Origin of the sequence: Curtobacterium sp. NPDC090217, assembly GCF_044746705.1 — a bacterium.
In the GTDB taxonomy this organism is placed as follows: Bacteria; Actinomycetota; Actinomycetes; order Actinomycetales; family Microbacteriaceae; genus Curtobacterium.
Genome location: NZ_JBIVCR010000005.1, coordinates 1345 through 115143 on the forward strand (window position 1 = coordinate 1345; position 113799 = coordinate 115143).

The 113799-nt window shown below is 71.0% G+C and carries 106 protein-coding genes (1 of these 106 only partly in view); 50 read left to right on the top strand and 56 right to left on the bottom strand.

Features of this window, described 5'->3' with window-relative positions; genetic code table 11:
• From ACIPJ2_RS16495 to serS, 6 genes are all read right to left on the bottom strand, one after another.
• Window positions 1-1722: hypothetical protein (locus ACIPJ2_RS16495; protein ID WP_402729725.1), on the bottom strand; the 1722-nt coding region annotated here is incomplete at its 3' end.
• A 154-nt stretch (window positions 1723-1876) separates the two neighbouring features.
• Window positions 1877-3283 carry a phytoene desaturase family protein gene (locus tag ACIPJ2_RS16500; RefSeq protein WP_402729726.1) on the bottom strand — a complete coding sequence of 469 codons (1407 nt, stop codon included), beginning with the start codon at window positions 3281-3283 and terminating at the stop codon, window positions 1877-1879.
• A 2-nt stretch (window positions 3284-3285) separates the two neighbouring features.
• The gene (locus tag ACIPJ2_RS16505) at window positions 3286-4635 is read right to left on the bottom strand and encodes an HTTM domain-containing protein (RefSeq protein WP_402729727.1); all 1350 of its coding nucleotides are present in this window, start codon (window positions 4633-4635) and stop codon (window positions 3286-3288) included.
• Between the two features lie 2 nt (window positions 4636-4637).
• Window positions 4638-5396, bottom strand: a complete 759-nt coding sequence (locus ACIPJ2_RS16510) for a DUF5819 family protein (RefSeq protein WP_402729728.1) — start codon at window positions 5394-5396, stop codon at window positions 4638-4640.
• A 239-nt stretch (window positions 5397-5635) separates the two neighbouring features.
• A complete protein-coding gene (locus ACIPJ2_RS16515; protein WP_402729729.1) occupies window positions 5636-6478 on the bottom strand; it encodes an HAD family hydrolase in 843 nt (280 codons plus the stop codon).
• The gene (gene serS, locus ACIPJ2_RS16520; RefSeq protein WP_402729730.1) at window positions 6475-7743 is read right to left on the bottom strand and encodes a serine--tRNA ligase; all 1269 of its coding nucleotides are present in this window, start codon (window positions 7741-7743) and stop codon (window positions 6475-6477) included. The genes ACIPJ2_RS16515 and serS overlap by 4 nt, the downstream gene beginning before the upstream one ends.
• A 199-nt stretch (window positions 7744-7942) precedes the next feature.
• On the opposite strand from serS, the gene ACIPJ2_RS16525 reads away from it, so the two are divergent.
• Entirely contained in the window at window positions 7943-9016 is a 1074-nt protein-coding gene (locus ACIPJ2_RS16525; protein WP_402729731.1) for a diacylglycerol/lipid kinase family protein, read from the top strand.
• On the opposite strand, the gene pheA is transcribed toward ACIPJ2_RS16525, so the two are convergent.
• From pheA to ACIPJ2_RS16545, 4 genes are all read right to left on the bottom strand, one after another.
• Entirely contained in the window at window positions 9013-9969 is a 957-nt protein-coding gene (gene pheA / locus ACIPJ2_RS16530) for a prephenate dehydratase (RefSeq protein ID WP_281265526.1), read from the bottom strand. The genes ACIPJ2_RS16525 and pheA overlap by 4 nt on opposite strands.
• A gap of 479 nt (window positions 9970-10448) precedes the next feature.
• The gene (locus ACIPJ2_RS16535) at window positions 10449-10994 is read right to left on the bottom strand and encodes a MarR family winged helix-turn-helix transcriptional regulator (protein ID WP_281265527.1); all 546 of its coding nucleotides are present in this window, start codon (window positions 10992-10994) and stop codon (window positions 10449-10451) included.
• A gap of 9 nt (window positions 10995-11003) precedes the next feature.
• Complete coding sequence (locus ACIPJ2_RS16540; RefSeq protein WP_402729732.1) at window positions 11004-11456, bottom strand: hypothetical protein; 453 nt, start codon at window positions 11454-11456, stop codon at window positions 11004-11006.
• Entirely contained in the window at window positions 11453-12778 is a 1326-nt protein-coding gene (locus ACIPJ2_RS16545; RefSeq protein ID WP_402729733.1) for a molybdopterin-dependent oxidoreductase, read from the bottom strand. Before ACIPJ2_RS16545 ends, ACIPJ2_RS16540 begins: the two co-directional genes overlap by 4 nt.
• A 57-nt stretch (window positions 12779-12835) precedes the next feature.
• Here ACIPJ2_RS16545 and ACIPJ2_RS16550 point away from each other — a divergent pair, with 57 nt between their 5' ends.
• Genes ACIPJ2_RS16550 through ACIPJ2_RS16560 form a run of 3 tightly spaced genes read left to right on the top strand, consistent with a single transcriptional unit; the run spans window position 12836 to window position 15598 of the window.
• On the top strand, window positions 12836-14281 hold the full coding sequence (locus ACIPJ2_RS16550) for a glycosyltransferase 87 family protein (protein ID WP_402729734.1): 1446 nt from the start codon (window positions 12836-12838) through the stop codon (window positions 14279-14281).
• Complete coding sequence (gene moaA, locus ACIPJ2_RS16555; protein WP_402729735.1) at window positions 14278-15357, top strand: GTP 3',8-cyclase MoaA; 1080 nt, start codon at window positions 14278-14280, stop codon at window positions 15355-15357. Before ACIPJ2_RS16550 ends, moaA begins: the two co-directional genes overlap by 4 nt.
• Window position 15358: 1 nt before the next feature.
• Complete coding sequence (locus ACIPJ2_RS16560) at window positions 15359-15598, top strand: MoaD/ThiS family protein (protein WP_402729736.1); 240 nt, start codon at window positions 15359-15361, stop codon at window positions 15596-15598.
• A 51-nt stretch (window positions 15599-15649) separates the two neighbouring features.
• Here the strand turns inward: ACIPJ2_RS16560 and ACIPJ2_RS16565 are convergent, their stop codons facing one another.
• The 6 genes from ACIPJ2_RS16565 to ACIPJ2_RS16590 form a co-directional block, all read right to left on the bottom strand.
• The gene (locus ACIPJ2_RS16565) at window positions 15650-16747 is read right to left on the bottom strand and encodes a calcium:proton antiporter (protein WP_402729737.1); all 1098 of its coding nucleotides are present in this window, start codon (window positions 16745-16747) and stop codon (window positions 15650-15652) included.
• A 12-nt stretch (window positions 16748-16759) separates the two neighbouring features.
• The gene (locus tag ACIPJ2_RS16570) at window positions 16760-17785 is read right to left on the bottom strand and encodes an ABC transporter ATP-binding protein (protein WP_402729738.1); all 1026 of its coding nucleotides are present in this window, start codon (window positions 17783-17785) and stop codon (window positions 16760-16762) included.
• Window positions 17782-18582, bottom strand: a complete 801-nt coding sequence (locus ACIPJ2_RS16575; protein WP_281265535.1) for an ABC transporter permease — start codon at window positions 18580-18582, stop codon at window positions 17782-17784. Before ACIPJ2_RS16575 ends, ACIPJ2_RS16570 begins: the two co-directional genes overlap by 4 nt.
• Complete coding sequence (gene modA / locus ACIPJ2_RS16580; protein WP_402729739.1) at window positions 18579-19397, bottom strand: molybdate ABC transporter substrate-binding protein; 819 nt, start codon at window positions 19395-19397, stop codon at window positions 18579-18581. Before modA ends, ACIPJ2_RS16575 begins: the two co-directional genes overlap by 4 nt.
• 63 nt (window positions 19398-19460) lie before the next feature.
• Window positions 19461-20498 carry a ThiF family adenylyltransferase gene (locus ACIPJ2_RS16585; RefSeq protein WP_402729740.1) on the bottom strand — a complete coding sequence of 346 codons (1038 nt, stop codon included), beginning with the start codon at window positions 20496-20498 and terminating at the stop codon, window positions 19461-19463.
• Window positions 20485-20892 carry a molybdopterin-binding protein gene (locus ACIPJ2_RS16590; protein WP_281265538.1) on the bottom strand — a complete coding sequence of 136 codons (408 nt, stop codon included), beginning with the start codon at window positions 20890-20892 and terminating at the stop codon, window positions 20485-20487. Before ACIPJ2_RS16590 ends, ACIPJ2_RS16585 begins: the two co-directional genes overlap by 14 nt.
• A 129-nt stretch (window positions 20893-21021) precedes the next feature.
• Here ACIPJ2_RS16590 and ACIPJ2_RS16595 point away from each other — a divergent pair, with 129 nt between their 5' ends.
• Both ACIPJ2_RS16595 and ACIPJ2_RS16600 read left to right on the top strand, forming a co-directional pair.
• Window positions 21022-22683 carry a glycosyltransferase family 39 protein gene (locus tag ACIPJ2_RS16595; RefSeq protein WP_402729741.1) on the top strand — a complete coding sequence of 554 codons (1662 nt, stop codon included), beginning with the start codon at window positions 21022-21024 and terminating at the stop codon, window positions 22681-22683.
• A 40-nt stretch (window positions 22684-22723) separates the two neighbouring features.
• On the top strand, window positions 22724-23239 hold the full coding sequence (locus tag ACIPJ2_RS16600) for a GNAT family N-acetyltransferase (protein ID WP_402729742.1): 516 nt from the start codon (window positions 22724-22726) through the stop codon (window positions 23237-23239).
• Between the two features lie 37 nt (window positions 23240-23276).
• On the opposite strand, the gene ACIPJ2_RS16605 is transcribed toward ACIPJ2_RS16600, so the two are convergent.
• The 4 genes from ACIPJ2_RS16605 to ACIPJ2_RS16620 all read right to left on the bottom strand — a co-directional run bounded on the left by ACIPJ2_RS16605 (window position 23277) and on the right by ACIPJ2_RS16620 (window position 27640).
• The gene (locus tag ACIPJ2_RS16605) at window positions 23277-24209 is read right to left on the bottom strand and encodes a 4-(cytidine 5'-diphospho)-2-C-methyl-D-erythritol kinase (RefSeq protein ID WP_281265541.1); all 933 of its coding nucleotides are present in this window, start codon (window positions 24207-24209) and stop codon (window positions 23277-23279) included.
• 9 nt (window positions 24210-24218) lie between these two features.
• Entirely contained in the window at window positions 24219-25523 is a 1305-nt protein-coding gene (locus ACIPJ2_RS16610) for an O-acetylhomoserine aminocarboxypropyltransferase/cysteine synthase family protein (RefSeq protein WP_402729743.1), read from the bottom strand.
• Window positions 25523-26557 (bottom strand): LLM class flavin-dependent oxidoreductase, encoded by a 1035-nt coding sequence (locus tag ACIPJ2_RS16615; protein WP_402729744.1) that lies wholly within the window; start codon window positions 26555-26557, stop codon window positions 25523-25525. Before ACIPJ2_RS16615 ends, ACIPJ2_RS16610 begins: the two co-directional genes overlap by 1 nt.
• A gap of 84 nt (window positions 26558-26641) precedes the next feature.
• Window positions 26642-27640: a RimK family alpha-L-glutamate ligase gene (locus ACIPJ2_RS16620; RefSeq protein WP_402729745.1), complete on the bottom strand. Its 999-nt coding sequence runs from the start codon at window positions 27638-27640 to the stop codon at window positions 26642-26644.
• A 189-nt stretch (window positions 27641-27829) separates the two neighbouring features.
• Between ACIPJ2_RS16620 and ACIPJ2_RS16625 the strand changes: the two genes are divergently transcribed.
• Entirely contained in the window at window positions 27830-27976 is a 147-nt protein-coding gene (locus tag ACIPJ2_RS16625; RefSeq protein ID WP_402729746.1) for a hypothetical protein, read from the top strand.
• Window positions 27977-28072: 96 nt separating this feature from the next.
• On the opposite strand, the gene ACIPJ2_RS16630 is transcribed toward ACIPJ2_RS16625, so the two are convergent.
• Window positions 28073-28915, bottom strand: a complete 843-nt coding sequence (locus tag ACIPJ2_RS16630) for a helix-turn-helix transcriptional regulator (protein ID WP_402729747.1) — start codon at window positions 28913-28915, stop codon at window positions 28073-28075.
• A gap of 103 nt (window positions 28916-29018) precedes the next feature.
• On the opposite strand from ACIPJ2_RS16630, the gene ACIPJ2_RS16635 reads away from it, so the two are divergent.
• On the top strand, window positions 29019-29762 hold the full coding sequence (locus tag ACIPJ2_RS16635) for an SDR family oxidoreductase (protein ID WP_402729960.1): 744 nt from the start codon (window positions 29019-29021) through the stop codon (window positions 29760-29762).
• Between the two features lie 99 nt (window positions 29763-29861).
• On the opposite strand, the gene ACIPJ2_RS16640 is transcribed toward ACIPJ2_RS16635, so the two are convergent.
• Window positions 29862-30380 carry a hypothetical protein gene (locus tag ACIPJ2_RS16640; protein ID WP_402729748.1) on the bottom strand — a complete coding sequence of 173 codons (519 nt, stop codon included), beginning with the start codon at window positions 30378-30380 and terminating at the stop codon, window positions 29862-29864.
• A gap of 60 nt (window positions 30381-30440) precedes the next feature.
• The gene (locus tag ACIPJ2_RS16645; RefSeq protein WP_402729749.1) at window positions 30441-30647 is read right to left on the bottom strand and encodes a hypothetical protein; all 207 of its coding nucleotides are present in this window, start codon (window positions 30645-30647) and stop codon (window positions 30441-30443) included.
• 114 nt (window positions 30648-30761) lie between these two features.
• Between ACIPJ2_RS16645 and ACIPJ2_RS16650 the strand changes: the two genes are divergently transcribed.
• Both ACIPJ2_RS16650 and ACIPJ2_RS16655 read left to right on the top strand, forming a co-directional pair.
• On the top strand, window positions 30762-31289 hold the full coding sequence (locus tag ACIPJ2_RS16650) for a hypothetical protein (protein WP_402729750.1): 528 nt from the start codon (window positions 30762-30764) through the stop codon (window positions 31287-31289).
• Window positions 31286-31756: a YbaK/EbsC family protein gene (locus ACIPJ2_RS16655; protein WP_402729751.1), complete on the top strand. Its 471-nt coding sequence runs from the start codon at window positions 31286-31288 to the stop codon at window positions 31754-31756. The genes ACIPJ2_RS16650 and ACIPJ2_RS16655 overlap by 4 nt, the downstream gene beginning before the upstream one ends.
• 25 nt (window positions 31757-31781) lie before the next feature.
• Here ACIPJ2_RS16655 and rsmA read toward each other — a convergent pair whose 3' ends face one another.
• From rsmA to rsmI, 4 genes are all read right to left on the bottom strand, one after another.
• Entirely contained in the window at window positions 31782-32633 is an 852-nt protein-coding gene (gene rsmA / locus ACIPJ2_RS16660) for a 16S rRNA (adenine(1518)-N(6)/adenine(1519)-N(6))-dimethyltransferase RsmA (RefSeq protein WP_402729752.1), read from the bottom strand.
• On the bottom strand, window positions 32630-33544 hold the full coding sequence (locus ACIPJ2_RS16665; RefSeq protein WP_402729753.1) for a TatD family hydrolase: 915 nt from the start codon (window positions 33542-33544) through the stop codon (window positions 32630-32632). Before ACIPJ2_RS16665 ends, rsmA begins: the two co-directional genes overlap by 4 nt.
• Window positions 33541-35118, bottom strand: a complete 1578-nt coding sequence (metG, locus tag ACIPJ2_RS16670; protein WP_402729754.1) for a methionine--tRNA ligase — start codon at window positions 35116-35118, stop codon at window positions 33541-33543. The genes ACIPJ2_RS16665 and metG overlap by 4 nt, the downstream gene beginning before the upstream one ends.
• Before the next feature lie 120 nt (window positions 35119-35238).
• Entirely contained in the window at window positions 35239-36060 is an 822-nt protein-coding gene (gene rsmI / locus ACIPJ2_RS16675) for a 16S rRNA (cytidine(1402)-2'-O)-methyltransferase (RefSeq protein WP_402729755.1), read from the bottom strand.
• 54 nt (window positions 36061-36114) lie between these two features.
• Here rsmI and ACIPJ2_RS16680 point away from each other — a divergent pair, with 54 nt between their 5' ends.
• Window positions 36115-37746, top strand: coding sequence for a dolichyl-phosphate-mannose--protein mannosyltransferase (locus tag ACIPJ2_RS16680; RefSeq protein ID WP_402729756.1), 1632 nt, complete (start codon window positions 36115-36117; stop codon window positions 37744-37746).
• A gap of 163 nt (window positions 37747-37909) precedes the next feature.
• Here the strand turns inward: ACIPJ2_RS16680 and ACIPJ2_RS16685 are convergent, their stop codons facing one another.
• Complete coding sequence (locus tag ACIPJ2_RS16685) at window positions 37910-38572, bottom strand: TetR/AcrR family transcriptional regulator (protein WP_402729757.1); 663 nt, start codon at window positions 38570-38572, stop codon at window positions 37910-37912.
• Window positions 38573-38738: 166 nt separating this feature from the next.
• Between ACIPJ2_RS16685 and ACIPJ2_RS16690 the strand changes: the two genes are divergently transcribed.
• The 10 genes from ACIPJ2_RS16690 (at window position 38739) to ACIPJ2_RS16735 (ending at window position 51291) form a co-directional block, all read left to right on the top strand.
• Window positions 38739-40277, top strand: a complete 1539-nt coding sequence (locus ACIPJ2_RS16690; RefSeq protein ID WP_402729758.1) for an MFS transporter — start codon at window positions 38739-38741, stop codon at window positions 40275-40277.
• Between the two features lie 266 nt (window positions 40278-40543).
• A complete protein-coding gene (locus ACIPJ2_RS16695) occupies window positions 40544-41404 on the top strand; it encodes a sulfurtransferase (protein ID WP_402729759.1) in 861 nt (286 codons plus the stop codon).
• An 83-nt stretch (window positions 41405-41487) separates the two neighbouring features.
• Window positions 41488-42552: an NAD-dependent epimerase/dehydratase family protein gene (locus tag ACIPJ2_RS16700; protein ID WP_402729760.1), complete on the top strand. Its 1065-nt coding sequence runs from the start codon at window positions 41488-41490 to the stop codon at window positions 42550-42552.
• Window positions 42553-42555: 3 nt separating this feature from the next.
• The gene (locus tag ACIPJ2_RS16705) at window positions 42556-43086 is read left to right on the top strand and encodes an AAA family ATPase (RefSeq protein WP_402729761.1); all 531 of its coding nucleotides are present in this window, start codon (window positions 42556-42558) and stop codon (window positions 43084-43086) included.
• 79 nt (window positions 43087-43165) lie between these two features.
• Window positions 43166-45022, top strand: a complete 1857-nt coding sequence (locus tag ACIPJ2_RS16710; RefSeq protein ID WP_402729762.1) for a thioredoxin domain-containing protein — start codon at window positions 43166-43168, stop codon at window positions 45020-45022.
• A 25-nt stretch (window positions 45023-45047) separates the two neighbouring features.
• On the top strand, window positions 45048-48896 hold the full coding sequence (gene hrpA, locus ACIPJ2_RS16715; RefSeq protein ID WP_402729763.1) for an ATP-dependent RNA helicase HrpA: 3849 nt from the start codon (window positions 45048-45050) through the stop codon (window positions 48894-48896).
• Window positions 48897-48931: 35 nt separating this feature from the next.
• Window positions 48932-49684, top strand: coding sequence for a type II CAAX prenyl endopeptidase Rce1 family protein (locus ACIPJ2_RS16720; RefSeq protein WP_402729764.1), 753 nt, complete (start codon window positions 48932-48934; stop codon window positions 49682-49684).
• A complete protein-coding gene (locus ACIPJ2_RS16725; RefSeq protein ID WP_402729765.1) occupies window positions 49681-50049 on the top strand; it encodes a VOC family protein in 369 nt (122 codons plus the stop codon). Before ACIPJ2_RS16720 ends, ACIPJ2_RS16725 begins: the two co-directional genes overlap by 4 nt.
• The gene (locus tag ACIPJ2_RS16730) at window positions 50050-50901 is read left to right on the top strand and encodes a phosphotransferase (RefSeq protein WP_402729766.1); all 852 of its coding nucleotides are present in this window, start codon (window positions 50050-50052) and stop codon (window positions 50899-50901) included.
• A gap of 93 nt (window positions 50902-50994) precedes the next feature.
• Window positions 50995-51291 carry an HAD-IA family hydrolase gene (locus ACIPJ2_RS16735; RefSeq protein WP_402729767.1) on the top strand — a complete coding sequence of 99 codons (297 nt, stop codon included), beginning with the start codon at window positions 50995-50997 and terminating at the stop codon, window positions 51289-51291.
• Here ACIPJ2_RS16735 and ACIPJ2_RS16740 read toward each other — a convergent pair.
• Entirely contained in the window at window positions 51257-51766 is a 510-nt protein-coding gene (locus tag ACIPJ2_RS16740; RefSeq protein ID WP_402729768.1) for an AAA family ATPase, read from the bottom strand. The genes ACIPJ2_RS16735 and ACIPJ2_RS16740 overlap by 35 nt on opposite strands.
• Window positions 51767-51768: 2 nt before the next feature.
• On the bottom strand, window positions 51769-52314 hold the full coding sequence (locus tag ACIPJ2_RS16745) for a YbaK/EbsC family protein (protein ID WP_402729769.1): 546 nt from the start codon (window positions 52312-52314) through the stop codon (window positions 51769-51771).
• A 35-nt stretch (window positions 52315-52349) separates the two neighbouring features.
• Between ACIPJ2_RS16745 and ACIPJ2_RS16750 the strand changes: the two genes are divergently transcribed.
• On the top strand, window positions 52350-53018 hold the full coding sequence (locus ACIPJ2_RS16750) for a CatA-like O-acetyltransferase (protein WP_402729770.1): 669 nt from the start codon (window positions 52350-52352) through the stop codon (window positions 53016-53018).
• A gap of 99 nt (window positions 53019-53117) precedes the next feature.
• On the opposite strand, the gene ACIPJ2_RS16755 is transcribed toward ACIPJ2_RS16750, so the two are convergent.
• The 3 genes from ACIPJ2_RS16755 to ACIPJ2_RS16765 form a co-directional block, all read right to left on the bottom strand.
• Window positions 53118-54743 (bottom strand): hypothetical protein, encoded by a 1626-nt coding sequence (locus ACIPJ2_RS16755; protein WP_402729771.1) that lies wholly within the window; start codon window positions 54741-54743, stop codon window positions 53118-53120.
• Window positions 54744-54748: 5 nt separating this feature from the next.
• The gene (locus tag ACIPJ2_RS16760) at window positions 54749-55591 is read right to left on the bottom strand and encodes a carbohydrate ABC transporter permease (protein WP_402729961.1); all 843 of its coding nucleotides are present in this window, start codon (window positions 55589-55591) and stop codon (window positions 54749-54751) included.
• A gap of 80 nt (window positions 55592-55671) precedes the next feature.
• On the bottom strand, window positions 55672-56670 hold the full coding sequence (locus ACIPJ2_RS16765) for an ABC transporter permease (protein WP_402729772.1): 999 nt from the start codon (window positions 56668-56670) through the stop codon (window positions 55672-55674).
• Window positions 56671-56805: 135 nt separating this feature from the next.
• Here ACIPJ2_RS16765 and ACIPJ2_RS16770 point away from each other — a divergent pair, with 135 nt between their 5' ends.
• The 3 genes from ACIPJ2_RS16770 to ACIPJ2_RS16780 are packed head-to-tail and all read left to right on the top strand — an operon-like array spanning window position 56806 to window position 58979.
• Window positions 56806-57537, top strand: a complete 732-nt coding sequence (locus tag ACIPJ2_RS16770) for a class I SAM-dependent methyltransferase (protein ID WP_402729773.1) — start codon at window positions 56806-56808, stop codon at window positions 57535-57537.
• 36 nt (window positions 57538-57573) lie between these two features.
• Window positions 57574-58596 (top strand): LacI family DNA-binding transcriptional regulator, encoded by a 1023-nt coding sequence (locus ACIPJ2_RS16775; protein ID WP_402729774.1) that lies wholly within the window; start codon window positions 57574-57576, stop codon window positions 58594-58596.
• Window positions 58593-58979 (top strand): VOC family protein, encoded by a 387-nt coding sequence (locus ACIPJ2_RS16780; RefSeq protein ID WP_402729775.1) that lies wholly within the window; start codon window positions 58593-58595, stop codon window positions 58977-58979. The genes ACIPJ2_RS16775 and ACIPJ2_RS16780 overlap by 4 nt, the downstream gene beginning before the upstream one ends.
• Window positions 58980-59007: 28 nt before the next feature.
• Here the strand turns inward: ACIPJ2_RS16780 and ACIPJ2_RS16785 are convergent, their stop codons facing one another.
• Window positions 59008-59739, bottom strand: a complete 732-nt coding sequence (locus tag ACIPJ2_RS16785; protein ID WP_402729776.1) for an esterase/lipase family protein — start codon at window positions 59737-59739, stop codon at window positions 59008-59010.
• Window positions 59740-59826: 87 nt separating this feature from the next.
• On the opposite strand from ACIPJ2_RS16785, the gene ACIPJ2_RS16790 reads away from it, so the two are divergent.
• From ACIPJ2_RS16790 to ACIPJ2_RS16800, 3 genes are all read left to right on the top strand, one after another.
• On the top strand, window positions 59827-60231 hold the full coding sequence (locus tag ACIPJ2_RS16790) for a hypothetical protein (RefSeq protein WP_402729777.1): 405 nt from the start codon (window positions 59827-59829) through the stop codon (window positions 60229-60231).
• Window positions 60232-60247: 16 nt separating this feature from the next.
• Window positions 60248-60796, top strand: a complete 549-nt coding sequence (locus tag ACIPJ2_RS16795; protein ID WP_402729778.1) for a dihydrofolate reductase family protein — start codon at window positions 60248-60250, stop codon at window positions 60794-60796.
• A gap of 95 nt (window positions 60797-60891) precedes the next feature.
• Window positions 60892-62190 carry an NAD(P)/FAD-dependent oxidoreductase gene (locus ACIPJ2_RS16800; protein ID WP_402729779.1) on the top strand — a complete coding sequence of 433 codons (1299 nt, stop codon included), beginning with the start codon at window positions 60892-60894 and terminating at the stop codon, window positions 62188-62190.
• A 193-nt stretch (window positions 62191-62383) separates the two neighbouring features.
• On the opposite strand, the gene ACIPJ2_RS16805 is transcribed toward ACIPJ2_RS16800, so the two are convergent.
• Window positions 62384-63289, bottom strand: a complete 906-nt coding sequence (locus tag ACIPJ2_RS16805; protein WP_281265579.1) for an SDR family oxidoreductase — start codon at window positions 63287-63289, stop codon at window positions 62384-62386.
• Between the two features lie 90 nt (window positions 63290-63379).
• Between ACIPJ2_RS16805 and ACIPJ2_RS16810 the strand changes: the two genes are divergently transcribed.
• From ACIPJ2_RS16810 to ACIPJ2_RS16820, 3 genes are all read left to right on the top strand, one after another.
• Complete coding sequence (locus ACIPJ2_RS16810) at window positions 63380-63955, top strand: TetR/AcrR family transcriptional regulator (RefSeq protein ID WP_402729780.1); 576 nt, start codon at window positions 63380-63382, stop codon at window positions 63953-63955.
• Window positions 63956-64022: 67 nt separating this feature from the next.
• Window positions 64023-65210 carry an acyltransferase family protein gene (locus ACIPJ2_RS16815; RefSeq protein WP_402729781.1) on the top strand — a complete coding sequence of 396 codons (1188 nt, stop codon included), beginning with the start codon at window positions 64023-64025 and terminating at the stop codon, window positions 65208-65210.
• 35 nt (window positions 65211-65245) lie between these two features.
• Window positions 65246-66421 (top strand): FAD-dependent oxidoreductase, encoded by a 1176-nt coding sequence (locus tag ACIPJ2_RS16820; RefSeq protein WP_402729782.1) that lies wholly within the window; start codon window positions 65246-65248, stop codon window positions 66419-66421.
• A gap of 5 nt (window positions 66422-66426) precedes the next feature.
• On the opposite strand, the gene ACIPJ2_RS16825 is transcribed toward ACIPJ2_RS16820, so the two are convergent.
• From ACIPJ2_RS16825 to ACIPJ2_RS16835, 3 genes are read right to left on the bottom strand one after another with little or no spacing between them, the layout of a single operon-like run.
• Window positions 66427-67281, bottom strand: a complete 855-nt coding sequence (locus ACIPJ2_RS16825; RefSeq protein ID WP_402729783.1) for a UbiA family prenyltransferase — start codon at window positions 67279-67281, stop codon at window positions 66427-66429.
• A 9-nt stretch (window positions 67282-67290) separates the two neighbouring features.
• Window positions 67291-67962: an NUDIX hydrolase gene (locus ACIPJ2_RS16830; protein ID WP_402729784.1), complete on the bottom strand. Its 672-nt coding sequence runs from the start codon at window positions 67960-67962 to the stop codon at window positions 67291-67293.
• Between the two features lie 9 nt (window positions 67963-67971).
• The gene (locus tag ACIPJ2_RS16835; protein WP_402729785.1) at window positions 67972-68880 is read right to left on the bottom strand and encodes a DMT family transporter; all 909 of its coding nucleotides are present in this window, start codon (window positions 68878-68880) and stop codon (window positions 67972-67974) included.
• Between the two features lie 70 nt (window positions 68881-68950).
• Between ACIPJ2_RS16835 and ACIPJ2_RS16840 the strand changes: the two genes are divergently transcribed.
• The 11 genes from ACIPJ2_RS16840 (at window position 68951) to ACIPJ2_RS16890 (ending at window position 87577) form a co-directional block, all read left to right on the top strand.
• The gene (locus tag ACIPJ2_RS16840; protein ID WP_402729786.1) at window positions 68951-69799 is read left to right on the top strand and encodes a LysR family transcriptional regulator; all 849 of its coding nucleotides are present in this window, start codon (window positions 68951-68953) and stop codon (window positions 69797-69799) included.
• Between the two features lie 62 nt (window positions 69800-69861).
• Entirely contained in the window at window positions 69862-70674 is an 813-nt protein-coding gene (locus tag ACIPJ2_RS16845; protein WP_402729787.1) for a fructosamine kinase family protein, read from the top strand.
• A 480-nt stretch (window positions 70675-71154) separates the two neighbouring features.
• The gene (locus tag ACIPJ2_RS16850; protein WP_402729788.1) at window positions 71155-73287 is read left to right on the top strand and encodes an ArnT family glycosyltransferase; all 2133 of its coding nucleotides are present in this window, start codon (window positions 71155-71157) and stop codon (window positions 73285-73287) included.
• Between the two features lie 10 nt (window positions 73288-73297).
• Window positions 73298-74008, top strand: a complete 711-nt coding sequence (locus ACIPJ2_RS16855) for a response regulator transcription factor (RefSeq protein WP_402729789.1) — start codon at window positions 73298-73300, stop codon at window positions 74006-74008.
• Window positions 74005-75501 carry a sensor histidine kinase gene (locus ACIPJ2_RS16860; RefSeq protein WP_402729790.1) on the top strand — a complete coding sequence of 499 codons (1497 nt, stop codon included), beginning with the start codon at window positions 74005-74007 and terminating at the stop codon, window positions 75499-75501. The genes ACIPJ2_RS16855 and ACIPJ2_RS16860 overlap by 4 nt, the downstream gene beginning before the upstream one ends.
• Before the next feature lie 56 nt (window positions 75502-75557).
• Window positions 75558-75941 (top strand): lactococcin 972 family bacteriocin, encoded by a 384-nt coding sequence (locus ACIPJ2_RS16865; protein ID WP_402729791.1) that lies wholly within the window; start codon window positions 75558-75560, stop codon window positions 75939-75941.
• Between the two features lie 24 nt (window positions 75942-75965).
• Window positions 75966-78023: a hypothetical protein gene (locus ACIPJ2_RS16870; RefSeq protein WP_402729792.1), complete on the top strand. Its 2058-nt coding sequence runs from the start codon at window positions 75966-75968 to the stop codon at window positions 78021-78023.
• Window positions 78023-78661 carry an ABC transporter ATP-binding protein gene (locus tag ACIPJ2_RS16875; protein WP_402729793.1) on the top strand — a complete coding sequence of 213 codons (639 nt, stop codon included), beginning with the start codon at window positions 78023-78025 and terminating at the stop codon, window positions 78659-78661. The genes ACIPJ2_RS16870 and ACIPJ2_RS16875 overlap by 1 nt, the downstream gene beginning before the upstream one ends.
• A gap of 69 nt (window positions 78662-78730) precedes the next feature.
• Entirely contained in the window at window positions 78731-80014 is a 1284-nt protein-coding gene (locus ACIPJ2_RS16880; RefSeq protein ID WP_402729794.1) for a glycosyltransferase, read from the top strand.
• A gap of 253 nt (window positions 80015-80267) precedes the next feature.
• The gene (locus ACIPJ2_RS16885) at window positions 80268-85820 is read left to right on the top strand and encodes a glutamate synthase-related protein (protein ID WP_402729795.1); all 5553 of its coding nucleotides are present in this window, start codon (window positions 80268-80270) and stop codon (window positions 85818-85820) included.
• Complete coding sequence (locus ACIPJ2_RS16890; RefSeq protein ID WP_402729796.1) at window positions 85817-87577, top strand: sulfite reductase subunit alpha; 1761 nt, start codon at window positions 85817-85819, stop codon at window positions 87575-87577. Before ACIPJ2_RS16885 ends, ACIPJ2_RS16890 begins: the two co-directional genes overlap by 4 nt.
• Before the next feature lie 208 nt (window positions 87578-87785).
• On the opposite strand, the gene ACIPJ2_RS16895 is transcribed toward ACIPJ2_RS16890, so the two are convergent.
• Genes ACIPJ2_RS16895 through mvk form a run of 6 tightly spaced genes read right to left on the bottom strand, consistent with a single transcriptional unit; the run spans window position 87786 to window position 93476 of the window.
• A complete protein-coding gene (locus ACIPJ2_RS16895) occupies window positions 87786-88142 on the bottom strand; it encodes an ATP-dependent DNA ligase (RefSeq protein WP_402729797.1) in 357 nt (118 codons plus the stop codon).
• A gap of 35 nt (window positions 88143-88177) precedes the next feature.
• Window positions 88178-89332 carry a hydroxymethylglutaryl-CoA synthase gene (locus tag ACIPJ2_RS16900; RefSeq protein WP_402729798.1) on the bottom strand — a complete coding sequence of 385 codons (1155 nt, stop codon included), beginning with the start codon at window positions 89330-89332 and terminating at the stop codon, window positions 88178-88180.
• Window positions 89329-90399, bottom strand: a complete 1071-nt coding sequence (locus ACIPJ2_RS16905) for a hydroxymethylglutaryl-CoA reductase (protein ID WP_281265597.1) — start codon at window positions 90397-90399, stop codon at window positions 89329-89331. The genes ACIPJ2_RS16900 and ACIPJ2_RS16905 overlap by 4 nt, the downstream gene beginning before the upstream one ends.
• A 10-nt stretch (window positions 90400-90409) precedes the next feature.
• Window positions 90410-91504: a phosphomevalonate kinase gene (locus tag ACIPJ2_RS16910; RefSeq protein ID WP_402729799.1), complete on the bottom strand. Its 1095-nt coding sequence runs from the start codon at window positions 91502-91504 to the stop codon at window positions 90410-90412.
• Window positions 91501-92502, bottom strand: a complete 1002-nt coding sequence (gene mvaD / locus ACIPJ2_RS16915) for a diphosphomevalonate decarboxylase (protein ID WP_281265599.1) — start codon at window positions 92500-92502, stop codon at window positions 91501-91503. Before mvaD ends, ACIPJ2_RS16910 begins: the two co-directional genes overlap by 4 nt.
• Window positions 92499-93476: a mevalonate kinase gene (mvk, locus tag ACIPJ2_RS16920; RefSeq protein WP_281265600.1), complete on the bottom strand. Its 978-nt coding sequence runs from the start codon at window positions 93474-93476 to the stop codon at window positions 92499-92501. Before mvk ends, mvaD begins: the two co-directional genes overlap by 4 nt.
• A 66-nt stretch (window positions 93477-93542) precedes the next feature.
• On the opposite strand from mvk, the gene ACIPJ2_RS16925 reads away from it, so the two are divergent.
• The 4 genes from ACIPJ2_RS16925 to ACIPJ2_RS16940 all read left to right on the top strand — a co-directional run bounded on the left by ACIPJ2_RS16925 (window position 93543) and on the right by ACIPJ2_RS16940 (window position 96294).
• The gene (locus ACIPJ2_RS16925) at window positions 93543-94295 is read left to right on the top strand and encodes an alpha/beta fold hydrolase (protein WP_402729800.1); all 753 of its coding nucleotides are present in this window, start codon (window positions 93543-93545) and stop codon (window positions 94293-94295) included.
• 95 nt (window positions 94296-94390) lie between these two features.
• Window positions 94391-94840, top strand: coding sequence for a MarR family winged helix-turn-helix transcriptional regulator (locus ACIPJ2_RS16930; protein WP_281265602.1), 450 nt, complete (start codon window positions 94391-94393; stop codon window positions 94838-94840).
• A 38-nt stretch (window positions 94841-94878) separates the two neighbouring features.
• Window positions 94879-95301, top strand: coding sequence for an organic hydroperoxide resistance protein (locus tag ACIPJ2_RS16935; RefSeq protein WP_281265603.1), 423 nt, complete (start codon window positions 94879-94881; stop codon window positions 95299-95301).
• Between the two features lie 18 nt (window positions 95302-95319).
• Window positions 95320-96294 (top strand): zinc-binding dehydrogenase, encoded by a 975-nt coding sequence (locus ACIPJ2_RS16940; RefSeq protein WP_402729962.1) that lies wholly within the window; start codon window positions 95320-95322, stop codon window positions 96292-96294.
• Window positions 96295-96444: 150 nt separating this feature from the next.
• On the opposite strand, the gene ACIPJ2_RS16945 is transcribed toward ACIPJ2_RS16940, so the two are convergent.
• From ACIPJ2_RS16945 to ACIPJ2_RS16965, 5 genes are all read right to left on the bottom strand, one after another.
• Window positions 96445-98229 carry a chloride channel protein gene (locus ACIPJ2_RS16945; protein WP_402729801.1) on the bottom strand — a complete coding sequence of 595 codons (1785 nt, stop codon included), beginning with the start codon at window positions 98227-98229 and terminating at the stop codon, window positions 96445-96447.
• An 84-nt stretch (window positions 98230-98313) separates the two neighbouring features.
• Window positions 98314-98778, bottom strand: a complete 465-nt coding sequence (locus ACIPJ2_RS16950) for a MarR family winged helix-turn-helix transcriptional regulator (RefSeq protein WP_402729802.1) — start codon at window positions 98776-98778, stop codon at window positions 98314-98316.
• Between the two features lie 214 nt (window positions 98779-98992).
• Window positions 98993-99628 carry a hypothetical protein gene (locus ACIPJ2_RS16955; protein WP_402729803.1) on the bottom strand — a complete coding sequence of 212 codons (636 nt, stop codon included), beginning with the start codon at window positions 99626-99628 and terminating at the stop codon, window positions 98993-98995.
• A 76-nt stretch (window positions 99629-99704) separates the two neighbouring features.
• Window positions 99705-101159 carry a sugar porter family MFS transporter gene (locus ACIPJ2_RS16960; RefSeq protein WP_402729804.1) on the bottom strand — a complete coding sequence of 485 codons (1455 nt, stop codon included), beginning with the start codon at window positions 101157-101159 and terminating at the stop codon, window positions 99705-99707.
• Window positions 101160-101280: 121 nt separating this feature from the next.
• On the bottom strand, window positions 101281-101778 hold the full coding sequence (locus ACIPJ2_RS16965; protein ID WP_402729805.1) for a hypothetical protein: 498 nt from the start codon (window positions 101776-101778) through the stop codon (window positions 101281-101283).
• Between the two features lie 106 nt (window positions 101779-101884).
• Here ACIPJ2_RS16965 and ACIPJ2_RS16970 point away from each other — a divergent pair, with 106 nt between their 5' ends.
• Window positions 101885-102019: a hypothetical protein gene (locus tag ACIPJ2_RS16970; RefSeq protein ID WP_402729806.1), complete on the top strand. Its 135-nt coding sequence runs from the start codon at window positions 101885-101887 to the stop codon at window positions 102017-102019.
• Here ACIPJ2_RS16970 and ACIPJ2_RS16975 read toward each other — a convergent pair.
• The 4 genes from ACIPJ2_RS16975 to ACIPJ2_RS16990 are packed head-to-tail and all read right to left on the bottom strand — an operon-like array spanning window position 102005 to window position 107708.
• Window positions 102005-102910 carry an NmrA family NAD(P)-binding protein gene (locus ACIPJ2_RS16975; RefSeq protein WP_402729807.1) on the bottom strand — a complete coding sequence of 302 codons (906 nt, stop codon included), beginning with the start codon at window positions 102908-102910 and terminating at the stop codon, window positions 102005-102007. The genes ACIPJ2_RS16970 and ACIPJ2_RS16975 overlap by 15 nt on opposite strands.
• Window positions 102911-102967: 57 nt before the next feature.
• A complete protein-coding gene (locus ACIPJ2_RS16980; protein WP_402729808.1) occupies window positions 102968-103948 on the bottom strand; it encodes an NAD-dependent epimerase/dehydratase family protein in 981 nt (326 codons plus the stop codon).
• Window positions 103945-106626 carry an alpha/beta fold hydrolase gene (locus tag ACIPJ2_RS16985; RefSeq protein ID WP_402729963.1) on the bottom strand — a complete coding sequence of 894 codons (2682 nt, stop codon included), beginning with the start codon at window positions 106624-106626 and terminating at the stop codon, window positions 103945-103947. The genes ACIPJ2_RS16980 and ACIPJ2_RS16985 overlap by 4 nt, the downstream gene beginning before the upstream one ends.
• Window positions 106627-106634: 8 nt before the next feature.
• Window positions 106635-107708: a 3-oxoacyl-ACP synthase III gene (locus ACIPJ2_RS16990; protein WP_281267626.1), complete on the bottom strand. Its 1074-nt coding sequence runs from the start codon at window positions 107706-107708 to the stop codon at window positions 106635-106637.
• A gap of 160 nt (window positions 107709-107868) precedes the next feature.
• Between ACIPJ2_RS16990 and ACIPJ2_RS16995 the strand changes: the two genes are divergently transcribed.
• A complete protein-coding gene (locus ACIPJ2_RS16995; protein WP_402729809.1) occupies window positions 107869-108786 on the top strand; it encodes a LysM peptidoglycan-binding domain-containing protein in 918 nt (305 codons plus the stop codon).
• A 244-nt stretch (window positions 108787-109030) separates the two neighbouring features.
• Here the strand turns inward: ACIPJ2_RS16995 and pgi are convergent, their stop codons facing one another.
• Together pgi and ACIPJ2_RS17005 are read right to left on the bottom strand one after the other, a co-directional pair.
• Complete coding sequence (gene pgi, locus ACIPJ2_RS17000) at window positions 109031-110749, bottom strand: glucose-6-phosphate isomerase (protein ID WP_402729810.1); 1719 nt, start codon at window positions 110747-110749, stop codon at window positions 109031-109033.
• A 159-nt stretch (window positions 110750-110908) separates the two neighbouring features.
• Window positions 110909-111901 (bottom strand): nitronate monooxygenase, encoded by a 993-nt coding sequence (locus ACIPJ2_RS17005; protein ID WP_402729811.1) that lies wholly within the window; start codon window positions 111899-111901, stop codon window positions 110909-110911.
• A gap of 104 nt (window positions 111902-112005) precedes the next feature.
• Between ACIPJ2_RS17005 and ACIPJ2_RS17010 the strand changes: the two genes are divergently transcribed.
• Together ACIPJ2_RS17010 and ACIPJ2_RS17015 are read left to right on the top strand one after the other, a co-directional pair.
• Window positions 112006-112545: an RNA polymerase sigma factor gene (locus ACIPJ2_RS17010; protein WP_402729812.1), complete on the top strand. Its 540-nt coding sequence runs from the start codon at window positions 112006-112008 to the stop codon at window positions 112543-112545.
• A complete protein-coding gene (locus ACIPJ2_RS17015) occupies window positions 112535-113362 on the top strand; it encodes a hypothetical protein (protein WP_402729813.1) in 828 nt (275 codons plus the stop codon). Before ACIPJ2_RS17010 ends, ACIPJ2_RS17015 begins: the two co-directional genes overlap by 11 nt.
• A 61-nt stretch (window positions 113363-113423) precedes the next feature.
• On the opposite strand, the gene rimK is transcribed toward ACIPJ2_RS17015, so the two are convergent.
• On the bottom strand, window positions 113424-113799 hold the final stretch of the coding sequence (gene rimK / locus ACIPJ2_RS17020; RefSeq protein ID WP_281265616.1) for a 30S ribosomal protein S6--L-glutamate ligase. The gene runs 815 nt beyond the window's last position; 376 of the gene's 1191 nt are visible here — the last part of the coding sequence; the start codon falls outside the window, past its right edge — the gene reads right to left on this strand; it ends in the stop codon at window positions 113424-113426.

Genomic DNA, 113799 nt, shown 5'->3' on the forward strand with positions numbered 1-113799 from the left:
CACACCCTGCGGGTCGCCGACCGGGTCACCGGTCGGGGTGCCCTGCGGCACACCCTGCGGGTCGCCGACCGGGTCACCGGTCGGGGTGCCCTGCGGCACACCCTGCGGGTCGCCGACCGGGTCACCGGTCGGGGTGCCCTGCGGGTCGCCGACCGGGTCACCAGTCGGCGTGCCCTGCGGGTCACCGACCGGGTCACCAGTCGGGGTGCCGTCGTCCGTACCCTCCGGAGTGCCGTCGTCGGTGCCTTCCGGGGTGCCCTCGTTCGTACCCTCCGGCGTGCCGTCCTGGCTACCGTCGACATCACCAGCAGCCTCGGACGACGCATCCGAGGACGACGATGCGATCGACGCACCCTGCGACGCAGCCGCCGGGTTCGCCGTCCCAACGATGGACCCAGCACCGTTCGCCTTCGTCGAGTTGTCCGCCTTCGCCGCCGCCTGCGCCGCAGCCTTCGACGAGCTCCCCGGATCCGTGTCCGCGTTCTGCGTCACGTTCGACGACGCCGTCGTCAACTGGTTGCCGGCGATCTGAGCAGCAGCCTTCGCCGAGATGTCCGCAGCAGCCGACGCCGCCGACGTCCCATCAGCATTCGCCGCCACCTGCGCAGCAGCAACCGCAGCCGGGTTGTTGTTCCCATCAGCATCCGCCGACGCCGACGCCGACGCCGACGCGTTCCGGTTCCCGTTCGCCTCCGCCGACGCGTTCGTCGACGACGTCCCGATCGCAGCACCCTTCGACGCCGAGTTCGGCGACGCATTCGCCGCAACCGACCCAGCAGCATTCGTCTTCGAACTGTTGTCGTTGTTGGCAGCGCCCTGCGCCGCCACGGCGCCAGCCGCGTTCGGGTTCGCCCCGACGTTCTGCGCCGCATCCGCCGCAGCCGTCGTCACCTGATTACCCGCGGCCTTCGCCGCCGAGTTCCCCGTGATGTCCGCCGCCGCATCAGCAACCGACGTCGCATCATCATTCGCCGCCGCCTGCGCCGCAGCAACCGCCGCCGGATTGTTATCCCCATCAGCCCGCGCCGAAGCGGCAGCCGACGCCGCCGCATTCGCATTGCTTTCCCTGGGCGGCGTGACGACAAGACCGTCAGGCACAACGTACGTTGACGTGCTTTCAACCTGTTCGTTACGAACAGCGAGATAGGTCTTCGTCATCTTGGACGGATAGTTGTCGGATACGCCTACCGCTTCGAACTTCATCGAGTTCGGGTCGAGCATCCACTGCCTACCGAAGTTTATAGGGCCCGCATCACTCGGAGCTTGGCATCGGCCTGTGGTGAAGTCGGTCTCGCTCCACCACTTCATCCACACTCCAGGGTAAGCTTGTGTAAACTTGATCTGCGCGCGCATGCAGGTGGACGGCTGGCCGGGCCTCGAGATGAGGGCCGTCTTTCCTGGTCGCGGCATCGTGAATTCTGGGCCAGGAGCACTCGCCGCCTTGTCGAAGGACGAGAACCGTTGCGCCCGTGGATAATTCGCCTCATCAGACTTGCCGCTCGCCATGAGACGGTAGAAGCCAGTCTTGTCCTTGGTCTGAAGAATCAAAGGGCCAGTCATCTCGTTAGCCGAAGTGACCGTGTAGTACTTCTCCACCAGAGTCGCCATCGGGTCGGCATTGGCCGACGAAACGATGCCGAACGCGGCGCCGGATGCCGCGAGCGCACCGATCGTCGACGCTGCGACGATCTTGCGTGTGGCAGAGCGCTTGTGCTTGCTCATGTGATTGGTTTCTTTCTGTAGTGGGCTGCCGTTTCCGACAGCTCCTGGTTGATCCCTGCACACGCTCATCACGCGCAGGGGTCCCCGGCCGGCGCACATGGGGGATGCTCCGGTCGAGCCCGGCCCGGGCGATGGCACCCGGGCCGGAAGTCGTTCATGCGGCGTTGAGTGCCCGGTTCGCCGCGTTGACACCGCTCATGCCGTGCACCCCAGGCCCCGGCGGGGTGGCAGCAGAGCACAGGTACACACCGGGAACGCCCGTCCGGTAGGGGTTCGGCCCGAACGTCGGCCGGGCGATCAGCTGCCGGAAGGTGTTCGCCCCGGTGTTGATGTCCCCGCCGACGAAGTTCGAGTTCGCCGCCGCCAGACCCATCGCACTGGTCACGCGGGTGGACACGATGCGCTCCCGGAACCCGGGCGCGAACCGCTCGATCTGGCTGGTGATCCGGTTCTCGGCGGCGACGGTCGACCCGTACGGCACGTGGGCGTACGCCCAGACGGGGTTGAGTCCGCCCGCCGACCTCGTCGGATCGGCTTTCCACTGCTGGCCGACCAGGGTGAACGGCGCCCGCGAGGACTTGCCACCGACGACCTGGGTCTCCGCAGCAGCGACCTCGTCCGCGCTGCCACCGAGGTGCACGACGCCGGCTTCCTGGCACTCGGCTGCGGTCCACGGGATGTCGCCGTCGATCGCGAAGTCCACCTTGTAGGCGGCGGGACCGTGCGCGTACTCGGTGAACGCCCGGCGCGAGCGCTCGGGGATCCGGTGGTGCAGGATCTCGACGGCAGCGCTCGGTGCGACGTCGAGGAGCACGACGTCGGCGTCCTCGAGCTCGCGGATGTCGGTGACGGTGCGGCCGGTCTCGACGTGCCCGCCGAGCGACTCGAGCTCCGCGACCAGGGCGTCGGCCAGCACCTGCGCACCGCCCCGGACGACCGGCCAGCCGACCGCGTGCCCGGCGGATGCGAGCATCACACCGATGGCGGAGGAGAACGTCGTGTCGAGCCGTCCGAACGCGTGCGCGGCGATGCCGGCGAACAGCGCGCGGTGCCGTTCTTCACGGAAGGAGCCGGCGAGCCGCAGCGCAGGCTGCGCGGCCAGTGCCCCGAACCGCGCCATCAGCGCCGCGTGCCGCGGCATGCGCGCCAGAGGCTGCAGGGCATCGGCGGTCAGGTCGTCGAACCGCTCGGCGAAGGGCTCGAAGAGGTTGCGCCAGGTGGACCCGTCGACGCCCATGCCCTCGGCCGTTGTCGCGATGTCGCGGTACAGCAGGCCGGCGCTGCCGTCGTCGAGCGGGTGGGCGAGCGCGGCAGGCGCCTCGTCCCAGTGCACGCCGTGCCGCTCGAGCTCGAGGGAACGGAGGAACGGCGAGGCAGCGGCGAGCGGCATGAACGACGCTCCGAGGTCGTGGACCAGGCCGGGGGCGGTCAGCTCCGCAGAACCGACCGCTCCCCCGACCCGCCAGTGCGACTCGAGCACGGTGACGCTCGCGCCGGCCTGCGCCAGCCGGATCGCGCCGGCGAGCCCGTTGGGCCCGCTGCCGACGACGACGGCCCGCACGCTCAGACCACCACGGAGTCGTCGCGACGGTCGGTCGCGTCCGCTTCCGCGTCGTCCGGACTGGAGGCACGGCTCGCGCTCTCGGCAGGGCGTCGCGTCCACAGGGTGGCCGGGTCGGGGGCCGTGGTGACCACGTCGACGTCCGTCGCGGTCGCGACGGGGGCGACCCCGGCCTCCAGGTCGTCAGCCGCGACCACCGGCGAGACGGGAGCCGCACCGGACCACGCGTCGTCCACCGGGGTGGCTGCGACGGCGTCCGCCGTCGTCCGCCGCTCCGCCAGGGTGACCCCGGGCGAGCGTCGCGCCGCGTTGGCCCAGGCTCGCTTGAGGCCGCGGCCCATGGCGCGCCAGGTGTGGTCGCGGACGAAGATCGCGTCGACGGCGATCATCGCCATGGAGAAGAACGGCAGACCCATCAGGACGCCGATGCCGACGTGGAACGACATGATGCCGATCAGGACGATGATGCGGGTGATGCGGTTCAGCAGCATCGGCAGGAACATCATCTGCAGGATGATCGTGCCCCACGAGAACGCGGCGACCATCGGACCCCAGGTGGTGATGATCTTCGCGATCTCCGGCCAGGTGGAGAACCGGTCGACCATGAGCGGGCCGTAGACCGCGGTGCCTGCACCCCAGGTTCCGCCCTGTGCCTTGTAGAGCGCGCCGGACATGTAGACGAAGCCGACGTGCATGGTGGTGACGACGATCGCCAGGTTGTGGAACATCGCGGTGTACGGACGGACCATGCGGCTGCGGCGGTCGAAGCGGCGCAGGGCGTCGTGCGACTTCGCGTGGCGGCGAGCATCGAGCGAGAGCCGGGCCGAGGTGTCCGCGAAGAGCATGTAGATCATGACCATGCGCAGGAGGTTGTCGCTCTGGTCACTGAGCAGGTCGTTCATCTCGATGAACGACACGTAGAAGACCAGGTACACCGGCAGGACGAACTTCGTGCGCCACCCGATCGCCACCAGGAAGGCGATGACGAACAGGCCGATGTAGCTCAGCGTGAAGCCGACGTTGTCCGGGCCGACGAAGTTGAACCACTTGAACAGCCAGATCTTCTCGAAGTCGCTGCCCGGGTAGAGGTGCTGACCGGTCCACGCGGAGCCGGCGCCGTACGCGTAGAGGCGGGTCGACCAATTGGCGGCGAGGATGCCCATCCCCATCACGCCGATCAGGATGCGGAAGACGGCGAGGCCGTACAGTGCGCGCTTCTTGCCGAGGAGCCAGTCCTCGGAGAAGGTGGCGCCGCGCCTGGCGAGGGTGACGGCTCCGGCGCGGCCCGCGCACGCGAGGTCCTTGAGCATGCGGCCGAGGCGAGCGGCCTCGGCGGTGATGATGTTGCCCATGGTCACTTCTCCTCTGCGAGCTTCTTGAAGGTGTCGGCGAAGTCCTTGTGGGACTGGCCGGGCATGATGAAGGTGCCGCGCCAGCCCGTCGGGGACCACTGCTCGGGTTCTGGCTTCGCGTCGGGGTTGTTCCGCTGGTCGAAGGGCACCGCGTTCTGGCGGGAGATGGCGAAGCGGATCGTCGTGACGTCCTCACCCCACATCGTCTTGGCGACCTGGGTGGCGTAGGCGCTCGTGTAGGCGTGCTGGGTGATGAACGATCCGGCGTTCGCCCTGGCCGTCGCGTCGTCGCCCGACGCCTTGTAGAGCGCGGTCTCGAAGCGGGACTTCCAGTCGGCACCGGTGTAGTAGTTCGCCTGGACGACTTCCTGCTGCTTCTCGTTGAGCTTGCTGTATGCGTCGCGGTACTTGCTGGCCTGCTCGTTGGCGAGGCCGGCGGCACGCGGCGGGAGGAGGTTGTGGCGAGAGAGCTTGAGCTCGTCCTCGGCGGCGTCGATCCACTCGCTGTTCTGCTGCTTGCCGTCGACGTTCTCGACCGCGCGGACGTAGAAGTGGTAGTTGCCGTTGATGGGGTCAGGGGCGAAGACGGACCAGCTCTGCCCGAAGAACGGGATCTGCCAGCTGGTCAGGAAGTTGCCGGGGACGAGCGAGCGCATGGACGCCGAGTACGGGGCGATCCAGAGCAGCTGGGCGAAGATGTGCCACGCCGCGATGAGCGACACGACGACGAGCACGACACGCACGACCGGGCGGCGGCGCATGAGATGGGATTTGGGCGACGGGGACGACATGGGACCTCTCTGATCGATTCGGGGTTCGAGAGGTGGCGCCGTGACACGGCCCGAAGACTCTCGTATTGAAATATATCAATACGACGGTGAACATGCAACATTCACATATCATCCGAGATGCGGCGTGGTGACGCAGCAACGCCGAAGGGCACCGCAGATGCGGTGCCCTTCGGCGTTGTTCGTGGTCGCTCAGGCGACGGGCGGGGGTATCAGCGGGGCAGTGTGTCCAGGGCCGCGGCGAGCCCGTCGTCCGTCACGCCGCCGGTGATCTCGCTCGCAGCGTCGACCACGTCCTCCGGGGCCTGTCCCATGGCGACGCCGCGGCCGGAGGTGGAGGCCCACCGCAGCATGTCGATGTCGTTGCGGCCGTCCCCTGCGGCGAAGACCCGGGAGCGTGGGATGTCGAACCACTCACGCACGCGCTCCATCGCCGTCGCCTTCGTCACGCCTTCTGGTGCGATGTCGAGCCACGCCGTCCACCCGACGTTGTACGAGACCTTGTGCAGCCCCATCCGGTCGACGATCGCCAGGAACTCCTCGAGCCCGTGCTCCGGGGAGATGACCACGACACGGGTGGCCCGCACGCCGAGCAGCTGCGAGAAGTCGACGTGGGACCCGTGCTTCGTCATGGCGTCGTCCGGGAACTCCCCCGAGAGCAGGTAGTGCCCGTCGGGTGACTCGACGCCGTACGCCGCGTTCGACAGGGCACCGCGGATCGTCTGCAGGACGTCGGTCGGGTCGAAGGTCTCGACGTGCACCCGCACGTAGCCGTTGATCGCGTGCGGGGCGTCCGAGCGACGAAGGGTCACCGCGCCGTTCGCGCACACGAGGTACTCCGGTTCGATGCCGAGCGTCTGCAGCACGGGAACGGTCATGCCCTCGCTGCGACCGGTGGAGAGCATGACCTCGTGCCCGGCAGCGGCGGCGGACTTGATCGCCTCGACGGTGGTGGACGTCACGACACCGTCCTCGCGCATCACGGTGCCGTCGATGTCGAGGGCGACGAGCCAGCGCTTCACGCGGGTCGCGGCCGTGCCGTGGGCGTCGTTCATCGGGGTTCGATCACCTCGACGCCGCCGAGGTACGGACGGAGGACCTCCGGGATCACGACCGAGCCGTCGGCCTGCTGGTGGGACTCGAGGATCGCGACGAGCCAGCGGGTGGTCGCGAGGGTGCCGTTGAGCGTGGCGACCGGCGCGGTCTTGCCCGAGTCGGTGCGGTAGCGGATGTCGAGGCGACGGGCCTGGAACGAGGTGCAGTTCGAGGTCGAGGTGAGCTCGCGGAAGGTGCCCTGCGTCGGGACCCACGCTTCGAGGTCGTACTTCCGCGCGGCCGACGTGCCGAGGTCACCGGCTGCGGTCTCGATCACGCGGTAGTGCAGCCCGAGGTCCTGCAGCATCGACTCCTGGTACGCCATCAACTTCGCGTGCTCGGCGTCCGCCTGGTCCGGGTGGACGTAGGAGAACATCTCGAGCTTGTTGAACTGGTGGACCCGGAGGATGCCGCGGTTGTCCTTGCCCGCCGAGCCGGCCTCGCGCCGGTAGCAGGTCGACCAGCCGGCGTAGCGGAGGGCCGGGTCCTCGGCGTCGAACGCGAGGATCTCGTCCGCGTGGTACCCGGCGAGGGCGACCTCGCTGGTGCCGGTCAGGTACAGGTCATCGGCCTCGAGCCGGTAGACCTCCGCAGCGTGCTCGCCGAGGAACCCGGTGCCGGCCATGGTCTCGGGACGCACGAGCGTCGGCGTGATGAGCGGGGTGAACCCGTGCTGGATCGCTCGGTCGAGCCCGAGTGACATCAGCGCGATCTCGAGCCGGGCGCCGAGGCCCTTGAGGAAGTAGAAGCGCGAGCCGGACACCTTGACGCCGCGGGGGATGTCGATGATGTCGAGGAGCTCGCCGAGGTCCGCGTGGTCCTTCGGCTCGAAGTCGAACTCCGGCTTGGTGCCGACGGTCTTGATCGTGACGAAGTCGTCCTCGCCACCGGCGGGCACGCCGGGCAGCACGACGTTCGGGATCGACCGGACGACGCGGTTGAAGGTCTCCTCGGCGGCCGTGACGGCGGCCTGTGCCTCCTTCACGCCGGCGGCGAGCGCCTGGGCCTGCTGCACGAGCGCGGCCTTCTCGTCCTTCGGCGCCTTGGCGACGGTCTTGCCGAACGCGTTCTGCTCGGCACGCAGGGCCTCGAACGACGAGATCGCGCTCCGCCTGGCGGCGTCAGCGGCGACCGCTTCGTCGACGACGTCGACGGAGGCGCCGCGCGCAGCCTGTGAGGCTTTGATGACATCGGGATCGTCGCGCAGCAGCTGGGGGTCAATCACCGGTTCATCCTAGCCAGACACGATTGCGACTCCGGTGCGCGCAGCCGGGGGTCAATGCAGCGTCCATTCCGGCGTTCATCCTAGCCAGGCACGGATGAACGGGAGGCTCGTGGCGGCCGCGCCACGAGCCTCCCGTCCGGTTGTGGTCGCGACCAGAGCGCGTGGCGCGACACGCAGGCCCCGCCGGTACCGTTGAGCCATGTCATCGCCCTCGGAGACCGCGCCCGCGCAGTCGGACGCCCTCGCCACCGAGCACCGCACTGCGGCCGTGGTCTACAACCCGGTCAAGGTGCACCTCCCGACCCTGAAGGAGACGGTGGCCAAGTACGAACAGGAAGCCGGCTGGAACACCACGCTGTGGTTCGAGACCACGGAGGAGGACCCGGGCGGAGGGATGGCCCGTGAAGCCCTCGATGCCGGCGCCGACGTGATCGCGGCTGCCGGCGGGGACGGGACCGTGCGTGCGGTGGGCGAGGTCGTGCACGGCTCGGATGCTTCCCTCGCGCTGCTGCCGAGCGGTACGGGCAACCTGCTCGCCCGCAACATGAAGCTGCCCCTCGACGACCTGGACGCCAGCACCCACGCGATCTTCCACGGGACCGACCGGCCGATCGACTTCGGGATCCTCGGACTCGAGCGCCCGGACGGCACCCGCGAGCAGTACGGCTTCCTGGTGATGGCGGGGCTCGGGCTCGATGCCCGGATGCTCGCGAACACCCGCCCCGGGCTCAAGAAGCGCGTCGGGTGGCTCGCCTACGTCGACTCGCTGTTCCGGTCCGTGCGCGACATCGACGGGTTCGACTTCCGGTACCGGCTCGACGAGTCCACGACGAAGTCCGTCCGCGGACACTCGGTCATCGTCGGCAACTGCGGGATGCTCCAGGCCAACGCGATGCTCCTGCCGGAGGCCGAGATCGACGACGGGGTCTTCGACATCGTGGTGATGCGTCCCCGGGGGTTCTTCGGCTGGGTGCGGATCGGCGCGCGGATCTTCTGGGAGAACGCGATCCTCCGGTGGTTTCGCCGCTCGACGCTCGGCAACACGTTCGTCGGGCGTCGGATCATCACCCGCGCCAAGCAGGAACGGCCGCTGCGCTACCTGCGTGGTGAGGAGTTCGTGCTGCGGCTCGAGAAGCCGGACGAGTTCGAGATCGACGGCGACCCCGTCGGCGAGATCTCGGCGTTCCGGGCGCGGATCGACCCGGGGGCGCTCCGTGTCCGCGTGCCGGAGCCCGCGGAGCCGACCGGCCGCGCCGCGCGCAAGCGCTCCTAGCGCGGGTCGGGCTCGCCGGAGACGATCGCGCGGAGCCAGTCCCGTGCCTCGACGAATGCCTCGTCCGAGTAGCGCAGCGGCACCTCGGACTCCAGCCGATCCGCGCGCGGGTAGGACCCGAGGAACGTCACGCGCGGGCTGAACCGACGCAGGCCGAGCAGGGCATCGGCGACTCGCTCGTCCTCGACGTGCCCGTCGAGGTCGATGACGAACCGGTAGCGGCCGAGCTCGTCCCCGATCGGCCGCGAGGACAGCAACCCCATGTTGATGCCCCTCGTGGCGAACTGCTCGAGCATGTCGACGAGGGCACCCGGGTGGTCTGCGGGCAGTTCGACGATGACGCTCGTCTTGTCCGAACCGGTGCGCTCCGGGATGCTCAGCGTCTTCGAGACGAGCACGAAGCGGGTGACGGCGCTGGCGTTGTCGCCGATCGAGCTCGCGAGCACGGCGAGGTCGTGGTGGTCGGTGATGCCCGGCGGGGCGACGGCTGCGTCGGCCGTGGGGTGCTCGTCGAGCAGGGCGACGGCGGCGGCGACGTTCGACGAGGCCGGGATGTGGCCGTGTCCGGGGACGTTGGTCTCGAGCCAGCGGTGGGTCTGGGCGTAGGCGACGGGGTGCGCGTTCACGGTGCGGACGTCGGCGAGCGCGGTGCCGTGCCGGGCGACGAGCACGAAGTCGACGGGGACGAGGTACTCGCCCACGATCCGCACGCCGGGGATCCGGGCGAGGGCGTCCTGTGTGGCGCTGACGCCGCCGTCGACGCTGTTCTCGATCGCGATGACGGCACCGACGGAGCGGCCGGACATCACGTCGTCGAGCGCTTCTCCGACGTTGTTGACGCTCCGCCAGGGCTTGCCGGCAGCCGCGTCGACGAGCTTGAGCGCCGCCTCGGTGAAGGTGCCGGCGGGTCCGAGGTAGCTGTACGTGTCGGACGCTGCGTCGGGCTGGCTCATGCCGCCGAGCCTATTGCACCCGTCCGCGCCGCCACGGCCCGTGACGCGGCGCCCGGTCGCCACTGCTGCGCAGTCGCCGCGGCGGGCGCCGCCGGACGGGAGGCACGCGGCGGGCTGGCACCGGGCGGGAGGCGCGGGGCGGGCTGGCACCGGGCCTCCCGCCCGCCCGTAACGGGTGCGCAGACGTGGCGACGCCCGGCGGCTGCCGGCCACCGCTTCCGCGCACTCGGCGCCGGGCACACGCGCGCACCGCCGGACGGGAGGCGCGGGGCGGGCTGGCACCGGGCCTCCCGCCCGCCCCGTAACGAGTGCGCAGACACGGCGACGCCCGGCGGCTGCCGGCCACCAATACTGCGCACTCGGCGCCAGGCACACGCGCGCACCGCCCGGCGGGAGGCGCGCGGCGGCCCCGCACCGGGCCTCCCGCCCGCCCCGCGGCGAGTGCGCAGACACGGCGACGCCCGGCGGCGAGGCCCGCGTCAGTCGGCCGCAGTACCGGTCAGCCGCGCCTCGCAGATGGCCGCGTCGTCGTCGTCCCGGGGGTAGGTCAGCGCCGCGAAGCGCCCCTCGGGGTCGAGCGTGGTGAGCAGCGACTTCGCGATGCCGTCGAGCTGGGCGACCTGCTCGTCGGTCAGCGCGTCGATCACGAAGCGACGGGCGGTGCGGACGTGGTCGGGCGCTGCCTCCACGATCGTGGCGTACCCGGCGTCCGTGAGTCGCACGTCGGTCGCGCGGCGGTCGTCGGTGGACGGGCAGCGCGCGACGAGTCCGCGCTTCTCGAGCCGGGACACCACGTGCGACAGCCGCGGGAGCGACGCGTTCGTCGCCGATGCGAGCGCGGACATCCGGAGGGTGCGGGTGTCGGTCTCGGACAGCATGGCGATGACCATGTAGTCGAAGTGGGTCAGGTCGGCGTCCCGCTGGAGCTGCTGGTCGAGCGCTGCCGGCAGGAGTTCCATCACCGCGACGAGCTTCATCCAGGCACGCAGCTGCTCGCGCGTCAGCCAGGGGGTCTCGTCGGTCATGCCCCCATCCTACGAAATGGTTGTCGTTTCAACCACCCTGGAGTTCCGTCGCGCTGTCAGCCACCCCACGACCAGCACGGCGACGACCACGAGGAGCAGCGAACCCTCGACGACGAGCAACCGCGTGGTGTAGTCGAACGGCACCACCGTGGGGTTCTTCGCACCGTGGTGCTTCGCGGCGATCTCCGGCAGGACGACCAGCGCCAGCACGCTCCCGAGCACGACGGCCGCCTGCACCACCACGAGGACCCACAGGCGGAGCGCACGACCGGCCCGGCGGAGTCCGAGACCGACGAGGACCACGAACGGCGACAGGATCGCGTCGTGCAGGATCACCGCGCCGATGAGCCAGGTCGCGAGGCCCCCGATGCGGTTCGGACGGACGGTGGTGACCATGACGTACGCGCCGAACGCGATCACGAGGACCCCGACGACGACGAGCACGATCCGCGCGGCCTTCACGAGAGCACCTCGATCTTCGCGATCCACTTCGTCTGCAGCACGCCGGGCCGCCCGGGCGCGATGATCCGAGCGGGGAACCCGTGGTCGAGGTCGAGCGTCGCGCCGTTCAGCTCGAGCGCCACGAGGGTCGTCGGGTCGGACGCGTACTCCGGCCCCATGTCCATGATCCGGTAGCCGCCGTGGCGCTCCAGGCTGGTCACCCGCACGTGCGAGGACGGGTCGGCCTGCACCGCTCGGAGCAGGTCGCGCATCCGGACTCCCTTCCAGGTCGCCATCTGACTCCATCCCTCGACGCACGAGATCGGCAGCGCCGCCTCGGTGGTCCCGAGCGCCACGAGCTCGGCGCGGGAGAACATCCTCGTCACCGCTGGACCGGCCACCGTGAGCGACCAGTCCGCTGCGGTCGCGGTCGCCAGGACGCCAGCTGCCCGCGCGGTCCGGTTCACCGGGAGGCCGTTCGGGCCGATGTGCCGCTTGCGGGGCGCGAAGACGTTGAACGGCTCGGCGAGCTTCGAGGACTGGCCGGCGGTGAGCACCACGACGCCGGCGGTCGCGGCCGCGATGCCCGCGAAGAAGCCGCGACGGGCGATCCGCTCGCGTCGACCGGCGGCCCGTTCCGGCCGTCCGGCCTGTTCGGTCCGTTCGGTCGGTTCGGTCCGTTCGGTCGGTTCGGTCGGTTCGGTCGGTTCCGGACGGGAGGCTCGGCTCGACTCCGCCCCGTCGGCCCACCGCATCACGCGGCCGGTGATCCCCCGCGGGTACGTCCCGGTGGCGTCGTAGCCGGGCAGCTCGCTGCCGACGGTGTCGTCGTGCACGAAGCGGCCGTCCGCGTCGTAGGAGTCCCGCTTCCGCCAGTAGCGGCTGATCACCCGGAGCTTCGCGCCGATGTGGATCACGAGCGACCCGATGATGACGTACGCCAGCGCGTAGTGCACCTGCCGGAACGGGAACGGCCACGGGTACCACTGGAACGTGTTCACGAGCCCGGTCGCGACCTGCACGATCGACGCCGCGACGAACACCGCGATCGACGCACGCTCGAGGAAGTGCAGGACGTTCCGCACCGGCGGGTCCTGCGCCAACGCGGGCATCACGGTGTTGAGCTTCGCGAGGAGCAGGGGGATGATCGCGATCCCCGCCGTGATGTGGAGCCCCTGCGTGAACTGGTAGAGCTGCACGGGCCTGGTCGGGAAGCGCATCCCGGGCAGCGGGTCCTGCAGCAGGTGGCTGTAGACACCGGTCCCGAAGCAGATCAGGAACGCGATGCCGAGCAGCCGTCCGATGACGACCGCGGATCGCGCGTTCCGGTTCGGGGAGGCCATGGCGGCCCGGGCATCGTGGAGGCCCTGCCGGACGAACGTCGGTAGCCTCGACGGACCATGCGTCTGCGTCCCGGCACCCTGCTCCCGACCGTGCTCGCCGTCATCGGCGTGCTGGCCCTGGCGGGCGTCATCGCCTTCGGGGTCACGCATCTGGGGTTCCTCCGGTCCGGTCATCGACAACCATTCGTTGCGTGGACCCTGATCGCTTGGGCGGTGTTCGTCGTTGCGGTCGTCGGGCTCCGGTTCGTCCCGGCACGTCTGGTCACCATCATCGTCCTCGGCGGCGCCGTGGTCGTGGGGCTCGCCGCCATGGTGGGTCAGCCGAACACCAGCACCGACTCTGCTCGCTACGCCTGGGACGGCATCGTCCAGCACGCCGGGGTCTCGCCGTACGCGCACACGCCGCAGTCGACCGCGCTGTCCGGCCTCCGTCCGGACTGGTTGTTCCCGGACAAGGTGAACGGCACGTGCGAGCCGCTGCAGCCGCGGTACCGCGGGCTCGGGGACGGGGCGGCCGGACACTGCACGGCGATCAACCGCCCCGACGTACCGACGATCTACCCGCCGATGGCCGAGCTGTGGTTCGCGCTCGTGCGCTTCTTCGTACCGGCCACCGTGCAGTACTGGCCGTTCCAGCTCGCCGGACTGCTCGTCTCGCTCGGCGTCACCGTCGGACTGCTCGTCGTCCTGCGCCGCATCGGCCGTCCGACCTGGTGGGCGGCGCTCTGGGCGTGGTGCCCGCTCGTGGCGTCCGAGGCCGTCACGAACTCCCACGTCGACGTCGTCGGCGCGGCCCTCGCGACCGCCGGCGCCGTACTGGTCGCGTTCGGCCGGCCGATCTGGGGCGGGATCATGCTCGGCGCCGCGACGTGCACGAAGCTCATCCCGGCGATCGTCTACCCGGCGCTGCTCGGCCGGTGGCGGAACTGGTGGGCGGTACCCGTCGGCATCGCCGTGTTCGGGTTGCTCTACGTCCCCTACGTCGCGTCGACCGGAGCGAAGGTGCTCGGGTACCTGCCCGGCTACCTGACCGAGGAGGGGTACGAGGACGGCTCCCGCTTCGCCCTCGTGTCGCTCGTCGCGAAGGGCGACCTCGGCACGGTGATCGTCGCGCTCGTCGTCCTCGTCGCAGCGGTGCTCGCGTGGCGCCTCTCGGACCCGAGCCGACCGTGGTCCGGCGAGGTCCTGATGATCGGCGTGACCTTCCTCGCGGTGACGCCGCGGTACCCCTGGTACGCGCTGCTCCTGATCCCGTTCGTGGTGCTCTCGGGGCGGTGGGAGTGGATGTCCATCGCGCTCGCGATCGCCCTGCGTGGTGTGTGGCCGTCGGTGGACGCGTACCGCTGGTGGCTCGGCGCGGCGATCCTGGTCATCGTGGTGGTGACGGTCATCCGGACGGACCGGTCGGACTGGATCCGCTGGCGCGACCGGCTCCTCCCAGGGCGCGACCGGCGCCTGCTCCCGGTGCGCGACCGACGACCCGCCGTATCATCGCTGCCATGACGGCTCGCATGCTCCCGTCGACGGGACTGCTCCGTCGCGTCCGGCAGCCGTCCGCGCCGATCCCCCACCGGCCGGACGACGACGGCCTGCTCGACCGGTTCGGCCGACGGGCGGTCGACCTCCGTGTGTCCCTCACCGAGCGGTGCAACCTCCGGTGCACGTACTGCATGCCGGAGCAGGGACTGCCGGTCATCCCGAACGAATCGCTGATGACCGCCGAGGAGATCGAACGGCTCGTTCGTCTGGGCGCAGCGCACCTCGGCATCCGCAAGGTCCGCTTCACGGGCGGCGAACCGCTGCTCCGCCGTGACCTGGCGGACGTGATCGCCCGGACCGCTGCGCTCGGGGTGGAGGTCTCGCTGACGACCAACGCGATCGGGCTCGCCGCACGCGCCGCCGATCTGCGGGCCGCCGGACTCGACCGGATCAACGTCTCGTTGGACACCGTCGACCCCGACGTGTTCGCGGAGGTCACCCGTCGACCGTTCCTCGACCGTGTCCTCGACGGGATCGCCGCCGCGGACGACGCCGGACTCGGCGTGAAGATCAACGCCGTCCTGCTCCGCGGCGTGAACGACCACCTCGCACCCGACCTGCTCGCCTGGTGCCTGGACCGCGGCCACGAGCTCCGCTTCATCGAGCAGATGCCGCTCGACCCCGGACACGCCTGGGACGGCGACGACATGGTCACCGCGGCCGAGACCCGTGCGCTGCTCGGCGACCGCTTCGTGCTGACGCCGCACGACGCCCCGCGGGACGGCGCCCCAGCCGAACGGTTCCGGGTCGCCGCACGGTCCACGGGCGACGAACTCGGCACCGTCGGCGTCATCGCGAGCGTCACCGAGTCGTTCTGCGCCGACTGCACCCGCACCCGGCTGACCGCCGAGGGCCACGTCCGCAGCTGCCTGTTCTCCGACGACGAGTCCGACCTCCTCGGCCCGATGCGCGCGGGCGCGTCGGACACCGACGTGCTCGACCTGTGGCGGCGGGCGATGTGGGCGAAGCCGCGGGACCACGGGGACGACGCCGACGGCATGGTGCACCCGTCCCGTGGCATGAGCGCGATCGGCGGCTGAGGTGACGACGATCCGGTTCTTCGCCGCGGCGCGCGCTGCCGTCGGCCTCGACGAGACCACGACGGACGCCCACACGCTCGACGACGCCCTGCGCTCCGTGCGGGCCGACGACCCCGAGCGCTGGACGGCCCTGCAGGAGCGGTGCTCGTACCTGGTCGACGGCGTGAGCACCCGCGACCGGTCGACCCCGCTCACCGGTGTCGCACTGGTCGACGTGATGCCGCCCTTCGCCGGCGGCTGACCCGCCGACGGCTGACCCGCCGACGGCTGACCCGCTGGGCAGGGCAGCGCGCTACGGGCTGACCGACAGGACGATGAACGCGGCGAAGATCAGCAGGTGGACCCCGCCCTGCAGCCGCGTCGCTCGTCCGGGCAGCACCGTGAGCACCGCGGCGACGATGGTCAGCGCGAGCAGCACGATCTGCGCCGACCCGAGGCCGAGCAGCAGCACCCCGTCGGTGAAGAACGAGGCGATCGCGATCGCCGGGATCGTCAACCCGATCGACGCCATCGCCGATCCCATCGCCAGGTTCAGGCTCGTCTGGATCCGGTTGCGTGCAGCGGCCTTCGACGCCGCGATGCCCTCCGGCAGCAGGATGAGCAGCGCGATCACGACACCGACGAACGACGGCGGGAACCCGACCGCGGCGACACCGGCCTCGATCGCGGGCGACTCCACCTTCGCCAGGCCGACCACGGTCACGAGCGCCAGGAGCAGCAGCCCGAGCGAGATCAGCGTCGCGCGTCCGGCTGGACGGTCGGCGTGGGTGTCCTCGGATTCCTCGAGGACCCCGCCGGACCGGTTCACCGGCAGGAAGAAGTCGCGGTGCGCCACGGTCTGGGTGACGACGAACAACCCGTAGAGCGCGAGGGACGCCACCGCCACGAACACCAGCTGGACCGCGGTGAACGACGAGTCGGAGGTGCCGGTGGTGAACGTCGGCAGCACCAGCGTCAGCACCGCCAGCGCGGCGACGGTCATGGTCGCGGCGGAGGCGCCCTCCTGGTTGAACCGCACGGTGTTGTGCCGCAGGGTGCCGATCAGGATCGCGAGCCCGACGAGCCCGTTCATCGTGATCATCACCGCGGAGAAGACCGTGTCCCGTGCCAGTGTCTCGGCCTTGGCTCCGCCGGAGCTGGAGAGCGCGATGATGAGGGCGACCTCGATGATCGTCACGGCGACGGCGAGCACGAGCGACCCGAACGGTTCGCCGACGCGGTGCGCCACAACCTCCGCGTGGTGCACGGCCGCGAGCACCGTGCCGGCGAGGACGACCGCGACGAGGACGACGACCGCCGTCCCGAGGTCGTGCCGGCCGAAGGAGACCACGAGCACGATCGCGGCGATCACGGGCACTGCGATGGGCCACGCCCGGAGGATCCTCGTCACCGGGCAATCCTGTCACCGTCGCGGTTCGTACACGTCCACTTCGCCGACCGGCACCGCGATCCGGACGTCGTCACCGACCGCGAGCCCAAGCCTGCTGGCGGCCGCCACGGTCACGTCCGCGACCAGCTCCTGCGCACGGATGCGCACGAGTCCGTCCCGCGGCTCGAGCGCCGTGACGGTCCGCAGCAGACCGGAGCCGTCAGGGCCGACGACCGCGGCCGTCGGGTGGTAGGCCGCCAGACACCGGCGACCTGGAGGCTCGACCCGCGTCCGCCCCGTCAGCTCGCCGCCGCCGTCGAGCGCGATCCCACCAGCGGTGGCGGTCCCGGCGAGCAGCACCAGTCCGGAGAACGCGGCACCGAAGTCGCTCGTCGGACGCCCGAGGACCTCGGCGGTCGTGCCGGACTCGACGACCCGACCACGGTCGACGACGAGCACCCGGGTCGCGAGCGTGACGACCTCGATGGGGTCGTGCGTGACGAGCAGGCTGGGGCGCCCGGCGATCGCGGTCGCCAGGGCCGCACGCACGCTGCCCCGCGCCTCGACGTCGAGCGCGGAGGTGGGCTCGTCGAGCAGGAGCACGGCGGGGTCTGCGGCGAGCGCCCGGGCGATCGCGACGCGCTGCGCCTGCCCGCCGGACAGGGTCGCGGGGTCGCGGTCGGCCAACCCGACCGCGTCGACGAGTGCCAGGGCCCTGTCGGCGGCGACCCGTGCCTCCCGTCCGCGCCTTCCGGTGGACCGCGGACCGTAGCCGACGTTGCCCGCCACCGACAGGTTCGGGAACAGGTCGGAGCGCTGCGCGACCAGACCGACCCGCCGTCGGTGCGGTGGCGCGGGTCGACGGCCGCCGTCGACCGTGCTGCCGTCGATGTCGATCGATCCGGCGTCGAGTGCGAGCAGGCCGGCGACGGCCTCGACGATCGACGACTTGCCGGCGCCGTTCGGCCCGATGACGGCGACGCACTCGTCCGGTCCCACCTCGACGACCACGTCGACGTCGCGGTCCCGCAGGACCACGTGCGCGCGGAGCCCGCTCACGACCAGGCCGCCCGGGCTCCGGTGCGGATCGAGGTCAGCCCGATCACGACGACGGCGACCACGACGAGCACGAGCGCCAGCGCGACGGCCGTGTCCGGGTCGACCTCACGCTGCAGGTAGATCTCCAGCGGCAGGGTGCGGGTGACGCCCTCCAGGCTGCCGGCGAAGGTCAGCGTCGCACCGAACTCACCGAGGGCCCTGGCGAAGCAGAGCACCAGGCCGGACGCGATGCCGGGCAGGGCACGCGGGATCGTCACGGTGAACAGCACCCGCGTCGGACCGGCACCGAGCGTGGACGCGATGCGCTCCAGCCGGTCGCCGCCGATCCGGAGCGAGCCCTCGATCGCCGACACGAGGAACGGCATCGCGACGAACGTCTGTGCCATCACGACCGCCGCCGTGGTGAACGCGATGCGGACGCCGTGGTCGGCGAGGAAGCCACCGACGGGCCCGATCCGGCCGAACGCCGCGAGGAGGGCGAGTCCGCCGACGACGGGTGGCAGGACGAGGGGCAGGAGCACGACGGCGCGCGCGACACCGACCCAGCGGGAGCGGACGCGGGAGAAGACGACGGCGAGCGGGAGCCCGAGGACGAACGCGATGCCGGTCGCGGCCGCGGCCGTGCCGAGGCTCAACCCCAGTGCGGTGAGGGACGACGGTGCGGTGACGAGCGCGACGAAGGACGTCCAGTCCACCCGGCCGACCATCGCGAGCACCGGGACGACGACGAACAGTCCCCCGAGCACGGCCGGGACCGGCAACCACCACGGTGCCGCCGTGCCCGACCTGCTCGTCACGGTGCGCCGAAGCCCGCCGTCGTGAGCACCTTCTCGCCCTCGGCCGAGCGGACGTACGCGCTGAACGACTTCGCGAGCGCGACGTTCGACGAACCCCGCACGACGCCGATCGGGTACGTGTTCACGGCGCTCTTCGACTCGTCGAACGACACCCCGTCCACCTTGTCGCCCGCGCCCTTGACGTCCGTGACGTAGACGAGCCCGGCGTCGGCCTGTCCCGACTCGACCTTGCCGAGGACGTCCGTGACGGACTGTTCCTCGCTGACCGGGTGCAGGGTGACGCCGGCAGCCTGCTCGACCTGCTTGGTCGCCGCGCCGCACGGCACCGGGGCCGCGCACGTGACGATCTGCAGACCGGAGGCGGTGAGGTCGTCGAGGTTCGTGATCTTCTTCGGGTTCCCCGGGGCGACGGCGATCTGCAGCACGTTGGTGGCGAACGCCGGGGTCGTGCCGCTGATCAGGTCGGCCTTGGTGAGCTTCGTCATGTTCGCCTCGTCGGCGCTCGCGAACACGTCGGCCGGCGCACCGTTCTGGATCTGCGTGACGAGGTCGCTCGAGCCGGCGAACGAGAACTTCACCGTCGTGCCGGGGTGCGCGTCCTCGTAGTCCGATCCCAGCTCGGTGAACGTCTTCTGCAGCGAAGCGGCAGCGAACACCGTGATCGTGCCGGTCGGGCCGGCGCTCGCACTGCTGCTGTCCTTCGCGGTGCCGGTGGCGGTGCCGGTGCCGGTGCCGGCGCTGCCCGTGCTGCACCCCGCCAGGACGAGGGCGACGACAGCGGCCGTGACGGCGGCGGCGATGGTCTTGGTACGCATTCAGTCTCCCACCTCAGTGACCGCATCCGCGGATCGACCGAGCCAGCCTATCCGCAGATGCGGTCACACAGTGGGAAGTCCCTCGCGGACCCACGCCTGCATGCCACCGTCGAGGATCGTCGTCGACCGATCGGCGCTCGCTGCCCAGGCGACGGCGCGCGGGCCCCGGGCGCACACGACGACCACCGGGCCGCCGTCGTCCGGCAGATCCTCCGGCGGGACCGCCCCGGCGATGATGCCACCGGCGCGCTCGGCCGGGGTTCGGACGTCGACGACCACCACGGGATCGGCGGCGTCCGCGACGCGTGCAGCGAGGGCCGACGGCGAGATGCGGTTCCCGGATGCGGCCTCGGGAGCGTCCGGTCGTCGCGACCCAGGGCCTCGCCGGAGCGGACTCTCGGTCCATCGCCACCGCCGGGCGTCGACGCTCAGCACCCGACCGAGCAGCGGTTCCCCGAGCCCGGCGACGAGCGCGGTCACCTGTGCTGCCATCACCGAGCCCACCGCACCGCAGAGCGCCGGCAGGACCCCGTCGAGTGCGCACGAGCCCTCGTCCGGTCGCACCTCTGGGTGCAGGTCGTGGAAGTCCACCACGCGGTCGTCGAACACGGAGACCTGGCCGTCGTAGCCGAGCACCGTTCCCCACACGAACGGGACGCCGTGCCGTGCGCACGCGTCCGAGACCGCACGCGTGACGACGACCGAGTCCGCGGCGTCGACCACGACGTCGTGCCCGGCGACGAGGTCCGCGTGGAAGGACCCGACGACGGCGTCGACCCGGCACTCGGGGTCGACGGAACGGACACGAGCAGCAGCGACCTCGGCCTTCGGCACCCCGATGTCCGCGGTGCCGAAGAGCGTCTGCCTGGCGAGGTTCGACGCGTCGACGACGTCAGGATCGACGATCGTCAGCCGGGCGATGCCGCTCCCCGCCAGGTACGCCACGACCGGGGCACCGAGTCCACCGGCACCCACGACGAGCACACGGGCGGACGCCAGTCGTTCGAGGACGGGATCACCGCCGGCGTCGAGCGCTGCGGTACGGGACCCGAGGCGACGGCGGCCCGGGGTCAGGTGCTCGTGCTGGTCAGTCGTCGGCATCCGGTGTCTCCACGGTGACCATCGTCGCCTTCACCGAGGCGACGGCGACCGACCCGATCTCGAGCCCCAGATCGCGGACGGCCTCTGCGCTCATCAGCGAGACGACCCGGTGCGGACCGCACTGCAGCTCGACCTGGGCCATGACGGTGTCGACGACGAGGTCCGTCACGATGCCGACGAAACGGTTGCGCGCCGAGCTCCGCACCGGTGCCGCCGGATCGGGGAGCGACGCCCCGTGGGCCTTGGCGTGCGTCGCGAGCTCGCGCCCGTCGACCACTGCGCGACCGGCGTCGTCGGCGAGTCGCGAGAAGGTCCCGTTGTCGACGAGCCGCCGCACCGTGTCGTCGCTCACACCGAGGTAACGGGCGGCGTCCTTGATGCGCAAGCGGCTCATGCCCAGACCCTAACCCGTCCCCACGACCCGTCGGTTCCTGTGAGGGCTCCGAATCCGAATGTGACATTCACAGCCAGGCACGCCGATTCCCCAGGGGCCCGCCCAGGGGCCGTCGCTACCGTCGAGCGCGTGAGTTCCCCCCGCACCGGCAGCATCCGGGTGCCCCGTCCGATCGACGCACCCGTGGTCCGTTCGCGGCTGCGCGGCGCCGCCGGAGCGCTCGGCCTGTCGGTCGTCCGGACGCCGGAGCTGTCCGTCGGTGCGATCGGTGCGCTGGTCTCGGCGGCCTTCGCCTGGGTCCCGTCGCTCTGGTACGACGAAGCCGCGACCGTCACCAGTGCCCAGCGCTCCTGGCCGCAGCTCTGGGCCGAACTGCACTCCGTCGACGCCGTGCACGGGCTCTACTACGCGCTCATGCACGTGTGGTTCTGGCTCGTCGGGTACACGCCGTTCACCCTCCGCTTCCCGAGCGCCCTCGCCATCGGTGTCGCCGCCGGACTCGTCGTCGCCCTCGGCCGCCGGCTCGGTGGCAGACGACTCGGGATCGTCGCGGGTCTGGTGTTCATCGCACTCCCCCGCGTGCAGTGGGCCGGCAGCGAAGGCCGACCCTACGCGACCGTCACCGCGCTCTCGGTCTGTCTGACGCTCGTCGGGCTCACGGCGGTGCGACGGACCCGGGCGAACGGACGGCACCCCGTCCAGTGGTGGATCGCGTACGGCGCGCTCGCCGTCGTCGCCGTGACGCTCAACGTCTACCTCGCGCTCGCGGTCGTCGCGCACGCGGTCGTCCTGCTCTGGACCCTCGTGGCCCGCAGGTCCGCCCTCCGTCGATCCGCACTCTCGGACCGCGGTGGCACGGTGGCCGCACCGCTGGTCACACGGCGCGCACTCGTCCGCTGGGTGATCGCCGGGGTGGCCGCGGCCGTCGTGGTGTCGCCCCTGGTGATCGAGGTCGCGTCGCAGTCGAAGCAGGTCGCCTGGATCGCCGGCATCACCTCGCGGACCGACGCCCAGGTCTTCGCCACCGCGTGGTTCGGTGGCGACAACGTCTACGCGACGGTCGCCTGGGCGCTGATGGCCGTCGGCGTCGTCACCGCGCTGGTGCGGGCACGCCGGACATCTCCTGCCGTCCGTGACCTGTTCCGAGCACAGACCGTGCGGGTGGCACTCCCCCTGGCGCTCGTCCCGACCATCGTGCTGGTGGGCGCGACCGCGCTCGGTGAGCACCTGTACTCCCCGAAGTACGCGAGCCTGAGCCTGCCGTTCGTCGCCGTCCTGATCGCCCTGGCGCTGACCGCGATCCGCCCGCGGGTGTGGCTCGCAGGGGCGGTCGCGGCACTCCTCGTCCTGTCGATCCCGTCCGCGTACGACGTCAAGACACCGACGTCCAAGCAGGACTCGACGTGGGCGAAGGCCGCGTCGATCATCGCGTCGGTCCGGGACACCCGACCGGACGCCGACGAAGGCGTCATCTTCGGCAGTGTGTACAAGCACCCGGGGGCCACGTCGGACATCATCCGGGTGTCCTACCCGTGGGCGTTCACCGGCATGACCGACCTCGGCGTCCGGAAGAACGGCGCGGAGTCCGGCGTCCTGTGGAACCAGACCGGCGACCTCGCCACGACGGTCCCGGCGCGGCTCGACGACATCGACACCGTGTGGTTCGTCGGCGGGACCTCGCGGAACATCGAGCCCGAGGCGGCGTCCGTCCTCGCCGAGCACGGGTTCGCCGCCCGCGAGCACTGGAAGACCGGCACCGTGATCATGACCGAGTACGTTCGCGCCTCCTGACACGAGCCCCGCCGGCTGCCCGGTGTGGGATGCTGCCGGGATGCGCCACGACGTCCGACCGATCGAACCGTCCGACGCCGAACGGCTCGCCGAGCTCCTCGTCGAGAACCGCGCGTACCTCGCCCCGTGGGACCCGGTGCGCCCTGACACGTTCTTCACCGCCGACGGGCAGCGCGCCGAGATCCTCGCGTGCGTCCGACGCCGCGAGCGGGGGCAGATGCTGCCGCTGGTCATCACCACCGACGGCGTCGTCGTGGGGCGCCTGAACATCAACTCGATCGTCCTCGGCGCGTTCATGTCGGGGACGCTCGGGTACTGGGTCGCCGAAGCGTCCGCCGGACACGGGGCCGCCACCGCCGCCGTGGGGCTCGCGATCCGCCGTGCCTTCGACCAGCTCGGGCTGCACCGGGTCGAGGCGGGGACGCTGCCGCACAACGCACGGTCGCAGCGGGTCCTCGAGAAGAACGGCTTCGAGCGCTACGGCTACGCGCCGAGGTACCTCCGGATCGCCGGCGAGTGGCAGGACCACGTCCTGTTCCAGCGGCTGTCCGACTGACCGCCGAACCGCCGGACCGTCGGTCCCGGTCCTGGGCTCAGTGCACGACGCGTGCGCCGTGCACCGGGCCGGTGGCGCGGACCGCGATCATGCCGATGGCGCTCAGGGCGACCTGGACCTCGAGCGCGGTGTCGGTGTCCGCGACGAGGAACGCCACCGTCGGCCCGCTGCCGGAGACGATCCCGGCGAGCGCACCCGACTTCTCACCGAGCTCCAGGGTCTTCGCGAGCGCGGGCTGCAGTCGCATCGCCGGTGCCTGCAGATCGTTGTGCAGGCAGTCCGCGAGCAGGTCGGGGTCCCCCGCGCGCAGCGCCTGCAGCACGTTCGCCTCGACCACGGGGTTCGACGGGGCCGGCGCGATGTCGGCCCGGTAGCGCTCGCGGTGCTCGTCGAGCGCACGGTACACGGCCGGCGTGGAGAGCCCGTCGTCGCTCAGCCCGAGGACCCAGTGGAACTCGCCCTTCGCCAGCGCCGGGCTGAGCTCGTCCCCGCGGCCGGTCCCCACGGCGGTCCCGCCCACGAAGGCGAACGGCACGTCGGCCCCCAGCTCGGCGGCGAGGCGCAGGAGTTCGTCACGCCCGAGCGCGGTGCCCCAGAGCGTGTCGACGGCGAGGAGCGTCGCGGCAGCGTCCGCCGACCCGCCGCCCATCCCGCCCGCGACCGGGACCTGCTTGTCGATCGTCAGCCGGACGCCGCCCTGGTACCCCGCCGACTCGGCCACGAGCCGGGCAGCACGGATCGCGAGGTTCGTGTCGTCCACGGGCACCGCCGACGTGTCGATGGGTCCGGTGAACCGCACCGAGAAGTCATCGGCGGGTTCGGCGACGACGTCCTCGAACAGCGACACCGCCTGGTAGGCCGTCGCGACATCGTGGTAGCCATCGTCCTGCAGGGCGCCGACGGACAGGAAGACGTTGATCTTGCCGGGAGCGCGCGTCCGCACGCGGGTCGGTGCGGCCAGCGAGGTCATACGACCAACCTATCCCGCGCGCGCTGCGCTGAAACCCCGCTCCAGGTCGGCCAGGATGTCGTCCGGGTGCTCCAGGCCGATCGACAGCCGGATGAGCCCGTCGCCGACCCCCGCTGCCGCCCGCTGCTCGGTCGTCATCTGCACGTGGGTCGTCGACGCGGGGTGCACGACGAGCGACCGGACATCGCCGATGTTCGACACGTGGTCGAACAGCTCGAGGGCGCCGACGAAGCGCCGACCGGCGTCGACTCCCCCGGCGAGATCGAACGCCATCACCGCCGACGGGCCTGCCGGGACGTAGCGCTGCTGCAGGTGGTGCCACGGCGAGTCGGGCAGCCCGGCGTAGTGCACGCGGTCCACCTGGTCGTGCGCGTCCAGCCACGTCGCCACCGTCGCCGCGTTCGACACGTGCCGGTCCATCCGGAGCGACAGGGTCTGGATGCCCTGCAGCACGAGGAACGCGTTGAACGGAGCGATCGCGGGACCGAGGTCGGCGGCGACCTTCGTCCTGGTGCGCATGATGAACGCACGGTTCCCGAACCGCTCGGCGAAGTTGGTCCCCGCGAAGCCGGAGTCGAGCGTCGTCAGCTGCGGGTACTTGTCGGCGTGCGCCGCCCAGTCGAAGGTGCCGCCGTCGACCAGCAGCCCGGCGATCGCACTGCCGTGTCCGGCGAGGTACTTCGTCGCCGAGTGCACGACGATGTCCGCGCCGTGCTCGAACGGCCGGACGAGGTAGGACGTGGCGATCGTGTTGTCGACGATGAGCGGGACACCGGCGTCGTGCGCGACACCGGCCACGCCCGCGAAGTCGAGGACGTCGCCGCGCGGGTTCGGGATCGACTCGCCGAAGAACGCGCGGGTCTCCGGGCGGACGGCCGCCGCCCACTCGTCGAGGTCGGTCGGGTCCTGCACGAAGGTGAACTCGATGCCGAGGTCACGGAGCGTCGAGGCGAACAGCGTGTACGTGGCGCCGTACAGCGACGCACTCGAGACCACGTGCGCGCCCGCCCGGGCGACCCCGAGGATCGCCAGGGTGGTCGCCGCCTGACCCGAGGCGGTTGCCAGGGCACCGACACCGCCCTCGAGGTCCGCGATCCGTCGTTCGAGCGCTGCCGCCGACGGGTTGTTGACGCGCGAGTACGTGTGGCCGGGGACGTCGAGCATGAAGCGCCCAGCTGCCTCCTCCGACGACGGGTACACGAACGCGGCGCTCTGCGCGATCGGCGGCACGTTCCCGCCGAACCCGGGATCGGCCTTGAAGCCGGCGCGGATCTGCCGGGTCTCGAACGCCCAGCCCTCTTCCGTCGTCCCCATCAGGCAGACACCGACGCGCGGACCAGCGGGATGACCTGCTCGCCGAAGCGCTCCATCTCCTCGAGCTGCGGCGAGAACTGCAGCAGCAGCGTGTCGACGCCGGCGTCCTCGTACTCGCGGATGCGTGCCGCCACCTGCGCAGGGGTCCCGACGAACTGCGGCCGCAGACCACGGTTCGACACCGAGTAGTCCTCGAGCGACGGCACGTGCTCGAGCTGCGACTTCGAGATGAAGTCCTGGTAGGACTCGTAGGCCTTGCCGTGCTGCACGTCGGTGATCCGCGCCAGCTCGGCCTGCGCCTCTTCCTCGGTCTCCCGGACGATCGCGTACGCGGCCATGCCGAACGCCTCGAAGGGCGGCAGCCCGGCGTCCTCGCGACGACGACGCATCTCCGCGATCTTCGTCCGGAGCTCCTCGACCGTGCCGCCGTGCGTCACGTAGGCGTCCGCGTAGTGCGTGATGCTCGCCTTGCCCGCCTCGCTCTCGCCGCCCGCGTAGATGCGCGGGGTGATGCGCGGCTTCGGTTCCAGGTGGGCGTTCTCGATGTCGTAGTACTCCCCGTGGAACGAGTACGGGGTCTCGCGCCACAGGCCCTTCATGATCTCGACGAACTCCGCCGTGCGCTTGTAGCGGTCGTCGTGCTCCGAGAAGATACCGCCGTACTGGCGCGCCTCCTCTGCCCACCAGGCGCTCACCACGTTGAACGTGAAGCGCCCGCCGGAGATGTCGTCGATCGTCGCCGCCTGCTTCGCCGTGACGGCCGGCAGGTGGTACCCGGGCCGCATCGCCGCCATGATCTCCAGGCGCTCGGTCGTCGCCGCGATGGCCGCGGCGAGCGCCCATGCCTCGAGTGAGGGTGCCGCGACGCCCTTGATGTCGTTGAGGTTGAGCTCCGGCACCAGGGTCAGGTCGAAGCCGATGCGCTCGGCGCGCTGCGCCAGGCGCTTGACGTAGTCGAAGGTGACCGGCATCTGCTCGTCGTCGACGTTGCGCAGCCAGCCGCCGAAGAGCGGGGTCCAGTATCCGAATCGCACGGGGGTTCCTCAGGTGGGGACGGTCGGACTGGAGGCTCGGTGGCGGTGCAGAGCCGGGCCTCCTGTCCGGTGGGTGGTCGGGTCTCAGGCCGTGGTGACGGCCGCGTACTGCTCCGTCAGGAGCGCACCCAGGTAGCGGGCGATGGAGCGCGGGCCGGAGGCCGGCGCGGTCTCCTCGACCGCCGGGTTGTAGTTCGTGTTGGTGTTGATGTCGTACACGACGGTGCGGCCGTCGGTGGTCTCCATGAACTCGACGCCGGCGATCGTGATGCGCTGGTCGGCCACGAACGTGCGGAGCTGCGCCACGAGGGGGTGCTGCGCCGTGACCTCCGTGCGGACACTGAAGGCCGGCGGGGCTCCCGCGGTCTCGGTGCCCGGGACGTCGCAGACGGCTCCCGCGATGGCCTGGGGCACCTCGCACGCGTCGGCGGGGCAGAGCTCGAAGCTGCCGGCGCTCGTGTCGACCCGGACGGCGTAGACGAACTCGCCGCCGACGAACTCGACGCGCGTGATGAACGGCTCGCGGGCCGTCAGGTACTCCTGCAGGAGCGTGATGCCGTCGACGGGCTCCTCGAACTCGGGGCTGTCGACGTAGGCGTCGAACTCCGCGAGCGAGTCGAAGCGACGGACGCCGAGGCCCTTGCCGCCCTGGTTGTGCTTCGTGATGAAGGGGACGTCCTGGCCGTCGGTGAAGGTGCGGGCGGCGTCCTTCAGCGGTGCCGTGCCGAACACCGCCGTCGTGCGGGGCACGTCGAACCCGGCCCGCTGGAGCAGCCCGTGCTGTGCGACCTTCGACACCTCGAGCTCGAGCACGTGACTGCCGCCGACGACCTGCCGGCCGGCGCGCTCCAGGTGTCCGAGGAGGGCGCGGGTGTACTCCTTCGCGTGCTCGTGGCCGCGGGTGTGGGAGCTGGCCGACATCCGGGACCAGTACACGCCCGGTTCCGGCTCGGAGGCCAGGTCGACCTGCCCCTCGGTGAGGAGGATCTCCTGGACCGGCACGCCCTCGGCCTCGAAGGCAGCGGCGAGCGGCGGGAACCACTCGGGGTTCTCGTGGATGACGTACACGCGCGGAGTGCTCACGACCCCACCCTAGGCACGGCCTCGGAGGGGTTGCCAGGTGTGTGACGCGGTGTTGCTCGCCGCACGGCTCGGTGACTCGTCGCCAAGGTCCTCGCCCGCTCGTCGGCCGCGTTCGTCTTCCGCGGCATCGGCCTCGAAGCGCACCGGGCCCGGTACCGAGGTCACGCGTTCCCGTCGCACGAGAGCCGGATGCTGCAGGCGGCCGACGTCGCAACGTACTTCCTGAACCGATCGCACACCATCACGGAGATCGATCCGCGATCGGAGAAGGCGATGGCCGACATCGTGGGCCGGATCCGTTCCATCACGTGCAAGGAGTACATCTGGCGGCCCTGACGACACAACGCCCCGCTCGTGGGCGGGGCGTTGGCTGGGTGCGGGAGGCTCGAAGCGTCCTGCATGGGACATACTAGCCGTTCCGATCGGCCACGGCTAGCGGCTGAACACCTGCTGGCCGACCACACCGAGGAGCTCGAGTTTCTGCGCGTCCTCGCTGCCGGCTGGTGCCGTGAAGAGCAGCAGCGCCTGGGTCTGGCTCGTGGTGTGCAGCACCTGGCAGTCGACGGTGATCCGGCCGAGCTCCTGGTGCACGAAGGTCTTGTGGTCCTCCCACCTGCTGGCGACCTCGTGCAGCGACCAGATCGCCCGGAACGCCTCGCTGTTCGCCTCGAGGTCCGCGATGAGCTCGACCGCCCGCGAGTCGCTCGGTCCCGCTGCTCCGACCGCCGCCCGAAGTGCCGCGACCTGTGACCGCGCCAGTCGCTCGTGTTGCTCCGGCGCGTACTTGGCGCGTTCGGATTCGGTCATGAACCAGCGCCACGGCTGGTACCGCTCGTTGCCCGTCAGTCCGACGCCACTGCCGAGGAGTGCGACGGCCAGCCGGTTCTCGACCAGGGTCTCGCCGAGGTCGCTGACCACGATCGCCGGGGTGTCATCCAGCCGGTCGAGCACGCGGAGGATCGCCGGGTCGACGTGGTCGGAGCGGTGCACCCGCGCGGGAGCGTTGTGCCCGGCCAGACGGAACAGGTGGTCGCGCTCGTCGAGGCTGCAGCGCAGGGCCCTGGCGATCGCCTGCACCATCTGCTCGGAGGGCTGCGGGCCGCGCTGCTGTTCGAGGCGCGTGTAGTAGTCGGCGGACATGCCTGCGAGCGCCGCCACTTCCTCGCGACGCAGTCCGGGTGTCCGCCGTCGTGTGCCGGTACCGAGCCCGACGTCCTCCGGGCGCAGGAGTTCGCGGCGACGGCGGAGGAAGTCGGCGAGCGCTGGGCGGTCCATGGTGTCCAGTCTGCTGCCCGCCGGGCGACGGTTGCCAGGGATCGGCGGTCCCCCGATGACCGGACTCTGGTCGGGGTTCGCCGATGGCCCGATCGTGGACGGCATGGACATCACGAACGCCACCGTCTTTATCCCCGGCGCGACCTCGGGCATCGGCCTCGGTCTCGCCCTCCGCCTGCAGGAGGCCGGCAGCACCGTCGTCATCGGCGGACGTCGCCGGGCCCTGCTCGACTCGCTCGCCGCCGAGCACGGCTTCGGCACCGTCGAGCTCGACGTCACCGACCCGGCATCGATCACCGCTGCGGCGGCCACCGTGACCGCCTCGTACCCGTCGCTCGACACGATCGTCACCATGTCCGGCATCATGCGCGCCGAGGACCTCCGCTCGGCAGCACACCAGGACGACGCCGTCGCCACGATCGAGACGAACCTGCTCGGCACCATCCGGCTGATCGACGCGTTCCTGCCGCACCTGCTCGCGCAGCCGGCGTCGACGATCATCACCGTGTCGTCCGGCCTCGCGTTCACCCCGCTCGCTGCGACCCCGACCTACAGCGCGACGAAGGCCGCGGTGCACTCGTACACACTCTCGCTCCGACAGCAGCTCATCGACTCCCCGGTGTCGGTGCTCGAACTCGCGCCGCCGGCCGTCGCGACCGACCTGATGGGCGAGGGCGTGGACTTCGGCGGGATGCCGCTCGACGCGTTCCTGACCGAGGTCGTCTCGCTCCTGTCGGCCGGCGCATCGCCCGAGATCCTCGTCGAGAACGTCCTGCCGCTCCGGTGGGCGGAGCGCGACGGGAACCAGCAGCAGCTGATCACCGCGCTGGCGTCGAACAGGCACTGAGCAGCCAAGCACGTTGCCCGCGCAGCGGTCGCGCTCGCGTTGGATCCGGCACACGCCGTCCCGTCGCTCAGGCGTCACGCCGAGCGACGGGACGCGTGTTCAAGCGGCCCGACAAGGACGACGAGCACGGGTGGCACGCACCAGCCGCTCGGGTGTGTAGATGCGGAGCGTCCTCTCATCGACTCGCCCGAAGTCCACGTCAACCGTGAGGATGCGCTGCGCTTGGGAGAGGAAGGAGGTCCCGACGTGCGCGGCCTGCTGCGCTGACAGTCCGAACTGACCCATGTAGTACTGCAGGTCGTCAATCGTGAGAGCGACGTCGACGTGGACGGCCTCGGCATGTGCGAGGACGGCACGCCAGCGCGCCAGCATCGACCTGGCGAGCACACCGACCGTGCCATCGACGCCGCTTCCACCTGCACTCGGCCCCCTGGCAGCAAGCGCGAAGGCGACGTCGTGCATCTCGAGGTCCACGAGGTCGTTGAAGAAGATGGTGGTCCGGGCTTGCGTCAGTCGAGCGAGGAACACGGCTGCTGCTTCGTGTTCAGGTGCGGATTCGTCGAGAGCAGCGGCCATGAAGCTCGTGTCCACGACGACGTTCGCCGGAAGAGCGCTCACGTGCTCGAGTGGGAAGACTCCCCGATCGTCGCCTCCGGGTTCGAAACGATCCGACATCGGTCAGCGGACCCACCAACGTTGCGCCGGCTCGTTCGGGGCGGAGAACGTCCCGGCAGCGAGGATCGCGCGAACCTTCTCGGCCCGTTCCTCTGGGGTGCCGACCGGATGGTTGCGGCCGGCTTCGATCTCCTCAGCAGTCAGCCTTCGGATCGGCACCTCGCTCAGGGTGTGGCGAGGGGTGCGGTGTTCTGGCTCCGTTGTGGTCATGGGGTGTTCCTTCCGTCGGATGTTGCACGGTAGGAGCGTCGGCTCGGCCTCCGCAAGGAATCGAAATACAACATGCAACTAGACCGCCGCTTTCGGGTCCGGCAGGATGGATGCATGGGGAACGAGGGGTACACCGAGACCAGCAGCACGTCGACGCTCTTCCGGGTGCTCGGGATCGCGACGGCGCTCGGCAGCATCGCGATCGCCACGACGATCGCCCTGGTGCCACCCTCCCCCGGCAAGGAACCATCCATGTCGGACCTCGTGATCAGCAGCGTCGCGCTCGTCGTGGTCGCGGGGCTCGGCGTCGTCCTTGCGCTGACGCGACTCACGGTCGAGCTGGACGACCGACTCTCGGTCCGGCTGACCCCGTTCTGGTACCGGCGCACCATCGACCCGCAGACGATCACCTCGGCGACCCCGATCGAACTGCGGGGGATGGACGTCGGCGGGTGGGGCGTCCGCTTCGGCACGGGTCGTGGCACGGTGGTCCTGATGGACAACGGGCCGGGCGTCCGGCTGTCGATCACGGGCAAGCGCGACCTGTCCTTCCGGTGCGGCGACCCCGAACGACTCATCGCCGCACTCGCCGGGCACGGCGCCACGATCACCAGCACCGAGACACGGACGAAGCACCGATGAACGCACGCATGCAGGAGATCCAGCGGATCGTCGCCGAGGCCGGCGTGGACACGACGGCACGCGAACTCCCCGACTCCACCCACACCGCGGCGCAGGCAGCGGCGGCGCTCGGCACCGAGCCTGGTGCGATCGCCAGCAGCCTGCTGTTCCTGGCGGACGGCGAGCCGCTCCTGGTGATGACCTCAGGGCGCCACCGCGTCGACACGGCGCTGCTCGCCGGCGGCCTCGGTGTCGAGGAGCTCACGATGGCGACCGCGAAGCAGGTGCGCGACATCACCGGACAGCCGATCGGTGGGGTCTCCCCCGTCGGTCACCCGGCACCGATCCGGACGGTCGTCGACACGGCGCTGGCCGACTACGACCCGGTGTGGTCGGCTGCGGGGACCACGAACTCCGTCATGCCGCTGACGTTCGACCAGCTGGTCGCGCTGACCGGCGGGGAGACCGTGCAGGTCGCCGCGGACTAGCCAGCAGCCACACAGCCGGAAGCCCTCAGCTCGCTGCGGCGAGCACCGTCCGGCCGAGGCGCACGAAGTCGTCGACGCCGAGCTCTTCACCGCGGGCGGTCGGCGCGATGCCCGATGCCTCGAGTACCTCCGACGCGTGCGCACTGCCACCGAGGATCCCGGACAGGGCCTGGCGGAGCATCTTCCGACGCTGCTGGAAGGCAGCGTCGACGAGCGCGAACACGCGGGAGCGCAGGAGTTCGTCGCCCGGCGGGTCCTTCCGTACGAACCCGACGAGGACACTGTCGACGTTCGGCACCGGCCAGAACACCTGACGACTCACCTGCCCGGCGATCCGCCAGTCGCCGTACCAGGCGGCCTTGACGCTCGGCGACCCGTAGACCTTGCTGCCCGGGTCGGCGGCCAGACGGTACCCGACCTCGGCCTGCACCATGACGAGCAAGCGTTCGATCGACGGGAAGGTCGCGAGCAGGTGGAGGAGCACCGGCACGGACACGTTGTACGGCAGGTTCGCGACGAGGTGCGTCGGCGCGACCGGGAGGTCGTCCGCGGCGACCTTGAGGGCGTCCTGGTGCACCACGGTCAGCTGCGCGGCCGGTTGCATCGCGGACACCGTCGCCGGGAGTTGCGCCGCCAGGCGGGCATCGATCTCGACGGCGGTGACGGCAGCGCCGGTCTCGGTCAGCCCGAGGGTCAGGGAGCCGAGGCCCGGTCCGACCTCGAGCACGCGGGACTCAGCCGTCACGCCACCGGATGCGACGATGCGCCGGACGGTGTTCGCATCGTGCACGAAGTTCTGCCCGAGCTTCTTCGTCGGGGTGACGTCGAGCTTCGCAGCGAGATCGCGGATCTCAGTCGGCCCGAGCAGCGCGCTCATCCGGACACCGTCACGGGTTCGGCGTCCCACGCGCCGTAGACGAGCTCGGTGTTCGAGGCGATCTGCGCCGCGAGCATCGACGGATCGGTGCCGAGCGTCTCGGCCATCGACCGGAGCGTCAACGGGATGAGGTACGGCGCGTTCGGTCGCCCGCGGAACGGCGTCGGCGTGAGGTACGGCGCGTCCGTCTCGATCATGATGAGGTGCCGCGGCGCCACGTGCAGGACGTCCCGGAGCGACTGGGCGTTCTTGAACGTGACCGTGCCCGCGAACGACATGTACCAGCCCCGTTCGGCGCAGAGCCTGGCGAGGTCCGGCCCGCCGGAGAAGCAGTGGAACACGGTCTTCTCCGGGGCTCCGACACGGTCGAGTACCTCGACGACGGCGTCGTGCGCGTCGCGGTCGTGGATCGTCAGCGCGAGGTCGTTCTCCTTGGCGATCCGGATGTGTTCCTCGAAGGACCGGATCTGGGCATCCCGGCCGTCGTCACCGGTGCGGAAGAAGTCGAGCCCGGTCTCCCCGATCGCCCGGACACGGGGCAGCGCGGCGAGCCGCTCGATGCCGGCCAGGTGCTCGTCGAGCAGTCCGGCGGCGTCGAGCACAGGCGCCTCGTTCGGGTGCAGGGCCACGGCGGCGAGGACCCGGGGCTCACGTGCGGCGATCTCGGCGGACCACTCCGAGGTCGCGAGGTCGGTGCCGACCTGCACGACACCACGCACACCGACGCTCGACGCACGGTCCAGATGCTCCCGGTACTCCAGCGCGCCGTCGTCGCCACCGTCGGCGATCTCCATGTGGGTGTGGTTGTCGTACACAGGCACGACGAGCGCCTCCGGCAGCGGCGGGTACGTCAGGTCACGCTTGGACCCGCCACCGTCGCCGGACCGGGAGCGGAGATGGGCGTCGGTCACGCTGCGCCCTGTTCCGCCTGTTCGACACGCGGGAACAGGCCGGACTCCAGCGACGTGATCCGGGTCGCACCCTGCCACTCCCACGCACGGTCCACACGCTGCTCAGCGATGGAGCCGCCGGCACCGATCGAGGCCCAGAGCTTCTCGGTCGCCTTCGGCATGGCCGGCGACGCGAGCACCGCCACGGTGCCGAGGCCGCGCAGCGCCGTCGCGAGCACGGTCCCGAGGCGCTCGCGCTGGGCGTCGTCCTTCGCGAGGGCCCACGGCTGCTGCTCGGTGATGTACCCGTTCAGCGCGTCGACGAGCTCCCACGTGGTCGTGATGGCGTCGTGTGGCGCGAAGGCGGCGATCGCGGCGTCGGCGCGCGTCGTGACGTCCACTGCGAGGTCGTCGATCGTCCGGTCGGACGTGGACAGTTCGCCACGAGTCGGCACGGCACCGTCGAAGTACTTGTCGATCATCGCGAGGATGCGGGACGCCAGGTTGCCGAAGCCGTTCGCGAGTTCGGCCTGGTACCGCGCCGAGATGTCTTCCCAGCTGAAGTTCCCGTCCTGCCCGAAGGTGATCGCGCGGAGGAAGTAGTACCGGAAGGCGTCCGACCCGAACGTGTCGGTGATCTCCGACGGCGCGATGCCGGTGAGCTTCGATTTGGACATCTTCTCGCCGCCGACGAGCAACCAGCCGTGCCCGAACACGCGCTTCGGGACCGGCAGCCCCGCGGCCATGAGCATGGCGGGCCAGATCACCGCGTGGAACCGGGCGATGTCCTTGCCGACGATGTGCACGCTCGGCCAGAGGCGCTGGAACGCTTCGTCGTCGTCGCTGCCGTAGCCGAGTGCGGTGACGTAGTTGAGGAGCGCGTCGAACCACACGTAGAGCACGTGGTCGTGGTCCCACGGGATCGTGATGCCCCAGTCGAAGCTCGACCGCGAGATCGACAGGTCGCGCAGGCCCTGCTTGACGAAGGAGACGATCTCGTTGCGGACGCTCTCCGGCTGGATGAACTCCGGGTTCGACTCGTAGAGGTCGAGCAGGCGATGCTCGAAGTCGGACATCCGGAAGAAGTAGTTGCGCTCCGACAGGACCTCGACCGGGATCGAGTGGATCGCGCAGACCTGCTGGCCTTCGTACGCACCGGTGCCGGGGACGAGGTCACTCGGCTGCTTGTACTCCTCGCAGCCCACGCAGTAGAACCCCTCGAACTCGCCGGCGTAGATGTAGCCGTCGTCGTAGAGCTTCTGCAGGAACGCGGTCACGCCGCGCTCGTGCCGTTCGTCGGTGGTGCGGATGAAGTCGTCGTTGCGGACGTCGACGGTGTCGAGCAGCGGCTTCCACGCGTCGGTGACGAGCCGGTCCGCCCACTCCTTCGGGGAGACGTCGTTCGCCGAGGCGGTGCGCAGGATCTTCTGCCCGTGCTCGTCCGTGCCGGTGAGCAGCCAGGTGTCGTCGCCACGCTGACGGTGCCAGCGCGCCATGAAGTCCGCGGCGACCTCGGTGTAGGCGTGCCCGATGTGGGGCACGTCGTTCACGTAGAAGATCGGCGTGGTGATGCTGAACGAGGAGCCGTCGGACATGCGGACCATCCTACGGGCGCGCGGCGACCGCATGACGCGCCCACCGACGGTCTGTGGAAAACCCGGACGGGAGGCTCGTGACGGGGCCGCCACGAGCCTCCCGTCCGCCGATCAGCGGGGTCACCGCGCCGCCAGCGCGCCCTCGTACAGGTCCCGTTTCGACAGCCCCGTCGCGTCCGCGACGGCGGCCGACGCCTCCTTCATGCGGGTACCGGCGGCCACGCGCTCGAGCACCAGCCGGACGCCCTCCTCGAGCGATACCTCGTCCACCGATCCGGACGCCCCCGCGACGACGATGCAGATCTCGCCCTTGACCCCGTCGGCCGCCCACGCAGCGAGCTCGGCGACGGTTCCGCGGCGGACCTCTTCGTACAGCTTCGTGAGTTCTCGGCAGACCACCGCTCGGCGAGCGCCCCCGAACCCGGCAGCCATGTCGGTCAGCGTGTCCGCCAGCCGGTGCGGCGACTCGAAGAACACCATCGTCCGCTGCTCCCCGGCGAGCGCCTCGAACGTGCGTCGACGCTCCCCCGCTTTCCGCGTCGGGAACCCCTCGAACGTGAACCGGTCCGTCGGCAACCCGGACACGGCGAGCGCCATCAGCACCGCTGACGGCCCCGGGAGCGCGGTCACGGTGACCCCGGCGGCCGCTGCGGCCTCGACGAGCGGGAAGCCGGGGTCGCTGATCGCGGGCATGCCGGCGTCGGTCAGCACGACGACGTCCTCGTCTCGGGCGAGCTCGACGACCTCCGCGGCCTTCGCCCGTTCGTTGTGCTCGTGCAGGGCGATGAGCCGCGGGCGGTTCTCGATCCCGAGCGCTCGCATCAGGTGGATCGCGGTGCGGGTGTCCTCCGCCGCCACGACCGTCGCGTTGGACAGTGTCTCGACGAGTCGGCGCGACGCGTCGCCGAGGTTGCCGATGGGGGTTGCTGCGAGGACGATCACACGCCCCATTGTGGACGCAGCGGATCACTGCGCCGCATCCGTAGGATGCTGCGGGTGACCACGGACCTGGCCGACGCACTCCCCTCTGCGCCCGAAGTGCCCCGTGGGTCGCGCCTCGACGACTGGTGGGTGCGCGTCATGTCGGTCGGTTGGCGGGTCGCCACCTGGCGCTGGGCGGGGCCGATCGCGGTCACCGTGCTCGCGGCACTGTTGCGGCTCGTCGACCTGGGACGACCTCATTCACTGGTGTTCGACGAGACCTACTACGTCAAGGACGGATGGTCGATCGTCCACCTCGGGTACGAGGGCACCTGGCCGGCGAACCCCACGGACGACTCGCTCCCGACGACCGACGAACGCTTCGCGGACGGCCAGACGAACCTCTTCACCAGTGCCGCGGAGTTCATCGCGCACCCGCCGCTCGGCAAGTACCTCGTCGGCCTCGGCATGCTGTTGTTCGGGCCCGACAACTCCTTCGGCTGGCGCTTCGCGGTCGCGGTGCTCGGCATCGCGACGGTGTTCCTCGTCGCCGTGATCGCCCGGTCGCTGTTCCGCTCGACCCTCATCGGCACGCTCGCCGGCGGGTTCCTGGCGGTCGACGGCCAGGCGATCGTGATGTCGCGCGTCACGCTGCTCGACGGCATCGTCACGTTCTTCGTCGTGCTCGGGTTCGGCGCCCTGCTGCTCGACCGACGCTGGACCGAGCGTCGGCTCGACGCGTGGGTCGCGCGCCGGGTCACTGCCGGACGGGACACCCTCTGGGGCCCGGTGTTGTGGTGGCGGCCGTGGCTGCTCGCGATGGGACTGGCGCTCGGGCTCGCGACGAGCACGAAGTGGTCCGGGATGTACTTCCTGGCGTTCTTTGCCGTGTACTCGGTGCTGACCGACATGATGCTCCGGAAGCGCGCCGGCATCGAGTTCTGGTCGTCGAGCGCGTTCCTGCAGCAGGCACCCGTGACGTTCCTGCTCACGGTGCCGATCGCCGCCGCGACCTACCTGACGTCCTGGACCGGGTGGTTCGTGTCGAAGGACGGATGGGACCGGAACTGGATCGCCTCCGGCGGGCAGCGCTGGAGCGGGATCCTGTCGTGGGTGCCGGACAGCGTGCAGAACTGGTGGCACTACCAGTCCGAGATCTACGGCTTCAACATCGGCCTGCACACGCCACACTCGTACCAGGCGAACCCGCTGCTCTGGATGCTCATGCAGCGCCCGACGTCGATGTACTACGTCGGCACGAACGCCGGGCAGGACGGCTGCGCGGCGGTGCGGTGCGGTGCTGCCATCACGGGCGTCGCGAACCCGTTCATCTGGTACGCATCGGTCGTCGCGGTCGTGGCGCTGCTCGTGCTGTTCTTCCTGCGTCGCCGGTGGGAGTACGGCTTCGTGGTGATGGGCGTCGCAGCCGGGTACCTGCCGTGGCTGCTGTACGTGAACCGGACGGTCTTCCAATTCTACACGATCGCGTTCGAGCCCTTCATGGTGATGGCGTTGGCCGCGGCGATCGGGCTCGTGCTGGGCTCACGCGACGATCCGCGGCCACGGCGGACGAAGGCGATCGTGTGGGTCGGTGTGTACCTCGTCGTGGTGCTGCTCGCGAGTGCGTACTGGTACCCGATGTGGACCGCCATGCAGGTGCCGTGGGACTTCGTCCGGTCGCACTACTGGCTGCCGAGCTGGTTGTAGCGCTGCGCGCGGTGTGCGCTGCGTGCGCGGTGCGTGCCGCGCAGTGCGGGTCGACAGGTCACGATCTGTCGGCTCGGAGGAACTCAGCCGACGCGTTGTGACCGCTCGGCGGAACTGAGCGGGGTGTCGTGACCTGCCACGGGCCTGCCCCCTGCGCGGTGGGTCAGGACTGGGCGTGCAGCGCGCGCTCGATCGACTCGCGGTCGAGCGGCTCGCCGAGCATCCGGTGGTCGTCGACGTGCTGCGGCAGCACGCCCTCGATCAGGACCTCGGCGTAGCGGCGCCACGCGTTCGGGTCGTGCGCGCGGGTGGCGTCCGCGACCGCCCCCACCATGGTCGTGAGCATCGGGAGGTCGCGGTAGTCGAACCCGACCCGCACCACGCCGGCGTCGTGCGCGCGACGGATGATCTCGGACACCTGGCTCTCGAGGCGGTCGCGCTCCTGCACGATCGAGGGGCGTCCCTTGCCCGCCCTGACGATGGCGTCGGCGAGTGCGCGGTCCCTGGCGCGGAACTCGAACACGCCCATCAGGTACAGCCGGAGCGACTCGCGCGGGTCGATCTCCTCGGCAGCACGCGCGGCGGCGGCGTTCATCGCGTCGAACTTGGTCGCGAGCAGCGCTTCGATCAGCGAGTCCTTGTCGGCGAACCGGCGGTAGACCGTCCCGACGCCGACCCCGGCTTCGTGCGCGATGTCGTTCAGGGTGACCGAGAGCCCGCGCTCCGCGAAGCACTTGCGCGCGGTCTGCAGGATCAACTCGCGGTTGCGGGCAGCGTCGGCGCGGAGGGGCCGCTCGAGCTCCGCGTGCTGGTCGATCGTGGTCACGCTCGCAAACGTAGTTGAACTTTCTGGGAATAAGCGGATGCAACGCGTCCGTTTGGGCTTACACTGGTGCGAACCGGATGCATCGCATCCGCTTTCTCCTCCCCGACCTGAAGTGCTCGACGGCGCGCGCTTCGACACCGTTCCATCCTTCTCAAGGAGGCCTGCCGTGACGGCAGAACAGACTGCGCCCGCGCCCACCGGCTCGGCACCCACGACCGCGGGCTCCGCACCCCGCAAGGACCACCGCTGGATCGCCCTCGCGGTGATCGCCCTCGCTCAGCTCATGGTGGTGCTCGACGCCACCATCGTGAACATCGCGCTGCCCTCGGCGCAGCAGGACCTCGGATTCGGCACCGACCAGCGCCAGTGGATCGTCACGGCGTACTCGCTGGCGTTCGGATCCCTGCTGCTGCTCGGTGGTCGCCTCGGTGACCTCTTCGGCCGCAAGAACACCTTCATCATCGGGCTCGTGGGCTTCGCCGTCGCCTCGGTGCTCGGCGGCCTGGCGGACTCGTTCGGCCTGCTCGTCGCGGCCCGCGCACTGCAGGGTGCGTTCGGCGCGCTGCTCGCCCCGTCCGCGCTCGGCATGCTGACCACGACCTTCCGCGACCCGAAGGAGCGCGGTCGTGCGTTCGGCATCTTCGGGTCGATCGCCGGCTCGGGTGCTGCGATCGGCCTCCTCCTCGGCGGCGTGCTCACCGAGTACGCGTCGTGGCGCTGGTGCCTCTACGTCAACGTCGTCTTCGCCGTCCTCGGCGTGATCGGCGCGCTGGTCTTCATGGCGAAGCCGCCGAAGGTCGAGCGTCCGCGCATCGACGTCGCCGGCGTCCTCACGATCACGCTCGGCCTGGTCGGGGTCGTCTACGGCTTCTCCAACGCCGAGACCAACGGCTGGGACGACCCGCTGACGATCGTCATGCTCGCGGTCGGTGTCGTGCTCATCGCGGCCTTCGTGTTCATCGAGACCCGCGTGGCGCACCCGTTGCTCCCCCTGCGCGTCGTGCTCGACCGTGACCGCGGTGGCTCGTTCATCGCCATCGGCCTCGTCGCGATCGGCATGTTCGGGATCTTCCTGTTCCTGACCTACTACCTCGAGCAGACCCTCGGGTTCTCCGCGCTGCAGACCGGCCTGGCGTTCCTGCCGATGCCGCTGTCGATCATGATCTCCGCGACGCAGATCGGTGGCCGACTCCTTCCCCGCATCGGCCCGAAGGTCCTGATCTTCGCCGGCGCGCTCGTCGCCGCAACTGGTCTGCTGCTGCTGCTGCGCACCGACCTCGACAGCTCCTACGCGGGCACGGTCCTGCCGGCGCTCATCGTCATCGGTCTCGGCATGGGCACGATCTTCTCGTCCGCGATGAACACCGCGACGACCGGGGTCGCCCGTGCGGATGCCGGTGTCGCATCGGCGACGGTGAACACCATGCAGCAGATCGGCGGCTCGATCGGTACCGCGCTCCTGTCGACGATCTTCGCGGACGTCGTCAAGAACAGCCTCTCGGGGCTGTCCGCGGCGCCGACGAAGCTCCAGCAGGCGCAGGCCACGCTCGACGGCTACCACGTCGCCTTCGCGATCTCGGCCGGCGTGCTGGTCATCGTCGCGATCGCCAGCGGGCTGCTGATCAACCGGCAGTCGGTGCGGCTGGCCAAGCTCGAGCACCTCAGCGCCAACGCGACGGGCAGCATCCCGGCCGCCGCGCACTGACGCGAAGACGACACACGCGAAGGCCCGCTCGACTCCGGTCGGGCGGGCCTTCCGCGTTCCGGGCGTCGTGCGGGAGCGGGGCGGGCGGTGCGGGCGCGGGGTGGTCGACTCCGAACGACGAAGTCGCTGTCGTACGACGTCGAATTTGTCGTTCGGAGCCCATCGAAACGACGTTCCTTCGGCGACGCGCCACCCGCATCGGCCCCGATTGCGCACTGTTTCGATTTTCCTGTCAGACGTCAGGGGTCGGCATTATCGTGTGCGCCATGGCCCCCGTCCTGACCTCGCCACTCGTGTCCACGCAGTGGCTCGCCGACCACCTCGGTGCCGATGAGCTCGTCGTCCTCGACGCCTCCGTGCACACGTCCGGTGTCGGCCTCGGGACGACCTGGCACGCCGCCGGCGACTCCTACGAACAGCACGGACACGTGCCCGGTGCCCGCTACGCCGACCTCCTCCACGACTTCTCGGCACCCGATTCCGACCTCCCGTTCACGCGCCCCGGCGCCGAGCGGTTCGAGCAGGCGGCCCGGGCACTCGGCATCGCCAACACGTCGACCGTCGTGGTCTACGACGACAGTGTCGGCGAATGGTCAGCACGGCTCTGGTGGATCTTCCGGTCGTTCGGGTTCGACGACGTCGCCGTGCTCGACGGTGGGTTCGTGAAGTGGCGGGACGAAGGACGTCCGGTCCGGGTCGGCGCGCTGACCACCCGCGCGGACGACCCCGACACGCAGCACGCCTTCCTCGCAGGCGAGGAACGGCCGCTCTGGGCCGACCGCGACCGGGTCGAACGCGCGGTGGACGGCACGCAGCCGGCCGCGCTGGTCCTGGCCGCGGACGAGACCGTCCTCGGTGACGGGCACGCTCCGGTCGTCCCCGGCACCACCCCGATCGCACTGCGGCGCATCGTCGACCAGGACTCGAACACGCTGCGGCGGCCGGCAGCGCTGGCGGACGCCTTCGCCCCGGTGTTCGACGCGGACGAGATCGTGACCTACTGCGGTGTCGGCAGCGCCGCGTGCGTCGACGCGCTCGCGCTCACCGTGCTCGGACACGACCGGGTGCAGGTGTACGACGGCTCCCTCGCCGACTGGTGGCGCCGCGAACCCGAACTCGCGTCCTGACACCCGAACTCGCGTCCTGACACCAGAACTCGCGTCCTGAGACCCGACCACACACGCACCCGCGCGGCACTAGCGTTGCCGTCATGAGCTCCAGACGCGCGGTCATCCTCGGCGGAACGGGCGGGATCGGCTCCGCCGTCGCGCGCGAGCTCCTCGACACCTCCGGCCGCGGCGGTGACGACTGGCAGGTCGACGTCGTCGCACGCCGAGGAGGTGCGATCGCGGACACGCTCACGAGGGACGGCGCGACGTTCGTCCCCGGCGACCGCCGCGACGGGGCCGTGCTCCGCGATCTCCTGCGCCCCGGTGCGGACCTGCTCGTGGACACCGTCGGCGCGACCCGTGACGACGCAGCGCAGCTCCTGCCGTTCCTGGGCGACGTCGGCTCGATCGTGTTCGTCTCCTCGAAGGCGGTCTACGTCGACGAGCAGGGACGGCACGCCAACTCGCTCGACAAGCCCGTGTTCGGCGGTCCGGTCACCGAGCTCCAGCCGACGGTGACCGCGGCGGACGCCGACCCGACGAGTCGCGACGGGTACGCCGCGGCGAAGGTCGCAGCCGAACAGCTGCTGCTCGACCACGGCGCTCCCGTCACGGTGCTCCGCCCGTCGAAGGTCTACGGGGTCGGTGTCGGCCGTCCCCGCGAGTGGTTCGTGGTGCGCCGGGTCCTCGACGGCCGCGAGCGTGTCCTCCTCGCCGACGGCGGGCGCGGGGTCGACCACACCACGGCGGCCAGTGGCATCGGTTCGCTGGTCCGGCTCGTCGCCGACGCCCCCGACCGCCGGATCCTCAACGTCGCCGATGAGACGGCCCCGTCGGCGCTCGAGATCGTCCGGACGATCGCCGGCCACCTCGACCACCGGTTCGACGAGGTCCTGCTCGACGCCGACGCGCCGGCGTTCGTCGGGGTGACCCCGTGGTCGTCCCCGTCGCCGTTCGTCCTCGACACCACCGCGGCCAGGTCGCTCGGATGGGAGCCGCCCCGCTTCGCCGATGCCGTCCTCCCGGAACTCGACTGGCTCGTCGAGACGGCGCACCGCACCCCTGCGGACGGTGACGTGCCCTGGGCGTCCGACCCGTTCTGGGACCGGATGTTCGACTACGGCCCGGAGGACGCCGCACTCGTCCTCCTCTCGATCGGCGGCTGATCGGTGCCGCGTTCCGAGGTGCTCTTCATCGGCGGCCGGTCCGGTGTCGGCAAGTCGACAGCGGCTGAGGCACTGCACGACCTGCTCACGGACGCGGACGTCCGGCACGCGGTGATCGAGGGCGACGTGCTCGACCTCGCCCACCCCGCTCCGCACGTCGAGCACCCGGAGGCGAGGCTCACGGAACGCAACCTCGCGGCGATGTGGGCGAACTACCGCGCGCTCGGGCACCACCGTCTCGTCTACACGAACACCGTGTCCGTCCTCGAAGCAGACCGCCTGGCCGCCGCGATGGGCGACGACCCCGTCGTGGTCGCCGTGCTGCTCCGGGCCGGGGACGAGACGACGGCGTCCCGGTTGCAGCGGCGGTCGGGCGGCGAGCTCCCGGTGGCGCAGCTCGCGCACTCGACACGGACCGCCGGGAGGCTCGACTCGGCTTCCACAGACCGGGTCACCCGGATCGACACGGACGCCATGGCCCCGGCCGACGTGGCACGTCGGCTCGCGTCCTTGACCGGGTGGCTTCCCGCCTGAGCCCTGTGGAGACGGACGATCCATCCACACATCGTCCCGCCGCCCGACCCGCTCAGCGCCGACCGTGCACGCTGGACACATGAACGACAACCGGCTCGGCACCGCCGTCAGTCCGTACCTCCGACTGCACGCCGACAACCCGGTGGACTGGCGGGAGTGGGGTCCAGCGGCTTTCGCGGAAGCGCGCGAGCGCGATGTCCCGGTCCTGGTGTCGATCGGCTACGCGACCTGCCACTGGTGCCACGTCATGGCACGTGAGAGCTTCTCCGATCCGGAAATCGCCGAGCTGTTGCGGCGGGACTTCGTCGCCGTGAAGGTCGACCGTGAAGAACGGCCGGACGTCGACGCGAGCACCATGGCGGCCGCCGCGGCGTTCACCGAACAACTCGGATGGCCGTTGACCGCATTCATGACCCCCGACGCCCACGTCTTCTTCGCGGGCACGTACTCCCCGCCGACTCCCGTCGGGGGTCACCCGTCGTTCCGGCAGGTGCTCGCCGCGGTCGTCGATGCCTGGCACGACCGTCGTGCTGAGGTGGATGCCAACGCGACCGCACTCGCCGGGGCCATCCGCCAGGGCGCCGTGGACGCGGCGACTCCGGACGGTGCCGACGGCGCCGGGGCCGACCCGGGCCTCCCGTCCGTCGACGCGGTCCACGGCGTCGTCGACACCCTGCTGCAAGCAGAGGACACCGTCCACGGTGGTTTCGGCGGCGCACCGAAGTTCCCCTCAGCACCACTCTTGGAGTTCCTCGCCGATGCCGGGGCCGACGGCGTCGCAGCCGCGCATCCCCTGCTCGAACGCTCGCTCCGGGTGATCGCGTCCTCCGAGCTGACCGATGCCGACGGTGGGGTGTTCCGGTACGCGACCCAGCGAGACTGGGGCGTGCCGCACTACGAGCGCATGCTCTACGACAACGCCGGACTGCTGGCGATCGCACCTCGGGACCAGGCTCGGGGCATCGCGGACTTCCTGCGCGACACCCTCCGCCGGCCGGACGGCGCGTTCGTCGCGGCACAGGACAGCGAGTCCACGATCGACGGGCGCCGCGTCGAAGGCGAGTGGTACCGACGCCCGCTCGCGGACCGGGTCGCGCTCGCTCCACCGCCCCTCGACGACCAGGTGCTGACCGGGTGGAACGGGCTCGCGATCCGCGGTCTCGCGATCGCCGGCGCGCGGCACGGGGACGACGAGATGATCGTCCTCGCGCGATCCGCCGCCGACGCCCTGATCGCCGGGCACCTGCGGGACGGACACGTCGTGGTGCGTTCCAGCACCCCGCGGGGTTCCTCGTCCGCACCGCCCACGATCGAGGACATCGGGCTCCTCGCCGAAGGCCTGCTGGAACTGGCGGTGGTCACCGGCGAGGTCGCCTACGCGGAGACGGCGAGGGCCCTCGTCGACGACGGGCTCTCGGGGACGCTGGCCGTCGACCCGGTGCTGGCCGCTTCCGGCACCGCGACCGGGGAGCAGCCGCAGACGGCGATGCGATCGGGCACCGTGGCGCTGGCGAACGCGGCGCTGGTCCTCGCGGCCCTGACTGGCGTCGAGGACTACCGGACCGCTGCTGCGTCCCTCATCGCGGACCGCGCGCGCACTGGTGTCGGTCGACCGCTCGGGCACGCGGACGCGCTCGGCGTCGCGCTGGCGCTGCAGCGGCCCTCGCGGGAAGTCGTCGTCGTGACGTCGGTGGAGTCGCCGGGTGCGGTCGGGCCAGCCGTCGCGATGCGGCGTGCCGCGGTGACCGAGCGGCGTCCGGGCACGGTGACGGTCCTCGTGACACCGGAACAGGCGCGCGCGTGGGCCACGGCGGGCTTCGCACTCCTCGAGTCACGCGACGCGCTCGACCCCGCCGCGTACGTCTGCCACGACCGTGTGTGTGCCCTGCCCGCCCGCGACGCGGACGAACTCGCCGCCCAGCTCACGCCTGCGTGAGCGCGGGCGGTATCCTGGAATGCTCATGTCTCCCACGCCGCCCGTCATCACCTACCCGCCCGAGCTGCCGGTCTCGCAGCGGCGGGACGACATCGCCGCCGCCATCCGCGACAACCAGGTCGTGATCGTCGCCGGAGCGACGGGGTCCGGCAAGACGACGCAGCTGCCGAAGATCTGCCTCGAGCTCGGGCGCGAGAACATCGGGCACACCCAGCCCCGACGAATCGCCGCGCGCACCATCGCGGAGCGCGTCTCCGAAGAACTCGGCGGCGAACTCGGTGACCTCGTCGGGTACCAGGTCCGCTTCACCGACAAGGTCAGCGCGAACACCCGGGTCAAGCTCATGACCGACGGGATCCTGCTGAACGAGATCCACTTCGACCGCGACCTGAAGCGCTACGACACGATCATCATCGACGAGGCACACGAGCGCTCCCTGACGATCGACTTCCTCCTCGGGTACCTCAAGCGACTGCTCCCCCGCCGGCCCGACCTCAAGCTCATCATCACGAGCGCGACGATCGACCCAGAGTCCTTCTCGAAGCACTTCGGCGACGCCCCGATCATCGAGGTGTCCGGCCGCACCTACCCGGTCGAGATCCGCTACCGCGCACTCGTCGCGGAAGACCCGGACGACGACGGGGACGACGACACCGATTCGCGCACCGCGGACGCCGGCAACGGAGCCGACGACCGCGACGCACTCACCGGCATCACCGACGCGCTCGACGAACTCGCGCGCGAAGACCCGGGCGACGTCCTCGTGTTCCTGTCCGGCGAGAACGAGATCCGCGACGCCCAGGACGCGATCGAGGGCAAGCACTACCCGGGCACCGAGGTCCTCCCGCTGTACGGCCGGTTGTCCGCGGCCGACCAGCACCGGGTGTTCCAGCGCAGCGCGACCCCGGGTGTCCGACGGCGAGTCGTGCTCGCGACGAACGTCGCCGAGACCTCGCTGACCGTGCCCGGCATCAAGTACGTCATCGACACCGGGACCGCCCGCATCTCCCGGTACTCGCCCCGCGCGAAGGTCCAGCGGCTCCCGATCGAGGCGATCTCGCAGGCCAGCGCGAACCAGCGGTCCGGCCGCGCTGGACGCACGAGCGCCGGTATCGCCATCCGGCTGTACTCCGAGGACGACTTCGAGCGGCGTCCCGAGTTCACCGACCCCGAGATCCTCCGCACGAACCTCGCCGCCGTCATCCTGCAGATGATCTCGCTCGGGTTCGGCGACATCGAGTCCTTCCCGTTCCTGCAGCCGCCGGACTCCCGAGGCGTGAAGGACGGCCTCGACCTGCTCCGCGAACTCCGCGCCGTCGACAAGGACGGCGCGATCACGAAGTCGGGCCGGCAACTGACCCGTCTGCCGATCGACCCGCGGCTCGGACGGATGGTGCTCGAGGCCGGTCGGCAGGGCGTCGGGCGAGAGGTCATCGCGGTCGTCTCCGCGCTGAGCATCCAGGACCCCCGGGAGCGCCCCCTCGAGAAGCGCGCGCACGCCGATCAGCTGCACGCGCGCTTCGCCGACCCGACGAGTGACTTCCTGACCCTGCTCGGCCTGTGGAACTACATCGAGGACAAGCAGGACGAGCTGTCGTCGAGTGCGTTCCGACGGCTGTGCAAGGCCGAGTTCCTGAACTACCTCCGCATCCGTGAGTGGCAGGACCTGTACCGCCAGCTGTCGCGGGCGGCGAAGCAGGTCGGGATCCACGTCGGCAAGGAGCGCAAGGACGATCCCGACGCCGTGCACCGATCGCTGCTGGCAGGACTCCTCAGCCAGATCGGCCTGCGCGACCGCGAGAAGCGCGACTACCTCGGATCGCGGAACACCCGGTTCGTGCTCTTCCCTGGCAGCGTCCTGGCGAAGAAGCAGCCGGACGCGGTGATGGCCGCCGAACTCGTCGAGACGAGCCGCCTGTTCGCCCGCACCGCCGCCCGGATCGACCCGGCGTGGACGGAGCAGCTCGCCGGCGACCTCCTCAAGCGCACCTACGGCGAGCCGCACTGGGAGAAGAAGCAGGGCGCCGTCGTCGCCTACGAGCGCGTGACGCTGTTCGGTGTCCCGATCGTGCAACGCCGCCGCGTGCAGTACGCCCGGATCGACCCCGTGCACTCGCGGGAGCTCTTCATCCGGCACGCCCTGGTCGAGGGCGAGTGGGAATCGCAACAGGCGTTCGACCGTGCGAACCGGAAGCTCCGCAAGGAACTCGAACAGCTCGAGGAACGCACCCGCCGACGCGACATCCTGCTCGACGACGAGACCGTCTACGAGTTCTACGACGCCAGGATCCCCGCAGAGGTCGCCACGACGCGCGACTTCGAGGGCTGGTGGCGACGGATCCGCCGGGACGAGCCCGAGCTGCTGACGATGCGGAGGGAAGACCTCCTCGACGAAGACGCCGCCGAAGCAGCACAGGACGAGCAGGAGTACCCGACGCAGTGGCGGTCAGGCGACCAGCGCCTCGCGGTCAAGTACCGGTTCGAGCCCGGTGCCGCGGACGACGGCGTCAGCGTCCAGGTCCCGCTGGCGCTGCTCCCCCGCATGCGCGAGGAGGGCTTCGACTGGCAGGTCCGCGGTCTCCGCAAGGAACTCGTGACCGCGCTCATCAAGGCCCTGCCGAAGCAGATCCGGAAGAACGTCGTCCCCGCGGCCGACTGGGCGGAGAAGATCGTCGAGGAACTCCCCGACGACGCACCCACGACACCGACGGAGAGCTTCCGCGCGACCCTCGCGAAGACGATCCAGCGCATGACCTACGTGCAGGTCTCCGAGCGCGACTTCGACATGTCCCGCGTCCCCGCACACCTGTTGCCGACCTACGCGGTCGTCGACGAACGCGGCCGTCGCGTCGAGGCCGGCAAGGACCTCTCCGCGCTGCAGACGAAGCTGAAGGACAGGACGCAGCAGAGCGTCGCCGCCGCGACGCAGCGCCAGGGTCGTCCAGGAGGCTCGGCGCGGGTCGCCGAGGCGTCCTCCGGCCGCCAGGTGGAGCGTTCGGGGCTCGTGGCCTGGCCCGACACGGACCTGCCGGAGATCCTGGACACGAAGCAGGCGGGCGGCGTGATCCGCGCGTACCCGGCGCTCGTCGAAGAGGGCTCCGGTCCGAAGGCGACCGTCGGCGTGCAGCTGCTCGCGAACCAGTCCGACCGCGCCGTGCAGATGCCGGCTGGCGTTCGACGGCTCGTGATGCTCGCGGTGCCGTCACCGGTGTCGTACATCCAGTCGCACCTCACCTCGCAGGAGAAGCTCGCGCTCGCCGCCAGCCCGTACCCGTCGACGAACGCGCTCTTCGACGACGTGCTCGCGGCCGTGGTGGACGCCGGCATCCGGCGAGCGCACCCGGACGGGCTGCTCTTCACGAAGGCCGAGCTCGAGGCCGTCCGGAACGCGGTGTCCGCATCCGTCGTCGACACGATGTTCACCGCCGTGTCCGAGGTCGCCACGGTGCTCGCCGCACAGCGATCCGCGGAGCGAGCCCTCAAGCAGGCGACGAACATGTCCCTGCTGCCGGCGCTGAACGACATGCGCCAGCAGCTGGAGCGCCTGGTGCTCCCCGGATTCGTGTCCGTGGCCGGGCTCGACCGCCTCCGCCGGATCCGCGTGTACCTGCAGGGCGTGGAGGCCCGCGTGACGAAACTCCTGCAGAACCCGGGCAGGGATGCGACCTGGATGCGTGAGGTCTCGGCTGCGACCGGCCGGTACGAAGACGCCGGGGGGACGTTCCCGCCAGCCGTCGGAGCGCACCCGGAACTCGTGCACGCCAGGTGGATGCTCGAGGAGTTCCGCCTCAGCCTCTTCGCGCAGGAGCTCGGGACCGCCGAGACGGTCTCGCTGCAGCGCATCACGAAGGCACTGTCCGCCGCCTCTGCCTGACCGATAGGTTCTCCCCCAAGGGCGAAGGGGATCCCATGGTGGAACGCACGGATCGGTACGGCAGGGCGATCGAGCGAGCGGACGGGCGGGACTTCCCGTTCTGGGACGGCGATCCGCTCGCGCTGCGCGCGTGGCAGTGGGTGGTGATCGTCCTCGCGTGTGTCGTCGCGATCAACGTCCTGAGCTGGTACCCGGCGCACGACAACGTGCAGTCCCTCGTGCCCCGCTTTCTGTTCACCGCGATCCCCCTCACCGTGTTCATCGCCTTCACCCGAGGTCGCTGGTCGCGGATCTTCCAGCGGACGACCGGCCGGGACTTCCTGACGATGGTCTTGTTCGCGATCGCGAACATCATCGTCACGTTCGTCGTGGGAGTCATCGTGAGGACGGTGTTCGGCGCGACGGCGAACACCGCGGCGAACGGCATCCACGGGGCCGCCGAGCTGATCTCGTTCTACGTCGGAACCGCGATCCAGCTGTTCGGCGAGGAGCTGTTCACGATCCTGCCCTTCCTCGCCGTCATGGCGCTCTGCCACCGGCTCGGGCTGACGCGCAAGCGGGCGATCCTCGTCGCGTGGCTGGCGACGGCCGTCTGGTTCGGTGCCGCACACCTGCCGACGTACGGCTGGAACGTCGCACAGGCGCTCCTCGTGATCGGTGTCGCTCGCCTCGTGCTGACGCTGGCGTACATCCGGACGAAGAACATCGCGGTGAGCACCGGTGCACACATCCTCAACGACTGGGTCATCTTCACCTTCACCATCGTCACGACGGGAGCACTCCTGTGATCGGTTCACTCGATGTCATCGTCCTCGACTGCCCGGACACCCGCGCGCTCGCGCGGTTCTGGGCCGAGGTCCTCGGCGGCGAGATCGTGCAGTTCGACGACGACTGGGCCGAGGTGGTCCTGCCGATCGAGGGCAGCCGCCCGCTCCTCGCCTTCCAGCACGTCGACGACTACCGCGCGCCGGAGTGGCCCGGCCAGGTCGTCCCGCAGCAGATCCACCTCGACGTGAAGGTCGAGGACATGGATGCCGGCGAAGCAGCGGTCCTGGCGATCGGCGCGACCGCCACGGGCGAGGGGTCAGACGGCTTCCGGGTGTACCTCGACCCCGCCGGCCACCCGTTCTGCCTGATCGTCCCGAACGACTGAGTGCGCGACGCCATCGAGGCCGTCGGGACCGCCGCCGGCATCCGACTCCGGCTCGTCCGCCCATTCCAGGGCGGTGAGCAGGGCGGTGCGCTCCTCGTGGAGGACGCGGACGGTCTACCACTCGTCGTCACGCTGCAGTCGGAGCCCTGGAAGTCCGCACGACTCCTCGCGGCCGAACCGGTGATGCGGGATGCGGTGTCTCGTGGATGGCCCGCCGCAGCCTGGCTCCGGACCGGGCGGCTGCCGAACGGGACCGCGTACGTCGTCCAGGAGTTCGTCGACGGGGAGCCGCTCACGACCATCGACCGCTCGGCGGCTGAGGCGGTCGTCCGAGCGAATCGGACGCAGCGCGGGATCGGGCCCGATGCGGCGTTCGACGACTCCGCGCAGCTGCTCGCCGTCACTCGCAGCCATCCCTGGCGTTCTGCGGTCGCCGACCGGTCGAGCGCTGGCAGAGCAGTCGTCGATCGTGGTGACCAGCTGATCCGTACCCGCGGATCGGAGACGTTGCCCAGCGATGACGTCGTGCACGGGGACCTGAGCGCGTCCAACCTGCTCCGGGACCCGACCGGGCGGATCCGGTTCGTCGACACCGAGACGGTCGGACGTGGCACCCGTGTCCGCGACCTCGCCGACCTGCTCCGCCAGTGCGCCCTCGCGACGTGGGACTCGACCGAGGCCGAAGCCGTGCTCGCCGGCGAAGCTCGGTCGATCGCGGGGAACGGCGTCTTCACCACCTGCCTCGTCGCCGTGAGCGTCAACAACCTCGCGTGGTGGGCCGAGCACCGGACGATCGAGCAGTTCGACGACGCGTGCGCCCGCACGCTCGACCTGTTCGATCGCTCCTCGTAGGCTCGAGCGCATGATCCGGACGGTGTTGTTCGACCTCGACGGGGTGATCCGTCACTTCGACCCGGACCACGTCGCCGCATTCTCGGCGTCGCGGTGCTGACGAACGGCACGGACGCCGTGCCGGACGAGGTCGCGTCGTTCGGGCTGCTCGACCACGTCGACGCGGTGTTCAACTCCGCCGACATCGGGTTCGTGAAGCCCGACGTCCGAGCGTTCCGGCACGTGCTCGACGCCCTCGACCTCGACGGGTCCGAGGTCTTCTTCACCGACGACTCGGAGCGGAAGCTCACCGGGGCTGCCGAACTCGGGATGGCGACGCACCACTTCACCGGGGTCGACGGTCTCCGGACGGCGCTCAGCGCGCAGGGGGTCCTGTCACCCAGGCGATGACGTCGGCGAGCACCGGGTCGTACCCGTCGGTCGTGTCGACCTCGAGCACCGGCACCCCGAGGTCCAGCGGTTCGGTCACCAGCGGGAGGTTGCTGGCAACCCGGGCGTTCATCGCATCGTCGTGGCCACGTGCGACGAACCGCTCGTACGCCAGGTCCGACCGGCAGTGCACGTTGCGCACGACCCCGACGGGCGCCAGGAACTCGCGCACGTCCGCCTCGGACTGGTCGCGGTAGAGCGTCGCATCCGCGATGACGCTGCACCCGGCTGCCGCGTACCCGGCCGTCGCTGTCCAGAACAGCCGGATCCCGTGTGGGACGACCTCGTCGCGCGACTTCACCCCGCCGGCCATCAGTCCCGCGTAGAGCTCGTCCCGGTGCACGCGCGGCCACCCGAGTTCTGCGGCGAGCGCTCGGGCGAGCGTGCTCTTGCCGCTGCCCGTTGCTCCGCTCAGCAGTGCGATGGTCGCCGGCACGATCAGGCCTCGACGGGGTTCGCGAGCCCCTCGACCACCTCGACGTGCGGCAGCGCGGCGAGCACGGCGCCGGGGAGGAACAACTTCGCACCGCGGACCCCGGCACCGATGACCGCGTCCGGGACCTCCGACACCCGTGAGTCCACGTACACGGGCCACTCCGCGGGCAGCCCGATCGGTGTGATCCCGCCGTACTCCATCCCGGTGCGCGCAACCGCCTCGTCCATCGGCGCGAAGCTGGCCTTCCGAGCGCCGAGCAGCCGCTTGACGGTGCGGTTGACGTCGAGCCGGGTCGACGCGAGCACGATGCACGCGGCGAAGGTGACGTCGCTCCCGCGCTTGCCGGTCACGACGATGCAGTTCGCTCCGCCGGCCAGCGGGAACCCGTACGCCTCGGAGAACGCCGCGGTGTCGGCCAGCTCCGGATCGATCGCGGCGGCTTCGATCCTGCTCGCGAGGTCCGCCGGAAGCGCTGCGATCGCCTGCGCCACGGGCACGGCGAGCAGGTCGACGGCTTGGAGGGCGGGGAGACGCTGCAGGATCGGCACACCGCCAGCCTAGGGATCTGGGCCAGAGTGGTGCCATGGACGCGATGACTCCGGCACCGACGCCGATCGACCTCGACACCTGGCCGCGACGGGAGCACTTCGAGCACTACCGCGACACCGTGCCGTGCACCTACGCGATGACCGTCGACGTGGACGTCACCGACTTCGTGCGAGCACTCGGCGACACCGGCCGGAAGACCTACCCGGCGCAGATCTGGGCGCTCGCGACCGCGGTGAACCGGCACGAGGAGTTCCGGATGACGCTGCAGCCAGACCGCTCTCCCGCGATCTGGGACGTCGTGCACCCGGCCTTCACGGTGTTCAACCCCGAGCGTGAGACGTTCAGTGCGGTGTGGGTGCCGTACGACGACGACTTCGGGACGTTCCACGACGCCGCGGTCGAGGCACTGGCGACGTACCGGACGGCGACGACGATGATCCCGCAGCAGCCCCACCCGGCGAACCTCTTCGACGTCTCGAGCCTGCCGTGGCGGTCGTTCTCGGGCTTCACGATCCAGATCCGGGACGACTGGGACCACCTGCTGCCGATCTTCACGATCGGCAGGTACCACGAGCGTGACGGCCGCACCCTGATGCCGCTCGCGGTGCAGATCCACCACGCGGCCGCCGACGGCTTCCACACGACCCGCCTGATCGCCGACGTCGAGCGTCTGCTCGCCGAACCGTCCTGGCTCGCGGACTGACGTCGACCTGGGAGGCGCCGCAGCCGAGACGCGACCAGGAGCGGACGGGAGGCTCGGTGCCAGCTGGCACCGAGCCTCCCGTCCAGTGGCTGGTCCGGTTCAGGACCCGGCGCGCGCCTGCAGGGCTTCCTCGTACTCCGCGCGCATCGCGTCGCCGCCGCGGCGGCGCCAGTCGCGGACGACACCCTTCCAGGACGAGACCGGCGCGCGGCCGAGCAGGATGTCGTTGATCGCGTTGGTGGCGTACGTGCCGACCGCTGGCCCCTTCGTGGAGTTCGTCGGCGAGTAGAGCCCGTAGGTCGGGTTCGGCAGCCCGTCGTCGAGCCACGACGCCAGGGACTCGTAGACGGTGTCCGTCATGCCGGGGCGGCCCGAGTAGAAGAGCGGCAGCGGGCACTCGGTGAAGTACTGCAGCGGGAACTCGCCGAGCGCCGTCTCGCTGTTGCCCGTCTTCGTGAGCGTCGGCGACCCGTCCTGCATCTCGTAGTCCCGTCCCTCGATGCCGAACTTGCGGTACATCCAGGCCTCGGTCCCGAACGGTGACGCGCACCAGTCGAGGACCTCGAGCAGGGTGCGGACGCGGTCGTCCGGCGCTGCGGCGAGCGCCGTGATCGCGTTGTTCGGATCGCCGAGCCACGGCTTGGCCTTCGCGCCGGACGGCCCGACGAACGGCGCCGTCGTCAGGTCGAAGCCGCTGCCGGGGGTCGCCTGCTGGACGATGCCGGGGATGGCGCTGTACGTGTCCGACAGCATCAGCGCGGAGCCCTGCACGAGCCAGACCTTGCCGTTGTAGGCCGTGATGCTGTCCGGGTGCACGAGGTCCTCGGCGATGAGCCGGCGTGACACGTCGAGGAGGTCTTGGTACGCATCGAGCTCGTACATGTGGGTGAGCGTGCCGCCGCTGTGCTCCCACTGGTTCGGCAGGTCGAGCATCGGCGCGAGGATGCTCGTCGGCACCGAGGCGAGGGCCCAGCGGTTCGCGTGCGGGTCGGACACCTCGCGGCAGAGCTGGACGAACTCGTCGAGACTGCTGAACGACGGGTCGACGCCGAGCCCCTCGAACAGGTCCTGCCGCCGGTAGAGCACCTGCGACGTGAGCGGACCGCGGGGCACCGGCACGGCGTAGATGCCGCCGGAGAACACGGTCCCGCGCCAGGACGCCGTCGGGAGGTTCGCCAGGTACGGGAAGTCCCGCACACCGCTGCCGGAGAGGTGTTCGGTGAGGTTCTGGGCCTTCGCCTCGAGGAACTGCGGCAGGTACGGGAACGACCCGAACACCGTGAACACGTCGCCGAGCGTGTCGCCGGCGACCTGCGTGGCGAATTTGTTGCCGAAGTCCGCGTTCGGGGTGATCGTCAGGTCGAGGTCGATCCCCATCCGCTCGTCGAGGCCCTGCCAGTACGGGTTGCTGCCCTTGGTCGGCGGGACGGGCGAGTTCGTCGGGACGCTGCCGTGCACGGTCGAGCCGTCGCCCGGCTTGTGGGCGGTCGGGACGAGCCGCTCCGGGATCCGTCGGAACGCGCTCGGCATGAGCGCACTCGTCTTCGGCAGGACGGGTTCCGGTCCGCCCGTCCACGGGACGTAGTCCGGCAGTGCGACCGCCTTGTTGATCGCCTTGACGTCGGTGGAGCGGGTCACGGTGGAGCAGCTGGCCAGGAGGCCCGTGGCCGCGATCCCGAGCCCGCCTGCGAACAGTGCGCGGCGGGTGATTCCGTTGTTCGTCACGCTGGTCAGCCCTTCACCGCGCCGGTCAGGACACCCTTGGCGAAGTGCCGCTGCAGGAACGGGTAGACGATGAGGATGGGGACGATCGACACGACGAGGATCGCCATCTGGATGGACGCCTGCGGGGGCAGGGCGTCGGAGCTCGTGCCGAGGTCGGCGCCGCCGAGCTGGGCGTTGTTGATCACGTAGGTGCGGAGGACGAGCTGCAGGGGCCACTTCGCGGTGTCGTTGATGTAGAGCAGCGCGTTGAAGAAGGCGTTCCAGTAGCCGACCGCGTAGAACAGCCCGATCACCGCGAGGACGGCCTTCGACAGCGGGAGCACGATGCGCAGGAAGACCCCGAAGTCCCCGGCGCCGTCGATCCTGGCGCTCTCGATGAGCTCCTTCGGGATGTTCATGAAGAACGACCGCATCACGATGACGTTGAACGCGCTGAGGGCCGTCGGCAAGATGAGTGCCCAGTACGAGTCGAGCAGGCCGAACTGCTTCACGACGAGGTAGTTCGGGATGAGCCCGGGTGCGAACAGCAGGCTGACGAGTACCAGGCTCAGGATGAACCCGGATCCGTAAGAGCCCGGTCGGCTGAGCGCATACGCGAGCATCGCACTCACGAACAGGCTGATCACCGTCCCGACCACGGTGATCCCGACGCTGACGAGCAGCGCCCGGGTGACCACGCCCCCGGCGAAGATGCTCTCGTAAGCGCCGAAGTCGAGCCCCTTCGGCCACATCACGAACCCGCCGGCGTCGTTCACCTGGCTGGTCGGGGCGACGGACGTCGACACGATGCCGAGGAACGGCAGCAGCACGACGAGGCAGATGACGAACAGCACGAAGCCGGTCAGCATGCGGCCGGGCAGCGGCGGGGCGTCGAGTCGCTTCCGCTTGGTGTTCCGCGGACCGGGGACGGTGACGCTGCGCGTGGCGCTCATCGGGACTCCTTCTGGTACACGCCCGACTCACCGAAGACGTGGGCGAGCTTGTTGGCGCCGAGCACGAGCAGCACGCCGACGACGCCCTTGACGAGTCCGACGGCAGCGGCGACACCCCACTGCCCGCCGAGCACGCCGTTGTTGTAGACGTAGGTGTCGAGGACCTCGCTCGCGGCCCGTCCCACGGCGGCCTGCTGGAGGAGGATCTGCTCGAACCCGACGGTGAGCGAGTCACCGAGCCGCAGGATGAGCAGCAGGATGATGATCCCCCGCATGCCGGGCAGGGTGACGTGCCAGAGCTGCCGCATGCGGCTCGCGCCGTCCATCTTCGCGGCCTCGTACAGGCTCGAGTCGATCTGCGAGAGCACCGCGAGGAACAGGATCGTGGCCCAGCCGGTGTCCTTCCAGATCACCTGGCTGGTCAGCAGGGCGATGAACCCGTGCGGGTTGCCGAGGAAGTCGATCGCGTCGCCGCCGGCTGCCCGGATGGCGTTGTTCACGAGGCCGGACCCGCCGAGGATCTGCTGGAACACCGCGACGACGATCACCCAGGACAGGAAGTGGGGCAGGTAGAGGACCGACTGCACGATCTTCTTGATGCGCTCTGACAGCAACGAGTTCAGCATCAGCGCGAGGACGATCGGCGCCGGGAACACGAACACGACCTGCACGAGGGTGATGACGAGCGTGTTCCGCAGCGCGCCGAGGAACTCCGGGTCGCCGTTGAAGATCACCGCGAAGTTCTCGAACCCGACCCAGGGGCTGCGTCCGAGCGGGACGAACGGCAGGTACTCCTGGAACGCGATGAGGTTGCCGAGCAGGGGCAGGTAGTGGAAGCCGAGCAGCAGCGCGACGCCCGGCAGCCCCATCAGGAGCAGCACCTTGTCCCGCTTGATGCGTTCCCACGTGTTCCCTCGCCGCCGGACGAGTGCCGGGGGCGGCGCCGTCCGTCGGGTCCCTGCCGCGGGTTGCACGCGGTCGTCGAGCTTCGTCACTCCTGGCCTCCTCCGTTGGATTCCTGAGGTGACCCTGTCGGTCGCGGCAACGTTGCGGCAACTCGTTGCCAAACGTTTCCATCGTTGTAACGGTCCAGTGATCGCTCACCCGCACGGGAGTGGCAGGCTGGCGGCATGACCTTCGAGCAGCACGCGCACTCGTTCGGAGCCGCCGCCGACGCCTACGAGCGCGGTCGGCCCGGGTACCCGGCGTCGGTCGCCGAGTGGCTCGCCCCGGATCGGGTCGCACGAGCAGTCGACGTGGGAGCCGGCACCGGGAAGTTCACCGCGACGCTGCTGCCCCGCGCGGCCTCGGTCACCGCGGTGGAACCCGACGCCGCGATGCGGGAACGCCTGTCGGCCGTTGTCCCTGGTGTCGAGGTGCGCGAGGGCACGGGTGAGGCGATCCCGCTCCCGGACGGCGGCGCCGACCTCGTGACGTTCGCGCAGTCGTGGCACTGGGTGGACCCCGTCGCCGGCGCGGCCGAGGTGGCCCGCGTGCTGCGCCCCGGCGGGGTCCTCGGGCTGATCTGGAACGTCCGGGACGAGTCGGAACCCTGGTCGGAGCGGCTCGGGGACATCATCAGGCGCCCGGAGTCCCGCGTGACGGAGTACGACCGGCCGATCGTCGGCGCGCCGTTCCACGACGGCGAGTACCGGGCGTTCACCTGGGTGCACGAGCAGTCCCGGTCGGACTTCCTCGACATGGTGGCCTCGCGGAGCTACGTGATCGTGCTCCCCGCAGACGAGCGTGACGCCCTGCTCCGGGACGTGGCCGACCTGCTCGACACCGACCCGGCGACCGCCGGAAGGGCCATGATCGCGGTCCCGTACGTCACCCACGTGCACCGGTACGTCCGTCCCTGAACCGGGATCGCCGTCGTCTGGCGCTACGGTGGCACCATGCGTGCGACCGTGCGGGACGTCGCGGCCCTCGCCGGGGTCTCGCCGAAGACCGTCTCCAACGTCATCAACGGCGGTGTCGTCGTCCGCCCGGAGACCCGGGAGCGGGTGGAGCAGGCCCTCGCGCAGCTCGACTACGTGCCGAACCTCTCCGCCAGGGGCCTGCGCAACGGACGCTCGGGCGCGATCGCGTTGACGCTGCCCGAGATGAGCAGCGCGTACTCCGCCGAGCTCGCTCGGTGGTTCGTCGAACTCGCACGCGACCGCGACTGGGTCGTGCAGCTCGACCAGACCGCGAACGACCCCGAGCGTGAGCGCGAACTCGTGTCCCGCGCCAGGGCGCACCTCGTCGACGGCCTGATCCTGAACCCCGTGACGCTGAGCGCCAGTGTCCTCGCGTCGACCGCCGGGCTCCCGCCGACCGTCGTCATCGGCGAGGTCGAGCCGGAACACGTCGACCAGGTGCACGTGGACAGCGTCGCGGCCGCGACCGAGGTCACGCAGTATCTGCTCGACCGCGGGCACCGGCGGATCGCCGCGGTCGGCGCCCCAGAGCCCAGCGCCGACCATACCAGGATCACCGCGACGAGCGAACTGCGCGTGAGCGGGTACGAAGCGGCCCTGACGGCCGCCGGGGTCACGCCGGACCCGTCGCTGCGGGTCCCGCTGTCGTCGTGGTCGACCTCCGACGCTGCCACCGCGTTCGCCGTGTGGCTCGACGAGAACCCGCTGCCCGACGCGGTCTTCGCGTTCACGGACTCGATCGCGTTCGGCGTGCTGCACGTCCTGGCCGCGCGGGGCATCCGCGTGCCGGACCAGGTCAGCGTGATCGGGTTCGACGACATCGACGGCGCCGCCTACGCGATCCCGGCACTCACGACGGTGTCCTTCGACCGCAGGGCCTTCGCCGACGCCGCGCTCGACCTGCTCACCGCACGCATCGCCGACCGCGACGCCCCACCAGCCACGGTGGTGATCCCGCACCGCATCGTCGAGCGCCAGAGCGTACGCTCCGCGCCATGACCTCCGCCGACGCGTCGATGCCGACCCTCGCCGCAACCGTCCTGCAGTCCCCCGAGCCGCTCGTGCTCGCCCGGTTCTACGGGGCGCTGACGGGCTGGACCGTGTCCGAGGACGACCCCACCTGGGCACGCATCCGCCCCGAGGACGGCCCCGGGCTGTCCGTGCAGTTCGAACCCGAGTGGGTCCCGCCGACCTGGCCGGGCACGAAGGACGCTCCCGGGATGCAGCTGCACCTCGACTTCCAGGTGGAGGACCTGCCCGCGGCGGTCGAACGTGCCGAGACACTCGGTGCGACCCGGGCGGAGTACCAGCCGCAGGACGACGTCCGGGTGATGCTCGACCCGGACGGTCACCCGTTCTGCCTGTTCCTTCCAGGCGCCTGACGCACGCCCCACCCGACGCGCAGCGGGGTCAGTCCACGACGGCGTCGAGCACCACGTCGCGGGTGCTCGGGTCACCGAGGATCCGGAAGTGCCCACCGACGGGCACCTGGACGTTGCGGGCTCCCGTCAGTTCGCTGCCACCCGGGATGAGCGTGTCGAACACCCCGTAGACCGACGTGATCCGGGAGTTCGTCTCGAGCTGCTGGGCCAGGCCGGCGAGGACCGGGTCCGTCGCCCGGAACACCCGGAGGTGCGGCACCGGCGCGAGGTCTGCCAGCACCGACCCCGCGAACGGCGTCGACACCGCGACCATGCGGTCGATGCGTCCGTCGCCGTCGAGCTCGGTCATCGCGTACTTGCCGATCAGGCCACCCTTGCTGTGGGCGACGATCACGACGTCCCTGAGGTCGTGCTCGACGAGGTACGCCATCACGTCCGCTGCCGAGACCGGAACCGGCCGCACGTTGTGCCGCAGCACCGCGACGACGTGCACGGGGTGTCCCCGGTCGTGCAGGGCGTCCATGAGCGGGCGCATGAAGTGCCACGTCTCGTACACACCGGGGATCACGACGACGGCGCTCTGGTCGCCGTCGCGGTAGTCGTCCGCCGTGGTCGGCCCGAGGCTGCTGATCTGCCACCTGGCCGCGTAGATCCAGTCGAGGACGGCCCACCCCGCGCGCTGCGCCAGCCCAGGGCCGGGAGGCACGGGTCGGTCCGTCAGCGGCGGCTCGCCTCCGCGGGCACTCACCTCGTCCGTCACCCGACCGACAGTACGCACCGCTCGATTCGCAGGCGCACGGCAGCGCGATCATCGGACACTGATAGCCGACGGGCGTGGAATGCCGACATGGACGAGCAGCACGAGAACGCACCGGCCGAACGGGCCGCAGACTGGAGCGCGGCACCGGCGCCGACCTCGACGGTCGACCCCCAGCAGCCGTACCGAGCGGAACCGAACGGCTGGTACGGGCAGGGACCGGGTCCCGTCGGCCCGACCGCCTGGTGCGGCGCCGCTGCACCGGGTGGGCAGCGCTCCGACAGGCCGCGCCCGCCGTGGTTCTGGCCGGTGCTCGCGATCGTGATCGGTGTGGCGGCACTCCTGGTCGGCGGCGGTGCTGGTTTCGCGATCGGCCACGCGATCGGCGAACACCAGTCGCGGTCGTCGACCACGCAGGTCCCCGGGCAGGGCTCGAACGGGTTCCCCGGCGGGACCGATGGCGGGACGAACCAGTTCCCCGGGCAGGGCAGCTGAGGACTACGCTCCGACCATGCGGAAGGTCACGGCAGGGCTGTTCACGTCGGTCGACGGCGTCGTGCAGGACCCGTACGAGTTCCAGTACGACAGCTTCGACGACGAGCTCGGCGCCGGGATGGGGTCGTTCATGGCCCGCACCGACACGGTCCTGCTCGGTCGCAACAGCTACGCGGAGTGGTCAGAGTGGTGGCCGGCCCACCCGGAGGACCCCTTCGGGCAGTGGATCAACCCGATCGAGAAGTACGTCGCGTCGACCACGCTCGGCGACGACCTGACGTGGCAGAACTCGACGCGCATCCAGGGCGACGTGCACGAGTTCGTGCGGGACCTCAAGCAGCGTGACGGCGACCACATCGCGGTGTGCGGCAGCGTCACGCTCGTCCGGAGCCTGTTGTTCGCGGGGCTCCTCGACGAGCTGCAGCTCATGGTGCACCCGGCGATCGCCGGACGCGGGCGGAAGCTCTTCGAGCCGACCGACCCGGCCACGCGCCTGCGTCTGGTCGACAGCACCGTGACGAGCAAGGGCAACGTGGTGAGCACCTACGCGCCGCTGGCGGTCTGACGGCGGCGATCCGAGCCTCCCGACCGTGAACCGGGAGAGGTCAGAACCGGCGTACCGTTGACGGTGCCGTTGACCGCATCACCCCCGGAGCACACATGCCGCAGGACACCCGCCCGCACGTCGTCATCGTCGGCGGTGGATTCGCCGGCGTCGCCGCCATGCGCGAGCTCGCGGACGCACCGGTCCGGGTGACGCTCGTCGACCGACACGTCTACAACATGTTCCAGCCGCTCATGTACCAGGTTGCGACGGGCGGCCTCAACGCCGGGGACGTGACGTACTTCCTGCGGAGCCTCCGCGCGAAGCAGGACAACGCCGAGTTCCGGCACGGGCTCCTCACCGGCATCGACCCGGTCGGCAAGGTCGCCGAGATGTCCGACGGCGAGCACCTGCACTACGACCAGCTCATCCTCGCCAACGGCGTGAACACGAGCTACTTCGGGACCCCGGGTGCGTACGAGTACGCGTACTCGATGTACTCACGCTCGCAGGCGCTGCGCATCCGCGACGAGCTCTTCACCCGGCTCGAGGAAGCCGCGGCGAACCAGGGCCCCGACGAGATCAAGATCGTCATCGTCGGTGGCGGCGCGACCGGCGTCGAGATGGCCGGTGCCCTCGCCGAGCTCCGCGACCAGGCGCTCGAGGGCGCCTACCCGGAGATCCTGCCTGGCAACATCACGATCACCCTCGTGCACCGGAGCGGTGAGTTGCTGAAGCCGTTCGCGCCGCGGCTCCGTCGGTACGCGGCGAAGGTGCTGCGGAAGCGAGGGGTCATCCTCCGCCTGAACACCGGCGTTGCCGAGGTCCTGCCCGACGGGGTGAAGACCGCCGAGGGCGAGTTCATCCCCGCGTCGCAGGTCATCTGGGCCACCGGGGTCGCCGCCCACAAGGAAGTGTCCAACTGGAACATGCCGCAGACGCACGGCGGCCGGATCAAGGTGGACGACGACCTCAGCGTGCAGGGCGTCGACGGGATCTGGGCGGCGGGTGACATCGCCGCGCAGGACCACGCCCTCGCGCAGCTCGCCCAGCCGGCGCTGCAGGGCGGGAAGCACATCGCGCGGCAGATCGTCCGCTCGCTCGAGGGCAAGCCGACCGAGCACTTCAAGTACTTCGACAAGGGCACCATGGCGACGATCGGCACGAACGCCGCCGTCGCCCAGCTCCGCGGCGGGATCACGATGGTCGGGCCGGTGGCCTGGGCCGCGTGGGTCGTCGTGCACATCGCGTCGTTGCTCGGGAACGGGAACCGTCTCTCGACGCTGTCGCACTTCTTCGTCCGGTACCTGTGGTTCATGCGGAAGCGGGCGATCCCCATCGTCGGCGACGTCCGCCCGGTGCGCCCGAACGGCGACCGCGAGCCCGAGCCCTGGCAGATGCAGAAGGCCGAGTAGCGCGGGCGCGGGGCGGGCGGGGTCGGGCGCGGTCCGGCGTCCGGCGGGTTCCGACTCGGAACGACGAAGTCGCTGTCGTACGACAGCGACTTCGTCGTTCCTACCGGCGTGCGGATGCCCGCGCGTGCAAGGAGCGACAGGATCGCTGTCGCACGACGACGAGGTCGTCGTTCCGGGTCGGCCGCCGGCCGCGCTACGAGACCCGCACGTCGAAGTACGCGCCCGCGGCGATGTCCTCGGCGAGGGTCGGGCCCGTCGGGGTCCAGCCGAAGCGCTCCTGCGTCTCGGTCGACGTCGCGGACATCTCGAGTCCGAAGAACCGCCCGATGAACCCGAAGTGCGACTCCGCGTCCGCCGGGTCGATCGAGGTCACCGGCAGCCCGAGTCCCTCGCCGATGGCCTCGGCGATCGAGCGCGTGGAGACGACGGGCTCCGCGACGGCGTGCAGTCGGGTGCCGGCCGGAGCGCTCTCGAGCCCGAGGCGCACGAGTCGGGCCGCGTCGGAGCGGTGCACGGCCGACCAGTTGTTCGTCCCGTCGCCGATGTAGCCCGAGACGCCCTGCTGCTCGGCGGCGGCGACGATCGCCGCGATGAACCCGTGGTCGCCGATGCCGTGCACGGTGGGCGCGAAGCGCGCTGCGACGGTACGGACCCCCTGGTCGACGAAGTCGAAGCCGCGGTTCTCGCTCCCACCGCGCATCGAGTCCGGGCCGACGAACGGGTTCGGGTCTGCCTCGGTTGCCGGACGGTCGGAGGCGAGCCCCGCGATGCCGGACGCCACGATGAACGGCCGGTCGCTGCCGGCGAGCGCCGTACCGATGGTCTCGACGACGGCGCGCTCGGCCGCGTTCGTCGCGACCGGGTTCGCCCAGTCGTGCTTGTTGGCGAGGTGGACGACGCCCTCGGACTCGGAGGCGCCGCGGCGGATGGCGTCGAGGTCGTCGAGGTCGCCGCGGAGTGCGGTGGCGCCCGCCGCCTCGACGCGGGCGACGGAGGCGTCGGACCGGGCGAGGCCGACGACCTGGTGGCCGGCGGCGACGAGCTCGTCGACGGTGGCGGAGCCGATCCAACCGGAGGCTCCGGTGACGAATACGCGCATGGTGTGTCCTTCCAGAACAGTGATGTCATTGACTGACATCAGAAACCGTACACCTCGATGTCATGCGCTGTCATCAGTAGACTCGCACCCATGGCTCGATGGCAACCCGGAACGCGTGAACGGCTGCAGGCGACGGCACTGCGGCTGTTCCAGGAGCAGGGGTACGACCGGACGACGGTCGCGGAGATCGCTGCGGCCGCCGACGTCACCGAGCGCACGTTCTTCCGGCACTTCGCGGACAAGCGCGAGGTGATCTTCGCCGGGCAGGACGACTTCCTCGCGATGTTCATCGACCCGATCGCCGACGCCCCTGCCGATGCGCCGCCGTTCGCCCTGATCGCCCGGTCCCTCGACTCGGCCGGGCACTTCTTCCCCGAGGAGCGCCGTCCGTTCTCGCGGATCCGGCAGACGATCATCGACTCCGAACCCTCGCTGGGCGAACGCGAGCTCGCCAAGCTGGCGACGCTCAAGGTCCGGCTCGGCGAGGTCCTGCGCGACCGCGGGATCGGCGAACCGGTGGCGACGCTCGCTGCGGAGACCGGGGTGACGGTCTTCCACCTCTCGTTCCAGCAGTGGATCGCCGGCGAGGAGGTCCGTCCGTTCGCCGACATCGCCCGGGAACGACTCGACGCCCTGACGAGCATGGTGACCGCCACCGCACTCTGAGGTCGTTCTTGGCAGGGCGGGGCATCCTGACACGGGTCAGCGAACCCGATCCTGTCGAGGAGGCGATGTGTCGACCACCACGCTCGAGCGGACGCCCGTGGCCGCGCCCGCCCGGACCCGAGCGGACGCCCACGGCCCACTCGCCCACCGCGCCACCGCACTCGACGGCCTCCGCACGGTCGCGATCCTGGCCGTGATGCTCTACCACCTGCACGTCCCCGGCTTCGAGGGCGGCTTCATCGGCGTCACCGTCTTCTTCGTGCTCTCCGGCTTCCTCATCACGACGCTGCTCATCGGCGAGCACCGGCGCACCGGGCGCGTCCGGCTCGGCACGTTCTGGCTGAAGCGGATGCTGCGGCTCTACCCGGCCCTCCTGGCGCTCGTCGCCGCGGGACTCGCACTCTGGTCGTGGGTCGGCGACTACAAGGGCGCGTCGTTCTCCGCCGGTGAGGCCGCCGTGATTGCCCTGACGTACACGGGCAACCTCTTCCGGGCGTTCTGGAACACGACGCAGGGCGTCTTCGCGCACACCTGGAGCCTGTCGATGGAGGAGCAGTTCTACCTGGTGTGGCCGGTGGTGCTGGTCGCGCTGTTCGCACTCCGGGCACGCCGTCGCCTGCTGCTGACCGGGCTCGGCGTCGTGATCGCCGGTGGCGCGACGGCATCGTGGCTGAGCTACCGGACGCCGAGCGGCGGTTCGACGCCGGACGTGTACTTCTCCCCCGTGCTCGGACTCGTGCCGCTGGCGACCGGGTGTCTCTTGGCGATCCTGCTCGACGACGAGCGGGTCCGTGCGTGGGCCGGCGGTCTCGCCGGGCACATCGGCACCTGGATCGGGATCGCCCTGCTCGTCGGCGTGCAGTACTGGATCGATGACGACTGGACGCAGCACGCGTGGACGTTCGGCCTGCTCCTGCCGGCGACGGGCGTCGTGTCCGCCGTGCTGATCGGCGGCCTCGTGTCGGTCAGGAGCCCCCTGTCGATCGCGCTGTCGTGGACCCCGGTGGCCTGGTTCGGTCGGCGCGTCTCGTACTCCGCGTACCTCTGGCACCCGCTCGTGATCGCCCTGCTCGGGACCGTCGCGGCGAGCGCCTTCGGGGCCTTCGACTGGGTGTGGCTGATGGCCGGGGCGATCCTGGTCGCCGTCGGTGCGGCCTACGCCGTCGAGGTGCCGGTCGAGCGGCTCCGCCGCCGCTTCCGGGAGGCTCGGCGCCTGTTGGCAGCGGAGCGTGCCGCTTTGCAGACGGGCGGCTGAGCCCCCGGACACGCACCGCTCCGTAGGCTCGGCCCGTGACCGCCCCGCGAACCGGAGTCCTGGTGGCCGGCGGTGGGCCCGTCGGACTGTTCCTCGGCGCACTCCTGGCGCACGCGGGTGTCGACGTGCAGGTGTGGGAGGCGCGGTCCTCGGCACCGTCGGGCTCACGGGCGATCGGCATCCACCCGCCGTCGCTCGACGCGCTCGACACGATCGGCGCCGCACGGCCGGTGCTCGACGAGGCCTGCCTGGTCCGGACCGGCGTCGCCAGGAGTCGCGGGCGGACCCTCGGCACCCTGTCGTTCGCACTCGCCTCGGCCACGCACCCGTACGTCGCCACCCTCGACCAGCACCGCACCGAGGCGATCCTCCGCGCGAGGCTCGCCGCCGTGGCTCCCGACGCGCTCCGCACCGGCACCCGGCTGACGGCACTGACACGGCACGCAGACCACGTCGACGTGATCGGCACCGGGGAGGACGGGCCGATCGGGCTCCGTGCCGCGTTCGTCGTCGGGGCGGACGGCGCCAGGAGCACGGTCCGCAGGCTCCTCGGGATCGGGACGACCGGTCGCGAGTACCCCGAGCAGTACGTCATGGGCGACTTCGCCGATCCGGAACCGGACACGGCGAGGAGCTCCGCCCTGGTCGACGTCGGACCGGACGGCGTCGTCGAGTCCTTCCCGCTGCCCGGGGCGCGTCGCCGGTACGTCGTGCTCACCGGGCGCGGCGCGACCACCACCGAGGAGGTCAGCACCCACGAGGCGAGCGCCGCGACGCTCGTCCGCGCCGTCCGGGAGCGGACGGACGCCGACGTGGACCCCGACACCTGTTCGATGCTCGCCGGCTTCCGGGTGCGGCGCACCGAGGCGGAGCGGATCGGCGTGGGACGTGCGCTCCTGATCGGGGACGCCGCGCACGAGATCAGCCCCATCGGCGGCCAGGGCATGAACCTCGGGTGGCTCGACGCCGCCGCACTCGCTCCCCTGCTGACGGAGGCGGTCCGCACCGGCGCGGCCGGACCCTGGCCGGAGTACGCCGCCCGCCGCCAGGCGGTCGCTCGGCGTGCCGCCCGCCAGGCCGAGGCGAACATGGCGCTCGGACGACCGGCGACGGGGCCGACGGCGCTGGCACGTGAGGTTATGCTGCGGACGGCCCTCGGCCTCCCGTCAGCGCACCTGCTCGCCCGCGTCTACGCGATGCGGTGGTCCTGACCGCGTCAGGCGACCAGTCGCGCGCCCGCGAACCCGAGCTCCACGACGAGCACCAGTGACGAGACGATCACCAGCCGGAAGAGCGTCCGGGTCGGTGGCCCGGTGAGGACGAGCCGGATCCCGACCACGGCGAGGACGGCCACGACCACCGTGCCGACGAGCGCGAGCACGACCCCGACACCGCGCACGGGATCGTCCCCGCCGAGTTGCCCGACGAGCACCAGCCCGGCGGCCACGACCAGTGACGCGAAGGCGAGCACCCCGGCGGCGTGCAGCCCGAGCCGGTGCGGGAAGCCCCTGACCCCCGTCGCCGCGTCGTCCACCAGGTCGGGCAACACGTTCGTGCAGTGGATCGCGATGCCGAACACCGCCCCCGTGGCGATCGCCCAGGGCGCCGGGAGCCGTGCAGCGGGGCCGGCCGCGACCGCGACGACGGGGAGCAGCCCGAACGCGACGACGAACGGCGCGACCGACCAGACCGACCGCTTCAGGCCGGCGTCGTAGGCCCACCCGGCTCCGACGAGCACGAGGTGCGCGACCGCTGCGACGGGACCGAGGAACAGCGAGAGCACCACGGCGACCCCGGCGGTGACGAACGCCGCGGTCCGGACGGTCGACACGGCCACCAGACCCTGCGCGACGGGTTTGTCCGACCGCCCGACACTGCGGTCCCGGTCGGCGTCGATCCAGTCGTTGGCCAGGCCGATCGACAACTGCCCGGCGACCACGGCCGCGGCGACGAGGACGACGAGCCACGCCGGGTGGCCAACGGAACTCGCGATGACCGCCGCGAGCACCGTGACGGTCAGCGTCGGGCCGGGGTGCGACGAGGCCAGGAGCAACCGCGCCGTGGAGGTCATGCGGTCAGCCTAGGTGGGCGGGAGTGCGACGACCCGTTCCCCGTCCCACGGTTCCGTCCACCCGAGCCGGTCGAAGAGCGCGTCGAGCAGCATCGCGGTGAACCCCCACACCACTTGGGTCCCCGAATCGGTGTCGACGCTGAAGGCGGGCCCACGCCACTCGCGTCCGTCCCGGCGGATCACCGTGACACCGCGGTGTGCCGGGTCGAGCAGGTCCGCGACCGGGACCCGGAACACCGCTGCCGACTCCGCGACGTCGACGACCCGGACCGGAGACGGGTCCCGCCACCACCCGATGACCGGGGTGACCAGGTGCCGCGAGAAGTCCAGCGGCTGTGCGGGCAGGGTACCGAGGACCTCGACGCCGGACGGGTCGAGCCCCGTCTCCTCCCGCGCTTCCCGGAGGGCAGCGGCCACGGCGTCACGGTCACCGGGATCGACGCGCCCACCGGGGAACGCCACCTGCCCTGGATGCGCACGGAGCGTGGTGGCCCTGGCGAGCAGCAGCACGTCGAGGTCGCGAGACACGGCGGCGTCCCGCGCGGTGCTGGTGCTCGGCACGCGATCGAGCACGCCGAAGAGGATGAGCACCGCTGCACGTCGGAACGAGGAGCTGCCGTCCGCGGGCGCCGCGGCGACGTCCTGCCGGGCGACCCCTGCGAGTTCGGTCCGCGCGCTCACCCCTGCAGCCTATGCGTGCTGCGGTGTCCGGACCGGCCGTCGCCACCGCACGACCCCGGACGCGAGGGCGATGCCGAGCAGGATGACGACGCCACCGACGGGCTCGTTCCACCGGATCCGCTCCCCCAGCACGAGGACGCCGAGCACCACCCCGACCACGGGCGTCAGGTACGTGACCGTGGACGCCCTGGCGGCGCCCCACGCCTGCACGAGCCCGGTGTTCCACATGTAGGCCAGCCCCGTGCCGACGCACCCCAGTGCGACCATCGCGGCCACGATCCTCCAGTCCAGCTGCACCGGCGAGAGCGCCGTGAACGGCGCGACCAGCAGCATCAGCCCCGCACCCAGCGTGAGCTGCACGGTCGTGAGGGTGATCGCGTCGTGGCCGCTGCCGGCGACGAACCGGCGCATGTAGGACAGCCCGAAGCCGTAGCAGGCGGTCATCCCGAGCAGGGCGAGCTGCGCGGGCACCGTCGCGAGCACCGCCGGGTCGCCGATGAGGTCCCACGGCCCGACCAGGACGAGCACGCCGACGATCCCGAGCAGCACCCCGACGAGCTGCTTGCCACGGAGTCGCTCGGACGGCAGCAGCAACGGCACCGCGAGCAGCACCATGATCGGCGTCGTCGCGTTGTAGATGCTCGCGAGCCCGCTCGGCACCGTCTGCTCCGCCCACGCCACCAGGGACGACGGGATCGCGTTGAGGAACACCGCGACGACGAGCAGGTGCCCCCAGAGCCGCGGCGACCGCGGCCAGCGACGACGGGTGGCGAGGAGGATCACGACGAGCGTCACGGCACCGAGGAGCACCCGTCCGAGCGCGACCTGCTGCGGGGAGAGTCCCTCGAGCCCGATCTTCATGAAGAGGAAGCTCGATCCCCAGGTGAGTGCGACGAGCACGAACAGGATGCCGTTCATGCCGCTAGTGTCGAGCCAGCCGCCGACATGAAGCAAACGCATCGGGTTCATGCAGGCATGAAGGAAGCACATGAACATCACCCTCGCCCAGCTCCGCGCGCTCGTCGCCACGGTCGACCGCGGATCGTTCACCCTCGCCGCAGCGACGCTCGGGATCGGCCAGTCCGCCGTCTCGCACGCCGTCGCCGGTCTGGAGCGCGAGGTCGGCGGTCAGGTCCTCCGTCGCGGCGGCGCGGCCGCCCCCACACCGCTCGGGGAACGACTGATCGGTCACGCCCGCAGCGTGCTCGCCTCCGTCGACGCACTGGAGGCCGTGGTCCGGCCCGGTACGGCGCGCGGCACCGTGCGACTCGCGGCCGTCCCCACCGTCTGCCAGGGCCTGCTGCCGCGGCTCCGCGACCTGTGGGCGGTGACCCTGCCGGACGTCGACGTCCAGGTCTACGAGGGCGACGACGACGAGATGCCGGAGTGGCTCGAGGCGGGCACCGTCGACGCCGCCGTCCTTGTCGACCCGGTGTCCGTGCCCGACGGCGCGGTCGTCGTCGCGCGCGACGAGATGGCCGCCGTGATCCGACGCGACCACCCCCTCGCCGACGCAGTGGCCCTGACGCTCGACGACCTGCACGAGGACGGCCTGGTCGCCGGCGGCGGCGGGTGCGAGCACCAGATCCAGCGGATGCACGAGATCGCCGGGCAGCCGTTCCGCTACGCCCACCGGGTGCGGGAGATGAGCACGATGTTCGGCATGATCCAGCGCGGCGAGGGCGTGTCCGTCGTCCCGACGCTCGGGAGGGTGATGCTGCCGGACGACCTCGTGATGGTGCCGACGACGCCGAGGCTCGAGCGGACGCTGGTGCTGAGCGGCCCGTCGTCCCGGCCGTGGCACCCGCTGGCGAGGGCCCTCGTCGACGCGGTCTGAGCGACGCGGGCTGAGCGATGCGGTCTGAGCCGTCCTCCGGCCGACGCTGGAAGGATGGATCGATGGCCGAGACGCACGTGAAGACCTTCACCGATCCGAACGAGGCAGCAGCAGAAGCCGCGGGGCTTGAGTGGCTCGCCGCGGCAGAGGAGTCCGGCGGGACCCGCATCGCCCGGGTCCTCGACCGGCCGAGCCCGACGGTGCTCGACCTGGAGCTGATCTCCGACGGCTCCCCGACGAAGGCGCAGGCGGAACGCTTCGGCCGCTCGCTCGCGCACACGCACGCGTCCGGTGCACCGCACTGGGGAGCGCCGTCGACGGGGTTCCCGTCCGGTGGACCGCTGCGGATGGGTCGGTCCGGCACCCCGTTCGTCGCCGCCGCCGATGCCCCGGCCACGTGGGGCGAGTTCTTCGCGGAGTACCGCATCCGCGACTTCGTCCGGCGGATCGTCGACCGGGGCGGGTTCGACGCGGGCGAGGCTGCGCTGCTCGAGCGGGTCGCGCAACGCGTCCAGGACGGGGAGTTTTCATCACCCCAGCCGGCGCTCGTCGGCGAGCGGCCCGCGCGGCTGCACGGCGACCTCTGGGCGGGGAACGTGCTCTGGCCGACGGACGACTCCGAGCCGACGGGGGCCGTGCTCATCGACGCGAACCCGCACGGCGGGCACGCGGAGACGGACCTCGCGCTCCTCGGGCTGTTCGGGCTGCCGCGGCTCGAGACGGTGCTGGCGGGGTACGACGCCGAGTCGCAGCTGTCCCCTGGGTGGCAGGAGCGCGTCGAGCTCCACCAGCTCGCCCCGCTGCTCCTGCACGTGTTCCTGTTCGGCGGGTCGTACAAGTCCGCCACGCTCCGGGCCGCGTCCCGGTACGCCTGACGGGTGCCCGCTGGCCGGATGTCTGCCTGCCGGACCGCGGCCGGTCGAATGCGCAGAAATGGCCGCCCGGCGGCCAACGTACCCACCACGTCCGCGCACTCGATCCCAGGCCCCGGCCACCCGAGGGGCGGGACGGGCGCGCTCACTGCACCCGAGCCTCCCGGCTGTCCCCGGCGCCCCTCGGACCGAACCCGCAGCGCCGCCCGCATGCACACCGGTCGAGTGCGCAGAAGCAGCGGCCCGGCGTCCCTCGCGCCGACCACTTCCGCGCACTCGATCCCGGCACCGCGCAACCATCCCCGAGAACCGGGGGCCGCCGCCAGTCGAGTGCGCAGAAATGGCGACCGCGCGCCCAACGCGACCGCACCTTCCGCGCACTCGTTGCCCCGGCCGCCCGACGTGCGGGACGGCGCAGCACACTTACCCGGCGCACAGGTCACGCATGGGGGTGTTCGGGGAACGCCCCGGATGCTCATGGACATGACCACGTACCCGATCCCCGTGACCGATCGACGCGACCGTGCGCACTCGGGTGCGCAGACACGTCGGAGAGCCGTCGCCCGACTCTTCCTCGGCGAGCGCGAGGACGCCCGCTGGCTCCGGCCGGCCTTCTGGGCGCTCCTCGTCGTGACCGCCGTCGTGTACCTCTGGAACCTCAGCGAATCCGGGTACGCGAACTCGTTCTACGCCGCAGCCGTGCAGGCCGGCACGAAGTCGTGGGAGGCGTTCTTCTTCGGCTCCCTCGACTCGTCGAACTTCATCACCGTGGACAAGCCGCCGGCGTCGCTCTGGGTGATGGTCCTGTCCGCGAGGCTGTTCGGCTTCTCGTCCTTCAGCCTCCTGCTCCCCCAGGCCCTGATGGCCGTCGGGTCCGTGGCGCTGGTGTGGGGAACGGTCCGCCGGACCCTGGCGCGTCTGGGGTCGACGACCGCGAACGTCGGCGCGCTGCTCGCCGGGTTCGTCGTCGCGGCCACACCGGCCGCGGCGCTGATGTTCCGCTTCGACAACCCGGACGCACTCCTCGTGCTGCTCATGACCGCCGGCGCGTACTGCACCGTCCGAGCGCTCCCGACGGGCAGCTGGAGGTGGATCGCGCTCGCCGGTGTCGCCCTCGGCTTCGCGTTCCTGACGAAGATGCTGCAGGGGCTCCTCGTCCTGCCGGCGTTCGGGCTCGTGTACCTGATCGCCGCACGGACCACGTGGCCGAAGCGCATCGTCGGTCTCCTCATCGCGGCCGGGTCCCTGGTCGTCGCCGCCGGCTGGTGGGTCGTCGCGGTGTGGCTGTGGCCCGCCGACTCCCGCCCCTACATCGGCGGCTCCACGAACAACACCGTCCTGGACCTGGTCTTCGGCTACAACGGGCTCGGCCGCATCTTCGGCGGCTCGGGCAACGGCGGTGGTGGCGGCGGGATGACCGGCGGTACCGCAGGCTCGTCGTTCGGTGGGTCGACCGGCCTGGACCGGTTGTTCTCGTCGGAGATGGGCCTCGAGATCTCCTGGCTGCTCCCCGCCGCGCTCATCGCCCTCGTGCTCGGCCTGGTCGTGGTCGGACGCCGAACGATCGGCGACCCCGTCCGTGCCGGTCTCGTGCTCTGGGGCGGATGGCTCATCGTCACCGGGCTCGTGTTCTCGTACATGTCCGGCACGATCCACCCGTACTACACGGTCGCGCTCACCCCGGCGATCGCGGGCCTCGTCGGCACCGGCGGCGCGCTGCTCTGGAACGCCAGGAACCGGATGACCGGACGCCTGGGCCTCGCGGGCATGATCGGCATCACGGCGTTCTGGGGCTGGTGCCTGCTGAACGAGAACCCGACGTGGCTGCCGTGGCTCCGCTGGGTGGTGCTCGCGGGCGGGCTGCTGTCGGCCGTCGCGATCGTCGTCGGCAGCGTCCCGTCGCTCCGCAAGCTGGTCGCCGTCGGCGTCCTCGCCGGGACGCTCTTCGGGCTCACCGGCACCACCGCCTACGCGCTGGCCACCACCACGGTGGCGCACTCCGGCTCGATCCCGAGCGTCGGTCCGTCGGGATCGTCCGGTGGCGGGATGGGCGGCGGGGGCATGCCGGGAGGCACGGGTGGTCCAGGTGGGACGCCCCCCGGCGGCACGTCCGGCGAGATGCCGGAACCGCCGAGCGGTTCCTCCGGCGAGATGCCGGGCGGGGGCGCCGGGACCGCGCCGGGCGGGACCCAGGAGGGTTCCGGAGACGGGACGGGCGATGCGGGATCGGGGACGAGCCTCCCGTCCGGTGACGCGGCCGGTGGCGGAGGCGAGGGCGCATCGACGTCGTCGGCACTGCAGAAGCTGCTCGAAGCGACGGACACGAAGTGGGCCGCCGCCGTGAACGGGTCGCAGTCCGCCGCGCAGCTCGAGCTCGACACCGACACCGCCGTGATGGCGATCGGCGGCTGGTCCAGCGACCCGACACCGACGCTCGCCGAGTTCAAGGCCTCCGTCGCCGACGGGAAGATCGCGTACTACATCGCGTCCGGGAACGGCGGCGGCATGGGCGGCGGATCGTCCACGGCCAGCGCCATCCAGGAGTGGGTCGCGGCGAACTACGAGTCCACCACCGTCGGCGGACAGACCGTCTACGACCTGACGAGCGGGAAGTAGGCTCGGCCCGATGGCCGACCGACTGCTGCAGCGCACCGACGGGAGCCCCGTCCGTGCCCTCGTCGTGGACGACGAGCACGCGCTCGCCGATGCCGTCCGCCTCGCGTTCGAGGCGGACGGCTGGTCCGTGCACGCCGTGCACCGCGGCCGCGACGTGCTCTTCGCCGCGCGGGACTTCCAGCCGGACGTGATCGTGCTCGACGTGATGCTGCCGGACATCGACGGGTTCCAGGTGCTCGACCGGCTGCGGGACGCCCGTGACGACGTCCGGGTGCTGTTCCTCACCGCCAGGGACTCGTCCGAGGACCGGCTCGCCGGGCTCACCCGGGGCGGCGACGACTACCTCACGAAGCCGTTCGGGGTGGCGGAGCTCATCGTCCGAGCGCGGATCCTGGCACGGACCTCGGCGCGGGTGGCATCCGCTCCGTCCGGCATCGTCGTGGGCGACATGGTGCTCGACGAGGACGCCAGGACCGTGACCCGGTCCGGCTCCCCGATCGAGTTGACCCCGACCGAGTTCGAACTGCTGCGGTACCTCGCGCGGAACGCGAACCGGGTGCTGTCGCGGGAGCACATCCTGACGAACGTGTGGGGCATGGACTTCGGGTCGTCGTCGAACCTCGTGGACATGTACGTGTCGTACCTGCGGAAGAAGCTCGACGTCGGGCGCTCGCCGCTCGTGCAGACCGTGCGCGGCGCCGGGTACGTGTTGCGGCCGTGAGCGCTCGTGCTCGCGCTCGGCGGGTGCCGTCGCTGCGGTGGCGGCTCGTGGGCGCCGTGGCGTTGCTGCTCGTGGCGACGAACCTCGTCGTCGGGGTCGTGACCGTCGTCGCCTACCGCGGGTACCTCGTGGGACGGCTCGACGCGGAGCTCTCCACGGCGGCGAACCGGACGCTCGGACCAGGTGGGTCCCCGTCGCCGCCTCCCGGTGCGGACTCCGGTGACCGCCCGGACCCGGGGAACGCGTTCATCGGCGCTCCCGGACAGGCCGCAGGGACGGTCGTGGCGATCTACCGCGACGGCGCCTCCGTGCTCGCCGGGTACACCGACAGCAGCGGCCAGCAGCACGGACTGACGTCGGCGCAGGAGTCCACGCTGTCGTCCGTCGACGCCGACGGCGCCCAGGTGACCGTGTCGCTCGGGTCACTCGGCACCTACCGCGCGCAGGCGATCGGGTCGTCCGGCGACGTCTACGTCACCGCGCTGCCACTCGACGACCTGCGTGCGTCCGTGGTCCGGCTCGTCATCGTGATCGGCAGCGTCACACTCGTCGGGCTCCTCGTCGCCGTGTGGGCCGGCGCGATGCTCGTCCGCCGCTCCCTCCGTCCGCTCGAACGCGTGGCCGAGGTCGCATCGAGCGTCACCGGGCTCGACCTGGAGCGGGGCGACACCGACATCCCCGTGCGGGTCGCCGACGCGGACCTCGCGCAGAACCGCGAGGTCGGCGCCGTTGGGTCGGCGCTCAACCGTCTCCTCGGGCACGTGGCCCGCGCGCTCACGGTGCGACGCGATGCCGAAGCCGGCATGCGCACCTTCATCGCCGACGCGTCGCACGAGCTCCGCACCCCGATCGCGACCGTGCGCGCGTACGCCGAACTGTCCTCCTCGTCGTCGGACGTGGACGCACTCCACCAGAACGTCGACCGGATCGGACGCGAAGCCGTCCGCATGGGGTCGCTGGTCGACGAACTCCTGCTGCTCGCCCGGCTCGACGCGGCGTCCTCCGGGACGGTCGTCCGTGCCGCCGACCCCGTCGACCTCACGTCGCTGGTCGTCGAGGCGACGATGGACGCCCGCGCAACCGCGCCGTCACACCGGTGGACGCTGCAGGTCGACGACGAGCCGATCGTCGTGTCCGGGGACGAGGCCCAGCTGCGCCGGGTGGTGACGAACCTGCTGGCGAACGCGCGGACGCACACACCAGCGGGGACCGCCGTCGTGGTGTCGTTGCAGCGTGTGGCCGGGACGGAGCCCGGCGAGGTGCGGTTCGTCGTGGCGAACGACGGGCCGCCGATCCCGGCCGAGGTGCTGCCGACGCTGTTCGACCGGTTCACCCGTGGTGAGGCATCTCGCTCGCGGGAGCACGGGACGAGCGGCCTCGGGTTGGCGATCGTGCGCGGGGTCGTCGACGCGCACGGCGGCACGGTGCGGGTGGTCTCTGAGCCGGGGCGGACGGCGTTCACGGTCTCGCTGCGTGAAACACATTTGACTTAACACTGATACTTCACCAGTCTTGTTCTGCCCAATCCACTAGGGGGCAGAGGAGAAACATGAACACCAAGAAGAAGCTGGTCATCGGGATCAGCCTGGCCGCAGGACTCGTCGTCGCTCCAGCTGCGATCGCGTCCGCCGCGCCGACCGAGGTACTCGGTGCGGGTAGTCAAGCGGGCGGGGTCGAGATCACGGGCACCCAGCACGGGTCGTTGAGCACCATCGGCGGCATTCAGACGCGTGTCGCCGACGGGAGCTACTGGGAGTGGGGAGTCGGTCGGGACGACACCTACTCCAACTACTTCCGGGAGTCCAGCTGCCACGGTTCGACCGCGGTCGGGAAGAAGACGAAGCGCGTCACCGGGGTGCGGGGCGGGGTCTACTCGAAGGCACTCACGCCGAAGGCGAGCAGCGGCAACAAGGCCTTTTACCACAACTGCTGATCGTCAGTCGCGAGGGTGCACCGGGTGCGCCCTCGCGACGTCATCGGGAAGGTGCACGTGTCGTTTCGATCCACACGAGTCGCGTACGCGGTCCCGCCACTGCTCGCGTTCCTGCTCGGCTTCCTCGGGCTCGTCCAGGCGAGCGAGAGCGGTCTCCTCGGCGTCTCCTCGGTGGTCACCGCGGTCGCCCAGTCCGGCTCCGCATCGAACGCGCGAGTCGCCGAGTCGCTGGAGGCCGTGGCGGGCGACCACGGCGTCACGATCGCTCGAGTCGTCGCGGATCCTCGCGAGCCGAACACCAGACGTGTCGCGCTCGTCACTGGCGCACCGTCGACTTCGGGAGCCGCGTGGCTCGATCGCGGGTATCGCGACTTCGCTCGCACGATGACGACTCGTGTCGAGCCGATGGCCGATCTGGTCCACTACGACACCGCCGGCTCGTACCAGGTGTTGGGCGACGATGCGTCCCGAGCGGTCATGCACGCGCTCGAGAAGGCCGGATTCGCCGTGACTGCCGAGTCGATCCCGATCGCCGCGCGATTCGGCATCTCGAGCGGCCTCGACGGCAGCTGGGGACTCATCGCCGCGCTGATGATGGGATGTGGCGCACTCTGCATGGTCGGTACGGTCGGGAGCCCGCGACGCTCCGCCGTCCATCGGTTGATCGGCCGGAGCACCGCCTCCGTGGTCCTGACAGAGCTCAAGGAGCTCCGGGTCGCGGTGGCCGTGCTCGCGGCGGTCACGCCGTTCGTGGCGCTCGCCCTCTGGTTGTACAACGGCTTCGCATCGATCGTCGTGTTCGCCGTTGCGGTCGCGGCGTTCTGCACCGCCCTCACGATCCCCGTGATCGTCCTGCACGCTATCGGAACGGTCCTGTCGTGCCGCACACCCATCCCCGCCGCGATGCGTGGGACGCGGCCATCGGGCGCGCTCGTCCTCGCCGTACAACTCGCGCGCGCACCCGCGATCGCGCTCCTGATCGCTGCGACGTTCACGATGGTCGGGAGCATCGCGGTCGCGAACAGCGGCGATGCAGCTCGTGACCTCCGCGCGGCTGGGCGCACCGTGCAGCTCTGGGTGACGCCGGATCCGAGACCGGACAGCCAGTCGCAGGAGTACTGGGACCGGATCGGTGCGTTCACGGGTCGATCGCTCGATGAGGGCGATGCGTTGCTCACCGCCGCCACGGAGATCGGCACCGGACGCGGTCGGGGCACATCCCCGGCACTGATCGTCGACGGCACCTACCTGCAGCTCCACCGACTCCACGCAGCCGACGGCTCGCTCATCACCGCTGACCCGGGCCGGATCAGCGTGTGGCTCCCGCACGGATCAGCCATCGAGCGCGCACCCCTCGTCCGCAGCCTCGGAGAGTGGGAGCTCAGGAACGCTCCTCCCAGCGAGCGGTCGGCGATCGGCGGAGGCACGCTCGCGGAGTCCGAGGTCTACACACATCCCGGTGATGCTTCGACCGCGACGTGGCTGAGTGACGCGGTCGTCATCGTCGTCCCAGACCCCGCGACGGTGTTCTCGGACGACCAGCTCGGTTCATGGCTGTCGACCGGAGACGTCGTCTTCACATCGAACGCCGTCGCCGAGCGTGCCATCCGATCGTCCGACGTCGGTCACGAGTTCAGCGCTGTGGTGGCGGTTGGTCAGGACGCAGCGGAACGTGCACAGCATGCGGCGACCGCGGTCAGGATCGACACCGCGGCACTGATCGGAGCGTGGGCGGTGACCGTGATGCTGAGCGCGTTCGGGATGATCGCGCATCGCAGACGTCACGGGCGCGCGCTGTTCGCCCGCTTCACAGCGGGGAGCTCGTTCGTCCGGTCGAACGCATCGCTCGTGCTCGTCGAAACGATCCTGCTCGCCGCGGCAGCAGCCGTCGCCGTCGACGGCTGGTGGGACCGACGTCCGGACGGCAGCGGCCAGGTCTCCGCGCTCGACCCGGTCGCGAGGAGCGCTGGAGCCGCGGGCCTGCTCGCCGGTGGCATCGTCATCGCGATCGCCGCGATCGACGTCGCACTCATCGCATGGACGGGCCGTTGCGCAGTCAAGACCCGAGGAAGGGAAACGTGATGCTCCGACTCCGGGGAGCCAGCAAACGACACGGACGCAAGCAGCTCTGGGACGGGTTGTCGGTCGACGTCTCCGACGGGGAGATGCTCGCCGTGACCGGTCCGAGCGGCTCCGGGAAGTCGACCCTGCTGGACTGCATGGGATTGATCGACCGCCTCGACGCCGGGACCATCCACATCGACGGTGTCGAGGCAGGACGATCGTCGCGACACGCTCGGCTCGTACGGCGCGACGTGTTGGCTTTCCTGTTCCAGGACTTCGGACTCGTGCCGGACATGACCGTCGCAGAGAACGTCCTGATCGCTCGGTCCGGTCGGAAGCGACGCGAGCGCCAGACGTCCACCGAGGCCGCGCTGGCCCGGGTCGGTCTCGAGGGTCGGGCGGGCCATCGAGCGTTCGAGCTGAGCGGTGGCGAACAGCAGCGAGTCGCGCTGGCACGTCTCATCGTGAAACGACCGCGACTGATCTTGGCGGACGAGCCGACGAGCGCACTGGACGCCACCAATGCGCGCGTCGTCCTTGACGTCCTCGGAGCGTTCGCCGAGAACGGAGCTGCTGTCGTCATCGCCACGCACTCCGCTGAGGTCCGGGCAGTTGCAGACAGCCGACTCGAGCTGGGTGCGGCCCCCTCGGACTGACACGGGTTCTTACCGTCGGCACAGGGCCGTGCTCCGGTTCCCGTAGGGGCACTGCCGAGCATCAGCGGTATGACGGAGACGAACCCCACCCTCGACATCGACATCGTCGTCCCCTGCTACAACGAGCAGGACACGCTCGCGGCCCACGTCCGGCGCCTGCACACGTTCTGCCGGACGTCGCTGGCCCACACGTGGCGGATCACGATCGCGGACAACGCCTCGACCGACGACACCGCCCGCATCGCCGACGACCTCGCCGCGATGCTCGACGGGGTCCACGCGGTGCATCTGCCCGAGAAGGGCCGCGGTCGGGCACTCAAGGCCGTGTGGGGCGCGTCCGACGCCCGGGTGCTCGTGTACGTCGACGAGGACCTCTCCACCGACCTCGCAGCGCTCGAGCCGCTCGTGGCACCGCTGCTCTCCGGCCACTCGGACCTGGCGATCGGCACCCGGCTGGCCGGTTCGTCGCGGGTGGTACGGGGCGGCAAACGCGAGTTCATCTCGCGCTCCTACAACCTGCTGCTCCGGACCACGATGGGCGTCTCGTTCTCCGACGCCCAGTGCGGGTTCAAGGCGATCACCCGGCAGGCGGCGGAGCACGTCCTGCCCCTCTGCGAGGACGACGCGTGGTTCTTCGACACGGAGTTGCTCGTGATCGCCGAACACGCGGGCCTGCGCGTGCACGAGGTCCCGGTCGACTGGGTGGACGACGTGAACTCGTCCGTGGACATCGCGTCGACCGCGACCGAGGACCTCAAGGGCATGTGGCGGGTGTCGCGCGGCCTGGCGACCGGGCGGATCCCCGTCGCTCCGGTCTACGAGGCGATCGGTCGCCAGCCGTTCACGACGCCGCATGTGGGCATCGTGGGCCAGGTGCTCCGGTTCGGTGCGATCGGTGTCGTGTCGACGATCGCCTTCGCGGTGCTGTACGCGCTGTTCCGCCCGGCGATCGGCGCACAGACCGCCGACTTCCTCGCGCTCCTCGTCACCGCGATCGGGAACACCGCGCTGAACCGACGGTTCACGTTCGGCGTGCGCGGTCGGTCCGGCGCCGGACGCCACCAGGTGCAGGGGCTCGTCGTGTTCGGCATCGCGTGGGCGATCACGTCGGGGTCCCTCGTCGTGCTGCACGCGACGGCGCCCGGGTCGTCGCACGGCGCGGAGATCGCGGTCCTGACGGGGGCGAACCTGCTCGCGACCCTGGTCCGCTTCGTGCTGTTCAAGGCGTGGGTGTTCCGCACGCGTCGTCGTCCGGAGATCATCCGCGCCGGCACCACCCCCGCCGCCGAGGCCACGACCGAGGCGCTGCCCGTGACGGACGCCACGACGCGCACCGCCCCGACGACGCGCTGAGCACAACCGGGACCGATCCGAACCGCGGAAGACCGTGGTGCGGATCGGTTCTTGGTTGTTCGGCGCCTGATCGCACAGCCGCGCGAGCAGGAAGCAGCGGTGTTGCGCTGTCGGTATACCAACGCTTAGCATCGCCTCACCGCACCACGACCCCACAGGGCCCGACCGACACCACCGGTCCGCCCGCGGCGAGCGCTCCACCGTTGCAGCCTCCGTCCGTCCGCTGCCGGCACTCGCTCCTCAGGACCCGCACGTGAACCCCTCCCCCTTCGGTCTGTACGACCCTGCCCGCGAGAACTCCGATTGCGGCGTCGGCTTCATCACCCGTCTCGACGGCACCCCGAGCCACGACGTCATCGTGAAGGGCGACGAAGCGCTCTGTGCGATCCCGCACCGCGGCGGCAAGTCCTCCGAGGGGGTCGGCGACGGTGCCGGCGTCAGCATCGACCTGTCCGTGGAGTTCTTCAGCGCGCTCACCGGCGAGGAGCTCCGCGCAGGCCACTTCGGCGTCGCGAACTGCTTCGTGCCGAGCCAGCCCGACGAGCGCGACCGCGCGGTCCGCACGGTCACGGAGCAGATCGAGCAGCAGGGCTTCGAGCTCCTCCTCGTCCGCGACGTCCCGGTGGACCACTCCATCGCCCGTCCTGAGGCCGAGCAGTACCAGCTGCCCATCGTGCAGTGGGTCTTCCGTGCTCCGGAGGACTGGTCCCGCGACGTCGTCGACGCCGCCGCCAACCGCGCCCTGCTCGCGATCGAGGCGATCTCCTACGGCGAGGCGGCCGAGCAGCACCTCGAGCACGCCGCCCTGTCGCCGCTGTCCCTGAGCGCCCGCACGCAGGTGCTCAAGGGCCGCCTGAACTCCGGCGAGGTCATCGGGTACTTCACCGACCTCAGTGACCCACGGCACTCCGTCCGGACGCTGTACTTCCACACCCGCTTCTCGACGAACACCGAGCCGCACCCGACGATGGCGCAGCCGTTCCGCCTGATGGCGCACAACGGCGAGCTCAACACCGACCGGAAGAACCGCCTCTCCGACGAGGCGCTCGCCCGAGCACGCACGCGCAGCATCGTCCGTCCACCAGGACAGTCCGACTCGAGCCGCCTCGACCAGACCCTGCAGAGCCGCGTGTTCGACGACGGCCTGGAGATCGTCGAGGCCGTGGTGTCGCTCATGCCGCCGGCGTGGGAGAACGACCGCACGCTGACGGACGACGTCCGGGCGATGCTCGAGTACTTCTCGCTGTACGAGGAGAAGAACGACGGGCCCGCCGCCGTGATCTTCAGCGACGGCGACGTCGTCGGCGCCCGACTCGACCGCCTGGGACTCCGCCCGCTGCGCACGGTCGAGACGGCCGAGTACCTGATGGTGTCGTCCGAGGCCGGTCAGGTCACGTTCCCGGACGACGAGGTCGTGCACCGTGGCCGCATCGAGGCCGGCGGCATGCTCGTCGTCGACCACCGCACCGGCACGCAGATGCGCACCGGCGAGGTCCTCGAGATGCTCGCCGCCCGCCGCGACTACGGCACGCTGCTCGACGACGCCCGGGTGAACCTGGACGACCTGCCCGCGCCGGACTACGACCGCACCACGAACACCCTCGGCTACGACGGCGACCTGTCGCTGCAGGGCCGCTACGTGGCGTACTCGCTGAACCAGGAGAGCTTCCGGTTCATGCTCGACCCGATGCTGCAGAACGGCTCGGAGCGGATCTCGGCGATGGGCTACGGCAACGCCATCAACGCCCTCAGCGACACCGAGGGCGGCATGGCGAAGTACTTCTCGCAGCGCTTCGCCCAGGTGACGAACCCGCCGCTGGACTCCATCCGTGAGGCCGACGGCATGAGCATGCGCGTGGCCCTGGGGGCCAAGCCGGACGGTACGGGCGCGCAGACCCGGCAGCTCGTCGTGCAGTCCCCGATCCTCGGGCACCTCGACATGGTGCGGCTCCGCGACCAGGACATCGTGCCGCTCGAGCGCTTCGACATGCTCTACGTCCCCGTCCTCGGTGACGAGCAGGCCAACGCCGACGCGGTGCGAACCGCGACCGAGCGGCTCGCCGACGCGGTCGTGGCGTTCGCCGAGCAGCGGGGCGGGATCGCGGTGCTGACCGACCGTAGTGTCTCGAGCACCTCCGCGGCGCTCCCCGTGATCCTCGCCGTCGCGGCGGTGAACCAGCGCCTCATCGAGACGGGTCTGCGCCTGCGCGTCTCGGTCGTCGCGGAGAGCGGCCAGCTCCCCTCGTCGCACCACGTGGCGACGGCGCTCGGCTTCGGCGCAGCAGCGGTGTACAGCCTGTCCGCGCGGCTCCGCGCCGAGGAGAAGTACCCGGCAGCCCCGGCACCGGCCGGCGAGCTCACCGCCACCGATCAGGCGCTGAAGCAGTTCAGGAAGGCAGCCGAGAAGGCCCTCGCGAAGACGATGGGCCGAGTGGGGCTCTGCACCGCCGAGAGCTACATCGGTGGCGAGTTCTTCGAACCGAACTACCTCGACACCCGCGACGACCTGTTCGCCCGGGTCTTCCCGCACATGGACGCCCCGGTCGGTGGTGTCGGCTTCGCCCGCATCGCCCAGGCGGCGACGGACTGGCACGAGCGCGCGCGGAGCGTGCAGGGCGACGCCCAGGTCCCGCTCCTCGGGCTCTTCAAGGAACGTTCCGACGGTGCCGGGCACTCGTTCGGCGTCGCGAGCGTGCGCGGCTTCGGCGGCATGACCGAGGAGCGTCCGTCCTTCGAGCGCTCCGGTGACTCGGAAGCGCTCCGGCTCCTGACGCTCGGGCAGCTCGACGACGCGTTCGGGATCTCCGACGCCGCGTACCGGAACACCGGGTACGACCGGCTGAGCGACGCCGAGATCGACGCCTTCCGCACGACTCCTGGCTACCGGACGTTCCTGCAGACCACGCACGAGGAGCGCTCGCGCCGCCCGAGCGCGCTCCGCGACGTGCTCGCGCTCCCCGCAGACGTGACCGGCATCGACACGGCGGAGGACTTCGCCCGCGAGCTCGGCCGGTTCTCGCTGACCGGCAACAGCAGCGTCACGGTGCGCGGTCTGCTCGGCTCACGGGTCGGTGACGGAGGTCCGACGGGAGGCCCGGTGCGGTTCCGTCTGCGGCTCACGTCCGCAGGATCGCAGGGCACCGAGCGCCACACGGCTCTCGCGAGCGGGCTCGCCCTGCTCTTCCCCGGCCAGGTCGACGTCGACGACGTCGACGACACCCAGGTGACGCTCCGCGCCACCGGGTTCGCCGTCGACCTCCTCGCGCTCTTGGAGAGCGCACCGGAGAGCGTCGAGCTCGATGACGTCCAGCCGGCGCACGAGATCACCAGGACGCTGGCGTCGGGTGCGATGAGCCACGGGGCGCTCGTCGCCACCGCGCACGAGGCGGTCGCGCACGGCACGAACATGGTCGGCGGCATGTCGAACAGCGGTGAGGGCGGCGAGCACCACTCCCGCTACGGCACCATCCGCGGCTCCCGCATCAAGCAGTTCGCCTCCGGTCGCTTCGGTATCTGGGCGGGCTACCTCGCCGACCCCATGCTCGAGGAACTCGAGATCAAGATCGGCCAGGGTGCCAAGCCCGGCGAAGGCGGCCAGCTGCCGGCGCCGAAGGTCACGGTCGACATCGCCGCTGCCCGTGGTGGCACCCCCGGCGTCGAGCTCATCTCGCCGCCGCCGCACCACGACACGTACTCGATCGAGGACCTCGCGCAGCTCATCCACGACTGCAAGGCCGCCCGCGTCCGGGTGATCGTGAAGCTGGTGTCCTCCGAGGGCATCGGCACCATCGCCGTGGGTGTCGCGAAGGCCGGCGCCGACGTCATCAACGTCGCCGGGAACACCGGCGGCACGGGGGCTGCGGCCGTCACGAGCCTGAAGTACGCGGGCCGCTCCGCGGAGATCGGCGTGGCCGAGGTCCACCAGGCCCTCGTCGCGAACGGCCTCCGGCAGAAGGTCACGCTCCGCTGCTCCGGCGCGCACCAGACCGGCAGCGACGTCGTCACGAGCGCGCTCCTCGGCGGTGACAGCTTCGAGTTCGGCACCACCGCGCTGATGATGCTCGGCTGCGTGATGGCGAAGAACTGCAACGTGAAGTGCCCTGCCGGTCTCACCACGAACGCCGAGGCGTTCGAGGGGGACCCCCGCGCGCTCGCGCAGTACCTGCTGAACATCGCGCACGACGTCCGGCAGATCCTCGCCCGCCTCGGCCTGCGCTCCCTGCGCGAGGCCCGCGGTCGTACGGATCTGCTGCAGCTCCTCGACCACCCGGCGAGCGTCGGACGCCTGGACGTGCGGAACCTGCTCGCGCAGGTCCCCGAGAAGGTCGTCACCGACCCGGAGTACCTGGAGAAGGACTTCCGCACCGACGACGCGCTCATCGAGCGGGTCCGCACGGCGCTCCTGACCCACCACGAGCACTCCGTCACCATCGACGGCGTGCTCCTCGGCAACGCCGACAAGTCGGTCGGCGGCCAGTTCGGCATCGACGTCGAGCGGATCCTCAACCACGAGCTCCGCGACGCGTCGTTCGAGGACGTCCCAGCCGTCACCACGGACGACCGCGGTCGCCGGCGCCTGGTCGACGGTGCCGTGACGATCCGCACGAGCGGCTCCGCCGGGCAGTCCTACGGCGTCTTCAACAACGACGGCGTTCTGCTCGAGCACACCGGCACCGCGAACGACGGTGTCGGCAAGAGCCAGAGCGGCGGCCGCATCGTCGTGCGCGCGCCGGGCGGCGGCAGTGCCGAACGCGGTGGGAACGTCCTCATCGGCAACTTCGCGCTGTTCGGCGCCACCGGCGGGCGGACGTTCGTCGAGGGCGAGGCCGGTGACCGGTTCGCCGTCCGGAACTCCGGCGCGACCGCGGTGGTCGAGGGCCTCGGCGACTTCGGCTGCGAGTACATGACGGGCGGCGCGGTGTTCAACCTCGGCGGCTTCGGCAAGGGACTCGGGAACGGCATGTCCGGCGGCTTCCTCTACCAGTACGACCCGTCCGGGCAGGTCACCGAGCGCGCCAGCACCGACTCGCTCCTGGTCTTCCCCGTCACCGACACCGAGCGCGGCGCGTTCCACGAGGACGCGGCACGACTGCTCCTCGCATGGCACCTCGAGGCGACCGGCTCCGAGCTCGCGAGCCGGCTGCTGGCCGACTGGGACACGACCCGCACGCACGTGTTCGTCGGCATGCCCCGCGCGCTCCTGCTCACGCAGGACGCCGAGGCGATCCTGGCGGCCGCGACGAGGAACGAACTGCTCGACGAGCTCGCCACGTCGACCGCGACGGACAAGCTCCGCGCGTTCAAGGTCGACTACCGCGACCGCCGCACCGTGCTCGACGGCCGTGCCCCGGCGCTCGGCGACCAGGGCGACGACATGTTCTCGCTGCTGTCGTCGTACACGGTGCTCGGTGCCGCGCAGGACGTCGCGCTCGAGCGGGTCCCCGGCGCGACGGACCCGAACGACCCCCGCGTCGCCGAGGCCGTCAAGAACCTCGTCCTGACCGAGGACTTCTTCGTGAAGCAGCGCGTCGTGAAGTACCTGCGCGGCACGCTCGAGAAGTTCGCGGACGACGAGCTCGCCACCCTCATCGCGATCAAGCGACTCGACGACTACAAGCGTGCGCTCACGCAGCGGAACAACCGCAGCATGGACGCACCGGGAACGACCGGCTGGATCATGCACCAGAACGCCAAGAACGACGGACGCGTCCGCGCGGCGCGCTTCGACGAGCTGCTCGCCACCGCGGCGCTCGAGGACATCGCCCGCCGCGCTCCCGAGGCCCCTGCCGAGGCGGTGACCGCGTGACCCTGCTGCCCCCGACCGGCTCGCTGATCCCGGTCGACGCCCCGTTTTCCGCTGCCCAGGAGTCCTGGCTCGCCGGGTTCATCGCGGGGATCGCGGCCGCCGGCAAGAAGTCCCAGGCACCGGCGCCGACCACCACGATCGACGTGCTGTTCGGCACCCAGACCGGCAACGCCGAGTTCCTGGCCGACGAGCTCGTCGCCGGTGCGCGTGCCCGCGGACTCGGCGGCCGGTCCACGGCGCTCGACGACGTCTCCCCCGAGCAGCTCGCCGGGATGTCGCACGTGCTCGTCGTCACCTCGACGTACGGCGAGGGCGAGATGCCCGACAACGCCGGTCTGTTCTGGGACGCGATCCAGTCGGACGCCACCCCGCGGCTGGAGGGACTGCAGTTCGCGGTCCTCGGGCTCGGCGACAGCGGCTACGACGAGTTCTGCCAGGCCGGCAAGCTCCTCGACACCCGGTTCGAGCAGCTCGGCGCCACCAGGATCAGCGACCGCGTCGACTGCGACGTGGACTTCGAGGACCCCGCGGCCCTCTGGACGGCCGGCGTCCTCGACCGCATCCAGGCCCAGACCGGCGCGGACGGGGCACCGGGCGCGACCGCAGCCGGCGGGGCGGGCGCGAGCCGAGCCTCCAGGCCGGGTTCCCAGTGGAACAAGCGCAACCCGTACCGTGCTCGCCTGGTGGAGAACCGGCTGCTCTCCGACCCGCGCAGCGCGAAGGAGATCCGCCACTACGAGTTCGACCTCGGCGACAGCGGCATCACGTACACCGCAGGAGACGCACTCGCCGTCGTGCCGCGCAACGACGACGCCCTCGTGTCGGAGCTGCTGGACCACCTCGGCGCCACCGGCGACGAGCGGTTCGACGGTCGGGCCGTCGTCGATGTGCTCCGCGACGACCGGGAGATCCGGACGCCGTCGAAGGACCTCGTCGCGGACCTCGTGCAGCGTGCCCCGGCCAGCGAGCTCGCGGCGGTCGTCGCGCACGGCGACAAGCACGAGCTGGACCGCTGGCTCTGGGGCCGTGACGTGCTCGACCTGCTCCGTGACGCCGGCCCTGCTGCACCCGGGTTGGACGAGCTCCTGCCGTTCCTCCGGCCGCTCCAGGCCCGCCAGTACTCGATCTCGTCGAGCCCGCTCGCGCACCAGGGCCGGATCCACCTGACGATCGCCTCCGTCCGGTACGGCGACGTGAACCGACGGCACTCCGGCGTCGCGTCCACGCACCTGGCCGACCGGGTGGCGGTCGGCGACGAGGTCGGCGTGTACCTGCAGCCGAACGCCGCGTTCAGCGTCCCCGCCGACGACGCCGCACCGCTCATCATGGTCGGCCCCGGGACCGGCATCGCGCCGTTCCGCGGGTTCCTCCACGAGCGGGCCGCCCGCGGCGCCACCGGGCGCAACTGGCTGTTCTTCGGCGACCAGCACCGCGACACCGACTTCGTGTACCGGGACGAGCTCACGGCGCTGCAGGAGCAGGGCGTCCTCACCCGCATGGACCTGGCGTTCTCGCGCGACCAGGCAGAGAAGGTCTACGTGCAGACCCGGATGCGCGAGCAGTCCAGCGAGCTCTACGCGTGGCTCGAGGACGGTGCGACGTTCACCGTGTGCGGCGACGCGTCACGGATGGCGAAGGACGTCGAGACGGCCCTGCTGCAGGTCATCGCGACCGAACGCGGCAAGGGCGACGACGACGCTGCCGAGTACCTCGCCGACCTGCGTCGCGCGAAGCGGTACGTCCGCGACGTGTACTGAGCGGGGCCGCCGTCCCGGCCTTCGGAACCCGAATCCTCGGGCGGGACGGCGACCCCGACCGCCCGGCGCCTGCGGGGAGCCCCCTGATCCGGGTCTCCCCCGTCGTCACGGCACCCTGAGCCGACGACGACGGGAACATCGAGCGGTTCCTGCACCGTACTGGGGTTCACCTGTGGGTGGTACCCGTTGACTCGTACCGATCGGAATGCTAAGCGTCCCCGGGGACCACGGCACGCGACCACGGCGAGTCGTCGCCCGCCGCGGTGTCCGGCGGCTCCGGGGTGAGCACCAGCCCGGACCCGGAGGACGCCGAGGTGTACAGCTCCTCGAGCCACGACCGGTTGATGGACGGCGCCCGGCTGCCGGCGAACTTGAAGTGGAGGCTGGCGTTCGGGTGCAGCCAGATGCTCGACCGGCCGTCGCCGTGCAGTGCGTCGTCCTTCCACGAGAACACGAAGCGGTGGTCACGCCGGAGCATGTTCACGATGACGACCTGCAGGTGCGTGAGGGCACGGTCGTCGACGTGCAGGTCGAGCGTCTCGCCCGCGTAGATCAGTTGGCCCATGGGTCTGTCTACACCGCGGGCCGAACGGGTGGCGGTCAGCTGCGCGCCTCGTAGTGGCGCGCGCCGCCGAGCACACCGGCGAACCGGAACGGGGCGGTGGTCACGCGCGGACGCTCGACGTCGTCGCTGGTCGCGGCACCCGTCGCGTGCAGGGCCCGGTACTCCGCCACCGTCAGTGGGACGCGGGCGTCCAGCGCCGCACGCACGGAGCCGTCACGACGGTGCTGCCGGTACTCGGGGCGGACGACGCCGGTCAGCATCTCGCCGACGCTGCCGGAGCCGTAGCTGAACATGCCGATCCGCTTGCCCGCCAGGTCGTCGTCGAGGTCGAGGAGGGCGGCGAGCGCGATCCAGAGCGAGGCCGTGTACGTGTTGCCGACCTGCTTGTTGTACGTGAAGCCCGTCACCAGTTCGGACTCGTCGAACTCCGTGCCGACGTGCTGCGTGAGCTTCCGGTGCGCCTTGAGCGCCATCTTCGTGAACGGCTGGTGGTGCACGAACCGGTCGATGTCCTCGATCGCCGGGCCACCCCGCGCCGCCAGGTCGTCCCAGGCGCCGATGAAGGCGTCCACGTAGGCACTGACCGACAGCCGGCCGTCGACCAGGGCGGTCGAGCGGTCGTTCGGACGCCAGAAGTCGTCGACGTCGGCGGTGAACACCCCGGACAGCGGCTCGATCTCGATCAGGTCGGGGTCGGCGGCGACGAGCATCGCGACCGCGCCTGCGCCCTGCGTGGGCTCGGCGGCGGTGTCGACGTCGTAGCGGGCGACGTCCGCGGCGATCACGAGCACACGCTCGCGGGGGTCCCGCGCGACGATGCCGAGTGCGAGCTGCAGCGCGGCGGTCCCGCCGTAGCAGGCCTGCTTCAGCTCGACCACGCGCGCGTTCGTCGGGAGGCCGAGCAGTCCGTGCACGAACACGCCGGCGGCCTTCGACTGGTCGATGCCGGACTCCGTCGCGAACAGCACCGTGCGGATGCCCTCCGAACCGTGCCGGTCGACGACCTGCTTCGCAGCGGCTGCCCCCATCGTGACGATGTCCTCGTCCGGAGCGGGCACGCTGAAGGCGTCCTGGCCGATGCCGACGTGGTACTTCGCCGGGTCCACGCCGAGCTGCACGGCCAGGTCGTCGAGTTCGAGCACGTGGTGCCCGGTCGCGACCGCGATGTCGTGGATGCCGATGCCGGTCATGCCGTCTCTTCTCTCCGAGCAGTACCCCGCTCCATGGCGACGTGGGCCGCCATGAGCTCACCGGGGTTGGTCTGTGCGGCGAGCAGGGAGAGCTCGCCGCAGAGGACGGTCGCGGCGCAGAGGCCGGCGAGCCGTCGGGCGTTCGCGCCGGGTTCGCGGTCCTCGCGGCACCCGAGGCGCACCAGGGCGTCCTCGACCACGGGCAGGTCGTTGCCCTTGCCGTTGCCGACCGTCCCGACGATGAGGTGCGGCAGCGAGCACGAGAAGTACAGGTCGTCGCCACGGGCCTCGGCGAACGTGATGCCCTGGGAGCCCTCGACGATGTTCGCGGCGTCCTGTCCCGTCGCCAGGTAGAACCCGAGGAGCATGTTCGCGTAGTGGGCGTTGGCGGAGCGCAGGGCACCCGCGATCGTGGAGCCGACCAGGTTCTTCGCCGTGTTCAGCTCGACGATCCGCTCGGTCGAGGACTTCAAGAACCGCTCGACGACCATGCCTGGCAGGACGATCTCGGCGATCGTGTTCCGCCCGCGGCCACGGATGCCGTTCACCGCCGTCGCCTTCTTGTCGGAGCAGAAGTTGCCGGAGATCGACACGTAGGACAGCTCGGGGTGCCAGCCGAGGATCGTCGGCAGCAGCGTGTCGGCAGCCTGCGTGACCATGTTGTGGCCAGAGGCGTCACCCGTGGTGAACGCGAAGCGCAGGAAGAGCAGGTCCCCGACGATCTCCGGGTGCACCTCGATGAGCTTCGCGAAGCGGCTCTGCCCGGTGACGACCGCCTCGAGTTCCGGCTGCCGCGCGAGGATCTGTCCGGCCGCGATGTGTGCGGCGGCGGCGCTCGTGGCACGCACGACGACGGAGCGGGTCATGCGCTCGTCGACGACGGTCGCGACGATGCCGCCCTCGACCATGCGCGAGATCCGGGCCCCGCGGCCGACGGACGGCCACAGCGGCGACTCGTACGTCGCGAGGGGTACCTCGTGCTCCCCCTCGACGGCGTTGCCGCTCACCCGGAGCGGACCGACCCAGCGTGTGGGGATCGGGGTCTGCGTGATGGTCTTGTCGCTCATTCGACGGTGCTCATTCGATCGGGCCTTCCGGGGGTTGCACGGCGATGGTGAGGTGCCGGATGTCGTGCGCCTCCCACTCGCGGAGGATCCCGGCGGTGTCGCTCTCCGCAGTGTCGCTCGTCGTGGGGACGAGGGCGATGCCGCAGTCGCCGCCGCCGGCTCCTGACGGCTTCGCCGCCCCGCCGGCACGCTCGACGACGTCGCACAGGGTGGTCAGGCGCTCGGTCTCGATGCTGGACCCCACGGAGTCGCCGAGGCGCTGCATCAGGCCGCGCGCGCGCCGCAGGGCGTCCAGCGTGCGCGCGGCGTCGCCGGTCTGGAGGCCCGTGGTCAGGTCGTCCACGCAGGCCCGGCTGTCGTCGAGGAACGCCTGGTACCCGCCGTTCCGGTGCCGCCGCACCACGCCCACGAGCTTCGTGGTGGACGCCGGCGAACCGGTCCAGCCGACGAGCAGGCGCAGGTTCTCGGGAGCAGGCAGGCGCTGGACGTCGAAGCCGTCCCAGGCTTCCGCGTCGTGCAGGATGTCCGACACGGTGCGGGAGTCGAGCTGCGATGCCAGACGTTCGCGGTCCGGGGCGCTGTAGCGGAGCCACCCGCCGAACGTGCTGGCGGCCAGGTCCCCGCCGGACGCGCGGGGGTTCACCCGGATGGTCGCGAGCAGGGCGACCTGGAAGCGCTGACGCTGCGAGAGCCCCAGGCCGTAGAACCGGTCGAGGGCGCCGACCGTGGCGACGGTCACGGCTGCGGACGAGCCGAGCCCGAACTTCCGGCCGCTGGCGTCGTCGAGCTGACTGGAGATGCGGAGGTCGTGGAACCGCGGTTCGATGCCGAGCTCCCCGCGGAGCTTCTCGACGAGGTCGATCGTCGCCATCACGTAGTCGTACGGGTGGTGTTCCCGGTCCAGCGCGATGCCGTCCTCGGCGCGGGTCCACGTCAGCGGCAGGTGCCCGTACTCCTCCGAGTGCACGCTGCCGGCACCGTGCCCCTCGGCGACACGGGCCGTGATGGCGCGGTCGAGGGCGATGATGACGGAGGGCTGCCCCGGCTCGACGACGGCGTACTCCCCCGCGACGAACAGCTTGCCGTGGGCACGGAACTCGATCACTCGGCGGACTCCTTCTGGTCGGGGTGGCTCCCCGTTCCTTCGGAGCGGACGACGTGAGCGGCTGGTCCGGTGCCGGACTCGATGACGTCCCCGAAGCCCGCGAGCGCACCGGCGACGGCACCGCGGTCCTCCGGCTTCGTGAGCACGACGACGTTCGGCCCGGCGTCGGCCGTGGCGTACGCCTCGGTGCCGGCGGCGCGGAGCTCGGCGACGGCGTCGAACACGGCGACGCTGCGGGCGTTCAGGTAGCGGATCGGGGGGAACGAGCCCTCGATCGTCGCGTGCATCCGGAGCGCGTTGCTCTCGGTGAGCTCGCCGACCCGGGTGAAGTCCCCGGCGGCGCAGGCGTCGAGCATGTCACCGACCGTCTCCGTCGTCGACGTCACCCATGCCGGGTAGAACGGCGACGTCGCGATCGTCCGGCGCATCGCCTCGCGCGAACCGATCTCCTTCGGCCCGGCGTCGATCGTCACGACGACCATCGCCATCGGCGGCGCCGGGATCGTCTCCGCGTACGACCCCTGGTCGTCGCCGGCGTGCCAGACCGACACGCCTCCGGGGATCGAGCGCGTCGCCGATCCCGATCCACGGCGCGCGAGGCGGGACAGGTCACGCTCGGACAGGTCGAGGCCGTACGCGGCGGCGGCTGCGGTGGCGAGCGCGGCGAAGCCGGACGCGCTCGACGCCAGGCCGGCACCGGTCGGGACCTCGTTCGTCGACTCGACGAGCGCGCGAGCATCGCTGCCCGCCAGCTGCCGGACGATCTCGAGGAAGCGCTGGACGCGCGTCAACGCCCCGTCGTCGGCGACGTGACCGTTCAGGACGAACGCATCACGAGCCTCCTTCCCGTCCACCAGCGTGACCGTGGTGGTCGTCGGGAAGACGTCGAGGCCCATCGAGACGCTGCCCGTCGCGGGCAGCGCGAGGTCGGCGTCCGCCTTGCCCCAGTACTTCACGAGTGCGATGTTGGGGTGCGCGACGGCGGTGGCAGTGCTCAAGCGCGGTCTCCGATCCGAGTGGTCCAGGTGGCGGCGGCGCCGCTGCCGCGGAGCGCGACCGCGATGCGGTCCGCGTGCTCGCCGTCCGCGGCGAGTGCGAGGACGCAACCGCCCCGCCCACCGCCGGTGAGCTTCGCGCCGAGGGCGTCCGCGCTGCGCGCGGCGCCGACGAGCCGGTCGAGGTCATCACTCGACACGTCGAGCGTGGTGAGCAGTTCGTGCGCGGCGTCCATCGTGGCACCGAGTGCCTGTGCGTCGCCATCCCCGAGTGTCCCCCGGGCTCGTCGCGACAGCTCGCCGATCTGGCCGATGACCGCGTCCACCGCTCCGGGATCGCGGTCGTGCCGCTCGCGGACCGCCGTCACGGCCTCGCGCGTGTGGCCGGGCACGCCCGTGTCGGCGATCACGAAGACGAACTCACCGGTCACCTCGACCGGTTCGATGCGGCCCCCCTCGAACCAGACCGGGACGTCCGCGACGACACCTCGCGCGTCGAGCCCGGACGGTCGACCGTGGGCGACGCGCTCGCACTCCTGGATGAGTTCGTGGTGCGTCTCCGGGTCGAGGACGACGCCGAGGGCATCGGCGACCGCTGCGGTCACGGCGGCGGCGACCGCGGCGCTCGACCCCATGCCCCTGGCCGTCGGGACGTCGCTGTCCACCCGGACGTGGAACTGCTGCCCGGTCTCGCCGAGGTGTCGCAGCGTGGCGGTCACGGCCGTCACGGTCGGCATGACGGCGGCCGGAGCGAGGTCCAGGGGGCCGGTGTGCACCGCTGACTCGAGGTGGTGTCCGGTGCCGCGCGGGATCGGCGTCACGGTCGCCGTGACCAGCACGTCGTTCGCCGGCAGCACGAGCGCGGGTGCGCCGTAGACCACGGCGTGCTCGCCGATCAGGATCGTCTTGCCGTGGGACGACGACGATCCGACTCGAGGCGTCGTTGTTCGTGCTGTGGCTGGGTGGTTGCTGGTCATCGTTGGTGTGGCCAGCCTAATCGTGGTTCGTGTCATTCCGCTCAGCGACGGCCCTACGCTGATCCGGTGGACGACTTCGAGACCGGCACGCACGACATCGACGGTGTCCCCGTGTGGTTCCGCACGCGAGCCGGTTCGGGGCCGTCCGCACCGAAGCTCGTCTTCCTGCACGGCGGCGTCTCGGACGGTCGGGTGTTCGACCCGATCCTCGCTCGCCTCGACCCGTCGTTCGCGGTCTGGACGTACGACCGACGTGGGCACGGACGGACGCCGGACACCGACGAGCCGCTCGGCTTCGCCTCGATGGTGTCCGAAGCGGCGACCCTCGTCGACGACCGCATCGGAGGCCCCGTCCACGTGGTCGGGCACAGCGACGGTGCGAACACCGCGCTGCTGCTCGCGATCGCACGACCGGACCTGGTCGCGTCGGTCTCGGCGTTCTCCGGCAACCTCGACCCGTCCGGGTACCAGCCGGGTTCGGTCACGGCCGAGGAGCTCGACGAGGCGATCGGGGACGACTGGGCGGCGATCGCCCCGCAGGACCGCTCGTACTTCCCGGTCATCGCCGCGAAGACCGTCGAGCTGTGGTTGACCGAGCCCCGCATGACCGCCGAGGACGTCGCACGGATCACGGCCCCGGTGCTCGTCGCCGCCGGGGAGAACGACGTCGTCCGGCCGGAGCACACACGGGCGATCCACGAGGCGATCCCGGGCTCCCGGCTCGTGATCGTGCCCGACACCGGCCACATGCTGGTCGAGGACCAGGCCGCGACGTGCGCCACGCTGATCGAGGAGACGGTCGCCCGCGCTCGATCGTGACCGCGACGGAGCGCCGCGGTGCGCCGCGGTGCACCGCGGTGCGCCGTCGCATCAGGAAGGTTGTGCACAACTCGGTTGCGTGCAATGCTTGGGGCATGCCGGTGACCGACGAGATGGTGTGCTTCTCGCTCTACGCGGCGACCCGGGCGACGACCCAGGCGTACCGCACGATGCTCGAGCCGTGGGGCCTGACGTACCCGCAGTACCTCGTCCTCGTGACCCTCTGGGTGGAGGGCGACCAGACCGTCTCGACCCTCGGCGACCACCTGCAGCTCGACTCCGGCACACTGTCGCCGCTGCTCCGTCGCATGGAGCAGTCCGACCTGGTGCGTCGTGAGCGCCGCAGCGCCGACGAACGGGTCGTCACGGTGACGATCGGCGACCGCGGCCGTGCCCTCCGCCCCGAGCTCGCCGACATCCCCGCACGCATCGCCCGCGGCACCGGGCTCCCCGACGAGCAGTCCGCCGCCGACCTCATCCACACGCTGCAGCGCCTCACCGAGACGATGCACGCCGCGGCCGCGCAGCCCGCCGGGCGCCCCTGAGTGCCCGCCCCAGTCCCCCACGAAGGAAGGAACACCACATGGAAGCCCTCTACACCGCCGAGGCCCTCTCCACCGGCGCCGGCCGTGACGGCCGCGTCGCCACCAGCGACGGCTCGTTCGAGCTCGACCTGGCCATCCCGAAGGAGATGGGCGGCTCCGGCAACGGCACCAACCCCGAGCAGCTCTTCGCCGCCGGCTACGCCGCGTGCTTCCACTCCGCGCTGCAGGGCGTCGCCCGCGCCAAGAAGGTGAAGATCGACGAGTCCTCCGTCGGTGGCCGCGTCCAGATCGGCCCGAACGGCAACGGCGGCTACCAGCTCGCCGTCCTGCTCGAGGTCGTCCTGCCCGGGATCGAGCACGACGAAGCCCAGGCCCTCGCGGACGCCGCGCACCAGGTGTGCCCGTACTCGAACGCGACGCGCGGCAACATCGACGTCACGATCACCGTCTCGGAGGACTAGTCCATGACCGACACCACCATGCGCGCCGTCGTCCACGACACCTTCGCCGAACCCGCCGAGGTCCTCCACGTCGAGGAGCGTCCGGTCCCCACGCCCGGCCCCGGCGAGGTCCTCGTCCGCACGGTCCTCTCCCCGATCCACAACCACGACCTCTGGACCGTCCGCGGCACCTACGGCTTCAAGCCCGAGCTGCCGGCTGCATCCGGCACCGAGGCCCTCGGCGTCGTCGAAGCCCTCGGCGACGGCGTGACGAACCTGCAGGTCGGCCAGCGCGTCGCCGGCGGCGCGTTCGGCGTCTGGGCAGAGTACTACACCGCCAAGGCCGCCGGGCTCGTCCCGGTGCCCGACGCGATGACGGACGAAGCCGCGGCACAGCTCGTCTCGATGCCGTTCAGCGCGATCAGCCTGCTGCACTCCCTCGACCTGCACGAGGGTGACTGGCTCATCCAGAACGCCGCGAACGGTGCCGTCGGCCGCATGGTCGCGCAGCTCGGCAAGGCGCGCGGGATCAACGTCATCGGTCTGGTGCGTCGCGCCGCCGGCGTCGAGGAGCTCCGCGCACAGGGCATCGAGCGCATCGTCGCCACGGACGCGGAGGACTGGAAGGACCAGGTCACCGCGATCACCGGTGGCGCTCCGATCGTCGCGGGCGTCGAGTCGGTCGGCGGCAAGGCCGCCGGAGACATCGCGTCCGTGCTCGGCGAGGACGCCACGCTCGTCGTCTTCGGCGCGATGGCGTCGCCGACGCTCGAGATCCCGTCGGGCAAGGTCATCTTCGGCCAGCTCACCGTCAAGGGCTTCTGGGGCAGCGTGGTCTCACGGACGATGCCCGCCGAGACGAAGCAGCAGCTCTTCGGCGAGCTCATCACGCGGGTGCTCGACGGCTCGCTGACGCTCCCCGTCGCGGAGACCTTCGCGTTCGAGGACGTCCAGGACGCGGTCCGCGCGTCGGACACCGCCGGCCGGGTCGGCAAGGTCCTGTTGCGCCCGTAACGCGGCCACAGGACGGGAGGCACGGTGCCAGCTGGGACCGTGCCTCCCGTCCGTCGTCTGGTCGCGTTCCGTCCCATCGCGCTCGCAGTGGAAAGCCGAATCGCGCGTAGGTGACCGGAACATCTGGCCTCCTACGCGCGATTCGTCTTCCTACGCGCGATTCGTCCGACTGTCGGGCACCAGGGCGCGCAACGCGTCCGACGCTCCGAGCCAGCCGACCGGGCGCCCGGATCCGTCGACCACCGGCAGCCCCACCGTCTCGGTGGCGTCGACGACATCGGTGACGACGGCCTCGAGCGCGGAGTCCGCGGGGACCGCACGGACGTCGGCGACCACGTCGACGACCGAGCGCGAGGCGAAGCCGACGTCCCCCAGCACGGCGTCCCCGACGGACCTCGCGGAGACCACCCCGGCGAACTGCCCGTCGACACCGACGACCACGACCGGATGGCCGCCGGAACCCTCCAGCACCTCGAGCGCCTGCGCGGCGGTCGCCTCGGTCGTCAACACGTCGCCGAGCGGCCGCGCCGACGACCCGGCCGTCGTCCCCGAAGGCCGAGGAGGCTCCACCGCCGAGTCCGTCAGGTCCCCCCCGCGTCGACTGAGCTTGAGCGTGTAGATCGTGTCGCGTGAGAGCGCCCGCGACACAGCGGTGGCGATCACGATCGCGACGAACACGGGCAGGATCAGCGCGTAGTCACCGGTCAGCTCGAACAGCATGATGCCCGCCGTGATCGGCGCGCGGGTCGACCCGGCGAAGACCGCAGCCATGCCGACCACGGCGAAGGCCGCCACCTGCCCGCGCATCGACGGATCGACCATCGCGACAACTTTGCCGAAGGCGGCCCCCGTCATCGCGCCGACGAAGAGCGACGGCGCGAACACGCCTCCCGACCCGCCGATGCCGAGGGTCAGTGACGTCGCCAGCACCTTCCCGATCACGAGCACGGCCAGGAACCCGATCGCGTACTCGCCGCCGACGCCCCGCTCGAGCACCGGGTAGCCGACGCCGTACATCTGCGGCAGGACGAGGAGCAGGAGCCCGAGCAGCAGGCCGCCAGCGACCGGCCGGAGCCACTCCGGCCCCTTCGTGGCCCGCCAGAGCACGTCGCAGAGGTCCTCGACGAGGTACAGCACCCGCGCGAAGCCGATGCCGATCGCGCCCGCGAGGAGCCCGAGCAGCGCGAAGAGCAGGTACTCGGGCGGGGTGATGGACCCGATCGCGGGCAGGTGCAGGAACGCGGTGTCGCCGAACGCCGCACGGCCGATGAGCGCTGCCGTGACGGTCGCGATGGCGACGGCGCCGAACGAGGTCGGCGTGAAGTCGCGGAGCAGGAGCTCGAGCGCGAAGAAGACCCCGGCGACGGGGGCGTTGAACGTCGCCGAGATCCCCCCGGCCGCCCCGCACGCCACGAGCGTCCGCAGCCGGACCTCTGGCATCCGCATCCAGCGGCCGATCGTGGAACCGAGCGCCGAACCGATCTGGATGATCGGCCCTTCACGACCCACCGAGCCGCCGGCCCCGATGCAGATCGCGCTCGCGACGGCCTTCACGACCGCGACGCTCCCGCGGATCCTGCCGCCGTTCCTGGCGACGGCGAACATCACCTCGGGGACGCCGTGGCCGCGCGCCTCACGGGCGAAGCGCTGGATCAGCGGCCCGTAGAGCAGACCGCCGACGGCCGGCGCGAGGACGACGAAGCCGGCCCCGAGCCACGGCACCCACTGGTTCGCGGGGTTCCCGTGCGTGGCGGAGTAGTCGGCGTGGCCGCTGAAGACCCACGTGGCGTGCTCGATGAGCCATCGGAAGACGACGGCAGCCACGCCGGCCCCGGCTCCGACGACGAGGGCGGGAATCGCGAGCCGGACGGCGGCACCGCCGAAGCGCGTTCCGGCGCGGTGGAGGTGTGGGCGGGTGACGGCGTGTGTGGACACGGTCCTCCAGGGTCAGTTGCATGGACACAACGATTGTACTCATGCAATGAACCTGGACCCGCTCGGCGGTTCCGGGACGCCTCGTCAGCCGCCGAACGCCGAGATCTCCTCTGGCAGTGGCTCCCCCATCGCCCGTCGGAGCGCACCCATGCCCGCGACGACCGCGTCACGGTCACCCTCAGGGATCCGCGCCAGGATCGCCGCGAGCTCCTGACGACGCCGCTCGCTCACCTCGTCGACCAGCTCCCTGCCCCGGTCGGTCGCGACGACGAGGACCTCTCGTCGGTTCTCCTCGCTCGAGCGACGTTCGACCCAGCCGCCCGCGACCAGCCGGTCGACGTTCCTGGTCAACGTCGACGGACCGACCGCCAATCGTTCGGCGAGGTCACCGGCGCGGGTCGGACCGAGTGTCGACACGAGGACGATCAGCCGGAACTGCGGGACGGTGACGTCCTCGAGCGCCGGCGCCAGGGACCGGGCCACCACGCCGAGCAGCCCCCGTGACGCTGCCAGGAGCTCGTCGGTACCCCTGGGCGCGGTGTCAGCCATGACCCCATCTTCGCAGGCCGCCTGCGGTCGAGACCGCGTGCGCCACGAACGCGCGGAGCCGACCTCCTCGAGGGTGCGACCCCCGCCCTCCGGGACCACCTTCCCGATGGACAGCAGGGCCAGGAAACCGACGACCGCGAGCCCGAGGGAGCCGGCTGGCACCGTGCCTCCCGTCCATCACCGGTCACGCTCCCTCGCGTCGGCCGGGTTCCCCTCAGGACGTCAGTGGCGTCGGGTGCATCGGCAAGCGCCACCGCGTGGTGCGGTGCAGGATCCCGGAACCGGCGTCGCCCTCCCACTGCAGCGAGCCGGGCTGGGTCGTGGTGCCGAGGAAGACGACCTCGCACAGACGGACGGTACGGCCGCGCCGGAGGTCCGAGGCGTTCTGCGCCGACGGACAGAGGCGGTCGAACGCCGGATCGCCGACCGGCAGGGACTCTTCGCTCGCTGCCGCCCAGTCCGGGGAGACACCGAACTTGCCACTGTGGTTGCGCTCGTGGAGCACCCAGTGCCGGGACGAGAACACCGGAGTGTCGTCGAGGGTGCCGCCGACGAGCCGCACCGAGCCGCGGGCGATGTACGCCCGCGTGGACTCGTCGAGGTCGATGCCCAGCGACCGTGCTCGCTTTCGCTCGATCTCGTGGAACGAGTCGATCTGCACCGACACCCGAGCGTGCTGCCCGGCGACGTCCACGTCGACCGACTGCCCGAGCGAGGCCGAGGTCGACCGCTCGAGGACGATCCCGCCGACGACCACGATCGGCAGCAGGACCAGCGCCGTGACGCCGACCACGGTCCGGATCCGGTCGAAGACCCGCCGACGGGCCGCTCGGGGCGTCTCGGTCACCATGTTCCGATGGTGCCATGCGTGACGAACGGACGAAGCCGACCACACCCCGTGGTGTGGTCGGCTCCGGTGGCACGGGTCAGCGGCGGGCCTTCTTGTCCGGGACCGTGAAGATGTTGCCGGTCGTGACGCCTTCCTCGACCTCCTCGAGGGTGCGGCCGCGGCTCTCCGGCACGAACTTCCAGATGAAGAACAGCGCCAGCACACCGACGATGGCGAACCCGAAGAACGTCCCGGTGATGCCGGTCGCAGCGACGATCGACGGGAAGTACAGCCCGAGGAACGCGTTCGCGATCCAGAGGCAGAACACCGAGATGCCCATGCCGAGCGCACGGATCTGCGTCGGGAAGATCTCGGACAGGATCACCCACGTGGCGATGTTGAGGAAGGTCTGCATCGAGCCGACGAAGGCGACGACGAGGAACAGGATCACCCAGGGGCGGGCCGGGTTGCCGGCGGGGAGGGTGATCGACGCGATGCCGATGAGGAAGTGGCACACGGTCGTCAGCGAGTACCCGAGGATGAGCGTCGTCCGGCGGTTGATCCGCTCCATGTTCGCGATCGCGATCACGCCGCCGATCACCGCGATGACCCCGGGCGCGATGTTGGCGATGAGCGCCGCCGACTGCTGGAAGCCGGACTCGATGAGCACGGTCTGGCCGTAGTACATGATCGAGTTGATGCCGGTGAGCTGCTGCGCGACACCGATGCCGGCGCCGATGAGCACGATGCGGATCAGCCACTTGTTGCCGAGCAGGGTGCGCCAGCCGCTGACGCGCTGGATCTTCGCTTCGAGGTCGTTCGTCCGCTTGATGTCATCGAGCTCGGCGACCGCGCGCTCCTTCGAGCGGATCTGTCCGAGCACATCGAGCGCCTCGTCGTTCCGGCCCTTCGACGCCAACCACCGCGGCGACTCCGGGACGCGGAGCATGCCGATGAACAACGCGATCGCGGGGAGCGCACACACGGCGAGCATGACGCGCCAGACGCCGTTCCCTTCACCCCAGAGCGTGCCGATGATCGCGTTCACGACGAAGGCCGCGAGCTGACCGATCACGATCATGAGCTCGTTCCGACCGGACAGGGACCCACGGATCTCGTACGGGGCGAGTTCGGCGAGGAACACCGGCACCACCGTCGAGGCACCACCGACCGCCAGCCCGAGGAGCACGCGGCCGACCACCATCACGCCGAAGGCCGGGGCGAAGACGCACGTCAGCGTGCCGACGAAGAAGGTCACCGCGAGCAGGATGATCGTCTTGCGGCGTCCCCATCCGTCGGCGATCCGACCGCCGAGCATCGCGCCGATCGCAGCGCCGAACAACAGGGAGCTGGTGACGACACCCTCGGTGAGGTTCGTCAGGCCGAGCTCCTGCTTCATCGGGAGCAGGGCACCGTTGATCACGCCGGTGTCGTACCCGAAGAGCAGGCCGCCGAAGGTGGCGACGAGTGCCAGCACACCGAGACGCTTGCGGTACGGGCCGGTGCCGAGCGGTGGAAGCGTGCTCGTGGCTGTCGGTTTGATGTCGACCATCGGGGACTCCTTCGTCAGTGATCGTGCGCCCTTGCTGGGGTCGATCGTAGCCGAGTACTTTGTCCTGTCAACCACACATTCTCATGTCAGGTCGATTGGATCGGTCCATCGAAAGCCCTGGTCACGATCGGTCCCCTCGGCCCTGCTCTCCGAGCACGTCGCCGAGCGACGACATGTCCGCGCCGTGGTCGGTGTACCTGCGGACCGTGCGACGTGCCGCGGCACGGGCCGCCCCCGAGAGCGCCTGGTTGCGACGTGCGGCATCGGCGACGCGCCCGGCGTGACCAGCCGTCGACAGCAGGACGTTGGCCAGGGCACGACCGGCACCGGGATCCGGGACACCGGCGATCGACCAGGCGGAACGCACCTGCTCGTCCGGGGTGACCCCGCGACGGGTGCCCATCCGGTGCCAGTCGGACAGCGCCCCTTCGGTCCGGTCGGCCGCGCGGTCCGACTCCGCCGCGCGAGCCCGTTCGCGGTCTCGATCGGTCGCGCGGTCGTGCTGCGCGCCCGCCACACCCGCGGCACGCGCCCGGGCGTCGGTGTCGTCACCGCCGGCCGCTGCGATGCGTGCGGCATGCGCGGCCGCGGCTGCTGCGAGGATCTCCGACCTGTCCATGCGACGACGGTACCCCGCGCCTGTGACACCACGGAACGGGGCGCTTGCATTCCAGCGGCCAGGTGCTGTTGTATTGCCGGACACGCCGTCGTGGAAGAAGGGGACCATGAACTCGCACCATCGCATCGACCCGGCCGACCTGCACCTGCCGCCGACGGCGCCGATCGACATCACCGACCTCGTCGTGCTCGGGGTGGGGGTCACGAACGACGAAGAGCGGAGCAGGTCACTCCGGCGCTGAGCCGACGTGCTCGGCGAGGACGTCCCGCACGCTCGTCCACGCGTCACCGAACGGGGCGTTGTCGACGTGGCGCAGCTCACCCTCCCCGCTGAACATCGTCACGAAGTACTGCATCCCCTGCCACGCGGGGAACGGCTCGCCCGTGTCCCGCGACACCCGGCGCCCGACCCTCGCCATCGCGGAGAGCGTCCCAGCGGTCCCGGCCCACTGCAGCCGGAACACGGTGCCCGTGAGCCGCGACATCGTGTCCGCGATCTCACGCGCGGTCACCCGGTCCCCGGCGATCTCGACGACCCGTGGGGCCGACGGGTCGAGGGCGACCTCCGCCGTCACCCGTGCGGTGTCGTCCTTCGTGGTGAAGTCGAGCACCTGGTCCGCGGACGACCAGAACAGCACCCGCTGCCGGTCGAACAGGATCATCGGCGCCTGTCCGGTGAGCATGTCCGTGAACGCGCCGTTGAGCACCGACGTGCCCCGGATCCGCGCGGCGTCGAGGTCCGCGGCGAACTCCCGCCGGAGCTCGAAGTTCCGGTTCGTGCCCGGCGTGGTCCGTCGGTAGTCGGCCGAGTAGTCCGACGGGACGAAGCGCTCGACACCGGCGTCGACTGCGGCGGCGAGCAGTGCCCGCTGCGCGTCGACGATCACGGAGCGGGTGCCGCTGACGGCGGAGACGACGACCTCGACGCCGGTCAGTGCCGCTCGGAGCGCAGTGCCGTCGGTGTACGCCGCCACGACGACCTCGACGCGGTCGTCCCCGCCGAAGCGCTCGGCGGCGGTCGTGCTGCCGGGTCGGGTGAGGACGCGGACGCTGGTGTCACGGGCGAGGAGCTCGCGGACGATGCGCCCGCCGAGGTCTCCGGTCGCGCCGGCGACGAGGACGGTGGTGGTCATGCTCCCGACAGTACGGACGCGGTGCCCACGCGGGCTCAGGCGGGGGACGACGGGCGCTCAGCCCGCCAGTCGCCGCAGCCCCTCGTCGATCGACACCGCGGGCTCCCACTGCAGGTCCCGCCGGGTGCGTCGCTGGTCGAACCAGTGCGACGTCGACAGCTGTTCGGCCAGGAACCGCGTCATCGGCGGCTCGTCCACCCCCGGCCGGACGCGCCAGACCGCTTCGACGAGGGAACCGGCCGCGCGGGCGACACCCGCTGGGACGTGCCACCGCGGCGTCGGCACACCTGATGCCCGGCAGATCCCGTCGAGCAGGTCCGCGACGGGCCGTGGTTCGCCGTTGGTGACCACGTACGCGTTCCCGTGGACGTCCTCGTCGGCAGCGTGGGTCAGCGCCGCGACCATCGCCGACGCCGCGTTGTCGACGTAGCAGGAGTCGATGAGTGCAGCGCCGGAGTCGAGCAACGGCAGCCGGCCGCGACGGGCCCGGTCGACGATGCGGCCGACGAGCTGCGTGTCGCCGGGTCCCCACACCAGGTGCGGGCGGACGGCGACGACGGCGAACCCGGGTGCGTCCGCGGCGAGCGCCAGGAGTTCGGCGGCCGCCTTGGTCCTGGCGTAGTCTCCCCGCGCGCCGTCCGGCGAGGCAGGGGACGCGCCGGCACCGGCGATCGAGGACCCGGTGTGGGCCACCGACGGCGACGACACGAACACGAACCGGGAGACGCCGGCCGCCCGTGCGGCGTCGATGAGCGTCTGCGTGCCCTCGACGTTCACCCGGGTGAAGTCGGCGGGGTCGCCGGCGAGCGAGACCTTGGCGGCGAGGTGCACGACCGCGTCGACGCCCTCGACGGCACGGGCGACCGCAGCCGGGTCCGTCATCGTCCCGAGCACGTCGGAGACCGCGGCCCCGCCGTCGACACCGGCCACACCCGACGGACGGCGCTGGAACGTGCGCACCTCGTGCCCGGCGTCCCGCACGGCGGCGGCGACCGCTCGGCCGAGGAACCCGCTCGCGCCGGTGACCAAGACCGTCACGGGCGCACCATCCGTCCGCCACCGAGGACCGATGCCGCCCAGCGCGCGAGTCGTGTGCGGTCGACCTTCGAGTTGTGCCGGATGTCCGTCGGCAGCACGGGCACGACGAGCACCGCGGCGATCGGCACCCCCGCAGCGGCACGGATCGACGCGGCCAGCGCGGACGGGGCCAGCCCGGGACGTCGCACCGGCGGGACCGCCTCCACGACGGCGACGACCTGCTGCGTCCCCGCAGGGCCGACACCGGCGACACCCGCACGCCCCACGCCGGTCACCCCCTCGATGCGCTGCTCGGGACCGACCGGTGTGAGCACCTCGGCCGGCGTCGTGATCACGTGCTGGAGCCGTCCCTCGACCCAGAGCTGCCCGGAGGCGTCCAGGTGGCCGACGTCACCGGTGCGGTGCCCGCGGGGATCGGTGATGCCCAGCCGCGCGGCACGGTTCGTCCGCCAGAGCCGGTCGTAGTGGTCGCGGACGTGCGGGGCGACGACGACGATCTCCCCCGTGACGTCCGGCTCGTCCGTGAGCTCGCCCGTCGGCGCTCCGGACGGCGACAGGGGTGCGATGCGGACGGAGACGCCGGCGGCCGGTCGTCCGACGCACACCCCACCCGCGCCCGAGGACGTCGCAGCGGCCCCACGGATGCCGTCGAGGTCCACGTCCGTCATGAGCAGCCCCTCGGTCATGCCGTAGGGGGTGTGCGCACTCGCGTTCGGCATCAGCTCGGTCGCGGCCGTCAGCAGCGCGGCCGAGACGGGAGCACCAGCCGACAGGAACAGGCGGACGCGGCCGAGCGCGGCACGGTCGGCATCGGTCAACGCGGGCGCCGTCGCCACGACGTTCGCGATGGCCGCCGGCGACAGGAACACCACGGTCGCGTCGGCCGCGGTGACGGAGTCCGCCACCGCCTTCGCCGTGAGGGTCCTGGGCGCGGTGACGTCCATGTCGGGCGCGACGGACCGCGCACCGAGCGCCGGGCCGAGCAGCGCGAACGGCGCGAACCCGGCGACGAGGCCGGTCCCGATCCCGACGTCGTACTGCGCCGACAGGACGTCCCGGACGGCGCCGAGCTGTCCGTGCGTGTACACGACGCCCTTCGCCGGACCGGTCGACCCGGAGGTGAACAGCACGGCCGCCTGTGCGTCGGACGGCGGTGCGTCCGGCAGCGCGGTGCCGGCAGCGAGACGACGCGCTCCGCGACGCGCGACCGACGCCAGCGTGTGCTCGACTCGCAACGCAGCACGTGCCGGAGCCGGAAGCGCCACGGTCGCGATCCGCCGTCCGGGCCAGCCGAGCGCACGCGCCGCGGCGAGGCCGGGCAGCGCACCGATGATCCAGTCCGGCCGTGCGCCCTTCACGGCACGGGTGAGGCCACGGAGCCCGAGTCCGGCATCGGCGACGACGACCGTCGCGCCGACGCGGACACAGGCGTAGAGCGCCGCCGTGAGGTCGGCTCCGGGGGTGACGAGCAACGAGACGCGGTCACCAGGGCGGACACCGACGTCGAGGAGCCCCGCGGCGACCTCGTCGACCCGGCGGGCGAGGAGCCGCCAGCTGATCGTCCGGGTCCCGCCGAGTGCCGCCATCTCGACGAGCGCCGGCTCGTCCGAGTCGCGCAGCTCGTCGAGTGCGGCCCAGAGCGGGCGGCTCGCGGCCGCCTCGGGTGCGTCGGTCTGGAGGCTTGGCTCGCCCCCGGCGGGCACGCGACCGTCCGGCAGGCGGTCACCCAGCCAGTCGAAGACCGTCCCGGCGACGTCCGCGTCCTCCGGCAGCAGGTGCCCTGCTCCCTCGAACCGGTGCACGTCCGCGTGCGGGAGCCGCTCCGCGAGGTCGTCGAGGTAGCGCTCGAGGAACACCGGGTCTCGAGGCCCCCACGCGAGCAGTGCGGGGACGTCGAGCGCAGCGACGCCCGAGGAGATCCGGTCGAGCTCCCTCGCGCTCGGGTGCCCGGCGTCGACGGGGATGTCCGCCACGAAGCCGCCGATGCCACCGCGACGCGCAGCACCCCGGTACGGCGCACGGAAGGCGTCGGCGACGGGACGCTCGAGCTTCGGGTGCGCGATCGCGAGGGTCGTCTCGAGGAACGCCGGCGTCACGACGGTCGCACGACCGAGCAGCCCCGGACGGAGCGCCAGACGCAGCGGAGCGGGGATCGGGGCGTCATCCGGCTGGTGCACGGCGGTGTTGCACGTCGTCACGCCGACCACGAGGTCGGGGTGGTCGACCGCCCAGCCGAGCGACACCACACCGCCCCAGTCGTGCCCGAGGGTCACCACGGGTCCGGTGAGGCCGAGTTCGTCGGTCAGGGCGCCGAGGTCGGCGACGCGCTGGGGCAGCCCCCGCTCGAGCCCGGTGCGCTCCGAGAAGCCCATGTCGAGCTGGTCGACGGCGATCACGCGCCACGCGGGACCGCCGGCCGCGGCGACCTCGAGCGAGGTGCGGAGCACCGACCGCCACAGGTACGACCACGTCGGGTTGCCGTGCACGCACAGCAGTGTGCCGACCGGTTCCACGCCGAGCGCGGCCAGGGACCCAGCCGTGTCGAGGAGGTGCCAGGTCCGCCGGACCGGATCCGACCCTCCAGGCCCAGCGGTGACCAGACGGGACCACGCGGGGTCGAGTCCTGGAAGGGAGGGCGGCTGCGTGGCCGGAGCGGTGCTCGCGGCCACGCGGGGCAGCCCGGATGTCACCAGCGGAGTTCCATCATCGCCGTGTTGATGCCGGAGCCGACACCGCCGAGGAAGACGCGGTCACCGGGGCGGATCCGCCCGTTCGCGGCCTCGTCGGCCAGGGTGATCGGGATCGACGCCGGGCCGACGTTGCCGAAGCGCTCGTAGGTGGTGGGGACCTTGTCGCGCGGAACGCCGATCGCCTCGACGAAGGCGTTGGTGTGCACGTCGGAGACCTGGTGCAGGACGTAGCGGTCCATGTCGGCCCAGTCGAAGTGCGAGCGCGCCTCGTTCCAGGCGGCCACGACGAGCTCCATGCCGCCCTTGAGCAGCATCTTCGCGTCGGTGAACATGCCGTCGACGCTGCCGACGCAGAGGTCGTACCACTGGGTCGCCGCGCGGGTGACGCCACCGACGATCCGGTGTCCGCCCGGGTGCATGTCCGCCGGGCCGAGCACGGCTGCGGCAGCGCCCGAGCCGAGCGTCAGGCTGGCGAACTCGCTCATGAAGTCCTTGCGGTTCCGGCCGCCCTGGTTCAGGCGGTCGATCGTGTTGAGCTGCACCTGGTCGGCGTCCTCGCCGTCGACGACGAGCGCGTACTTGATCTGGCCGGAGTCGATCATGCCAGCGGCCACGCTCATGGCGTTGACGAAGCCCAGGCAGGCGTTCGCGATGTCGAAGTTGATCGCCGACGACGGCAGCCCGAGTCCGTGGTGCAGGCGCACGGCGACGCTCGGCTCGAGGTGCGGCCGGGTCACGGAGGTGTTGATGAGGAGTCCGACGTCCTCCGGGCGGATGCCGGCCTCGGCCATCGCACGACGTCCGGCGTCGATCGCGGCGTCCTGGAAGGTCTGGCCGTCGCCCCAGTTGCGGCGCTCCTTGACCCCGGCGACCCGCTCGAGCAGACCCATCGGCAGGCGGAGGCGCCGGAGCACCCCGCGGAGGCGCTCCTCGATGTCCGCCGACGTGGTCACACGCTCAGCAACAGTGGTCGCGACGGACAGCAGAGCGACGTTGTCGTGCTTGGCCGTGGCGTTGCCGGGCCGCTCCGGTTCGCTGCTCGTCGCCTGGTCCACCGGCCGTTCCGTCATGATCGTCACCGATACATACTTCCGCATCTGGGCTGGATGCGCGATCCGGATGCGCTGAGCGGTGGGGGACGCCGTCCGCGTGGGCCGTTCGACACAGGCTCTGGAGACGGACCTGTGCCGTGACGATCCGTCGGATACGATCCTTCCGCGAGGGGGAAACGTGCACGCCAGGAAGAACGCGATCGCCGTGGTCGGTGTGGCCGTCGTCGTCGCCGCGAGCCTCGGTGGCTGCTCACTGCTGCGTGGTGGCGGTGGGGATCTGCCTGCCCCCGCCCGCTCGATCTCCGCGTCACCGACGCCGACCCCGTCGACGTCGGCCGATGCGGGCGACTCGGCCGCGGACCTGCTGCGCGAGTCGTCGTCGCCACGCCCGCCGACGCCGGAACCGTCGCAGGCGTCAGCACCCGCGCCGACGATCTCGACCATCCCGGCGGGTACGGTCGTCACCGAGGGCGACGTCGCCTCACCGAAGGGCAGCGTCCACTTCCACTACCGGGTGGTCGCGGGTGCCGATGACCATTTCGTGGTGCAGTACTCCGGGTTCACGTCCACGCTCCCGGTCCCGGTGAGTGCGACGTTCCTCGAGGACGCACCCGCCGTCGGCGACGGGCTGACCTACCACGGCATCGGCGACGACCAGCTCGGCGGTGCCACGACCACGCCGTCGGCCGCTGTTTCGGTGCCGATCGACGAGGCCGGCTCCGACCCGTCGTGGCTCGGTTCCCTGGTGACGTACTCGTCGGCGACGGCTGACCCGTCGCTGCCGGTCGAGATCGGCCCGGACAAGGTGCTCGCGGTGACGAAGGTCGCGTGGTCGGTGCCCGCCAGGACGACGAACGTGCACCCGGCGGACGGCGGCGCGACGGCGAACGCGAGCGGGACGGTCTCTGCGACGACGGCGTCCGGTGCGCCGGCGTCCTACGTGATCGCGCCGGGCGACCTGATCGGGGACGTCGCGGCGCGGTTCGGGATCACCGTCGAGACGCTCATCTGGCTCAACGACGGCATGCAGGTGTACGGCAAGCAGCAGTACCTCTACGAGGGCACGACCCTCAACCTGGACCCGCTCCGACGCTGACGCGGACGACCCAGCCCCGCCGACTGGTCGCGACACCCCGCTCACGATCGTCGAGCGGTCGCCTCCCGTCGGTCGAGCGCCCCGCCCTCGACGGTATGCGACCACTCGAGGTGGGGCACTCGGGGTGTCGTGACCGGTCGCGGCGCGTCGGACCCCGGACACGACGACGCCCCGGACACGACGACACCCCGGACACGACGACACCCCGCCGCCCGAGGGCGACGGGGTGTCGTGGGCGAGCGTGCTACTTGCGCAGCTCCAGGTACTTCGCGATGAGGGCCTTCGTCGAGGAGTCCTGCGACGCCAGCGCGTCGGCGTCACCGTCGACCGCGGGAGCGATCTGCAGCGCGAGCTGCTTGCCGAGCTCGACGCCCCACTGGTCGAACGAGTCGATGCCCCAGATGGTGCCCTCGGTGAAGACGATGTGCTCGTACAGCGCGATGAGCTGCCCGACGACGCTCGGCGTGAGCGCCGGCGCGAGGATCGACGTCGACGGCTTGTTGCCCGTGAAGGTGCGCGCCGCGACGATCGCTTCGTCGGTGGTGCCCTCTGCCCGGACCTCCTCCGCGGTCTTGCCGAACGCCAGCGCCTTGGTCTGCGCGAAGAAGTTCGCGAGGAACAGGTTGTGGACGTCCTGACCGGGCTCCACGGCCTTGCCGTCGCCGGTCTCGTCCTTGAGCGGACGGGCCGGGTTCGCCACCGCGATGAAGTCCGCGGGGATCAGGCGGGTGCCCTGGTGGATGAGCTGGTAGAACGCGTGCTGGCCGTTCGTGCCGGGCTCGCCCCAGAAGACCTCGCCGGTGTCCGTCGTGACGGGCGAGCCGTCCCAGCGGACGCGCTTGCCGTTCGACTCCATGGTGAGTTGCTGCAGGTACGCGGCGAAGCGGTGCAGGTACTGCGTGTACGGCAGGACCGCGTGGCTCTGGGCACCGAGGAAGTTCGAGTACCAGACGTTGAGCAGGCCCATCAGGACCGGCACGTTCTGCGCGAGCGGGGTGGTGCGCATGTGCTCGTCGATGGTGTGGAAGCCGGCGAGGAAGTCCTGCCAGTTCTCCTTGCCGATCGCGATGATCACGCTCGTGCCGATGGCCGAGTCGACCGAGTAGCGGCCGCCCACCCAGTCCCAGAAGCCGAACGCGTTCTCGGGGTCGATGCCGAACGCGGCGACCTTGTCGAGCGCGGTCGACACGGCCACGAAGTGCTTGGCGACGGCGTCGTTCTTCGCGTCGTCGGCGGCGTCGGTGAGGCCGAGCTTCTCCCAGAGCCACTGCCGCGCCAGGCGGGCGTTCGTCAGGGTCTCGAGGGTGCCGAAGGTCTTCGACGCGACGATGAAGAGCGTGGTCTCGGGGTCGAGGTCAGCGGTCTTCTCGTAGATGTCGGCCGGGTCGATGTTCGAGACGAAGCGTGCCTCGATGCCGGCCTGCACGTAGGGCTTGAGCGCCTCGTAGACCATGACGGGGCCGAGGTCCGACCCGCCGATGCCGATGTTCACGACGGTCTCGATGCGCTTGCCGGTGACGCCCTTCCAGGCGCCGGAGCGGACCTGCTCCGCGAAGGCGTAGACCTTGTCGAGCGTGGCGTGCACGTCGGCGTCGACGTCCTGGCCGTCCACGACGAACGGCGCGGCGGGGGTGAGCTCGCCGCCCTTCGGACGACGGAGCGCGGTGTGCAGCACGGCACGGTCCTCGGTCGGGTTGACGTGCTCGCCGGAGATCATCGCCTGGTAGCGCTCCGCGACCCCGGTGGCCTCGGCGACCTGGAGGAGCGCCGCGAGGATCTCCTCGGTCACCAGACCCTTGGACAGGTCGACGGTGAGGTCGCCCGCCTGGAACGTGTACTGCTCGGCCCGGCCCGGGTCGCTGTCGAACCACCCTCGCAGGTCCGGCGAGAAGCCGTCGGCGATGCCGGCGAGCGTCTTCCAGCCTTCGGTCGTCGTGGGGTCGACGGGTGCGGATTCGGTCACGGATTCCTCCTGAGCGCATGAACTGGAACGGTCCGCAGACCTCCGCAACGCTGCGACGCGGGCCGCATCCGAGCGTAGTGCGCTCCGGGACGGCGCGTGCACCGCACGGTCAGGCCTGTGGAGAACGACGGGAGGCCCGGGTCGGGTGACCGGCGCGGCTCACGTGAGCAGGGCCTCCAGGATGTCCGCGACCGGCCGGTCGGCTGCCGCCCGCCAGGACCGACCCGCCCACAAGTGGAGCGCATGCGGATCGCCCGCGGCGGCGGCCGCCGTCCGGATCGGCTTCGTGAGGTGGTGCAGGGCCGGGTACCCGAGCGGCGCGTCCTCGTGCTCGCGGACGAAGCGGTTCACGAGTGCCCGTGCCGGACGTCCGGTGAACGCCCTGGTCAGCGCGGTCCGGTCGAAGACCGGGTCGGCGAGGGCCTCGCGGTGGGTCTGGTTCGTCCCTGCCTCGTCGGCGCGGAGCACGAGGGTGCCGACCATCGCGGCACCTGCCCCGGCGAGGCGGACGGCCTCGACGTCGGCCGCTCCCCCGATGCCGCCCGCAGCGATGACGGGCAGGTCGACCGCTCGACGGACGGCCCTGACGAGCTCCGGCAGCGGTTCCCACAGCGGCTCGGCGGCCGGGTCGAGCACGGCGGAGTGTCCGCCGGCGGCCTCGCCCTGCACGACCAGGACGTCGACACCTCGTTCCGCAGCGGCGAGTGCCTCGGCCCGGTTCGTCACGGACTGCATCGTGACGGTCTCGCGCTTCCGGAACTCCCACACCAGGTCGGCGTCCGGCAGCCCGAACGTGAACGACACGACCGGTACCGGATCGTCGAGGAGCAGCGCCACCTTGTCCGCCCAGGCGTCGTCGTCCTCGCGCTTGTCCGGCAGGCCCTCAACCCCGAGGGCATCGCGGTACCGGTCGTACGCCGCGTCGGCGATCGGGACCGGGTTGGGCGCGAAGAGGTTCACCCCGAAGTGCTCGGTGGCGTCCCGGACCTCGGCGATCTGCGCGCCGAGGTCGTCGACGGTGCGGTAGCCGGCGGCGAGCTGTGCGAAGTGACCGGCACGGGCGGCGGCGACCACCAGCGCCGGGGTCGTCGGACCGCCTGCCATCGGGGCGACGTGCACGGGGGTTCGGAGCGGGGCGGGGAGGTCGGTCACCCCTCGATCCTGCACCGGCGGTGACACGCACGACACGCCGGAGTCGTGCCGGCCGCTGTCAGGATCGCGGATTGCTCGACACTTCTTGGGTGAGAGGGGGCACCGTGGACCAACCCACCGATGCCGACGCCGCACTGGCACGTCGGCTCGCACTCGGCGACCGCGCCGCACTGGCAGACGCGTTCGACCGCTTCGCGCCGACACTGACCCGCTACGCATGGGCCCTGGCAGACAGCAAGCAGGACGTCGAAGAACTCGTGCAGGACACGATGCTCACGCTCTGGCAGAAAGCCGCGACGATCGACCTGCCCACCGGCACACTCCTGCCCTGGCTGCTCGTCGTGTGCCGCAACCACGCCAAGAACCAGGCCCGTCGCATCGCGAAGAACGCCGGCGACGAACTCCCGCCGGAGCTCGCCGCACCCGCCAGCGAAGACGACGCCCGCGAACGCCTCCGCTGGGTCCGCGACGAGATCGCCGCGCTCCCCGAGGTCGACCGCAGGATCTGCGAACTCTGCCTCCTCCAGGGGCACACCTACTCCGAAGCCGCCACGATGCTCGGGCTGAGCGTCGGCGCGGTCACCCAGCGGGTCTCACGCTCGCGTGCACGACTCAGGAAGGCGGTGACGCACGATGAACACTGAACCTCCCCAGGGAGACGACCTGCAGCAGATGCTCGTCTCGATGAAGCAGAACGTGCTCGCCCGCGCCGAGCTCGATCGACCGGCACCCAAGCGCCGCGGACGTCGTGCCGGCATCGTGATCGGCATCATCGCCGTCCTCGGCATCGGCGTCGGAAGTGGCGCCGTCGCACTCGGCATGGTCCCGCAACCCTTCACCGCAGCACCAGCACCGAGCCCGACCGTCACCGAACCAACGCAGACCCCGACGAAGTCCTCCGCACCCGTCGTCAACGAACCGACGGCTACTCCCACGCCGACACCGACCCGCAAGCCCTTCGCGCTCGACGATCCGTCCACCTGGACGATCAGCGGCAACGAGTTCGGCCCCGTCGCGATCGGAGGCGAGACGGGCGCCGAGACCGACGACCTCGGGGTCGCCTACCAGCACGACCGCGCCAACGACGTCTGCGGCCCGGAGTTCGGGAGCTCCTGGGCACGAGACGGCCAGCCGACGCTCATCGTATGGTCCGCGAACGGACGGGTCATCGGGGTGAACGCATGGGTGCCGCCCGGAGTCGGAGAACGAGGCGTCGTCGGCCCGACCACGTCGTCGGGCCTCGGCATCGGCTCGACGCTCGACGAGCTGCGCGAGGCGTACCCGGACCTGGTCGACGATCCCGTCTACACCAAGGACGTCGAACCTCTTCCCGCCCCCGATGCGTACACGGCGTGGAAGACCGAGACGGACACGGGCTGGATCACGTTCGCCCTCGGTGAGGACGGGGTCCACGTGGACAACGTCGTCATCGGAGAGATATCCGGCATCTCCTGCGACTGAGTTCGCCGGAGCGTGCCGGGCGGGAAGCGTTCATGGGGGGCGCTTCCCGCCCGGCTCGGAGTCACTGCTCGGGCAGGGGCTCCTTCGGGAGCTTCCGGAGCTTGGCGCGGCGCTTCCGGCGCTCCGGGATCATCGACCGCATCTCCTCGAGCTTGCCGAAGCAGAGCAACCGGTCGCCCGGCTCGAGTGCGACGCCGCTGCGCGGGTTCGGGATGACGTTCGACCCACGGTGCAGGGTGAGGACCGTGATGTCGCGGTCCCAGAGCCCGGAGTCCTTGATGGTCTTGCCCACCAGGTCGGCGTTGGTGTGCACGAGGAGTTCGGCCACGCCGTAACCGGTCGACACCGACAGGCGCTGGCGGACGTCGATCTCGGGGAAGGCGACCTGGTTCGCGATGAAGTCGATGATCGCGCCGGCGATGTCCAGCCCGGTCGCC

Coding starts and splice junctions, on each gene's coding strand:
- hrpA (WP_402729763.1), top strand. CDS start 45,048: ATGTCTCCCACGCCGCCCGTCATCACCTACCCGCCCGAGCTGCCGGTC.
- rsmA (WP_402729752.1), bottom strand. CDS start 32,633: ATGAGCGCGCTGCTCGGGCCGACTGAGATCCGCGATCTCGCTGCGAAG.
- ACIPJ2_RS16600 (WP_402729742.1), top strand. CDS start 22,724: ATGCGCCACGACGTCCGACCGATCGAACCGTCCGACGCCGAACGGCTC.
- ACIPJ2_RS16645 (WP_402729749.1), bottom strand. CDS start 30,647: ATGACCACAACGGAGCCAGAACACCGCACCCCTCGCCACACCCTGAGC.
- ACIPJ2_RS16810 (WP_402729780.1), top strand. CDS start 63,380: ATGGCTCGATGGCAACCCGGAACGCGTGAACGGCTGCAGGCGACGGCA.
- ACIPJ2_RS16905 (WP_281265597.1), bottom strand. CDS start 90,399: ATGAGCGACAAGACCATCACGCAGACCCCGATCCCCACACGCTGGGTC.
- ACIPJ2_RS16790 (WP_402729777.1), top strand. CDS start 59,827: ATGGACGAGCAGCACGAGAACGCACCGGCCGAACGGGCCGCAGACTGG.
- ACIPJ2_RS16525 (WP_402729731.1), top strand. CDS start 7,943: ATGTCATCGCCCTCGGAGACCGCGCCCGCGCAGTCGGACGCCCTCGCC.
- ACIPJ2_RS16875 (WP_402729793.1), top strand. CDS start 78,023: ATGCTCCGACTCCGGGGAGCCAGCAAACGACACGGACGCAAGCAGCTC.
- mvk (WP_281265600.1), bottom strand. CDS start 93,476: ATGACCAGCAACCACCCAGCCACAGCACGAACAACGACGCCTCGAGTC.
- ACIPJ2_RS16795 (WP_402729778.1), top strand. CDS start 60,248: ATGCGGAAGGTCACGGCAGGGCTGTTCACGTCGGTCGACGGCGTCGTG.
- ACIPJ2_RS16835 (WP_402729785.1), bottom strand. CDS start 68,880: ATGAACGGCATCCTGTTCGTGCTCGTCGCACTCACCTGGGGATCGAGC.
- ACIPJ2_RS16800 (WP_402729779.1), top strand. CDS start 60,892: ATGCCGCAGGACACCCGCCCGCACGTCGTCATCGTCGGCGGTGGATTC.
- ACIPJ2_RS17015 (WP_402729813.1), top strand. CDS start 112,535: ATGAACACTGAACCTCCCCAGGGAGACGACCTGCAGCAGATGCTCGTC.
- ACIPJ2_RS16825 (WP_402729783.1), bottom strand. CDS start 67,281: ATGACCTCCACGGCGCGGTTGCTCCTGGCCTCGTCGCACCCCGGCCCG.
- ACIPJ2_RS16935 (WP_281265603.1), top strand. CDS start 94,879: ATGGAAGCCCTCTACACCGCCGAGGCCCTCTCCACCGGCGCCGGCCGT.
- ACIPJ2_RS16655 (WP_402729751.1), top strand. CDS start 31,286: ATGAACGCACGCATGCAGGAGATCCAGCGGATCGTCGCCGAGGCCGGC.
- ACIPJ2_RS16960 (WP_402729804.1), bottom strand. CDS start 101,159: ATGGTCGACATCAAACCGACAGCCACGAGCACGCTTCCACCGCTCGGC.
- ACIPJ2_RS16700 (WP_402729760.1), top strand. CDS start 41,488: ATGAGCTCCAGACGCGCGGTCATCCTCGGCGGAACGGGCGGGATCGGC.
- ACIPJ2_RS16940 (WP_402729962.1), top strand. CDS start 95,320: ATGCGCGCCGTCGTCCACGACACCTTCGCCGAACCCGCCGAGGTCCTC.
- pheA (WP_281265526.1), bottom strand. CDS start 9,969: ATGAGCCAGCCCGACGCAGCGTCCGACACGTACAGCTACCTCGGACCC.
- ACIPJ2_RS16880 (WP_402729794.1), top strand. CDS start 78,731: ATGACGGAGACGAACCCCACCCTCGACATCGACATCGTCGTCCCCTGC.
- ACIPJ2_RS16550 (WP_402729734.1), top strand. CDS start 12,836: ATGCGTCTGCGTCCCGGCACCCTGCTCCCGACCGTGCTCGCCGTCATC.
- ACIPJ2_RS16805 (WP_281265579.1), bottom strand. CDS start 63,289: ATGCGCGTATTCGTCACCGGAGCCTCCGGTTGGATCGGCTCCGCCACC.
- ACIPJ2_RS16545 (WP_402729733.1), bottom strand. CDS start 12,778: ATGGCCTCCCCGAACCGGAACGCGCGATCCGCGGTCGTCATCGGACGG.
- ACIPJ2_RS16610 (WP_402729743.1), bottom strand. CDS start 25,523: ATGGGGACGACGGAAGAGGGCTGGGCGTTCGAGACCCGGCAGATCCGC.
- ACIPJ2_RS16585 (WP_402729740.1), bottom strand. CDS start 20,498: ATGCCGACGACTGACCAGCACGAGCACCTGACCCCGGGCCGCCGTCGC.
- ACIPJ2_RS16635 (WP_402729960.1), top strand. CDS start 29,019: ATGGACATCACGAACGCCACCGTCTTTATCCCCGGCGCGACCTCGGGC.
- ACIPJ2_RS16770 (WP_402729773.1), top strand. CDS start 56,806: ATGACCTTCGAGCAGCACGCGCACTCGTTCGGAGCCGCCGCCGACGCC.
- ACIPJ2_RS16850 (WP_402729788.1), top strand. CDS start 71,155: ATGACCACGTACCCGATCCCCGTGACCGATCGACGCGACCGTGCGCAC.
- ACIPJ2_RS16515 (WP_402729729.1), bottom strand. CDS start 6,478: ATGAACGACGCCCACGGCACGGCCGCGACCCGCGTGAAGCGCTGGCTC.
- ACIPJ2_RS16650 (WP_402729750.1), top strand. CDS start 30,762: ATGGGGAACGAGGGGTACACCGAGACCAGCAGCACGTCGACGCTCTTC.
- ACIPJ2_RS16955 (WP_402729803.1), bottom strand. CDS start 99,628: ATGGTGACCGAGACGCCCCGAGCGGCCCGTCGGCGGGTCTTCGACCGG.
- ACIPJ2_RS16695 (WP_402729759.1), top strand. CDS start 40,544: ATGGCCCCCGTCCTGACCTCGCCACTCGTGTCCACGCAGTGGCTCGCC.
- ACIPJ2_RS16895 (WP_402729797.1), bottom strand. CDS start 88,142: ATGGGCCAACTGATCTACGCGGGCGAGACGCTCGACCTGCACGTCGAC.
- ACIPJ2_RS16855 (WP_402729789.1), top strand. CDS start 73,298: ATGGCCGACCGACTGCTGCAGCGCACCGACGGGAGCCCCGTCCGTGCC.
- ACIPJ2_RS16840 (WP_402729786.1), top strand. CDS start 68,951: ATGAACATCACCCTCGCCCAGCTCCGCGCGCTCGTCGCCACGGTCGAC.
- ACIPJ2_RS16780 (WP_402729775.1), top strand. CDS start 58,593: ATGACCTCCGCCGACGCGTCGATGCCGACCCTCGCCGCAACCGTCCTG.
- ACIPJ2_RS16625 (WP_402729746.1), top strand. CDS start 27,830: ATGCTGCAGGCGGCCGACGTCGCAACGTACTTCCTGAACCGATCGCAC.
- ACIPJ2_RS16990 (WP_281267626.1), bottom strand. CDS start 107,708: ATGACGGAACGGCCGGTGGACCAGGCGACGAGCAGCGAACCGGAGCGG.
- ACIPJ2_RS16750 (WP_402729770.1), top strand. CDS start 52,350: ATGGACGCGATGACTCCGGCACCGACGCCGATCGACCTCGACACCTGG.
- ACIPJ2_RS16510 (WP_402729728.1), bottom strand. CDS start 5,396: ATGCGCCGCCGCCCGGTCGTGCGTGTCGTGCTCGTCGTCGTGTCGCTC.
- ACIPJ2_RS16970 (WP_402729806.1), top strand. CDS start 101,885: ATGAACTCGCACCATCGCATCGACCCGGCCGACCTGCACCTGCCGCCG.
- ACIPJ2_RS16930 (WP_281265602.1), top strand. CDS start 94,391: ATGCCGGTGACCGACGAGATGGTGTGCTTCTCGCTCTACGCGGCGACC.
- ACIPJ2_RS16950 (WP_402729802.1), bottom strand. CDS start 98,778: ATGGCTGACACCGCGCCCAGGGGTACCGACGAGCTCCTGGCAGCGTCA.
- ACIPJ2_RS16505 (WP_402729727.1), bottom strand. CDS start 4,635: ATGGGCAACATCATCACCGCCGAGGCCGCTCGCCTCGGCCGCATGCTC.
- ACIPJ2_RS16710 (WP_402729762.1), top strand. CDS start 43,166: ATGAACGACAACCGGCTCGGCACCGCCGTCAGTCCGTACCTCCGACTG.
- moaA (WP_402729735.1), top strand. CDS start 14,278: ATGACGGCTCGCATGCTCCCGTCGACGGGACTGCTCCGTCGCGTCCGG.
- ACIPJ2_RS16965 (WP_402729805.1), bottom strand. CDS start 101,778: ATGGACAGGTCGGAGATCCTCGCAGCAGCCGCGGCCGCGCATGCCGCA.
- ACIPJ2_RS16865 (WP_402729791.1), top strand. CDS start 75,558: ATGAACACCAAGAAGAAGCTGGTCATCGGGATCAGCCTGGCCGCAGGA.
- ACIPJ2_RS16975 (WP_402729807.1), bottom strand. CDS start 102,910: ATGACCACCACCGTCCTCGTCGCCGGCGCGACCGGAGACCTCGGCGGG.
- ACIPJ2_RS16775 (WP_402729774.1), top strand. CDS start 57,574: ATGCGTGCGACCGTGCGGGACGTCGCGGCCCTCGCCGGGGTCTCGCCG.
- modA (WP_402729739.1), bottom strand. CDS start 19,397: ATGCGTACCAAGACCATCGCCGCCGCCGTCACGGCCGCTGTCGTCGCC.
- ACIPJ2_RS16535 (WP_281265527.1), bottom strand. CDS start 10,994: ATGACCGACGAGACCCCCTGGCTGACGCGCGAGCAGCTGCGTGCCTGG.
- ACIPJ2_RS16720 (WP_402729764.1), top strand. CDS start 48,932: ATGGTGGAACGCACGGATCGGTACGGCAGGGCGATCGAGCGAGCGGAC.
- ACIPJ2_RS16605 (WP_281265541.1), bottom strand. CDS start 24,209: ATGACCTCGCTGGCCGCACCGACCCGCGTGCGGACGCGCGCTCCCGGC.
- metG (WP_402729754.1), bottom strand. CDS start 35,118: ATGTCCGACGGCTCCTCGTTCAGCATCACCACGCCGATCTTCTACGTG.
- ACIPJ2_RS16630 (WP_402729747.1), bottom strand. CDS start 28,915: ATGGACCGCCCAGCGCTCGCCGACTTCCTCCGCCGTCGCCGCGAACTC.
- ACIPJ2_RS16900 (WP_402729798.1), bottom strand. CDS start 89,332: ATGACCGGCATCGGCATCCACGACATCGCGGTCGCGACCGGGCACCAC.
- ACIPJ2_RS16760 (WP_402729961.1), bottom strand. CDS start 55,591: ATGCTGACCGGCTTCGTGCTGTTCGTCATCTGCCTCGTCGTGCTGCTG.
- ACIPJ2_RS16590 (WP_281265538.1), bottom strand. CDS start 20,892: ATGAGCCGCTTGCGCATCAAGGACGCCGCCCGTTACCTCGGTGTGAGC.
- ACIPJ2_RS16845 (WP_402729787.1), top strand. CDS start 69,862: ATGGCCGAGACGCACGTGAAGACCTTCACCGATCCGAACGAGGCAGCA.